General features: G+C 57.4%; 99 protein-coding genes, 3 tRNA genes, 1 pseudogene and 1 riboswitch (2 of these 104 only partly in view). Of the genes and pseudogenes, 46 read left to right on the forward strand and 57 right to left on the reverse strand.

Annotation, left to right across the window (positions count from 1 at the left end; genetic code table 11):
• A protein-coding gene (locus EMQ_RS03435) for an ISL3 family transposase (protein WP_035347742.1) crosses the window boundary here: on the forward strand, window positions 1–865 show its 3' portion. 749 nt of this gene lie to the left of the window's left edge; only the last 865 of its 1,614 coding nucleotides appear in the window; the start codon falls outside the window, past its left edge; its stop codon occupies window positions 863–865.
• A 152-nt stretch (window positions 866–1,017) separates the two neighbouring features.
• Window positions 1,018–1,260 carry a hypothetical protein gene (locus EMQ_RS03440; RefSeq protein WP_018308459.1) on the forward strand — a complete coding sequence of 81 codons (243 nt, stop codon included), beginning with the start codon at window positions 1,018–1,020 and terminating at the stop codon, window positions 1,258–1,260.
• 119 nt (window positions 1,261–1,379) lie between these two features.
• Here the strand turns inward: EMQ_RS03440 and EMQ_RS03445 are convergent, their stop codons facing one another.
• From EMQ_RS03445 to EMQ_RS03465, 5 genes are all read right to left on the reverse strand, one after another.
• The gene (locus tag EMQ_RS03445) at window positions 1,380–3,164 is read right to left on the reverse strand and encodes an HAD-IIIC family phosphatase (RefSeq protein WP_231368008.1); all 1,785 of its coding nucleotides are present in this window, start codon (window positions 3,162–3,164) and stop codon (window positions 1,380–1,382) included.
• Between the two features lie 36 nt (window positions 3,165–3,200).
• Window positions 3,201–3,449 carry an acyl carrier protein gene (locus tag EMQ_RS03450; RefSeq protein WP_010668610.1) on the reverse strand — a complete coding sequence of 83 codons (249 nt, stop codon included), beginning with the start codon at window positions 3,447–3,449 and terminating at the stop codon, window positions 3,201–3,203.
• A gap of 335 nt (window positions 3,450–3,784) precedes the next feature.
• Window positions 3,785–6,085 (reverse strand): type II secretion system secretin GspD, encoded by a 2,301-nt coding sequence (gene gspD, locus EMQ_RS03455; RefSeq protein ID WP_018308458.1) that lies wholly within the window; start codon window positions 6,083–6,085, stop codon window positions 3,785–3,787.
• A gap of 91 nt (window positions 6,086–6,176) precedes the next feature.
• On the reverse strand, window positions 6,177–6,383 hold the full coding sequence (locus tag EMQ_RS03460) for a hypothetical protein (RefSeq protein WP_018308457.1): 207 nt from the start codon (window positions 6,381–6,383) through the stop codon (window positions 6,177–6,179).
• Between the two features lie 624 nt (window positions 6,384–7,007).
• Entirely contained in the window at window positions 7,008–7,922 is a 915-nt protein-coding gene (locus EMQ_RS03465) for an ELM1/GtrOC1 family putative glycosyltransferase (RefSeq protein ID WP_010667975.1), read from the reverse strand.
• 123 nt (window positions 7,923–8,045) lie between these two features.
• Between EMQ_RS03465 and EMQ_RS03470 the strand changes: the two genes are divergently transcribed.
• Window positions 8,046–8,801: an orotate phosphoribosyltransferase gene (locus tag EMQ_RS03470; protein ID WP_010667976.1), complete on the forward strand. Its 756-nt coding sequence runs from the start codon at window positions 8,046–8,048 to the stop codon at window positions 8,799–8,801.
• Window positions 8,802–8,837: 36 nt separating this feature from the next.
• Window positions 8,838–9,731: a glutamate racemase gene (gene murI / locus EMQ_RS03475; RefSeq protein WP_231368007.1), complete on the forward strand. Its 894-nt coding sequence runs from the start codon at window positions 8,838–8,840 to the stop codon at window positions 9,729–9,731.
• 88 nt (window positions 9,732–9,819) lie between these two features.
• Here the strand turns inward: murI and EMQ_RS03480 are convergent, their stop codons facing one another.
• Window positions 9,820–10,959 carry a polyprenyl synthetase family protein gene (locus EMQ_RS03480; protein WP_010667978.1) on the reverse strand — a complete coding sequence of 380 codons (1,140 nt, stop codon included), beginning with the start codon at window positions 10,957–10,959 and terminating at the stop codon, window positions 9,820–9,822.
• Window positions 10,960–11,152: 193 nt separating this feature from the next.
• Between EMQ_RS03480 and EMQ_RS03485 the strand changes: the two genes are divergently transcribed.
• Both EMQ_RS03485 and EMQ_RS03490 read left to right on the forward strand, forming a co-directional pair.
• Window positions 11,153–11,860, forward strand: coding sequence for a tRNA1(Val) (adenine(37)-N6)-methyltransferase (locus tag EMQ_RS03485; RefSeq protein ID WP_010667979.1), 708 nt, complete (start codon window positions 11,153–11,155; stop codon window positions 11,858–11,860).
• A gap of 220 nt (window positions 11,861–12,080) precedes the next feature.
• The gene (locus EMQ_RS03490; protein WP_018308455.1) at window positions 12,081–12,635 is read left to right on the forward strand and encodes a Dps family protein; all 555 of its coding nucleotides are present in this window, start codon (window positions 12,081–12,083) and stop codon (window positions 12,633–12,635) included.
• A gap of 69 nt (window positions 12,636–12,704) precedes the next feature.
• Here EMQ_RS03490 and EMQ_RS03495 read toward each other — a convergent pair whose 3' ends face one another.
• The 4 genes from EMQ_RS03495 to EMQ_RS03505 form a co-directional block, all read right to left on the reverse strand.
• Window positions 12,705–13,310: a tetratricopeptide repeat protein gene (locus EMQ_RS03495; protein WP_018308454.1), complete on the reverse strand. Its 606-nt coding sequence runs from the start codon at window positions 13,308–13,310 to the stop codon at window positions 12,705–12,707.
• Window positions 13,311–13,397: 87 nt separating this feature from the next.
• A complete protein-coding gene (gene ykgO, locus EMQ_RS03500) occupies window positions 13,398–13,523 on the reverse strand; it encodes a type B 50S ribosomal protein L36 (protein WP_003625637.1) in 126 nt (41 codons plus the stop codon).
• A gap of 214 nt (window positions 13,524–13,737) precedes the next feature.
• The gene (locus EMQ_RS17300) at window positions 13,738–13,860 is read right to left on the reverse strand and encodes a hypothetical protein (protein WP_010667394.1); all 123 of its coding nucleotides are present in this window, start codon (window positions 13,858–13,860) and stop codon (window positions 13,738–13,740) included.
• Window positions 13,861–14,124: 264 nt separating this feature from the next.
• Window positions 14,125–15,075, reverse strand: a complete 951-nt coding sequence (locus EMQ_RS03505; RefSeq protein WP_010667395.1) for a hydrogen peroxide-inducible genes activator — start codon at window positions 15,073–15,075, stop codon at window positions 14,125–14,127.
• 147 nt (window positions 15,076–15,222) lie between these two features.
• Between EMQ_RS03505 and EMQ_RS03510 the strand changes: the two genes are divergently transcribed.
• Both EMQ_RS03510 and EMQ_RS03515 read left to right on the forward strand, forming a co-directional pair.
• Window positions 15,223–15,765 carry a peroxiredoxin gene (locus EMQ_RS03510; RefSeq protein WP_010667396.1) on the forward strand — a complete coding sequence of 181 codons (543 nt, stop codon included), beginning with the start codon at window positions 15,223–15,225 and terminating at the stop codon, window positions 15,763–15,765.
• Window positions 15,766–15,888: 123 nt separating this feature from the next.
• Window positions 15,889–16,413, forward strand: a complete 525-nt coding sequence (locus EMQ_RS03515) for a carboxymuconolactone decarboxylase family protein (protein WP_010667397.1) — start codon at window positions 15,889–15,891, stop codon at window positions 16,411–16,413.
• A gap of 86 nt (window positions 16,414–16,499) precedes the next feature.
• Here EMQ_RS03515 and EMQ_RS03520 read toward each other — a convergent pair whose 3' ends face one another.
• Window positions 16,500–17,393 carry a retropepsin-like aspartic protease gene (locus tag EMQ_RS03520; protein WP_010667398.1) on the reverse strand — a complete coding sequence of 298 codons (894 nt, stop codon included), beginning with the start codon at window positions 17,391–17,393 and terminating at the stop codon, window positions 16,500–16,502.
• Between the two features lie 270 nt (window positions 17,394–17,663).
• On the opposite strand from EMQ_RS03520, the gene EMQ_RS03525 reads away from it, so the two are divergent.
• Window positions 17,664–17,740, forward strand: a tRNA-Asp gene (locus EMQ_RS03525).
• A 221-nt stretch (window positions 17,741–17,961) separates the two neighbouring features.
• Here EMQ_RS03525 and hflX read toward each other — a convergent pair.
• The 9 genes from hflX to EMQ_RS03570 form a co-directional block, all read right to left on the reverse strand.
• Window positions 17,962–19,302, reverse strand: coding sequence for a GTPase HflX (gene hflX, locus EMQ_RS03530; RefSeq protein WP_048874205.1), 1,341 nt, complete (start codon window positions 19,300–19,302; stop codon window positions 17,962–17,964).
• Window positions 19,262–19,588: an RNA chaperone Hfq gene (hfq, locus tag EMQ_RS03535; RefSeq protein WP_010665929.1), complete on the reverse strand. Its 327-nt coding sequence runs from the start codon at window positions 19,586–19,588 to the stop codon at window positions 19,262–19,264. The genes hflX and hfq overlap by 41 nt, the downstream gene beginning before the upstream one ends.
• 247 nt (window positions 19,589–19,835) lie before the next feature.
• Window positions 19,836–21,224 carry a nitrogen assimilation response regulator NtrX gene (ntrX, locus tag EMQ_RS03540; RefSeq protein WP_010665930.1) on the reverse strand — a complete coding sequence of 463 codons (1,389 nt, stop codon included), beginning with the start codon at window positions 21,222–21,224 and terminating at the stop codon, window positions 19,836–19,838.
• Window positions 21,214–23,469 (reverse strand): sensor histidine kinase NtrY-like, encoded by a 2,256-nt coding sequence (locus tag EMQ_RS03545; protein ID WP_010665931.1) that lies wholly within the window; start codon window positions 23,467–23,469, stop codon window positions 21,214–21,216. The genes ntrX and EMQ_RS03545 overlap by 11 nt, the downstream gene beginning before the upstream one ends.
• Before the next feature lie 47 nt (window positions 23,470–23,516).
• Window positions 23,517–24,995: a nitrogen regulation protein NR(I) gene (gene ntrC, locus EMQ_RS03550; protein WP_010665932.1), complete on the reverse strand. Its 1,479-nt coding sequence runs from the start codon at window positions 24,993–24,995 to the stop codon at window positions 23,517–23,519.
• Between the two features lie 84 nt (window positions 24,996–25,079).
• The gene (locus EMQ_RS03555; protein ID WP_026200235.1) at window positions 25,080–26,192 is read right to left on the reverse strand and encodes a two-component system sensor histidine kinase NtrB; all 1,113 of its coding nucleotides are present in this window, start codon (window positions 26,190–26,192) and stop codon (window positions 25,080–25,082) included.
• A 47-nt stretch (window positions 26,193–26,239) separates the two neighbouring features.
• Window positions 26,240–27,349, reverse strand: coding sequence for a tRNA dihydrouridine synthase DusB (dusB, locus tag EMQ_RS03560; RefSeq protein WP_010665934.1), 1,110 nt, complete (start codon window positions 27,347–27,349; stop codon window positions 26,240–26,242).
• A 34-nt stretch (window positions 27,350–27,383) separates the two neighbouring features.
• Window positions 27,384–29,948 (reverse strand): cation:proton antiporter, encoded by a 2,565-nt coding sequence (locus tag EMQ_RS03565; protein WP_010665935.1) that lies wholly within the window; start codon window positions 29,946–29,948, stop codon window positions 27,384–27,386.
• Between the two features lie 256 nt (window positions 29,949–30,204).
• Complete coding sequence (locus tag EMQ_RS03570) at window positions 30,205–30,978, reverse strand: hypothetical protein (RefSeq protein ID WP_010665936.1); 774 nt, start codon at window positions 30,976–30,978, stop codon at window positions 30,205–30,207.
• A gap of 489 nt (window positions 30,979–31,467) precedes the next feature.
• Here EMQ_RS03570 and EMQ_RS03575 point away from each other — a divergent pair, with 489 nt between their 5' ends.
• The 5 genes from EMQ_RS03575 to EMQ_RS03595 all read left to right on the forward strand — a co-directional run bounded on the left by EMQ_RS03575 (window position 31,468) and on the right by EMQ_RS03595 (window position 35,303).
• Window positions 31,468–31,920, forward strand: coding sequence for a hypothetical protein (locus EMQ_RS03575; protein ID WP_231368006.1), 453 nt, complete (start codon window positions 31,468–31,470; stop codon window positions 31,918–31,920).
• The gene (dcd, locus tag EMQ_RS03580) at window positions 31,920–32,474 is read left to right on the forward strand and encodes a dCTP deaminase (RefSeq protein ID WP_010665938.1); all 555 of its coding nucleotides are present in this window, start codon (window positions 31,920–31,922) and stop codon (window positions 32,472–32,474) included. The genes EMQ_RS03575 and dcd overlap by 1 nt, the downstream gene beginning before the upstream one ends.
• A 3-nt stretch (window positions 32,475–32,477) precedes the next feature.
• Window positions 32,478–33,740, forward strand: a complete 1,263-nt coding sequence (murA, locus tag EMQ_RS03585) for a UDP-N-acetylglucosamine 1-carboxyvinyltransferase (RefSeq protein WP_010665939.1) — start codon at window positions 32,478–32,480, stop codon at window positions 33,738–33,740.
• A gap of 34 nt (window positions 33,741–33,774) precedes the next feature.
• Entirely contained in the window at window positions 33,775–34,743 is a 969-nt protein-coding gene (locus tag EMQ_RS03590; RefSeq protein WP_010665940.1) for an alpha/beta hydrolase, read from the forward strand.
• A 170-nt stretch (window positions 34,744–34,913) separates the two neighbouring features.
• Window positions 34,914–35,303, forward strand: coding sequence for a hypothetical protein (locus tag EMQ_RS03595; protein ID WP_018308448.1), 390 nt, complete (start codon window positions 34,914–34,916; stop codon window positions 35,301–35,303).
• 109 nt (window positions 35,304–35,412) lie between these two features.
• Here EMQ_RS03595 and EMQ_RS03600 read toward each other — a convergent pair whose 3' ends face one another.
• Window positions 35,413–36,123, reverse strand: a complete 711-nt coding sequence (locus EMQ_RS03600; RefSeq protein ID WP_010668591.1) for a hypothetical protein — start codon at window positions 36,121–36,123, stop codon at window positions 35,413–35,415.
• A gap of 53 nt (window positions 36,124–36,176) precedes the next feature.
• On the opposite strand from EMQ_RS03600, the gene EMQ_RS03605 reads away from it, so the two are divergent.
• A complete protein-coding gene (locus EMQ_RS03605; RefSeq protein WP_010668590.1) occupies window positions 36,177–36,416 on the forward strand; it encodes a DUF1653 domain-containing protein in 240 nt (79 codons plus the stop codon).
• Window positions 36,417–36,516: 100 nt separating this feature from the next.
• On the opposite strand, the gene EMQ_RS03610 is transcribed toward EMQ_RS03605, so the two are convergent.
• The 5 genes from EMQ_RS03610 to EMQ_RS03630 form a co-directional block, all read right to left on the reverse strand.
• Entirely contained in the window at window positions 36,517–36,930 is a 414-nt protein-coding gene (locus EMQ_RS03610) for an alcohol dehydrogenase (RefSeq protein ID WP_010668589.1), read from the reverse strand.
• A 147-nt stretch (window positions 36,931–37,077) separates the two neighbouring features.
• Window positions 37,078–37,151, reverse strand: a tRNA-Gly gene (locus EMQ_RS03615).
• 66 nt (window positions 37,152–37,217) lie between these two features.
• Complete coding sequence (locus tag EMQ_RS03620; RefSeq protein ID WP_018308447.1) at window positions 37,218–38,720, reverse strand: efflux transporter outer membrane subunit; 1,503 nt, start codon at window positions 38,718–38,720, stop codon at window positions 37,218–37,220.
• The gene (locus tag EMQ_RS03625; RefSeq protein WP_010666555.1) at window positions 38,720–41,872 is read right to left on the reverse strand and encodes an efflux RND transporter permease subunit; all 3,153 of its coding nucleotides are present in this window, start codon (window positions 41,870–41,872) and stop codon (window positions 38,720–38,722) included. Before EMQ_RS03625 ends, EMQ_RS03620 begins: the two co-directional genes overlap by 1 nt.
• Before the next feature lie 5 nt (window positions 41,873–41,877).
• Complete coding sequence (locus EMQ_RS03630) at window positions 41,878–43,113, reverse strand: efflux RND transporter periplasmic adaptor subunit (protein WP_010666556.1); 1,236 nt, start codon at window positions 43,111–43,113, stop codon at window positions 41,878–41,880.
• 191 nt (window positions 43,114–43,304) lie between these two features.
• Here EMQ_RS03630 and EMQ_RS03635 point away from each other — a divergent pair, with 191 nt between their 5' ends.
• Entirely contained in the window at window positions 43,305–44,000 is a 696-nt protein-coding gene (locus EMQ_RS03635; protein WP_231368005.1) for a TetR/AcrR family transcriptional regulator, read from the forward strand.
• A 124-nt stretch (window positions 44,001–44,124) separates the two neighbouring features.
• Here the strand turns inward: EMQ_RS03635 and EMQ_RS03640 are convergent, their stop codons facing one another.
• The gene (locus EMQ_RS03640; protein ID WP_018308446.1) at window positions 44,125–45,264 is read right to left on the reverse strand and encodes a glycosyltransferase family 2 protein; all 1,140 of its coding nucleotides are present in this window, start codon (window positions 45,262–45,264) and stop codon (window positions 44,125–44,127) included.
• 535 nt (window positions 45,265–45,799) lie between these two features.
• Here EMQ_RS03640 and EMQ_RS03645 point away from each other — a divergent pair.
• The 5 genes from EMQ_RS03645 (at window position 45,800) to EMQ_RS03665 (ending at window position 51,857) form a co-directional block, all read left to right on the forward strand.
• Window positions 45,800–47,674, forward strand: a complete 1,875-nt coding sequence (locus tag EMQ_RS03645) for an AsmA family protein (RefSeq protein WP_010667706.1) — start codon at window positions 45,800–45,802, stop codon at window positions 47,672–47,674.
• 67 nt (window positions 47,675–47,741) lie between these two features.
• Window positions 47,742–47,821, forward strand: a riboswitch (SAM riboswitch).
• Window positions 47,822–47,916: 95 nt separating this feature from the next.
• Window positions 47,917–49,152, forward strand: coding sequence for an O-succinylhomoserine sulfhydrylase (gene metZ / locus EMQ_RS03650; protein WP_010667705.1), 1,236 nt, complete (start codon window positions 47,917–47,919; stop codon window positions 49,150–49,152).
• An 18-nt stretch (window positions 49,153–49,170) separates the two neighbouring features.
• The gene (apaG, locus tag EMQ_RS03655; protein WP_010667704.1) at window positions 49,171–49,647 is read left to right on the forward strand and encodes a Co2+/Mg2+ efflux protein ApaG; all 477 of its coding nucleotides are present in this window, start codon (window positions 49,171–49,173) and stop codon (window positions 49,645–49,647) included.
• Window positions 49,648–49,728: 81 nt separating this feature from the next.
• Entirely contained in the window at window positions 49,729–50,340 is a 612-nt protein-coding gene (gene folE, locus EMQ_RS03660; protein ID WP_026200232.1) for a GTP cyclohydrolase I FolE, read from the forward strand.
• A gap of 71 nt (window positions 50,341–50,411) precedes the next feature.
• The gene (locus EMQ_RS03665; protein WP_010667702.1) at window positions 50,412–51,857 is read left to right on the forward strand and encodes a tetratricopeptide repeat protein; all 1,446 of its coding nucleotides are present in this window, start codon (window positions 50,412–50,414) and stop codon (window positions 51,855–51,857) included.
• Window positions 51,858–51,903: 46 nt separating this feature from the next.
• Here the strand turns inward: EMQ_RS03665 and parE are convergent, their stop codons facing one another.
• Together parE and EMQ_RS03675 are read right to left on the reverse strand one after the other, a co-directional pair.
• A complete protein-coding gene (parE, locus tag EMQ_RS03670) occupies window positions 51,904–53,937 on the reverse strand; it encodes a DNA topoisomerase IV subunit B (RefSeq protein ID WP_010667701.1) in 2,034 nt (677 codons plus the stop codon).
• 54 nt (window positions 53,938–53,991) lie between these two features.
• On the reverse strand, window positions 53,992–54,525 hold the full coding sequence (locus tag EMQ_RS03675; RefSeq protein ID WP_010667700.1) for a hypothetical protein: 534 nt from the start codon (window positions 54,523–54,525) through the stop codon (window positions 53,992–53,994).
• Window positions 54,526–54,870: 345 nt separating this feature from the next.
• Between EMQ_RS03675 and EMQ_RS03680 the strand changes: the two genes are divergently transcribed.
• Window positions 54,871–55,419 (forward strand): hypothetical protein, encoded by a 549-nt coding sequence (locus EMQ_RS03680; RefSeq protein ID WP_010667699.1) that lies wholly within the window; start codon window positions 54,871–54,873, stop codon window positions 55,417–55,419.
• 67 nt (window positions 55,420–55,486) lie between these two features.
• Here the strand turns inward: EMQ_RS03680 and EMQ_RS03685 are convergent, their stop codons facing one another.
• A complete protein-coding gene (locus tag EMQ_RS03685) occupies window positions 55,487–55,936 on the reverse strand; it encodes an RrF2 family transcriptional regulator (protein ID WP_010667698.1) in 450 nt (149 codons plus the stop codon).
• A 255-nt stretch (window positions 55,937–56,191) separates the two neighbouring features.
• Here EMQ_RS03685 and cysK point away from each other — a divergent pair, with 255 nt between their 5' ends.
• The gene (cysK, locus tag EMQ_RS03690) at window positions 56,192–57,181 is read left to right on the forward strand and encodes a cysteine synthase A (RefSeq protein ID WP_010667697.1); all 990 of its coding nucleotides are present in this window, start codon (window positions 56,192–56,194) and stop codon (window positions 57,179–57,181) included.
• Window positions 57,182–57,266: 85 nt separating this feature from the next.
• On the opposite strand, the gene EMQ_RS03695 is transcribed toward cysK, so the two are convergent.
• The 12 genes from EMQ_RS03695 to EMQ_RS03750 form a co-directional block, all read right to left on the reverse strand.
• Window positions 57,267–58,406, reverse strand: a complete 1,140-nt coding sequence (locus EMQ_RS03695) for an OmpA family protein (protein ID WP_018308442.1) — start codon at window positions 58,404–58,406, stop codon at window positions 57,267–57,269.
• A 270-nt stretch (window positions 58,407–58,676) separates the two neighbouring features.
• Window positions 58,677–59,018, reverse strand: a complete 342-nt coding sequence (locus tag EMQ_RS03700; protein ID WP_010667695.1) for a DUF1491 family protein — start codon at window positions 59,016–59,018, stop codon at window positions 58,677–58,679.
• Window positions 59,015–60,769 carry a S41 family peptidase gene (locus tag EMQ_RS03705; RefSeq protein WP_035350053.1) on the reverse strand — a complete coding sequence of 585 codons (1,755 nt, stop codon included), beginning with the start codon at window positions 60,767–60,769 and terminating at the stop codon, window positions 59,015–59,017. Before EMQ_RS03705 ends, EMQ_RS03700 begins: the two co-directional genes overlap by 4 nt.
• 20 nt (window positions 60,770–60,789) lie before the next feature.
• Window positions 60,790–62,835: an RNB domain-containing ribonuclease gene (locus EMQ_RS03710; protein WP_010666275.1), complete on the reverse strand. Its 2,046-nt coding sequence runs from the start codon at window positions 62,833–62,835 to the stop codon at window positions 60,790–60,792.
• A complete protein-coding gene (gene topA / locus EMQ_RS03715; protein WP_010666274.1) occupies window positions 62,832–65,540 on the reverse strand; it encodes a type I DNA topoisomerase in 2,709 nt (902 codons plus the stop codon). Before topA ends, EMQ_RS03710 begins: the two co-directional genes overlap by 4 nt.
• 34 nt (window positions 65,541–65,574) lie before the next feature.
• Window positions 65,575–66,741: a DNA-processing protein DprA gene (gene dprA, locus EMQ_RS03720; RefSeq protein WP_010666273.1), complete on the reverse strand. Its 1,167-nt coding sequence runs from the start codon at window positions 66,739–66,741 to the stop codon at window positions 65,575–65,577.
• Window positions 66,738–67,334, reverse strand: a complete 597-nt coding sequence (gene plsY / locus EMQ_RS03725) for a glycerol-3-phosphate 1-O-acyltransferase PlsY (RefSeq protein ID WP_048874224.1) — start codon at window positions 67,332–67,334, stop codon at window positions 66,738–66,740. The genes dprA and plsY overlap by 4 nt, the downstream gene beginning before the upstream one ends.
• Before the next feature lie 38 nt (window positions 67,335–67,372).
• A complete protein-coding gene (locus EMQ_RS03730; RefSeq protein ID WP_010666271.1) occupies window positions 67,373–68,692 on the reverse strand; it encodes a dihydroorotase in 1,320 nt (439 codons plus the stop codon).
• Entirely contained in the window at window positions 68,689–69,648 is a 960-nt protein-coding gene (locus tag EMQ_RS03735; protein ID WP_010666270.1) for an aspartate carbamoyltransferase catalytic subunit, read from the reverse strand. Before EMQ_RS03735 ends, EMQ_RS03730 begins: the two co-directional genes overlap by 4 nt.
• Window positions 69,641–71,044: a glutamate--tRNA ligase gene (gltX, locus tag EMQ_RS03740; protein ID WP_026200229.1), complete on the reverse strand. Its 1,404-nt coding sequence runs from the start codon at window positions 71,042–71,044 to the stop codon at window positions 69,641–69,643. Before gltX ends, EMQ_RS03735 begins: the two co-directional genes overlap by 8 nt.
• Before the next feature lie 101 nt (window positions 71,045–71,145).
• A complete protein-coding gene (locus EMQ_RS03745; protein ID WP_010666268.1) occupies window positions 71,146–72,921 on the reverse strand; it encodes an FUSC family protein in 1,776 nt (591 codons plus the stop codon).
• Between the two features lie 114 nt (window positions 72,922–73,035).
• Window positions 73,036–73,941, reverse strand: a complete 906-nt coding sequence (locus EMQ_RS03750) for a LysR family transcriptional regulator (RefSeq protein WP_010666267.1) — start codon at window positions 73,939–73,941, stop codon at window positions 73,036–73,038.
• Window positions 73,942–74,046: 105 nt separating this feature from the next.
• Here EMQ_RS03750 and EMQ_RS03755 point away from each other — a divergent pair, with 105 nt between their 5' ends.
• On the forward strand, window positions 74,047–74,271 hold the full coding sequence (locus tag EMQ_RS03755; protein ID WP_010666266.1) for a hypothetical protein: 225 nt from the start codon (window positions 74,047–74,049) through the stop codon (window positions 74,269–74,271).
• 232 nt (window positions 74,272–74,503) lie between these two features.
• Here EMQ_RS03755 and EMQ_RS03760 read toward each other — a convergent pair whose 3' ends face one another.
• The 5 genes and pseudogenes from EMQ_RS03760 to EMQ_RS03780 form a co-directional block, all read right to left on the reverse strand.
• Window positions 74,504–74,935: a hypothetical protein gene (locus EMQ_RS03760; RefSeq protein ID WP_010666264.1), complete on the reverse strand. Its 432-nt coding sequence runs from the start codon at window positions 74,933–74,935 to the stop codon at window positions 74,504–74,506.
• Between the two features lie 151 nt (window positions 74,936–75,086).
• Window positions 75,087–75,479 (reverse strand): hypothetical protein, encoded by a 393-nt coding sequence (locus EMQ_RS03765; RefSeq protein ID WP_010666263.1) that lies wholly within the window; start codon window positions 75,477–75,479, stop codon window positions 75,087–75,089.
• A 21-nt stretch (window positions 75,480–75,500) separates the two neighbouring features.
• Window positions 75,501–76,067 (reverse strand): annotated as a pseudogene (locus tag EMQ_RS03770) (transposase).
• Between the two features lie 184 nt (window positions 76,068–76,251).
• The gene (locus EMQ_RS03775; protein ID WP_010666261.1) at window positions 76,252–77,760 is read right to left on the reverse strand and encodes a sodium:solute symporter family protein; all 1,509 of its coding nucleotides are present in this window, start codon (window positions 77,758–77,760) and stop codon (window positions 76,252–76,254) included.
• Window positions 77,757–77,936 (reverse strand): DUF3311 domain-containing protein, encoded by a 180-nt coding sequence (locus EMQ_RS03780; protein WP_010666260.1) that lies wholly within the window; start codon window positions 77,934–77,936, stop codon window positions 77,757–77,759. The genes EMQ_RS03775 and EMQ_RS03780 overlap by 4 nt, the downstream gene beginning before the upstream one ends.
• Before the next feature lie 100 nt (window positions 77,937–78,036).
• On the opposite strand from EMQ_RS03780, the gene EMQ_RS03785 reads away from it, so the two are divergent.
• From EMQ_RS03785 to EMQ_RS03795, 3 genes are all read left to right on the forward strand, one after another.
• On the forward strand, window positions 78,037–79,464 hold the full coding sequence (locus EMQ_RS03785; RefSeq protein WP_010666259.1) for a protein adenylyltransferase SelO family protein: 1,428 nt from the start codon (window positions 78,037–78,039) through the stop codon (window positions 79,462–79,464).
• Window positions 79,465–79,596: 132 nt separating this feature from the next.
• A complete protein-coding gene (locus tag EMQ_RS03790) occupies window positions 79,597–82,497 on the forward strand; it encodes an FtsK/SpoIIIE family DNA translocase (protein ID WP_048874223.1) in 2,901 nt (966 codons plus the stop codon).
• Between the two features lie 177 nt (window positions 82,498–82,674).
• On the forward strand, window positions 82,675–83,358 hold the full coding sequence (locus EMQ_RS03795; RefSeq protein ID WP_018308437.1) for an RluA family pseudouridine synthase: 684 nt from the start codon (window positions 82,675–82,677) through the stop codon (window positions 83,356–83,358).
• A gap of 21 nt (window positions 83,359–83,379) precedes the next feature.
• Here EMQ_RS03795 and EMQ_RS03800 read toward each other — a convergent pair whose 3' ends face one another.
• A complete protein-coding gene (locus EMQ_RS03800; RefSeq protein ID WP_010668216.1) occupies window positions 83,380–84,519 on the reverse strand; it encodes a glycosyltransferase family 32 protein in 1,140 nt (379 codons plus the stop codon).
• Between the two features lie 254 nt (window positions 84,520–84,773).
• Between EMQ_RS03800 and thiO the strand changes: the two genes are divergently transcribed.
• The 5 genes from thiO to EMQ_RS03825 all read left to right on the forward strand — a co-directional run bounded on the left by thiO (window position 84,774) and on the right by EMQ_RS03825 (window position 88,059).
• Window positions 84,774–85,745, forward strand: coding sequence for a glycine oxidase ThiO (gene thiO / locus EMQ_RS03805; RefSeq protein ID WP_010668217.1), 972 nt, complete (start codon window positions 84,774–84,776; stop codon window positions 85,743–85,745).
• Window positions 85,746–85,831: 86 nt separating this feature from the next.
• Window positions 85,832–86,029: a sulfur carrier protein ThiS gene (gene thiS, locus EMQ_RS03810; protein ID WP_010668218.1), complete on the forward strand. Its 198-nt coding sequence runs from the start codon at window positions 85,832–85,834 to the stop codon at window positions 86,027–86,029.
• Window positions 86,030–86,033: 4 nt separating this feature from the next.
• Complete coding sequence (locus EMQ_RS03815; RefSeq protein WP_010668219.1) at window positions 86,034–86,804, forward strand: thiazole synthase; 771 nt, start codon at window positions 86,034–86,036, stop codon at window positions 86,802–86,804.
• Window positions 86,801–87,424 (forward strand): thiamine phosphate synthase, encoded by a 624-nt coding sequence (locus EMQ_RS03820; RefSeq protein WP_010668220.1) that lies wholly within the window; start codon window positions 86,801–86,803, stop codon window positions 87,422–87,424. The genes EMQ_RS03815 and EMQ_RS03820 overlap by 4 nt, the downstream gene beginning before the upstream one ends.
• A 164-nt stretch (window positions 87,425–87,588) precedes the next feature.
• The gene (locus EMQ_RS03825) at window positions 87,589–88,059 is read left to right on the forward strand and encodes a hypothetical protein (protein WP_018308436.1); all 471 of its coding nucleotides are present in this window, start codon (window positions 87,589–87,591) and stop codon (window positions 88,057–88,059) included.
• On the opposite strand, the gene EMQ_RS03830 is transcribed toward EMQ_RS03825, so the two are convergent.
• Window positions 88,060–88,971, reverse strand: a complete 912-nt coding sequence (locus tag EMQ_RS03830) for an N-formylglutamate amidohydrolase (RefSeq protein ID WP_018308435.1) — start codon at window positions 88,969–88,971, stop codon at window positions 88,060–88,062.
• Between the two features lie 112 nt (window positions 88,972–89,083).
• Here EMQ_RS03830 and EMQ_RS03835 point away from each other — a divergent pair.
• The 3 genes from EMQ_RS03835 (at window position 89,084) to EMQ_RS17375 (ending at window position 91,238) form a co-directional block, all read left to right on the forward strand.
• Window positions 89,084–89,158 (forward strand) — tRNA-Val (locus tag EMQ_RS03835).
• 1,000 nt (window positions 89,159–90,158) lie between these two features.
• On the forward strand, window positions 90,159–90,827 hold the full coding sequence (locus EMQ_RS03840) for a methyltransferase domain-containing protein (protein WP_026200227.1): 669 nt from the start codon (window positions 90,159–90,161) through the stop codon (window positions 90,825–90,827).
• Between the two features lie 9 nt (window positions 90,828–90,836).
• On the forward strand, window positions 90,837–91,238 hold the full coding sequence (locus EMQ_RS17375) for a GtrA family protein (RefSeq protein ID WP_081617512.1): 402 nt from the start codon (window positions 90,837–90,839) through the stop codon (window positions 91,236–91,238).
• A gap of 525 nt (window positions 91,239–91,763) precedes the next feature.
• Here the strand turns inward: EMQ_RS17375 and EMQ_RS03850 are convergent.
• Entirely contained in the window at window positions 91,764–92,027 is a 264-nt protein-coding gene (locus tag EMQ_RS03850) for a hypothetical protein (RefSeq protein ID WP_010665957.1), read from the reverse strand.
• 239 nt (window positions 92,028–92,266) lie between these two features.
• Here EMQ_RS03850 and EMQ_RS03855 point away from each other — a divergent pair, with 239 nt between their 5' ends.
• Window positions 92,267–92,956 carry a Smr/MutS family protein gene (locus EMQ_RS03855; protein WP_026200226.1) on the forward strand — a complete coding sequence of 230 codons (690 nt, stop codon included), beginning with the start codon at window positions 92,267–92,269 and terminating at the stop codon, window positions 92,954–92,956.
• A gap of 24 nt (window positions 92,957–92,980) precedes the next feature.
• Here EMQ_RS03855 and EMQ_RS03860 read toward each other — a convergent pair whose 3' ends face one another.
• The gene (locus EMQ_RS03860) at window positions 92,981–94,483 is read right to left on the reverse strand and encodes a helix-turn-helix domain-containing protein (RefSeq protein ID WP_018308433.1); all 1,503 of its coding nucleotides are present in this window, start codon (window positions 94,481–94,483) and stop codon (window positions 92,981–92,983) included.
• A gap of 114 nt (window positions 94,484–94,597) precedes the next feature.
• Here EMQ_RS03860 and EMQ_RS03865 point away from each other — a divergent pair, with 114 nt between their 5' ends.
• From EMQ_RS03865 to acs, 4 genes are all read left to right on the forward strand, one after another.
• A complete protein-coding gene (locus EMQ_RS03865) occupies window positions 94,598–96,112 on the forward strand; it encodes an MmgE/PrpD family protein (RefSeq protein ID WP_010668731.1) in 1,515 nt (504 codons plus the stop codon).
• An 83-nt stretch (window positions 96,113–96,195) separates the two neighbouring features.
• Window positions 96,196–97,365, forward strand: coding sequence for a bifunctional 2-methylcitrate synthase/citrate synthase (prpC, locus tag EMQ_RS03870; RefSeq protein WP_010668732.1), 1,170 nt, complete (start codon window positions 96,196–96,198; stop codon window positions 97,363–97,365).
• Complete coding sequence (gene prpB, locus EMQ_RS03875; RefSeq protein WP_010668733.1) at window positions 97,362–98,276, forward strand: methylisocitrate lyase; 915 nt, start codon at window positions 97,362–97,364, stop codon at window positions 98,274–98,276. The genes prpC and prpB overlap by 4 nt, the downstream gene beginning before the upstream one ends.
• Window positions 98,277–98,361: 85 nt before the next feature.
• Window positions 98,362–100,317: an acetate--CoA ligase gene (gene acs / locus EMQ_RS03880; RefSeq protein ID WP_010668734.1), complete on the forward strand. Its 1,956-nt coding sequence runs from the start codon at window positions 98,362–98,364 to the stop codon at window positions 100,315–100,317.
• A 358-nt stretch (window positions 100,318–100,675) separates the two neighbouring features.
• Here acs and EMQ_RS03885 read toward each other — a convergent pair whose 3' ends face one another.
• The 3 genes from EMQ_RS03885 to EMQ_RS03895 all read right to left on the reverse strand — a co-directional run bounded on the left by EMQ_RS03885 (window position 100,676) and on the right by EMQ_RS03895 (window position 101,917).
• A complete protein-coding gene (locus EMQ_RS03885; protein ID WP_018308431.1) occupies window positions 100,676–100,894 on the reverse strand; it encodes a hypothetical protein in 219 nt (72 codons plus the stop codon).
• A 244-nt stretch (window positions 100,895–101,138) separates the two neighbouring features.
• On the reverse strand, window positions 101,139–101,402 hold the full coding sequence (locus EMQ_RS03890) for a hypothetical protein (protein WP_018308430.1): 264 nt from the start codon (window positions 101,400–101,402) through the stop codon (window positions 101,139–101,141).
• Window positions 101,403–101,713: 311 nt separating this feature from the next.
• On the reverse strand, window positions 101,714–101,917 hold the full coding sequence (locus EMQ_RS03895; RefSeq protein ID WP_018308429.1) for a hypothetical protein: 204 nt from the start codon (window positions 101,915–101,917) through the stop codon (window positions 101,714–101,716).
• 374 nt (window positions 101,918–102,291) lie between these two features.
• On the opposite strand from EMQ_RS03895, the gene EMQ_RS03900 reads away from it, so the two are divergent.
• The 4 genes from EMQ_RS03900 (at window position 102,292) to EMQ_RS03915 (ending at window position 107,001) form a co-directional block, all read left to right on the forward strand.
• Window positions 102,292–104,409, forward strand: coding sequence for a glycosyltransferase N-terminal domain-containing protein (locus tag EMQ_RS03900; protein ID WP_010667489.1), 2,118 nt, complete (start codon window positions 102,292–102,294; stop codon window positions 104,407–104,409).
• 14 nt (window positions 104,410–104,423) lie between these two features.
• Window positions 104,424–105,422 (forward strand): tetraacyldisaccharide 4'-kinase, encoded by a 999-nt coding sequence (lpxK, locus tag EMQ_RS03905; protein WP_026200223.1) that lies wholly within the window; start codon window positions 104,424–104,426, stop codon window positions 105,420–105,422.
• Window positions 105,419–106,375: a lysophospholipid acyltransferase family protein gene (locus EMQ_RS03910; protein ID WP_010667491.1), complete on the forward strand. Its 957-nt coding sequence runs from the start codon at window positions 105,419–105,421 to the stop codon at window positions 106,373–106,375. Before lpxK ends, EMQ_RS03910 begins: the two co-directional genes overlap by 4 nt.
• A 260-nt stretch (window positions 106,376–106,635) precedes the next feature.
• Window positions 106,636–107,001 carry a hypothetical protein gene (locus EMQ_RS03915; protein ID WP_010667492.1) on the forward strand — a complete coding sequence of 122 codons (366 nt, stop codon included), beginning with the start codon at window positions 106,636–106,638 and terminating at the stop codon, window positions 106,999–107,001.
• 305 nt (window positions 107,002–107,306) lie between these two features.
• Here the strand turns inward: EMQ_RS03915 and EMQ_RS03920 are convergent, their stop codons facing one another.
• A complete protein-coding gene (locus EMQ_RS03920; protein ID WP_010668940.1) occupies window positions 107,307–109,745 on the reverse strand; it encodes a TonB-dependent receptor in 2,439 nt (812 codons plus the stop codon).
• Window positions 109,746–110,018: 273 nt separating this feature from the next.
• Window positions 110,019–111,479, reverse strand: coding sequence for a penicillin-binding protein activator (locus EMQ_RS03925; protein ID WP_018308427.1), 1,461 nt, complete (start codon window positions 111,477–111,479; stop codon window positions 110,019–110,021).
• Between EMQ_RS03925 and rsmI the strand changes: the two genes are divergently transcribed.
• Window positions 111,467–112,486, forward strand: coding sequence for a 16S rRNA (cytidine(1402)-2'-O)-methyltransferase (gene rsmI, locus EMQ_RS03930; protein WP_018308426.1), 1,020 nt, complete (start codon window positions 111,467–111,469; stop codon window positions 112,484–112,486). The genes EMQ_RS03925 and rsmI overlap by 13 nt on opposite strands.
• On the opposite strand, the gene EMQ_RS03935 is transcribed toward rsmI, so the two are convergent.
• Window positions 112,483–113,994 (reverse strand): methyl-accepting chemotaxis protein, encoded by a 1,512-nt coding sequence (locus EMQ_RS03935; RefSeq protein ID WP_018308425.1) that lies wholly within the window; start codon window positions 113,992–113,994, stop codon window positions 112,483–112,485. The genes rsmI and EMQ_RS03935 overlap by 4 nt on opposite strands.
• Before the next feature lie 238 nt (window positions 113,995–114,232).
• Between EMQ_RS03935 and fumC the strand changes: the two genes are divergently transcribed.
• On the forward strand, window positions 114,233–115,343 hold the 5' portion of the coding sequence (gene fumC / locus EMQ_RS03940) for a class II fumarate hydratase (protein ID WP_018308424.1). 335 nt of this gene lie beyond the right edge of the window; only the first 1,111 of its 1,446 coding nucleotides appear in the window; it begins with the start codon at window positions 114,233–114,235; the stop codon falls past the right edge of the window.

The following is a 115,343-nucleotide window of genomic DNA, read 5'->3' on the forward strand; positions in this document are numbered from 1 at the left end:
TTTTACGACGACTGTCAGGACCCTGACACGACAGATGAACGTATCAACGGTCGTAAGCAAAATATCTGAAACAATCAGAGCGCATCCAGAAGAGGCGCAGGCGGTCGTCAGGTCAGCCTCTGGGGAACGGCGTGACATTCTTTTCAAGGAAGCTCTTGCCCTGAAAACAGCGGGACACAGCATTCAGGCTATCGCCACAACGATCGGGGTAGAGAGAAAAACCGTGCGGCGCTGGTTTCAGCGGGGCCATGCACCACCATGGAAAAGAACGGTTCCGTCACGCAGCATACTCGTGCCTTACACAGCCCACCTGGAAAAGAGATGGTCCGAAGGATGTCGCAATAGTCGTCAGCTATGGCGGGAACTCCTGGAGCAGGGCTTTGCAGGACAATATGGCACCGTCTGGAAATGGGTGGCGACGCGACAGGGATGTTCCGCGAAACTCGTTCCTTCCGCGCATGTCGTTGCACCTCGGGGACGCAGACTTGCGCGGCTTCTCCTCGCAGAGGATCCGTTATCTGCCGGACAGGAGGGACTGCTGGTTCCTGCCCTTCTGGAAGCTGAACCGCACCTTGCCGTCACACTCTGCTGGCTCAGGAAAATGCAGACCCTGCTCTGTAAAAGGGGTGACACCTGCACGGGAGGCGATCTGAAGGCTCTGCTGGAAGAAGGAAAGACGACGCTGCTGTCACGTCTGATTCCCGCGCTTGAACGGGATGCGGCTGCCATTGAAGCGTCTCTTGTCACACCTTGGACAACCAGCCCGGTTGAAGGACAGATCAGCCGACTGAAAATGATCAAGCGAACCATGTTCGGAAGAGCAGGCTTCGAACTCCTCAGGGCGCGTGTCCTTCAGCCCGCATAATCAAAAAACATCATCACGAAAAGTGCGGAAGAACCTTCTTTTCTCTGATCAACAAGAAAATCGATGCTTTTCAAAGCATGTGGAGCAAAGGCCACTGCCTACTTGTCTATGCCATAACAGGCGAGTGTGATCTTGCTGAATTTGTCCCCAGCATGGAACAGATCCTTGCAAAGAACGCCTCACGGCTCCTTATTCTGAACTGCAATCGTCCCGCTCAGGAATGCCCTGAATCCGACCACGTCACCTATTTTCATATCCCGTTTCCATTCGATTACAGCTGGAACGAGATCAACAATTTTACAAAAGATATCGGACTTGCCTTCGACACCCGCATAACAGCGGCCATCAAAAATGAAATCGACAGAATGGACAGGGAACAAGGCATTCTGGTCTGACACCATCGTCGGATTATCAGGTCTGATGCTTTGAAAGCACAGAAACTAATCTCTGACCAACCACATAAAAAAGGCTTCAGAGCAGTTCACTCTGAAGCCTTTGTTCGTTTCAAAAACTTTTATGCGGAAACCGCTGTCACATAGGTTTCAAGCGGCGCTGTGACGTCTGCGAGATTCAGCACCCACACATCATCACCCTCCCGCACGAAGCCGAGACGTTCATAGAGATCAGCCACAACGCTGTTTTTAGCCGTTGCCTTGAAGCGCCCCACGATGCGCCGGATGTTTCGCTCCTGAGCGATCCGGATCAGTTCATTCATGATGAACTGCTCGAAGGTACGAGAGAACACGCGGCAGCTCATCGTCCATTCGACGATATCGAGATCGTCATTCTGCTTCTGGGCAATCAGAACGGACACCAGACCATGATCGCCGAACTTGTCCTTCAGGGAGCAGGCCAGAACAACATTGCCGTCATCCGCCATGAAACCACGGACTGTCTGTTCGTCGAAGCGCTGAGTCAGCAGATTGAACTGGTTGGTTTTCTGCCCCAGTTGAACGACACGCTCGATCTGTCCTTCCGAAGGACGAACGGCCTGTCCGAGCATCTCCAGGCTACGGAGATAGGACGGCAGATCTGACGCATCATCCTGCTCGGCAAGCGCTGCTGCTCGCATGGCATAGGCCTGCGTGCGAGCAAAATCATCGCGGCTGTATTTCTGGAACTGGAACCAGTAGCCCTGCTCGACCTGCGCGATGAAATCGGCCGGATCACCATCGAGATGCACGGTTCCGATCTGCGGCAGTTCCTGCTGGACAAGCGTGCATTCCGCCGGATTGTCATCGACGAACACAAGCGCATCAAGACCGATATTCAGTTGCTTGGCGATCTTGCGCAGACCGCTGGCCTTATCGCCCCATGAGGCTTCGAAAGCGGCGAAATCACCGACCTTGAGAATACTTCCCGACTTGTCAAAACCGGTCTTGGCAATGTCAGGATTGTTCTTGCTGCACACGGCCAGAATGATGCCTCGATCGGCCAGCAGCTTCACATAGCTCTGGAAAGCCGCGTAAGCCTCGGATACAGCATCACCACTGCCGATCTTGATGCCGTCCACGCCGTCATCACCGATCACACCACCCCAGAGGGTGTTGTCGAGATCGAGGACAAGAGCCTTTTTCGCCGTATTCAGGGCTCCACGCAGCGCCGAACGGAACAACGGCACATAGGCAGGCAGAGCGCTGTTTTCGATCGGCAACTTGGCACTGTACCAGCTTCTGGGCGCAAACGCGGCAGCATTTCCATATTCCAGCGCAAACTGACCGAAATCGATGATCTGCACACCGAAAGTCTCGGCAGACCATAGTCTTCTGAGAAGGAGCTGAAGCTGGTTGGTATAGGATGCTGGCAGATACTGTTCGGCAACACCGGTCAGACGGAACTGCGGCGGCGGCGGAAAGTGGTGGATGATCTTCGCACCACAATTCTGGCTGATACGCCGCCACATCGACAGGATTTCATTCGCCTTCTTGTCGATGATTGCAGAGACGTCTTCCTCGCTGGTGCTGGCCGGAATATCCGCCACCAGACTGCGCCAGTCCGAGACAATGACCGCAATATCCGGCTTGATGCTGTAAAATTCGGAGGCCGGATTCAACACATCCTGCATGAATGAGCCATACAGTGACTGGGTAATGTGCGGGCGGATGTTCTCCTGAACACAGCCGATGGCGATGGCCCGTGCCAGCATGTCCGTGGTTGTCGTGCCCATGATATGGACCTTGAGCTCACGGAAGCTGTCTGCCTCCCCAAACGGCCATGCCCCTGCGACAATGCGCGTTCCGGTGGACAGAATGTCACCGAGACCGGGGATGATTTTTGCAGAAAGAGGCAAATCAGACACAAACAACTCCTAATGCTGGACAGGCTCAGATGCTGATCAGCCGACTTTTTCGGTCACCAGCTTTTCAAGTGCTGCAAAACTTTTGGTCTGACCGATCAGGTCCAGTCCAAGCTTGATGCCGAACTCTTCTTCCGCGAGCGTGAAGAGTGACAGTGTCGCCAGAGAGTCCCAGGCTTCCGTGTTGTCCATTGTTGCTTCGGGGATTTCCTCAGCGCTTTTTCCCGGCAGAATGGTATTGAACACGCGAACGAGGCGCTTGCGAATACGCTCAGGGGTCATGGCCATCTAAAACTCTCCATACTTTACTTTATTCTGTTACTGGCAGCGTAAAGCCAGTGCACGACTATCGTCCTCGTAGTATCTTACACCTAAACGCGCGGTTTCAAAGGTACCCGCATGTGCTCTGATCCCTCAAACCAGTACGCAATAACCTGAATTTAAGGCAGAAATATTTTCTGTTTGATAAGCACCACGGGCAGCAGCCTCAATCCCGCCGACAGGGAATACTCCGCCGCCTTCATATGACGTGTTTATTGAGTTGAGCCGCCACGTCTGAGCCCACCGGCACGCACCCCACAGGTGTAAGTGCCGGATGAAGCTGTCCTCTTTATTCTGCGGCGTCAGTCATTCAATCCAAGAGCTTTGAGAACACGATGATTGGGATTCGACGATCCCGACATGGGCAGCTTGGCCAGCTCAGGTTGCAGCATCGCCGCGTGAGGCAGCAGTTCGCGCATATCTTCTGTCAGCTTTGCTGCGTCCGTCTGACTGTGAATGACATGCGGTGTAATCAGCACCAGCAGTTCCGTCCGGGAACGTGAATTGGTCTGGTCTCCCGCCAGAGCACCCAGAAGCGGGATGTCCTTAACCCACGGCATGCCCTGATTTCCAGTCTGACGATTGTCCGTGATCATGCCGGCAAGACCAACCGTCTGTCCGTCAGCAATCTCGACGCGAGATTTCACCTGACGTTCGGAAAAGGTCGGACTGTTGATGGAGCCGCTGCCGGTGGTCGTCGTCGAAGACGAGACCTGACTGACCTGCTGCGACACATCCAATGTCACCAGATCGCCATTACTGACGTGCGGTGTGATCTGGAGAATAACGCCGGTCGGCTGATAATTGATGGAGTTCGTGATTGTGGAATTGGAGGTCAGCACGCCTGTGGTGGAGCCGGTCAGATATGGCACCAGATCACCCACCATCAATGAGGCGGACTGGTTATCCATGACCATCAGTTCCGGTGAGGACAGAACCTGAACCTTGGTGATTCCCTGAAGAAGATTGATGACGAAAGGTGCACCTCCCTGACTGCTTCCACCCAACACAAAGCCGGGGAATGAACTGCTCAACTGGGAGGAGGTCAGTGTTGACGTGCCAAGACTCTGGGTGGCGCTACTCAGGATACCGTTCACGCCGCCGGATTTGAAAAAGAACTGCGTTCCGTATTTCAGATTATCATTCAGCGTGACTTCCGCCACTGTGGCGTCGATCCGCACCTGCAGGGGAATGATGTCGATCTTGTGCAGCATGGCGATCACATCGCCGGTTTCTTCTGGTGTGCCGTAAACAAGTATCGAATTATTCTGCAAATCAGGAATGATTTTCACAGTCTCACGGGAGCTTTCACCACTCCCCTGATTACCAAGACCGCCAAGCAGAGGATTGTTGGAGATGCCGTCATCCTGCTGCTGGGAGGACTGGCTACCGCCGCTTCCTGACATGCCGTCACTCTGCCCGCTGGAGCCATTACTGCTCCCGGATGACAGTCCCCCCAGCCCCTGTTGCTGACTGCTATCCCCCATGGAAGAGCCGACGCCCGAGCTACTGCCGCCAGACATGCCATTCTGGCTCATCGCGTTGCCCATCTGACCAACCGACGCATTCTGCGTTGTCGGGCGAGCCGTTACATGGCTTGGAGTAAATGCCTGCTGCAGGACGTAGGCCACGTCATTCGCACGCTCATTCTGGAGATAATAGACATTCCAGACGCGTGCTGTTTTGTACCGTCGCGCCTCAACCAGACGATACAGCCTCTGTATGTCAGCAATCTGCCGCTCCGTGTGTGCGACGACGAGGACACTATCGATACGCGACATTGGCACGATCTGAAGCTGTCCTGACAGTGCGCCGTTCTTTCCGGCGTCGAGCGCTGTCTGCAAAGCGTGCGACAGTTCCTGTGCGTTTCCCGATATTGACGGGAGAAGCGCATAGGACATGCCAGACAGAATGTCTGTATCAAAACTTCTGACGAGATCAGCAAGGGCCTGACGACTGGCTGGATCACCACTGACGATGATCACGTTCGAACCGGTGGAGGCAGCAATATGCCCTCCATTCTGTTCGAATGGTTTCAGTACCTTGGCCAGATTTTCCGCAGATGTGTATTTCAGCGCAATCGCGATCTGTCCCTGTTCAGCGCCTCCGCCCGGACCGCCGCCAGACCTGCCTCCGGCAAGAGGAACGACACGATACAGACCGTTGTCCTGCACGACTGTCGCACCAGAACCGGCAAGGATATCTTTCAGCACAGGAAGCAGCTGATCGCGTCTGATCGGATGCGTCACCCGCAATGTGACGGTGCCCTGCACACCGGGATCAATCGTATAATTGACACCCATCAGGTCACCAAGGATCTGATCAACCGCAGCCCTGACATCCGTTCCCGCGAAGTTAAGGGTGATGTCACCCCCCTCACCCTGTCCGGCTGGCACCAGTCCGCTTGAAGAATGACGGCCATAAGATGCCAGTGCTTTTGAGCCTGTCGCGACGCTGATCTGACCGTTTGTCCGTTCCGGCGCATTCATCGACACGACAGCGCCCGGCAACGGTGTAACGACTGGCTCATTTTCCTGACATCCCGCCAGCGACAGCAACGAAAGCATTCCAACTGCCAGTGACAGGCCCTGCTGATTTTTCATGAATATTCCCGGGTCGTCTGAACCAGACAGCGATTGAAAAAATACAGATATCCCATGTGCCTTGACCCGCACTCCCTGTTTCTCAAGACATTCAATGAAGGACACCGTTCTTTCCGGAGATGCGTAGCCAATTCAGGGAAATTTCCGCTGCTTTCATCCGGTCTTTTGTCGCGAGTTTAGGCAAAAAAGGCGTCGCTCTCGCCATTTCAAAAATCACCCGATCATGACGCACAAAATCAGCACCCATAAAAAAGGCAAACTCCATTTCACGAAGGAACAGGAATAAAGATCGGGACACTTTTCTTTCTGCTTCCTGAGAAAATCCTTGATAATATCGGGACAGACCTACGTTCGGAACAGCATATGCAGCCCAACATTCCAAAACAGAAAATCCCTTTCATATCAAAGAAATATGAAAACCTACGGTATGCAGCATGGAATGCACACAAGGCGGATTACCTCTGAATACCGCTTCAATCAGAGGGTCACTCGATATCAAACAGATTGCAGCCGCCGCCTTATCCCTTAATGGTTTCGCCATATTTGCCGTTGATATCCATTTTGCAATTTTAGACCAGAGCCAAACCCGCCAATCGGCAATTGTCAGGCGCAAATACATCAAAATTTAACAAAACTCTCGACACAAAAAACGGGACAAGCCAGCGGCCTGTCCCGCTCCCATAACGTCCAGCCGTCGCATTATCCGTATAATGAGGTGTGTGCTCTCCTGCACCACTAATCACTGCGCTGACTGCATCGGCCGTTCCCCCAGATCGGCAAGTTTATAGACCGACATCTGGGTGAGTAGCGCCAAATACAGTTCCGAACAAACCACACAAACCCCACACTCGACGCTACATCAGAGCGATGATAATCACATCAATACTTTCCGACACAATCAAAGAAGAAATATCTTCAATAATTATATTTCAAATTTGTCTCTGATATAGTTTGCAGCGCGCCCAGACTCATCAAGAGGCTCCCGGGGCCATGGAGAAAAGTCGCTGTCAAATATCCGGACATTCTCTCGCTCCAGAAGCGCACGAGCCAGACTGTTATATGCGCCAAAGCGACCGGGAATGTGCCCCAGAAACACCGGAAGAACGCTCGCCGTTGCCTCAATCAGCGCGGACACACGGGCTCCGTAGATGAGCACGGCATCCGCACAGGCGGTAAATCCCAATCCGGGATTGTCGTCAGGTTCACCATGCCGCCAGATAAGCTTGATGCATGAGCCTAGCCCCTCCGCAAAAGCATTCGCAAAGGCTGGGGAAACTCCCTCGCCGATTGTGACCATTACGGAACCTCCGAACAGCCTCATACTCATCTCGATCTGCAGTGCCGCCAGCATGGCGTCAGAAACAGAATCACTCCATCCGGCTTCAAGCCGCACGGCAACTCTTGGTCGCGGCAAGTGCTCCAGCCTCTCCCGCCAGAGCCGTTCGGCGCGCTCATAAAGAGCCGGAGACACAACGCTCAACGGCCCCAGAACAGGAAAGACACGGCCATTCTTCCCTTCCGGCACATGCCAGGACGAGAGAATCACCTCATCAAAAACGCGACTTCCTGCCAGAGCCACCGATCGGCTGCTACAACAGTGGACAACAGGCACCTTCAGTTTCTTACGCAGGGAAAGACCTGCCATCCCGGCAGAAAACCCTGCTGTCAGGATAAGGCCCGGCGGAGCGGAATCATTCTCGACAAAAGACGCATCCCTCAGACGTCTGAAAGAACATCCAAGGCGACCGGCAAGAGCATGCGCCGGTCCACATCCTCCCGGCTGAGCCGATTCAATCACCCATACAGGCACAGGTGACGGCTCCAGAACGTCCGTCATGGAACCAGCCGAGACCAGTCCACCGTGCCAGTCAGTGGGTTTTCAACCGTGAGTGATGGATTTTCCGCCTGTGTGCAGCTATGCCACGTCGACGCAGGCGAATGCGCGCGATGGGAAAGGGACATGAAGCACATGATCGGACAGGAATCGGTTCTCGGCAATGATGCCTCTGCGTGGGACCGGGATGCAGCCCTTACAACCGCCCGGCTTCTTCTGGAAATCAAGGCGGTCAACTTTCGCCCTGAAGATCCCTATACACTGACATCCGGCTGGAAGTCGCCCGTCTATATCGACTGCCGCCGCATCATCTTCTTCCCCCGTGCCCGGGCGAAAATCATGGAGCTCGGTGTCGAGAAAATCGGCCGTCACGTGGGATATGAAAGCATCGACGCCGTAGTCGGTGGTGAAACGGCAGGCATTCCTTTCGCGGCATGGTTTGCCGACCGCATGATGACGCCGATGGCCTATATCCGCAAAAAGCCCAAAGGGTTTGGCCGCAACGCCCAGATCGAAGGCGATGTGCCGGAAGGCATGCGTACTCTTCTTGTTGAAGACCTGACGACCGACGGGGCATCAAAAATCGGTTTTGCCAAGGCTCTGCGCAATGCAGGCGCGATTGTCGATCATACGTTCGTGGTGTTCTTCTACGGCGTGTTCCCCGGCGCGCATAAGACGCTCTCGGAAATGGGCATCACCCTGCACTCCCTCTGCACCTGGTGGGATGTGCTGGAAGCCTGCGCCGAGCGTCCATATTTCTCGGAAGGCGCTGCTGCTGAGGTGCGTCGCTTCCTTGAAGACCCCTGCGCATGGTCCGCCAAACATGGCGGCGTCGGCAGCCTTGAGGAAGCCTTGGCCCTGAAAACAGCCCGTGATTCCTGACAGTAACGCGCAAATGTAATGAACGTGCCGGTTTCCATGCCAGATCAGTCACCAGCCGGAGAGAGTTTTATCCCCTCTCCGGCCAGAGGCCGTATTCTGGCGTTTGATTCCGGTATTGGCGGACTTGGCATTGTCGCGGCACTGCGTCGTCGTCTGCCTGACGCCCATATAAGCTACATCGCAGACACGGCCCTGTTTCCTTACGGAGAGCAGGAAGATGCAGCGCTCTGCGCTCATATCGTAGCCCTCCTGAAAGACGCGATCGACATCTGCAAACCCGACGTCGTTGTCGTCGCCTGCAATACAGCCAGCACGCTGGCGCTTGGTGCGTTACGAGAAGCCTGCCCGGAGACGCCCTTTGTCGGGTGTGTTCCAGCCATTCGCTGGGCTGCCCGCATCAGCCGAAGCCGCGTCATCGGGTTGCTCGCCACCCGGGCAACCGTGCGCCGTCCCTATGTGAACTCACTACGCCAAGAATTTGCGCCTGATTGCACACTCATCGCCCACGGTGCGCGTCATCTGGCCGACTACGCCGAGGAAGCTTTCAGAGGAAAGCCTCCCGCCCCCCATCTGATCGAGCGGGAAGTCGCTGGCTTGTTCGGGCAACCGGACGGAGACCGCATTGATGCCGTCGCATTGGGCTGCACACATTACACATTCCTGTATGAAGCCCTGCGTGCCGCCTCACCCAAGCATGTTGCCTGGCTTGATCCGGCAGATGCAGTTGCCCGACACACCGCTACTGTGTTGGAAGCTCTGGGAGTGTCAGTAACTCAATACGATACAGCGGAGCATCTCTGGTTCACTGCTCCACCGGTTGATGTAGCCGAACCGGAGGCTCATCTGCGTCCGTTTGGTTACACCCACGCAGAACAATGGGCTATTCCGGATCAGGAGCTCAGCCTCCCATCCTGTCTACGAAGTCTCTGACAAGCCACAGAGACGCTTACGGAAGGGCATTTTCCTGAAAAACGCCCTTCAGACTTCAGCCTGAAACAGCCTGTATCACGCCCGCCTCTTAGCGGGCGCGATCGACCGTGTAGATGGCGACATCTTTCAACAACTGACGCAACGGCTCCATATCGGCATTCGCAGCCAGACAGGCTTCCGAGACCTGATCCAGAGCAGCACTCGCTGCCTCGGCGTATTCGCGGGCCTTTTCCATTGTCACGTCGATGGCGTTTGTCTTCGCAATCAGGTCAAGCGCACGCTCAAGGTCACCGTCCTGCTGCTCTTCGTTGTTCTCGATCGTGCGCGTCCAGAAAGCCTGCTCATCGCTGTCGCCAGCGTGATAGGCAGCCAGCACTGGCAGGGTGACTTTTCCTTCGTAGAAATCATCACCAACCGTCTTGCCCAGCACGGCCTGATCAGCGGCGTAATCAAGCGCGTCGTCCACAAGCTGGAACGCCATGCCGAGATTCGCGCCATACTGACGCAGCGCCTCCCTCGTCTGGTCGTCGGCCTTGGCGACCACCGCTCCGGTTTCGCAGGCAGCGGCGAACAGAGCCGCCGTCTTGCCATAGATGACCTGCAGATAGCGATCGACTGTCGTGGTCAGGTCGTTCTGCGTGGTCATCTGCATGACCTCACCTTCCGCCAGCGTTGCGGATGCGGCGGAGAGGATGGCCATGACTGGCAGAGAGCCGTCAGCCGTCAGAATCTGGAAGGCACGGGCAAACAGGAAATCGCCGACGAGCACCGAGGCCTTGTTGCCGAACACGGCGTTTGCGCTCGCCAGACCGCGGCGAAGCTGGCTGTTATCGACCACATCGTCATGGAGCAGAGTCGCCGTATGGATGAACTCCACACAGGCCGCCACGCCCACATGGCGCATATCGTCGCCATGTTCCCGATATCCGGCCACACGGGCTGCTGCGAGCACCAGCAGGGGCCGAAGCCGCTTACCGCCTGCCGCCACCAGATGGGCTGCCAGTTGCGGGATCAGCGGCACGTCGCTCTGCATCCGCGCCACGATTTCCCTGTTGCAGGCCATCATGTCATCGGCGAGATAGTCAGCCAGAGCTTTCAGGACGTTTTCACTGTTCTGAGGTTTCACGGCATCATCCACACGTGTGCTGTCGCCAGCCTTCTTTTCGACCTGACCTGCATTCGGGCTTGCGGCGCCCTCCGTATTCGGCAGATTGACTGCAACGTGCAAATGACTTTCTCCCGAAAAAGGGACCCTAGTAGTGCAACCATATGAGCGGCGCTCCGGAGACGGTCAAGTTGTCCGCCCCGCAACCCCCTCCCTTTCTGACCTGCCAGAGACCACGAACGGCACTCTTTTAGGGGGGCGTATCGCCTATCACCAGTTCCGTCAGGGTTACCGGACTGGCCTTGAACCCGTCCTGATGGCGGCCCTCATTCCCGCACGCCCGGGAAACCGCGTGCTGGAGGCCGGATGCGGTGCTGGCGCTGGCCTGCTGTGCCTTTCAGCCCGCGTGGAAAACCTGATGCTCACAGGATTCGAAATCGATCCGGCGACAGCGGCCTTGGCCCGCATCAATCTCGTTCTCAACGCCAGCAAGGATACGCAGATTGTTACCGGAGACATCTGCAATGCAGGTCAGATTTTAAACGACACGCCGGAAATCTCATCTTTCCGATTCGATCATATTTTCGCCAACCCCCCCTGGCATCGCGAGGACGCGACAGCCTCTCCCGAGCCGCGACGGGACAAGGCGCGCCGCGCCAGAAAAGACACCCTGCATCGCTGGATTTCCACTTTCGCCAGTCTCCTGCGGGAAAAAGGCTCCCTGACGATGGCGATTCCCAGCACACGACTGGCTGAGACTCTCGCCGCCTGTGAAAAAGTGCGGATCGGGAGTGCTGAAATCATCCCTCTCTGGCCTCACGAGGGAGAAGAAGCACGGATCGTGCTGATTCGCGCCCGTCGCGGCGGACAGGCGGGTTCCAGGATTCTGCCAGGATTAGTTCTGCACAAGGATGATGGCAGTTTCACTCCTGCCGCAGAGGCGATCCTGAGAAACGGACAGCCTCTGTATTCCGAGTCCTTCAGGAGCCCAAGACGAGTCTCAGGTCCTCACAAGGACATCTGATCGTGTAGGTCCCCGCCACTGATAACGATATTGTCGCGCTTTTTACGCAACACTCTGTTCACTTGACATCGCCCCCCATTGAGCGGCTGCATGCTGGCCGTGGAGCCACTCAAGGCTTCGTCCCGCTCGCTTCCGGTCCCAAACGACTTTCCGTCATGGAGACGGCCGTCCTGTGAGACCGACCCAGCCAGAAGGGACAAAATCAAAGGGGAAAACATCGATGAGCAAGTCATCTGCTTCCAGCAAAGCCGAGCAGGCACGTTCCGCTGAAGTCCAGCATTATCTGGGCACACCTTCGGATCTACCCAAGGAAGGCGTGGAAAATATCTCCGCCGCTCTCCGTGCCCTGCTTGCTGACGTCTTCGCCCTCTATCTGAAAACGAAAAATTTCCACTGGCACATGAGCGGTCGCCATTTCCGCGATCTGCACCTGATGCTGGATGATCAGGGAGCAGAACTGCTGGCCATGACCGATCCTCTGGCGGAACGCGCCCGCCGTATCGGTGGCCTGACGCTTCATTCGATCGGCGAGATCAGTCGCTTGCAGCGCATCAAGGACAATGACGCCGTCTATGTCGATGCGCCTGACATGATTGCCGAGCTGTGTGAGGACAACAAGCAGCTGGTCGCCGCCATGCGTCAGGTCCATGGCCTGACGGACGAGGTCGGAGACTGCGCCACGACCAGCCTGCTGGAAAACTGGATCGACGAAAGCGAAAAGCGGACGTGGTTCCTGTTTGAAGTCACGCGCACCACGTTTGGCTCCAACAGCTGATTTAAAAAGGCCTGAAGCACCCAACCGGGTGTCTTCAGGCCCGTCCGTTTTTCATCAGAAACAATGAAATCAGGTTGGCCGTCCAAAAGCCTTCAGTTGCAGCTTTTCAAACTTCCTGGCGGCTCCCGGCAACTGTGGATCAAGCTCCATTACGCGCTGCCACGCCTTTAGAGCAGCCTGCCCATCTCCAGCAGCGTCCTCCGCGGCAGTCAGAAGCTGCCAGCTTACCGCATCATTTCCATCATGCTGAAGCGCAACACCAAGATCACTGATCGCACCGCTGGTATCGCCCCCCATCAGCCGCGCCTGCGCCCGCAATCGCCACAGGACGGCAACGTCATTCTGCAGCGACAGGGCCGCACCGAAATCCTCAACAGCATCGCCGGGCTTCTCGCTCGACAGTTCACGCGCCGCACGCCGCATGAGCAATCTTGTCGCGGGTCTGATGGATTGTGCCCGGATTTCTTCAAGCTGTCCCCGGATCAGCGCAGCTTCCGTGGGATTTTTTGACGCGGCAAGCTGGGCCACAAGTCCGGCTTTTTTGGTCTCAGCCGAGAGCTTTTGCGGTGAGGCAGGTTTCGCGGCGGGGGTCGCTCCTGTTGCAGCAGGTTCGGCTTGCGCAGCCGTCGTGGCCAACAGGAGAGCCAGAGAGGCAATGGGCGAAATTCTGTTCATACAACGAAAAAACCCGCCTTTTGGGTCCGTTTCCAGAGCCAGAGGGCGGGTTTTCCTGTGCATGGGATTATCAGGTTGATCGAAGGATCAGCCCTGACGTGCCTTCATGCGCGGGTTCTTCTTATTGATGACGTAGACGCGACCGCGACGACGCACAACGCGGCAGTCCTTGTCGCGGACTTTTGCCGACTTGAGGCTGTTTCTGATCTTCATAACTCGTCTCTTCTATCCGTCTGCGGTCGGGGTCCGCATGAAAAAGTTGCTGCGACATACGCAGCCAAAGCGGAAAAGTCAATGCAGAGAGCCGTTCCGTCTCATCATTTCGACCTCGTTCCCGGCTTTCAGACCATAATAATAGAGAGGATTCCGTCTCTCCCCAATGGCTGTCAGCATGATGCAGGAGCACGGGTCGATCTCACTGGCAAGATCAATCCCAGTCAGGACCATTAATATCTTCACCATCACGCAGAAGACGATCCAGATCCACCGCCTTCATGGATTTGACCTTGCGTTCCAGATCGCGGTCATAGCGCCGGTCATTCGGCTCCACACCACGCTGAGCCTTGCGCGTGTAAAGCGAGACATGAAAGTGCTGATCGAAGCGACTCTCAGCCCTTGGCGCTCATCCTTGTTTGGACGGCGTTTCGAAGGGTTGCTAGCAGCCAAATTGTTTCCGCTTTTGCTCATACTATCTGTGTTCGCCATACGGATACCGAGGCCACAAAGGTATATTTAACTATCTATATTTTGAGACAATCCCAATCAACCCCTCACAGTCTGCTGGAGTAACCAGCGCTCAGGTCTGAGCCGGACATCATCGTTCCTCTTCCAGAAAAACGGCATCCGTTCCGCTGGGAGCCAGCTTTTTCAATGTCCGCGCCAGAACCCGGAAATCCTCCGTGCGCGGCGACTTCTGCCGCCAGCCAAGCCCGATCGTGCGCCACGCCGGTCCACCCGTCACCGGACGTGCCACCACACCCGTTCCCTCGAGAATGCCTGAAGCCACCGCCAGTTCAGGCAGAAGCCCTACCCCGAGATCCTCGCCGATCATGCGGACCAGCGTATGCAGGGCTGAAGCCGTGTGGGCCGACTCAGGCTCGTTCCCGGCCCAGTTCCGCTCCTGACGACAGACATCCACCGTCTGGTCCCGCAGGCAGTGACCGTCTTCCAGCAGCACCATCCGCTCATTCCCAAGCATTTCAAGCGGTACGGAGGAAAGTTTCGCCAGTTCATGATGTTGCGGCAACGCCAGAACAAACGGGTCTCTCCAGAGCGGGATCGTTTCCAGTCCCTCGCACAGACACGGCATGGCAAGAAGCATCGCATCCAGCCGTCCAACCGCTATTTTTTCAAGCAGGCGTTCCGTCATGTCTTCGGTAATGATGAGCCTGATCTGGGGAAACCACTCTCGCACAAGGGGAATCAGGCGCGGCAGGATGAAGGGGCCAATCGTCGGGATCACACCCAGCCGGACTGGTCCCGTCATCGGCTCACGCGATGCTTGGGCGATCTGTGCAATCCCTTCGAGAAGCTCCAGCGCCACACGGGCGCGCCGCACGACTTCTTCCCCGAGCAGCGTAAACACCACCCGTTTGCCGACTTCCCGGTCCAGCAGACTCGCGTCAAGTTGCCGTTCCAGCGCCAGAATTCCGGCGGACAGGGTGGACTGCGTTACAGCGCAGGCGGAAGCGGCTCTTCCGAAATGGCGTAACTCCGCCAGGGCCAGCAGATAACGGAGTTGCTGGGGAGAAGGCAGGATCATCATGGCCGACGCTCCTCTCAATCGATTTCATCAATCGTATTATGATAAATTATTCATTGGCATGATTGCCACACCATGGCCATAGATACGGTCAGCGGCGCGCCATATCGACGCACTGCACTGTTACCGAGATATGCAAGGAGCATTCCGATGCTGACCGTTGGCGACAAGTTTCCTTCCTTTGACCTGACTTCCGTTCCGGGTGGCCCAGCCGGTCTGGATGGCAAGTTCGTTCAGATTTCCGACACAACCGATGCCGGCAAGTGGAAGATCGTGTTCTTCTGGCCGAAGGACTTCACCTTCGTCTGCCCGACCGAGATCGTGGCGTTCGGCAAGCTGGCCAAGGACTTCGCAGATCGTGATGCCGTCGTTTACGGCGTGTCCATCGACAGCGAGTTCGTTCACCTGAACTGGCGTCTGCACCACGAGGACCTCAAGAAGCTTGAGATCCCGATGCTGTCCGACATCAAGCGCGAGCTGTCCGAATCCCTCGGCGTGATCGCTGCCGGTCCGGGCGTCGCCCTGCGCGCCACGTTCGTCGTCGACCCGCACGGCATCATCCGTCATGTGTCCGTCAACGACCTGTCGGTCGGTCGTAACCCGCAGGAAGTCCTGCGCGTTCTCGATGGTCTCCAGAGCGACGAGCTGTGCCCGTGCAACTGGAAAAAGGGCGATGACTTCCTGAAGGTCTGATCCTTCCGAAAGTCAGAACGCTGCGGGGTGTGCCTCGCCTGCCCCGCAGCGTTCTTTCCAACTGTTTTCCAGTCAATCTATCGGGACTCTGTCCTGCCTCCCCTGAAATTAGAGTGAAGCACCATGTCGATTGAAGCCCTGAAAGAGCGCCTGCCCGATTACGCAAAAGACCTGCGTCTCAATCTCAGCAGCCTTGCTTCCGACATCACGCTGAACGAGCAGCAGCTTGCCGGCACCTTCGTCGCCACCGCCATCGCTTCCCGCAATGAGGAACTGACCCAGGCCATCATCGCAGAATTTGGCGCGAAGCTGAGCCCGGAAGCCCTGAACGCTGCCAAGGCCGCCGCCGCCATCATGGGCATGAACAACATCTACTACCGCTTCACCCACATGATGGGTGGTGACTACACCCAGATGCCCGCCAAGCTTCGTATGAGCGTGATCGCCCGACCGGGTGTGGACAAGGTGGACTTTGAGCTCTGGTCCCTCGCCGTTTCCGCCATCAATGGCTGCGAGATGTGCGTAAAGAGCCACGAGCAGGCTGTGCGTGAAGGTGGCCTGACCAGCGAGCAGGTCCAGACGTCCGTACGCATTGCCGCGACCGTGCACGGCGTTGCCGTCGCGTTGCAGGCCGAACCGGCCGCCTGATCACGTCTGAAGACATATTCTGTCCTCACAGGACACATAAAGAAGGGCATCGTTGCAAAGCGCGATGCCTTTTTTGTATCATCGACTCAAGGTGTGATCGGATTTTCCGCAAGGAGATAGGCCATGCCGCGACGGTAGGAGATCAGTACGATCCGATGCCTCAGGAAATCCGCTCCCAGCAGCGCATAGGGCGTCCGTATCGGCGCTATCGCCAACTCGATATCCCGATCAATGCCGGTGCCGATCTGAATTGTCCCGAAGCGATGAAGCCAGGCATCAAGATGCAGGCCATCCGGCCCCCGTGTGCCGACATTTTCATCCTTTTCCAGAAGCGCATTCTGCACGCCAGCCAGCGAAACCGGGATTGTCGTGCGATTTGAGCCGCTATCCAGAACAGCCATCAGCGGTCGATCATCCAGTCTGATTGGCAGCAAGACACGGGCAGCCGGGTCAGCCGGAAAAGCCATCCGGTCAGCAGGTGGCACGTTATCCGGAATGCAAGCGTTTCCTGATATCAGCGCCATGCGGTGATGGGGCAGGTCAAACAGCACGTCATAACCACTCAGGAAATCGGTCCCGAAGAGACCTGCCACCGGCAGGCCGCCCACGGACCTGACCGGTATCGCCGCCAGCAGGAATGTTGGCTCTACTGCTTTCAGACGTCCAAGCTGGAGAGTAACGACGCGCACGATGGGAGCGGCCACATCGCTGCCTACAGCATGCATCGTCAGGCTCTGGCCTGTCTCAGACAACCCGAATTCTTCTGCTGTCTGAGGCGTGATCACGGAACGCCCTGCCCCCGTGTCCACAAGCATGGCGGCAGCATGTCCGTTCAGCCGCACCTGTACGACCGGAAACTCGGTGTCAGGCAGGACCGGAAGCATCTCGAAAGAACTGTTCGGACAGGAATAGGTGGGGATGGAGCGCGCACAGCCAGCCAGCGGCATCAGAAGGACAATCAGGCAGAAGATGCGTTTCATCCCGCGTCTTTTGCCCTCTCTGACAGCGTGACGCTACTCCTGCCTCCCCTAATGATCGCTCCGACGAGCCGGAATCGCGTCAGGAATCAGTCCTCTTTTCTTTTCCGGGACAATGCCGCCCCAAAGCTCAAGGATGACCGCCATATCCCGACCGGCAACCTTTTGATTTTCCAATAAATGACAGTTTTTTTGAAAGGGGGGTTGCAAGTCCTGAAAACGTCATTATAAAGCCGCTCAACGACGACGCAGAACGCGGCATCGTTGAAAAAAGCGGGTGTAGCTCAGTTGGTTAGAGCGCCGGCCTGTCACGCCGGAGGTCGCGGGTTCGAGCCCCGTCACTCGCGCCACTTTACTGATCCTATCAGAAAGTGGCGCGGTTGCCCTTCTCAGAAGTGCAACAATTACTCTCCAAAATAAAAATCTGGTGCTTTTACGCAAATAGCAACTGTAAGCCAGCTCCCCCTTGCTTCGCATCCGTATAGAAACATGCGACCGGGAAAAGAGCTGCCTCCTTTCATCATACTCCTCTTTTGAGAAGCATGACGATGAAGAAACAGCGTCTTCTCCCTTAAACGTCTGTTTTTTTGACCAAATCGCCAAACTGCCCTTCGAATCGTGCTCGATCAGCCTCACGCAGACGCACCAGAACGTCCATGTGCGTTTCATGGTCTTCCCGCGTGACAACCTCACCGTGCTGATACAGCCACGCCAGAGCCTCGCCAGCTTCCACTGGGATGCTGTAACGCAGCAATTCCATCGCATGCACCATGTGGGCATCAATGGCTGCCATCAGCTCCGGCAGACCGTCTCCCGTAATGGCTGAGATGGGCACGGCTGTGCCGTGATGCTCCACCTGCTCCGGGCCGCCCAGAAGATCTGCCTTGTTGAGCACTTCGATGACGCGGGAACGCCACTCATGGTCCAGCATCCCGTCCCGCTCCATGCCAGACAGCACGGAAAGCACGTCAGACCGCTGCGCTGCTGTATCAGGATGGGCAATATCACGCACATGCAGGATGATGTCGGCCTCGGCGACTTCTTCCAGCGTGGCGCGGAACGCGGCGATCAGTTCGGTCGGCAGGTCGCTGATAAAGCCCACCGTATCGGACAGGATCACCTGTCGTCCTGACGGCAGCCGGATCGCCCGCATTGTCGGGTCGAGCGTCGCGAAAAGCTGATCCTGCGCATAGACCGATGCGCCAGTCAGCGCATTGAACAGCGTCGATTTGCCAGCATTGGTGTAGCCTACGAGCGCCACAACCGGGAAAGGCACACGTTTGCGCGCACTGCGATGCAGCCCGCGGGTACGGCGCACTTGCTCCAGCTCGCGCTTGAGGCGAACGATGCGATCTCCAATGATCCGTCGGTCAGCTTCGATCTGGGTCTCACCCGGACCACCAAGGAAGCCGAAACCACCGCGCTGACGTTCCAGATGGGTCCACAGCCGCACAAGACGCGATCTCTGATATTCCAGATGCGCCAGTTCGACCTGAAGACTGCCTTCCCGCGTGGCGGCTCTTGCGCCGAAGATATCCAGAATAAGACCGGTCCGGTCGATCACCTTGCAGCCGAGCGCTTTTTCAAGATTGCGCTGCTGACCGGGAGACAGTTTGGCGTCGATGACGACAACCTTGATCTCTTTTTCAGCTACGGCTTCGCGCAGGGATTCCACCTGCCCCGTTCCAAGCAGAGTCGCAGGTCGGCGCGCCCTGAGAAGCAGAACGGCTTTCAGCACAACCACCAGCCCGATGGAGGATGTCAGGCCGACGGCCTCATCCAGTCGCGCTTCGGCCGCCCTGACATCCTGATCGCGATCAGGCTTTTCCCAAGGCAGAATAACGGCGGCCCGTGTGGCGGGCGTGGCTGTTTCAGTAGGTATCGTCGACAAGAGTTTCGTCGCTCTCCGCATGAAGAATATGGTGCTGATCCGCTTTCGTCTCAACAGTGACACCGGCCTTGCCGGACGTTGTCTCGACAATATTGACCGGAGCAAGCGGCATGACGGTGCTGATGGCGTGCTTGTAGACAAGCTGGGTGTGGCCGTCCCTGCGAAGCAGGATCACACTGTCGTCAAACCAGGAGATAACGCCCTGAAGTTTGACGCCGTTGACGAGAAAGATCGTAACCGGAGCCTTCCCCCGTCTGACATGACCGAGAAATACGTCCTGGACGTTCTGAGGCGGTGTCTTTGCCACGATCGGAGTCCTGTTCTTATTTGTTCTTGTTGCCCGGTATGATTCGAGGCTTACCTCTGTCATTACGCTCACAAACGTGAAGCTCAAAGACCGGACCTGTCATCCAGATTGATTTTGCCGACAAATATGCCGTGATCAATGCAGGCGACATGCCCGCTTCCCCACGATCTGTCCAGCCCTCTGGACACATCCCAGCAAGTCAACATACGGAACAGCGAGAAAAAAACTCCGCTCTCAGCAAGCAGGATTACACCCCGGCGCGGTCTTCCGCCGTGACGCCAAGCTGCTTGAGCTTCCGATGCAGGGCGCTGCGTTCCATCCCCACAAATCCTGCTGTTCTGCTGATATTTCCACCAAAACGCAGAAGCTGGGCCTGAAGATACTGCGTTTCGAAAAGATCACGCGCTTCACGCAGCGGCAGGCTCATGACATCTGCATTCGAATCGAACTTCAGCAGAGCAGGCGCGCCCTCGCTGATGGATGCAGGCAGCATGTCGGCGCGGATCGGATCACTGCCGTTCCCCGGCATCATGATCAGCAGACGTTCCATCAGATTGCGCAGCTCACGGGCATTGCCGGGCCAGTCATAGGCCTGCAACGCCGCCATTGCGTCCACGCTGAGTTCCGGCACCGGAAGGCCTGCCGTCTCGGCTGCCCGACGCAGGAACAGCCGCGCCAGTTCGGGAATATCTTCCCGCCGCTCACGCAGGCTCGGAATCCGCAAAGGCACCACAGCAAGACGGTAATAAAGATCCTCGCGGAACCGTCCGTTAGCGATCTCCGCCTGAAGATCACGATTAGTGGATGAAATGACCCGGATATCCACCTTTATTCGCGTCGAACCACCGATCCGCTCAAAGCTCTGATCCTGCAGCGCACGCACGATCTTGCCCTGCGTCTCGATCGGCATGTCGGAGACTTCATCAAGCAGCAGCGTGCCGCCGTGGGCGCGCTCGAGCACGCCAATTCTTCTGGGAATCCCCTCGACGCCTTCCAGCCCGAACAGCTCTTCCTCAAAGCGGCTTGGAGCGAGTGTTGCGCAGTTCAGCGCAATGAAAGGCCCCTCCGCACGCCGGGACCGGGCGTGAATCATCCGGGCTGCAACTTCCTTGCCCGCGCCCGGCGCACCGGTAATGAGCACGCGAGAGCCTGTCGGGGCGACCCGTTCGATCTGCGACCGCACGGCGGAGATGGCCACACTGTCACCGAACAGCGTACTCTCCGGGCCAGCACGCAGCCGTAGTTCCGCGTTCTCCCGTTCCAGACGGGAAGCCTCGATGGCGCGCCTGACGATGACGAGAAGACGATCGGACTGAAACGGTTTTTCGATAAAGTCGTAAGCACCGTGCTGAAGGGCGGCGACGGCTGTTTCGATGGTGCCGTGTCCGGAAATCATCACAACCGGCACGCTGGGATCTTCAGCCTGCATGGTCTTGAGGATCTCAAGACCGTCCAGCTTCGAGCCCTGAAGCCAGATATCCTGAATCACAAGAGAGGGTCTGCGCGCTCTGAAGGCCGCCAGCGCAGAGTCGGAGTCTCCGGCGACGCGGGTCTCATATCCTTCATCGTGAAGAATGCCCTCGATCAGCATGCGGATATCCGGTTCGTCGTCGACGATCAGGACTTCATACGCCATGGTTCTCTTTCTGTGTTCCAGCCTTGAGCGGCAAAATCAGAGTAGCTTCAGTGCCTTCCGCATTCGGACGGTCCCTCAGCTCAATCGTTCCTTCATGGTCTTCCATGATTTTCTTGACAATGGCCAGCCCCAGACCAGTCCCTTTGGGCTTGTGCGTGACATAGGGCTCTGTCAGGCGATCCCGATCCTGCCGTGGCAGACCGATTCCGTCATCCGTAACTACGATATGCACCCTGTCGTCCTGCTCTGTCACGTCAACGCGGATCATACCGATGGAACCTGTCACTTCTGAGGCAGCCTCGTCTCCTTTTTCAGATTCCGCCGTAGGGGTGCGTCCCGTCATGGCGATGGCGTCCGCTGCGTTCTGAAGCAGGTTGGTCAGTGTCTGGCCAATCTGCCGTCGATCACAGAAGATCAGCGGCCCTCCACCCGGCAGCAGATGCACATCATAGCGGATTTCCGGATGCGCCCCCTGCTGCAGGATCAGGGCGTCCCGAATGATGCTGGACAGGTTTTCCTGCGCCATGCGTGGCTGCGGCATTCTGGCAAACGCCGAGAACTCGTCAACCATCCGTCCGATATCGCCCACCTGACGAACAATTGTATCCGCACATTGCTGAAATGTGTCGGGATCAGAGGTGATCTCGCGGAGGAAGCGCCGTTTCAGCCGTTCAGCGGCGAGCTGAATCGGTGTGAGCGGATTCTTGATTTCATGCGCAATCCGTCGGGCGACATCCGCCCAGGCCGCCTTACGCTGGGCCGACTGAAGCGCCGTGATGTCATCGAAGGTGACGACATAGCCCGCCACCAGATTGTTCCGCATTTCCGCCGCTGCACGGACAAAGAGCACCCGTCGGCTGCCCGGCACGCCGATCTGCACTTCCTGCGTCTGAACGCGTCCGTCGCTCGACTGAAGTGCGTTCAAAATGGGTTCAAACTCCGGCACGACAATCGCCAGAGGCTCACCCACACACTCGTTCAGATCCTTGTCCAGCAGGTCACATGCTACACGGTTGGGCAGCTCGATACGCGCCAGTCCGTCAAGCCCGATGACACCGGCTGACACGCCGGAAAGCACGGCCTCGGTGAACCGCCGTCGCTCATTGATTTGCTCATAGGCGTCCATAAGCTGCGAACGCTGGCTCGCAAGCTCATCCGTCATGAGATTGAAGGCGTGCGACAGACTGCGGATTTCGTCGTCGCGCCCCTCCTCCGGCACACGCACGGAAAGATCCCCCTCACTGACGCGGTGTGAAGCATCCATGAGCAGTCCAAGCGGGCGCGCAATCTGCCGGGCGAGCGTCAGCCCCATCAGCGCCGCCGCGAGCATCACAAGCAGCGCCACCAATGCGAAGATGATCACAAACGTGATCTGAATCTTCGTCCGGTTGTGATCCAGACGCTTGTAATCCGACACCACTTTCTCGGTCTTGCGCATGTGACCGAGAATTTCCGGATCGACCGGCCGCGTGATGACCAGCATCATCTCCGGGGTTTCACCGAGCGCCACGACAGCTCGCACGACTTTTTCATCGGGGCTGTCATAGATCGCCACATCATTGGTGCGGGCCATCATTGTGGCCGCAGGCGGCGGCAACGGCTGGTCATAACCCGAGCGGCTGAGCAGGCCGCCCGCTGCGATCACCTTGTTAGTGATCGGGTCATAAACCACAGCTTCCGTCAGGCCACGGATGGTCGCCTGACTGTCCAGCATCTGCCCGAGCGTTTCAGGGTCATGCAGCAGATCGGTGCCATTGCTCTGAAGCTCGTTCTCCGCGCTCACCAGAAAGTTGGAGAGCGAGAAGGCTTCCGTGCGGATGTTGGCGTTATGCTCGGTCAGATAGCCGCGCGACGCCTGCAGGGCTTCATTCAGGGCCGTATTGACCCGGTCCGAGAACCAGATCTGGATGCCGTAATCGAAGAAGATCGTCGCGAAAATGCCCACCACGATCGTGGGTGCCACCGCAACCAGCCCGAACAGGGCGACCAGACGGACATGCAGCCGGGCGCCAGCGGTTCCGGCAAGCTGACGCTCATGGATGAGACGCCGCACCCACAGGCCGCTCGTCACCGCCAGCAGCAACAGCGTAGCGCCTCCCAGAATGAAGATACTGTTCTGCAGGATCGGATGATGCGCCAGTGCGCCTCCGCCGGACAGCACTACGAACATGGCGAAGACCAGCAGAAGCGCCAGCGCGACGAGCGTGATGGTCACACTCCGCATTTCCAGCGCACGTCTCAGCATGCCGGATTTTCCACCAGTATATCGGCGCTCTGCTGTTGCATGACTGCTCAGAGAGCCTCCCGACCGGCAGACCCTTTGGTCACGGGGATTTCCAGATCCCTGATACGCTTGCGGAGGGTATTTCTGTTGACGCCCAGCATGGCGGCGGCGCGGATCTGGTTTCCTCGCGTTGCATCCAGTGTCAGCCTGATCAGCGGACGTTCGATCTCGGCGATCACCCGTTCATGCAGTGCTGTGGGGGGCACGCCGTTCTCCTCCGCCGCCGTGAAGTATTTCCGCAAGTGACGCTCGACGACGACGGAGAAAGGCTCTTCCTCCTCATCATGAGAGGTCACAGACAATGGACGTTGCCTGCTGGCTTCCGAAAGTTCCGTCTCTATCACCGCACCGCTGATCACATCATGCGGGTAAAGCACGGAGATCCGGCGCATCAGGTTCTCAAGCTCACGCACATTCCCCGGCCAGCGCCAGGCCTGCAAACGCATGATCGCCTCATCTGTGAGGGTTCTGGGCGCCTGCCCTTCCTCATTGCACTGGCCGAGAAAATGTCTGGCTAGCAGGGGAATGTCCTCTGTCCGTTCCCGTAACGGCGGAATACGGATCGGCACCACATTGAGGCGATAGAAAAGATCCTCCCGGAACGTCCCTTCCCTGATGGCCTGATGCAGGTCGCGGTGCGTGGAAGCGACAATCCGCACATTGGACCGGATGGGCTGCCGCCCGCCCGCCGTCGTGAACTCGCCTTCCTGAAGAACACGCAGAACCCGCGTCTGCGCTTCAGGCGACATATCCCCAACCTCGTCCAGAAACAGCGTTCCTCCTGCCGCCTGTTCAAAGCGTCCCGAAGAGCGTGTTCCGGTGAGACCGTTGACATTCCGCTCCTGCCCAAAGAGTTCGGCTTCGATCTGCTCACGCGGGATGGCCGCGACATTCACGGCCACGAAAGGACCTGTCCGCCGCTGCCCGTAATCATGTAGCGCCCGTGCAACCAGCTCCTTGCCTGTGCCGCTCTCGCCTGTGATCATCACCGTGAGATCTGACGTCGTGAGACGCGCGATCATCCGGTAGATGTCCTGCATGGCCGCCGAACGGCCCGTCAGCGGCATCTGCTCCTCGGCAGCAGAAGTTGGCTGTGTAAGGGCGATTCCCTGCGCCTGTTGGGGCATGCTCAGGGCGCGCTCAACGACCGAAAGCAATTCTGTCAGGTCAAAGGGCTTTGGCAGATATTCGAAAGCCCCACGCTGCGTCGCCTTGACGGCTGTGACCAGCGTGGACTGCGCGCTCATCACAAGAATACGCAGATCCGGACGCGCCTTTCGGATGCGCGGCACAAGATCCAGACCGTTTTCATCCGGCATCATCACATCAGTGATGACCAGATCGCCTTCGCCTTCCTCAATCCACTGCCACAGGGTCGCGGCACTCGCCGTTGTGCGGACCTGATACCCGGCGCGGCCCAGAGCCTGACTGAGAACCGTCCGGATCGAGCGATCATCGTCAGCAACAAGGATAGTGGGCAACGGCATGCGGGTCTTTTACCATCTTTGATAAGCCACGCTCGATAATGCGTGGATTTTACAGGAAAACAAGCGACAACCTTTTCAGGGTCGTCACGACATACCACTAGCCTCGTCCCTGACCACGGGGAGATGCAGACTCACTTCCGTGCATCCGGGCCGGCTTTCAACTTCGATGACTCCCCCGTGGTCGTTGATGATCTTGCCCGCCAGCGCCAGCCCCAGGCCGGAACCGGAGGTTTTAGTTGTGAGAAACGGCTCGAACAGATGCGGACGGATGGCCTCGGCAATTCCCGGCCCCGTGTCCCGGACCGTCACCAGAAGCGGCAGATGACGCCGCCGATCCGATCCCGGCACGGCAAGACGCAGCCCCTGTCGATAGGCGGTGATCAGCGTGATCTGGCCCGGCTGACCCGTATCCAGAATGGCTTCCGCTGCATTCTTGATGAGATTGAGCAGAACCTGAATGAGTTCGTCCCTATTGCCCCAGACCGGCGGGAGCGAAGGGTCATACTGCTCGACAATCGGGATGCCTTTCGCCACGCCATTTTCAGCCAGCGCCCGCACATGCTCCAGCACCCGATGAATGTTGACCGGACGACGGCCTTCGGGATTTTCGCTGAACATTTCCATGCGATCGACCAGCGCCCGGATACGATCGGCCTCGTCCCGGATCAGAACGGCCAGTTCCTTGTCGTTCTCGGCGACAGAACTTTCCAGCAACTGAGCCGCACCACGGATGCCTGAGAGCGGATTCTTCACCTCATGCGCCAGAATGGCCGCCATGCCTGACACACTGCGGGCGGCTGAACGGAAGGCGAGTTGACGGTCGAGAACCTTGGTCGAAGACGCATTCTGAATCAGTAGGAGCACCTGACCGGGGCACTCGGCGACAGCCGCTCCCTGCACGGTCACACCGTCATAATGAAAGCGTGGCGAACTGATTACCACCCCATGTTCGGTGACCGTATTACCGGTCTGACGAACCTGATGAAGCAGAAGAAACAGGGGGTGATCGGCGGGCAGCAGATCAGACAGTTTTTCCTGCCTGAGCAGAGAACGGGAGCGCGCGAAGAAGCTCTCAGCCTCCGAATTCACGAAGAGAATATGATCCTGCTGACCGACAAGAACGATCGGGGTGGGCAAGGTCTCCAGCAGAAGCGTGGCGTCCGGCACCCGGTCCTCGGCTCCGTTACGCCCCCCCATGCGCGATGATTTGTGCTGCGGCTGAATGTCTCGCCCCGAGACGTTCTTCATGCCGCCTGGAGTGTGTCGGCCTCACTCCTCGCTTCACCCGTGTGATTGCCATCGCCACGCGAGCGATGTGGCGCACGAACAGCACCCGCCGCGATCTGCCGGTCATAGAACGCATTGATCGCGTCAATCACTTCGGCTGCCGTGTCCATGCGGTTTACGGAAGCCCTGAATCCTGCCGATTCAGGCAGGCCTGCCGAATACCAGGAGACATGCTTGCGGGCGAGCCTCAGGCCGGGATGCTCACCGAAATGGCGCAGCATCGAATCATAATGCTCCAGAACAACGGCGCGTTCCGTTTCAAGATCGGGGTCCGCTGGCGTTTCGCCTGTACGGAGCGCTTCCGCGACCTGACCGAGGAACCACGGACGACCATACGCGCCGCGTCCGATCATCACGCCGTCAGCGCCAGAAAGAGCAAGCGCCTGTCGTGCGTCGTCAACTGTGACGATATCACCGTTAACGATCACCGGCAGACGGACAGCTTCCTTCACCTGACGGACGAAAGCCCAGTCAGCGGAGCCGTTGTAGAACTGCTGCCGGGTGCGTCCGTGAACCGTGATCATGCGGATGCCGCATTCCTGCGCGATACGGGCAAGGTTAGGCGCGTTCAGATGATCATAATCCCAGCCCATACGCATCTTCAGCGTGACCGGCACATCGACCGCTTTCACCGTGGCCTCAAGCAGACGCCCCGCTGCGACTTCGTCACGCATCAGGGCTGAGCCCGCCATCTGGCCAACCGCGACCTTCTTCACCGGGCAGCCGAAATTGATGTCGATGATGTCGGCGCCCTTACCGACAGCGATGCGGGCCGCTTCCCCCATGGCGTCAGGATCGCACCCGGCCAGCTGGATGGAATTGGGGCCAGCGGCATCGGCGACCTCGGCCATGCGAAGCGTCGCTTCGTTTTCGCGGACCATCGCCCAGGACGCGATCATCTCGGAGACCACCAGCCCCGCGCCAAAGCGGCGGGCGAGCCTGCGGAACGGCACGTCTGTCACACCTGCCATCGGCGCGAGAATGACGGGTGCATCCAGCACAACGCCACCAAGGTCGATCGGCGCGAGGTCAAGCCCCGCCGCCCTGTTCATTTCTGCCATGTCCATGATGCCGCCAACCTACCTGCGTGCGGGCTGGAGTTCAACAAAATCTCCACGCATCGGGCTCCCTTGTTCCCACCATCTCAAGAGCACTCGTCTCGCTTCGCTCCCGCACCTTCGCAAGGTCATCCAGATTTCTGACGACGATAGGATATTCCTCAACCAGTCGTCTGAACCTCTGAGCCGGAATGGCGAGCATGTGACCGAAACGCACTGCACGGACTGTTCCCGGCATGGGGCTGTTATCAATCGCTTCACGTGCGCCGATGATATCGCCCGCTCCGTAATCAATATCGTGTTCACTGACATGCATTTCGGCACGCCCGGCGCTGACAAAAAACACCGTATGCGCCTTGTGCCCTCGCTTCAGCAAAGCTTCACCCACGGAAGGGAAACGGAGGGATGCCGTCTGGGCAAGATCGTGAAGCGCCGTGGCGGGAAGACCCTTGAAGATCAGGGCCCCACGCAGACGGGTCTCGATGTTGTTGCGCAGGTTGAAGGTCATGCGACGGTCAAGACGAACGCGACGACGATCCACATCCTTGTGCAGCTCACGCGACAGTTCGTCGCTGATCAGCGATTCCGCATGCAGCGTATCGATTTCCTGCGCTTCCAGACGAATGACAATCTGCCTGAAAATGCGGGTTTCCAGCGCTTCCGAATAACCGGGATAATGCAGGCGCAGGGCCAGCAGAGCCTCATCCAGCATCTTGCGCTGACGTGACAATGTTTCCGCCACGATTTCGCTGACACGCGTGCCAAGCGTCGGCTCCATCATGTCCCGCAGGAAACGGGCCAGAGCCAGCGAGACCAGATGACTGACCATCAGCATCTCGAACCGTTCCGCCATAGCCGCCATCAGCGGCTTGTCATAATGGAACCTGTTGTGGATGGTCTGCGAAATCCGGAATTTCATTGACGGCTTGAGGCGTTTGCGAAGCGCCTTGACGTAACCGAACCGCCCTTCCAGTCGCGCCCCATCCGCCATGGCGTCCGAAGTCCGCAGCAGCGTTTCCATCACACGACGCGACAGCCCCTGAATACGGAACAGATCAAGGAGAATGGACCGCTCCTGATTGGCGACCGTAATCAGCGCCAGAGTGACACGCTGACGGTCGCCAAGCGCCGTATCGAACGTGTTGGCCGACCGCTCCTCATGACTGCGGACTTCCAGCGCTTCAATCACCGAGCGGGTGGCGTCGGTCGAGAAACCAAGCTCCTCACCGGTTTCCTTCGCCCGCTCGGCCACCTTTTCAAGGGAGATGCTCAGCACCTGATGCCGGAGCGCCTGATCCATTGGAGACAACTGATCGAGCTTGAGGAACAGCACCACGGACTTCAGTGTCGTGCCATTCACCAGCAGGGTGATCAGCACGAAGCCCGTGGCGATGATACCGATGAAGTGAGCGACTGGCGTCGAGACGTGCGGGTTCTCTGTGACCGCCAGCGCCAGAGCCAGCGTGATGGCGCCGCGTAGGCCGCCCCACACCATTGTCACCTTGAACGGTGTCGGAACCGGTGGCGCCAGACGGGTCCAGGCGAGAACTGGCAGCAATCCAAATACCACAGCGCCTCGCGCCACCAGTCCCGCCACACTGGCGATCAGAAACAGCACCACATCCCAGCGGGTCATGCCAACCAGCAAGCGCGGAATGAGCATCGAGGCCAGCACGAAGACGAGTGACCCGGCCCAGAACACAAGCTGCTGCCACAACTCGTTCAGGAACTGCCATGTCTGGGGGCGGAAGGTGGACGGTCCATACACGGACAGCGTCAGTCCGGCTGCCGCGGTGGCCACCACGCCGGACACCCCGATCACTTCGTCACAGAGGATGTACACGATGTAAGGCAGCGCAACGGTCATGGTCGTTTCGGCTGCCGGCGCGTTGCCAAGTGCGGTGATGATATAGAGCATCATCCGCGCACCGATGACGCCGATTGCGATGGCCCCGGAGAATGAAATGACAAAAGAGAGGGCAGCACTGCCGATATGAATCGACTGATGCGACGTCACCGCCGCCAGCAGAACCGCGAAGATGGCAATGGCGGCGGCGTCATTGAGAAGCGCCTCGCCTTCCACCAGACGGGTCAGGCGAGAAGATGCGCCAATGTCACGGAAAATTCCGGCCACGGCAGACGGGTCAGTGGTCGCCACGATCGAGCCGAGTAGCAAACAGACAATAAGTGGCATCTGGGCGAACGGCATCAGGGCGAACCCGATGGTTGCGGTGGAGACCAGAACTGCCACAACGGCCAGAAGCAGGACGGTTGCGGCTTCGTCAGCCAGTCGCCTTACGTCAATGACAAGCGCGCCCTGAAAAACCAGCACGGGCAGGAAGACCAGCAGGAAGACCTCGCTGCTGACGGGAAAGTCGAGGAAGGTTTCGGCCACGCCATTGAGGGCCGTGCCCGCAACGCTCGGTATTTTTCCGGTATAGGTGCTGCGGATAATCAGGTCAGCACCACCACCGATAACGATGCCCACCAGAGCCAGAAGCACGGTTTCCGACACTTCAAAGCGTCGGGCGACAGGCTGCACTGCACTTACGACAACCAACAGCAGCGCAATTGCCAGCAGAACTGCCGCCAGGCCCGTCACTTCCATCAAATTCCCCCTCAGCGCAGCAGCCCTGCGCCGGTTCTCAATCCTGTCCCGCAGGACTTATTCTCAGAACGGTTTCCCGTTCCGGAAGCTTGTCCTTATTGCGGAACGTTTTGGGCAACCATATGGCGCGCCGAAATCAAACCACATATTATTCTGCCACGTCCGGAGCAGTCCCTGTCCCGACCATAGCCTCACACATAACCGGCACACATAGATAAAACCGGCAATTCTCGCATACTCTACTCCACATATCCCGTCAGTGAACGGAAGCCACGGGGACCGTCGCCGCAGCCGTGCCTCCTGACGCAGCGGACGATACAACCGGCACACAGGCCGGGAGCGGATGCGGGGTCTGGGCAGCGACAGGAGCCGCCATCGGTGCAACGACGAGCACAGACCGGGTTGGAGCAACCGGCGCAGCGGGAACGGCTCCACGTTCGACAGAAGACACAACCGCAGCGACATTGACCGGCTTCGCTGACGGCACAGGCTGACCGGGATAGTAAACTGGCCCCTTGTACACTCCGTCAATCTGGGACGCATTCAGCAGATCAACCTTGTCGTCTCCATTGGCATCACCGGCCAGAGGGGTTTTTTCGGGAGTGATGACCGGTACGTTGTTCCCGATCATGACCGGCTGGGCGTGCGGAACAGGATGGCCTGCATAATAGACAGGCCCCTTGTAAGCCGACCCGACCTGAGCATCATTGAGAAGATCGACTTCAGCGTTTCCTGCCGCGTCATCATCAACGGTTTCGTTCTGCCCCAACCTTACCGGCTGGGCCTTCGGAACAGGCTGCCCTGGGTAATAGACAGGCCCCCGATAGGCTGACGCAAGCTGGGCGTCATTGAGGCGGTCAACAGCAAGGTCGTCTGTCGCCGCCTCTGCGGCGGGTGCCTTTTCCTGCACATGAGCAACTTTTGACGGCTGATGCCGGAGTGGCTTCTGAGCCTTCACAGGCCCGGACAGCATAGCCCCCACTGAGGCACATCCCATGAACAGCAGAACCGGTCCCGTATTTTTCGGCATACTTTCCGCTCTTCCTTCCTGCATCTTTCCGAACACGGATCATTCCACATACGGTCGTTTTCGACGCGTTTCATGGACCGAGCCTGTCTTTCCATTATAGGAAACACCCGCCCTGAAAACCCGAAAACAGGCCAGACCGGAAACTCCGGCTGACCTGCATCCTCATCAGCAAATCCCACAGCTCCGGTTAATGGGTGGATGCACCTGTTGCGTTGATGATGCCCTACTGGGCAGCACTGGCACCACAGGATACATCATGACCAACGGCACTCACATCCCTGACAACACCATGCATGGCGTTGTCAGGCAGGGAGGCCCAACATGAAGACCGCTGCGCCAGCAAGACGGACAATCCGGTCTCCGGTGGTTTTGATTCTGGTCGTTTTGACATTCTGCATTCTGTTTCAGCTCCCAGGCAGCGTGGTCCCCTAGAGAACGCCTATCATTATGGAAGGTTTCGTTAATTTAACCCCCATAAATGAACAAACAATGAGACATTTCTCACGTCACATTGTCAGGGTGATGCCGCAACAGAATGACACCCCCGGTCACACGCGCCAGTTCGGATGGATTGCAGAAAAAGTCATGATCTGGCTTCCTTACCGCGTCGCCCCACAGAGAACAGGCAGAAAACTCACAATGTCAGCGTCAGGTGATGACAGCACCAATACTGTTGGCCATTCAGCACATATGCCAGAGCAGCCCTTAGTCGGGAAAGACGAAAAGAAACACAAACCCGAGACGCCACACCTCACTCCGGCTGCAGAAGCAGCGCGCCAGAAACGCCTCGCGGACGAGGCCGAGGCCTTGCGCGCCAACCTCAGGCGGCGTAAGGCGCAGGCTCGTGCGCGGAATGCGATGGAAACATCATCAGACCGCCAGGATTTACCTGAGAGCGGCGATGTCTCGTGCGCTTCTCCCACCATTCCGGAGACCCCCTGATGCCGATCATGCCTGACACCTGGATCCGAGACAGGGCGCTCAATGCCGGCATGATCGAACCTTTTGTGGAAAACCAGAAACGTGACGGCGTCATTTCCTACGGCCTGTCGTCTTATGGTTACGACGCGCGCGTCGCTGATGATTTCAGGATCTTCACCGATGTGAACAACGCCATCGTCGATCCGAAATCCTTCAGCGCGGACAGCTTCGTCTCCCGCAAGGCCGATGTCTGCATCATCCCGCCGAACAGCTTCGTTCTGGCGCATACGATCGAGTATTTCCGCATCCCGCGCGACACACTGGTGGTCTGCCTCGGCAAATCCACCTATGCCCGCTGCGGTATCATTGTGAACGTCACCCCGCTGGAGCCCGAATGGGAAGGTCAGGTGACGATCGAAATCAGCAACACAACGCCCCTGCCCGCCCGGATCTATGCGAACGAAGGCATCTGCCAGTTCCTGTTCTTCCAGGGCGCGTCCCCCTGTGAGGTCAGCTACGCCGACCGTGCGGGGAAATACATGCACCAGCGCGGCGTCGCGACACCGAGGCTCTGAGATATGGATCGTTTCATCATCCGGGGCGGCAAGCCCCTTCGTGGCGAGATCACCATCGGTGGCGCAAAGAACGCCGGTCTGAAACTCATGGTCGCCGGTCTGCTGACGGCTGAGCGCCTTGTCCTGACCAACGTGCCGCGCATCGCCGACATCGCCACCATGCGCGATCTGCTGGTCCAGCACGGTATTGCCGTCGAGGATCTGAACGGCGACGGCTCGTCCTATTCCATCGGTGGCGAGATCACGAACACGGAAGCGCCTTACGACATCGTGTCGAAGATGCGCGCCTCCATCCTCGTGCTCGGTCCGCTGCTGGCCCGCTGCCGCAAGGCGCGTGTCTCTCTTCCCGGCGGCTGCGCCATCGGCACACGCCCGGTGGACATGCACCTCAAGGGTCTTGAGACACTCGGTGCGGAAATCCGTCTTGAGGGTGGCTACATCAACGCCACCGCTCCGAACGGCCTGATCGGCGACCGGGTTATCCTGCCGTTTGCTTCAGTTGGCGCGACGGAAAACCTCCTGATGGCCGCGACACTGGCCAAGGGCCGCACCGAAATCGTCAACGCCGCCCGTGAACCGGAAATTGGCGATCTGGTCGCCTGCCTGAATGCAATGGGCGCAAAGATCACCGGTTCGGGCAGCGGCACGCTGGTCATTGACGGCGTGGACTCCCTGCATGGCGCGGAACACCGGATCATGCCGGACCGTATCGAATGCGGCACCTATGCCTGTGCAGCGGGCATTACTGGCGGCGACCTGAAGCTCCTTGGCGGTCGCGTGGACGATCTTGGTGCGGTTGTCCGGGCGCTGGAAGAAACCGGTGTTGAGGTGACGCAGGAAAGCTACGGCATGCGGGTACGTCGCACCGGCGCGCTCCGTGGCATCGACATCATGACCGAGCCCTATCCCGGTTTCCCGACCGACATGCAGGCCCAGTTCATGGCAATGCTGGCGGTCGCCGAGGGTGCCTCGATGATCACCGAGACGATCTTCGAAAACCGCTTCATGCATGTGCCTGAGCTCAACCGGATGGGTGCGCGGATCAACGTGCATGGCTCGTCCGCGATCATCCGCGGCGTCCATGCGCTCTCCGGTGCCCCTGTCATGGCGACGGATCTGCGGGCCTCGTTCTCCCTGATCCTCGCTGGTCTTGCAGCGCATGGCGAGACGACGCTCAGCCGGGTCTATCATCTGGATCGTGGCTATGAAGCGGTCGAGAAGAAGCTTGCGGCCTGTGGCGCGAATATCGAGCGCGTGAAAGGCTGACAATTTGAACTGAGAAGGCAAGGAGGAGGACATCATGACTGAAACAGATCTCCGGCAATTTGTTGACCCGGAACTGCGTCCCCTTCTTGATCGTCTTGGCCCGGCTTCGCTGGATATTTCTTCGCTGCCCGAAGCCCGGGCCAAGCGTCAGCCCCCACCGGGCATGAAGGATAACCTTCCAGCATTGACGACCGCACGGCTGATCCCCGGTATGCCGGATGAGCCGGACGTGCGGATACTGATTATTGAGCCTGCCGCTGTTTCAGAAAAGCTCCGACCCGCCATGCTGCATATCCATGGCGGCGGTTTTGTCATGGGCACTCCTGATTCCATGACGCCGACGCTGCGTCGCTGGGCGGTGGAACTGGACTGCGTGATTGTCTCGGTGGACTATCGTCTCGCCCCCGAACACCCTTTTCCGGCTCCTCTGGAAGACTGCTATGCTGCTCTGCTCTGGCTGGCTGAAAATGCATCGGACCTGAATATTGATGCGAAACGCATTGGTGTAGCGGGAGAAAGCGCCGGTGGAGGACTGGCGGCGGGTCTGGCTCTGCTGACCCGTCAGCGTGGTGGCCCGGCGCTTGTGTTCCAGAATCTCCAGTATCCGATGCTGGATGACCGCACTGTTCTTGCAAAACCTGACATTCCCGGGTGCGGTGCTTTTCTGTGGACGCCGGAGATGAATGTCTTCGGCTGGAAGTCCTATCTGGGCACTGAGCCAGGAGGCGAAGGCATCTCACCTTTTGCTGCTCCTGCCCGCGCCTCCTCGCTGCACGATCTGCCCCCAACCTATATCGGCGTCGGCTCGATCGATCTCTTCCTGCCCGAGGATCTGAGCTATGCCATGCGGCTGATGCAGGCTGGCGTTCCTGTGGAACTGGAAGTTTTCCCCGGAGCCTTTCACGCGTTTGAGCTTGATCCGCGTGCCGGTGTCACAATCCGATCATCCGTACGACGCCTTGATGCGATGAAACGAGCGATGCTGCCGCTTTGTTCGGACTGAATATTTAGATTTTAGAGAGGCTTGACGCCTCCGCCGTTTCATAACAGCCTGTTACAATTACAGTTTGTTATGGAAACCTTCTGCTTCTGTCCCATGTCCGTCGTGGAATACACTTTGTCCTTGCGGGCTTTCTATTCGGCACTGCGAAAGCGCTCAACTGCAGTCGTCCCATGGTGGTAGGCGCGCTGAGAAGCGGCCAGCAGGCCTGGCTGTTGGGGATTGTCACCCTGAACGGCAGTCAGGATTTCGCCATTATGAACACGGGCAACAATGCTACGGAAATCATGACCGTCAATATGCCCAGCCTGAAGCCGTCACTACGGCGGAATGCTTATCGTGAAAACTCCAGCACGATCGCTGGACAGGAACAGCAGCTTGTTTCAGTGGAAAATACTTCTGTCGCATTCGGTTCGCAGCAGACCATGGCACCAGTTGCTTACAGACAGAGCCGATCGACACGACGTTCCGAACTGACAACAGCGATCCTGAATTGCGGTAACATCGAGTTCGACAGAAACCGCCGGACTTTCTGCATCAATCTTCAGACGCCAGCCCCTTGAAACAAGCCTCTCTGGCAGCTTCAGAGTTTTCCGCCAGATCCCAAGAAGTCAGGGGAAAGGAAACACTGACAGGCAGTTGCAAGCCTGTCAGTATCAGAGGCGGCAATACTCAGTTCTTGGTTTTTTTGTGCTTATTCTGGAACTGCTCGATTTCGCCGCGCAGATTTCCAATCGGCGCGGCATTGATCGTGTCCTGATAGGTGTTGCCGTCCCATAGCCAGCGATCCGAACCGTCCACCATAAGATCATACATGCCACGGTGGCTGGTCGGCAGTACGGCAATCTGACCGCTCACCGAATCCAGGATTTTCACCCAGTCCTGATCCTTGTGCAGGTAGACATCGGTGGAGCATCCGGCCGACCCGCACAATGCGGCCGACTGGAGCTCGATGAGGAGCGCAACGTCGCCTTTTTTGGTCGAAAGCGGAGCTGACCCGATCAGCACAAGAGGCTCTTCCTTGTGACGGCGCGAGGTGGCGATATCGTCAGCGGCGAGCTTGCGGGCCGCCTTGTCGAGTTCTGTTCCTAGCTGCTGGGTCAGAATGACGGGATTGCCTTTCGACGAAGAACTCGCCGTTTTCGAGGTGGCGCGATGTTTGACATGATGGGTCTGCGTGGTGGTTGCCTGCGCATATCCCGACGACAAGGCCAGAGACAGACAGGCTCCCAGCATGACCACCGGGCGTTGCCCGAGAAGACGCTGCTGAACAGATGAAGCCGTCATTGCGAAGCGTTTTACCGAGGGTGACAGGGAAAATGAATGCAAGACTGAAAAACTCCACCTGACGATCATGCCCCAAAGGCCATGACGAAGACACATCAACCATTTATTCCTGCTACCATACCGTAATTCCCTGACGGAGCGACACGATCTTGCAGGACATTCCTTTTACCATTCAGCCGGGCCTGTACCGGCATTACAAGGGAGGACTCTATACGGTCCTCCACACAGCACGACACAGTGAAACGGAGGAGTGGCTTGTTGTCTATCGGAGCGAGGCTCATGGCACCCTGTGGGTGCGCCCGCTTTCAATGTGGACCGAGCTGGTGAATGGTCGCCCTCGGTTCGCCTTCATGGAATCAGATGTCACTGAATCCAAAAGCCGTTTTTAGGCCGCGCCTTCTGCCTGTTTAAGAAATAAATGAAGCGCATAAAAAAAAGTCCTCCCCAACCTGTGTTGGAGAGGACTTTTCTGTCTGAATGATCCGAAGATCAGATCAGCGACTTGGCGCGAGCCAGTACAGCCGAGCAGACATTGCCCTGAGCTGGCGCTTCCAGAGATGTAATGGTCGAACGGTTACCGTTGATAAGGAACTCGCCTGATGAACCGATCGCGTAGTCCATGTTGCCATTGTGGTCCATGGGAACAGCGTTCGTCTTGGCGTTGATCGCGGCCTGCAGGGAGTCACCGTCATCGTGGGACACCTGATTGGTCTCCACGCAATAGTTCAGCAGACCAGCCACATTGGCAGGGGAAACGGAAGCGACATCTGCCGGAGATGCAACGGCCGTGGGAGCCTTGCCATAAACGGCAGGGAGTTCAGCGGCATGGGCAGACAGTGCGAAGGACGCGGCGCCTGCGACAAAAGACGTCGCGGCAAGGGCGCGAAGGTAGAAACGGGTCATCGAAAGCTCCTGTTGCTTTGCCGGTATGTTGCTTCAATGCAATCTTCGGCGCAACACATGCAAGCGACATAGGCCCATGTCTCACGGGGGAAACAGGTGTTCACAATATCGGGAGGTTCGTGAAACCCCGTTCAGAAAAACTCTTTCTGGAGCGGCTGAAGGGAATCGAACCCTCGTATGCAGCTTGGGAAGCTGCCGTTCTACCATTGAACTACACCCGCGTTCTGTGACCTATAATCCGCTCCACCGGGCGTGGCAATCACCGCCACGACCCGGCGATGGAACCATCAGAGTTTTGACGGAACTCTCGGTGAGCGCAGCGTCTCTTCACTCCAGCCGCCTCCAAGCGCACGATAGAACGTTACGACATTTTCATATCGCGCAACCTGCACCGCCACCCGCGATTGTTCCGCCTGAAGCAGATTCCGCTGCATGACCAGCTGATTGAGATAGGAATCCGTTCCCACAGAATACCGCATCTTCGACAGGCGGTAGGCATCAGACATCTCGCGGACATAGTCATCCATCCGGCGGCTTTCTTCCAGATAGGTGGAACGTGCAACCAGTGTGTCCGAGACCTCCTTGAAAGCTGTCTGGATCGTCTTTTCGTAGGTCGCCAGCTTGATGTCCCTGCCCGCCTTGGCGGATTCAAGATTGCCCCTGTTCTGGCCCCAGGTGAAAATCGGAATACTGACATTGGGTTGCAGCCCCCATGTCGTCGCCGGAGCGGTGAAAAGACGGTGGAACAGCAGACTGCTGACGCCATCGGTCGCCGTCAGTGTGAACTTCGGGAAGAAGGCCGCGCGGGCAGCGCCGATGGTAGCGTTTGCCGACAGCAGATCATGCTCGGCAGCGATAATATCCGGTCGACGGAACAGAAGATCGGACGGCAGTCCCGCTGGAATATCCGCCATCAGCGTCTGTTCACCCAAAGGGCGCGCCGGAGGCAGATCACTCGGGATCGGCGCACCGATCAGCAGGGTGATGTTGTTTTCATCCTGCGCCACAAGCCGGGTCTGCTGCGCCTGAAGCTGACGGGCCTGATCCACCTGCGTTTCCGCCTGCCGCACGGTCAGCAGGTTTTCCTCGCCATGATCGTAGCGAAGGCGAATGAGTTTGAGATTCTCATCCAGATTCGCAACCGCCTTGTTGGCGATGTCGAGAACTTCCTTATCTCCCAGCCACGCAAGATAGGCGTTGGCGACCTGCGAAACGATACTGATCCGCACGGCACGCTCGGTCGCCACCTGCTTCAGGGCAGCTTCGGCAGTTGATTTCGAGAGGCTGCGGATACGACCGAAAATATCGATTTCATAAGAAGAGAAACCGATACCCGCACTGTAATAGCGGAAGGTCGAGATTGTTTCACCGACACCCGGCGCGAAGCTGAAACCGGCTGTCTGTGAAGGAGCCATATACATCGCCTGCCCTGTCGCCCCGATGGGTGGGAACAGGGAGGCGTGCTGCACGTCATATTGCGCGGCTGACTGGGCGATGTTCGCCACGGCCACGCGCAGATCACGGTTTTCACGCATGGCGATGGCAATCAGCGCCTTGAGACGCGGATCGACAAAGAAATCCTCCCAGCCAATATCGGAAGCCGGTGTCTGCAGAACGTCTCCTGCCTTTTTCGGCTTCGCCATCGGCTCGGCAGTATAGGCACCCGCCACAGGCGCTTTTGGCCGATGATAGGTCGGCTCCATAGTGCAACCCGCCAGCAATATGCCCGCAAAAGCTATGCTGCCGGAACGGGAGACCACACCACTACGGACGCGAGAAAGAACGCTCATTATGTCGCCTCCGGCGTGGCGGTGGGAGGAAGTCTGTCGTCATCACGGCGTTCCGACAGGCGACGCACCCTGAACAGGCGCAGTACCAGAACGAAGAACAGCGGCACAAAGAAGATGGCGAGGAAGGTCGCGGTCAGCATGCCTCCAACCACGCTGATACCGATGGCCTGACGGGCGGCGGAACCGGCGCCCGAGGCGATGGCCAGCGGAAGCACGCCCAGCACAAAGGCGATCGACGTCATCAGGATCGGGCGCAGTCGCTCGCGTCCGGCATTGATCACGGCCTCTTCCAGCGTCTGCCCCGCCTCGAAGTTCGCCTTGGCGAATTCAACGATCAGAATGGCGTTCTTGACCGCCAGACCGACCGTGGTGAGCAGGCCGACCTGGAAATAGACGTCATTGTCGCGGTTACACCACAATGTTGCAGCAATGGCGCCAAGCACGCCGAGCGGAATGACCAGGATCACCGCAAACGGGATAGCCCAGCTTTCATACAGAGCCGCAAGGCAGAGCAGGATGACGGTTGCGGCCAGCGCATAGAGCGGACCTGTCGAAGAGCCTGCCGCCATCTGCTCGAAGGACAGGCCGGTCCATTCATAACCGATGCCGGGCGGCAGGTCGTTCAGGATTTCCGTAATCGCGGCGATGGCGTCGCCCGAGCTGTAACCAACCGCAGGCTGACCGAGAATTTCAAAGGCGTTCAGGCCATTATAGTTCTCCACCTTCTGCGGCCCGACAATCCAGTTCCCACTGACAACAGCATTGAATGGGACCATCGTGCCGCCCGTGTTGCGCAGATACCAGGCGTCAAGATCGACCGGCACCATACGTGAGGACGGCATGCCCTGAATATAGACCTGCTTCACACGGTCATCGCGCATGAACTGGTTCACATAGATCGAACCCAGTGCGCCGTTGACCAGCGTGTTGATGTCGGCAACCGAGACACCGAGCGCATTGGCTTTTTCACGATCAATATCAAGATGATATTGCGGCGCGTCTTCCATGCCGTTCGGACGGACAGCCATCAGGCGCTTGTCCTGTGCGGCGCGTCCGAGAACCATGTTACGGGCGGCCAACAGCCTGTCATGTCCGAGGTGGCCACGATCCTCAAGCTCAAGATCGAAACCCGAAGCATTGCCGAGTTCAAGCACGGCAGGCGGATTGATGGCGAAGATCTGGGCCTCCGGGTCGCCCCAGAAATGCATCATGATTCGTCCGGCGATGGCGTCCACGCCCTGCCCGGCCCCGGTCCGTTCATCCCACGGCTTCAGCTTGATGAAGAACGCGCCCGCGCTCTGCCCCTGCCCCGCGAAGTTGAAGCCGTTCATCACATAGACGGACTCAACATTATCGGCCTCGGACTTGAGGATATAATCCGAAACCTTCTTGGTGACCTTCCCGGTCTGTTCCTGCGTCGCACCGGCAGGCATGGTCACCTGTCCGAAAATCAGACCCTGATCTTCATTGGGCAGGAAGCCGCCGGGCAGCCGCATGAACAGGAAGACAGCGCTCGCAGTGATGGCGGCGAAACCGATCAACGAGAGGACGCGATGTCCGATGATGAGATTGACCCCACGCAGATAACCATGAGTCAGGCGGGTAAAGGCCCGGTTGAACCAGCCCGCCAGCCCCTTGGTCTTTTCATGCTCACCGGGTTTGAGCATCGTCGCGCACAGGGCCGGCGTCATGATCATCGCCACCAGTACGGACAGCCACATGGCGGCGCAGATGGTGATGGAGAACTGGCGATAGATCACGCCCGTCGAACCAGTGAACGCCGCCATCGGCAGGAACACAGCCGTCAGCACCAGCACGATACCGATCAGCGCGCCGGAGATTTCATCCATCGACACACGGGCCGCTTCTCTCGGTGAGAGATTTTTCTCGTGCATTACGCGCTCGACGTTTTCGACAACAACGATGGCGTCATCCACCAGCAGGCCGACAGCCAGAACCATCGCCAGCATGGTCAGCGTGTTGATCGAGAATCCCAGCGCCGACAGGAAGCCGAATGTGCCGAGCAACACGACAGGAACGGCGATGGTCGGGATCAGTGTGGCGCGGAAGTTCTGCAGGAACACCAGCATCACAAGGAAGACCAGCCCGATCGCTTCAGCGAGCGTAATGACCACTTCATGGATGGACAGAACGATGAACGGCTCGGTGTCGAGTGGGTAGAAGGTCTTCAGACCGGGCGGATAGAACTTCTCAAGACGCTTCACCTCCTCACGAACGGCGGCTTCGGTCGTCAACTGGTTCGCACCAGGCGTCAGTTTCAGCGCCATACCGGCGGCTGGATGGCCATTATAGAGTGAGTTGAAGTTGTAGCTCTGCGCGCCGAATTCGACCTTGGCGACGTCACCGATGCGGACCTGTGAGCCATTGGGCATCACCTTGAGCAGGATCTTGCGGAATTCGTCCGGAGCCGTCAGTCGTGTCGGACCAATGATGGTCGCATCCAGACTGGCGCCGGGAACCGCCGGAAGACCACCCAGTTCACCTGACGACACCTGAATGTTCTGACTCTGGATCGCCGCCTGCACGTCGCCCACGGTCAGGCCGTAGCTGTAGAGCTTGCGCGGATCGAGCCAGATACGCATGGCGTATTCCGAACCGAACAGCGTGTGGTCACCCACGCCGGTGACGCGAGACAGCGGATCGGACACGTTGGAGGCAACGTAATCGGCAATATCCTGCGCGTTCATGGAGCCGTCGGCGGAAATGAAGCCGATGACCATCATAAAGTTCTTCACGGCCTTGGCGACCGTAAGACCCTGCGCCGTCACTTCCGTCGGCAGTCGCGGCTGCGCAAGCTGCAGCTTGTTCTGCACCTGCACCTGAGCAATGTCAGGATTGGTCCCCTGCTCGAAGGTCAGGTCGATTTCCATCTGACCCGACGCGTAGGACTGCGACGAGATGTATTCGAGATGATCGAGACCGAACATCTGCTGCAGGATCGGGCGTACCACCGTGTTGTTCACGGTTTCCGCAGAAGCGCCGGGATAGGTCACACTGATGGAGACCTGTGGCGGCGCGATGGACGGATACTGCGCGATCGGCATGCGGAAGATGGCAACACTGCCAATCAGCATGATGATAAGGCCGATGACCCACGCGAAGACCGGCCGGTCAATAAAGAAGCGTGACATGCTGCTCAGTTTTTCCCGGCGTCGGAGGAGGATGCACCAGCGGGCTGGGCGTCTGTAGGCTGGACATTGGCAGGTTGCGCGTCAGGAGCCGCAGCTTCCCTGAAAGGCGTGACCGTGACCTTGTCGCCCGGATGCACCTTCTGAAGACCGATCACCACAACCCGGTCTCCCGCCTTCAGGCCGGAGTTCACGATCCAGTCACTGTCATGTGTGGAACCGGTTGTGATCGCACGCTGGGCGATCTTGTCATCCTCTCCGACGACCATGACCTGCGGGTCACCATGACTGTTCCGCGTCACAGCCTGCTGGGGCACGAGGAGCGCCTGCGGATTGGTGCCTTCATCAAGCGTCGCATGCACATACATGCCCGGCAGGAGATATTTCTGCGGATTGGGGAAGACGGCCCGGACCACGATTGTCGCTGTGGCTTCATCCACATTGACTTCGCTGAACTGCATCTTTCCGGCCTGATCGTAGGTGGAACCATCTTCCAGCTCCAGCGAGACCGGCACCGAATTGTCCGGATTGGTGTGGATCTGACCGCTGGCCGCTTCCCGGCGCAAACGCAGCAGGGAAATAGCCGGCAGATTGACGTCCACATAAATCGGATCAAGCCGTGTAATGATGGCGAGATTGCTCGACTGACCCGCCTGCACCAGAGCACCGACCGTCAGGATCGTACGACCGATGCGCCCTGAGATCGGCGCGTTCACATGGGTGTAGCGCAGATTGGTGGCGGCGTTTTCCACCTGTCCTTTTGCGATCAGGATCTGGGCGTCAGCAGAACGGGATGCAGCCAGCGCATCGTCATATTCCTGCTTGCTGACAGCATGCGCCGCTTTCAGCGGACCGTAACGCTCCAGTTTGGCTCTGGCTGTGACGGCGTTGGCCTGAGCCTGCGCAAGCTGGCCGTTGGCGCTATCATAAGCCGCCTGATAGATGCTCGGATCGATCTGATAGAGCTGTTGCCCTGCCTGCACATCCGTTCCCTGCACGAACAGACGTTTCTGGATAACACCGCTCACCTGCGGACGGACCATCGCAATTTCATAGGCTTCCGTGCGACCGGGAAGCACGGTACGGATCTGGACCGGACGAGGCTTCACGGTCAGCACTTCCACCTGTTGAGGTGGAGGCGCGCCCTGCTGCGGGGCCTTCTTGTTACAGGCAGTCAGAACCAGCAGGCTGGCAACCGATGCACACAGGGCCGGGGTTGAAAAACTACGGACGGGGCTTTTCACGGATACATCCTGCTGATTGTGTGTAGAATAGAATCTGGAACGGCATGATCGGCTCCAGTTCCTTAAAAAAGGAACTATCAGCGAATCTCGTTGCCTCATTGAATAGAAACTACTCAGTTTCCTAACCTGAGGTCAAGCCAGACCTGCCGTTTCTTCCAATGGACAGATCCTTCATGAAGGCGCACATGGGGATGGCTATGAATGTCAAGGAACCTCAGCATTCTTCCTGCCGCGGTCCGGGTCGACCACCCGAGATGGCGGAGTGCGAACGGCGCAAGCGGATACTCTCTGCTGCGGACGAAGCCCTGCGGAGATATGGTTATCAGGCCGTCTCCATGGACAAGGTTGCCCAGTGTTCCGGCATGTCCAAACGCACGCTGTATCAGCTGTTTCCGTCCAAGCAGGATTTATTTCAGTCGCTGATCGAAAAACGGCTGTTCTGTTTTTCGCTGTCCATCCGCGAACATGCCCTTACGTCCGAAGACGAACTGATCGGACTGCTGGACGACCTTGCGGCTCACCTCACCCGTCCGGAAACCATCGAGCTGATCCGCGCCATCATCGCCAGCGCATCGGAAGCTGAAGATCTGCGCGACATCATGAACAGCCTCAAGCAGTGCGGAAAATCGAACGTCCTTCAGGCATGGCTGCACGCCTACTGCACCGAGCATGGTCATCCCGAGACACGGATAGATCTGAAGGCGCAGCAACTCTTCAGCCTGACCGCAGGAGAGCGGATGCTGCATGCCCTGTTCAACAAGGAAACCGACGTGGAAGACTCCCGCGCCTGTATTGCGGATGGCGCGCGCCTCTTTCTCGCCGGCCTTCATGCGGAATGGAGTAAGGCCTCATGCAGCACACTGAATGACGTGAACTCAGAACGGTGAATTACGTCCGTTCTCTACAGCAGAGCGACAATCTCCAAGAATTTATCTCGAAATGCACCGGCAAGAGTATCTGCATCGCATGATGACGTTGAATCACTTTTGTAAAGTTTTTTAGATTGATTCATCAAGATATACGGCGTTTCCGTTTCATCATGCTTTTCAAAGTTTCTGGAACAGCGATACGAAAAACAACCCTCGCAACCAGAAGTGGCCATTTATGTGGCGCACAAAGAGTAAATGCTTCCTTGAATTTTCCTTCGACTGTCAGCCGTATCGACGCAGATATAAGCGCTTCCTGAAAATCGGAATAACAAGGTCGGTTTTTAATATCCGTATCATTGCGTATGGATTTTTTTATAAAATAAATATCGGAAAAATCAGGTTCATATGGACGATAATAGCAGAACTCAAGTAATTTCGCAGATACGGCACTAGCAAACCATATCGCCTCATCTCTCAATAAAATTTCAGAGAGAATATCATGTGCTTCTTGCAATGTTGATGATGCGTTTATCTCATTTTGTAGTTTTTTTGAAAAATCAATGTCTTCTTTTTTACTCATACGGCGTTGCTCGGAAATAGCAGCAAGTTGTGCCCAGATCGCAAGCTTTCTTCCATTTACAATCGATTGACTTGAAATGCTTGCCGGGTGGACACGATAATTTCCAAGAATTTCTGGAATGGTATGGAGATTTCCTTCATCACGCAGACGCCAGCAAAGATCCACATCCTCACTAACTGATAAATTTCGATAGCCACCGATAGAAAAGAAAGAAGAGCTTCGAATCATCAACATTGGCTGTAACAAATACGGTTCTTTCGATGGCAAAGAATATGGATCGCTTTCGTCTATTTTTTTCATTGTTGTAATTTTCCCGATTGGACATCCTGCTTCATCTATCTGGCAAGCTCGGGAACTGACCGCTGCAAAAGATGGATTATCCAGTAAAAAATTCAACTGTTTTTCGAAACGCTCTGGGTAAGAGATATCATCTCCATCATGCCTTGCGATAAAATCGGCAGTGACCTCCTTCATTCCGGCCTTTAATGCATCAATGATGCCCATATTCTCTTGTCGCATAACGATTATTCTGGAGTCATCATCAGAAAATTTCTGAATTATTTCCGATGTCCCGTCAGTGGATCCATCATCAACGATGATAATCCGAATATCTTCTATTGTCTGATTTTGTATACTTTTTAGTGTTTCTGAAATATATTTAGAACAATTATACACAGTCATTAAAACGTCAATTTTTGCCACAACATAACTCCCAGAACCATATAAAAATGTATCGTTCCGGTTTGTCTTTAACAACCATAATTCAAATCATACTTGCTCGTTCTCTTTTTATAGAAGAGAGGAAACATAGTTGTAGAATCATTATGAAACTTTTCAGAACCACCCAAGCGAGTATTAAAAATGGCACATCGCCCTTTTATGTCTCAGGCTGTCAAATGCTTTGACTGGTGACGAAAGCGTAAAGATTATCCAATATATCGAAGCTCTAAACCGGCGCAAAATCGAAGATAATGTCCCGTTACATCTTTGCAGGGAGAGTCCATGCTGCGTCTGGAAATGACCTGACTGAAAACGCCAATATGTTGTGCTTTTCTGGCTGATACTGAAGAGCGACACAAGAAAGGGGTAAAGGCAGCACCCTCTCCTGACTGCTCATAATTAGACCCGGATGTTTTTCCTACACACGTTGAAATAGACTTTCTTTCCTGCCCGGCCTTTATTTCCCCATGATTTGAGGAGCATGAGAGAACCCGGCTCAATAACCGGAGATTCGTCTGTGCGTCGTCTTGCTTTCGTTGCCCTCGGTGTGGCCGGTCTGAGCGCCGCAGTCTGCGGCGGTGGTTTCCTCGCTCTCTCCCACCTTGATCTCGCTGCATTCGCAACCAGAAAGCTGACCAAGGCGACCGGACGCACAGTGCATATCGGCAGCGTGCACCTGTCTCCGGGGCGCTGGATGACCATTGATGTTGACGATCTGAGCATAGCCAATATCCCGAATGGCAGCAGGCCAGAAATGATCAAGCTCGGTCATCTGCATACACAGGTGCGCCTGATGTCTCTGCTGCATGGCCCGGCAGAAACCCGTGATCTCGTACTGACCGGTTTTTCTGGTCTCTTCGAACGCACTGCGGACCGCACACCGAACTGGCGGTTCGGTGCCCCATCCAAGCCCGACAACAAACCGGAAGAAAAGAAAAACTCAGCGCCAGACTGGAGCTGGTTTCCGGGCATCCGACAGGCGGTCATCAAAGACAGCGAGATCATCTACCGTTCCGCCAACGGCCATTCCTATCGCACCAATCTCGACGTCGTGACACTCTCTTCAACGAGCGATAGCAGTCCTTTCGAAATGACCGTTTCCGGTGGCTACAACGACACACCCATCGCGCTTACGGCCCATCTTGGCCCATTGACCGTCCTGCGTGAGGCCGGGAAACCCTACCCGACCAACCTGCACGCCACATCGGGGGATCTGACACTCGATCTGGACGGCACCATGACCGATCTGTTCGATTTTGATGGCATCGACGGAAAACTGACTCTCCGCACGCCCACATCCGCGCCACTGATAGCGATTGCGGGCGTATCGCCTGACAGCTTCCATATGACTCTCAATCTGCAAGGACATTTCACGCACAAGGGCGATGTGTGGACGATAAGCCGGGCCACGGGTCTTTTGCGCGACAATCCCATTGAAAACGCTGACATCACTTTCACCGAAGGTAAATCCGGGTCACCTGATGAGATTGTCGGAGATATGGCGTTCGCCAGGCTTGATCTGAACGGCCTTCAGTCAGCCACACAGAGTAACGGCAAATCCGGACAGCACGCCACAGACATCCCGCTGGTCGCCCCTGCCCGTCCCGATCCGCTGTTCAACGTCAAACTCTCGTCACGCTCCGTCCGCTACAATGATCTTGTCTTTTCCGACGCAAGTCTTGCTACAAGCCTGCAGCCCGGGCGGATTGACGTTTCCGCGCTGCAACTCAGCTGGATGAAGGCGTCCCTGCACGCTTCCGGAGAAATTGTCACCCATCCTCGCGGTTCCTCCCTGCACGCAATGGTGGATGTGAGCAAAGCCGATATCGATACATTCCGTAGGGAGGCAGGTCTTGCGCCCGTGCCGGTCAGCGGCACGCTGTCCTTCCGCGTGAAAGCAAGCGCCGAAGGGGTGCGCACGTTGAACGAGGCGTCACGAAACGCGGATATTCAGGCTGTCGTCGGCATGAATAGCGGGCAGATCAGCAAGGAAGTCATCGGCATCGCCTCAAGCAATATCGGCACATTGTTTGGCACCATGAAGGGCACGACACCTGTGACATGCCTGCTGGGGGCTCTGAAAATGAGTCGGGGCGAAGGCGCGGTCGTGCCTCTGCGGATCTACACACCAGCCGGGTCCATTGTCGGAGAGGCGCTCTTCGACCTCAACCGACGCTGGTTCGAACTGGCCTTCCAGAGCAGGGCAGCTGCCTCTCTGGCGCTGGATATCCCCATTCGTGTGAGCGGGCCGTTCAACAGTCCGTCCATCGGCCTCGCCGGGTGGTCCGCACGAGGACGCGCCCTTCTGAAAGACGCGCAGACCATCAACACGCTCCCCACCGAAATGGCGTCCTTCACGCCGGGCCGTGCCTGTCTGAGTGTGCTGAAGTGAAACAGAGCCATTCCAGAGGCCCTGTTGACGGGACACAGCTTTTTCCGCGATAACCTTTGCCTCCCCCATCAGGGGGCCTCGTGATTTGTATGGCCGGCTTGCGGCGAGGTAAAAAAAACGCGCTAAAGAGGCTCTGGCGGGATCCACGCCGCCAGGTTTCCACGGTCGAAGCCCCGTGCAGAGAGGCAGGGTCCGCGTGATCCGGCGTTTCTGCTGCGGACAGAACGGAACCGAGACCGAGCATGACTGACACGTCCATCAAAACAACGTCTCCCGAAGTTGCCGCCACATGGCGCACCGCCACCCGTCTGATTCACGGTGAGGTCGAGCGCACCCCTTACGGTGAGACGAGTGAAGCGCTTTTCCTGACCTCGGGCTTTGCCTACGACAGCGCCGAGCAGGCCGCCGCCACCTTCACGGGTGAAGTGGTGCATTATCAGTACAGCCGCTTCGGCAACCCGACAGTCGATGCGCTACAGCGTCGCCTCGCCGATCTGGAAGGCGCGGAAGCCTGCGTCTGCACGGCGACCGGCATGGGCGCTGTCTCATCGGCTCTTCTGGCGCAGGTGAAGGCTGGCGATCGCGTTGTCGCCTCACGCGCCCTGTTCGGCTCCTGCCACTGGATTGTCGCAAATCTGCTGCCGCAATATGGCGTAGAGACCGTCTTTGTTGACGGTGGCGATCTCAAGGCGTGGGATGAAGCTTTCAGCAAGCCGACCGCTGCTGTGCTGCTGGAAAGCCCCTCCAACCCGATGCTGGACGTGCTGGATATCGCCGCCATCGCCGAGCGGGCGCACAAGGCTGGGGCTATTGTTATCGTTGATAACGTGTTCGCCTCGCCTGTCTATCAGAAGCCGCTGGAACTGGGCGCTGATGTGGTGGTGTATTCCTGCACCAAGCATATCGACGGTCAGGGCCGCGTGCTCGGTGGGGCTATTCTGGGCCGCAAGGACTGGATCAACGACACGGTGCTGCCCTTCACGCGCAACACAGGTAACGCCCTTTCTCCGTTCAACGCATGGGTCATGCTGAAAGGTCTTGAGACGCTCAACCTTCGCGTGGACGCGATGACCCGTAATGCCGCCGCTGTGGCCGACTGGCTCGCCAGTGCTCCAGGCATTGTCAGCGTGCGCTATCCGGGCCGCAAGGATCATCCGCAGCACGAACTGGCCGCCCGCCAGATGAGCGGTTTCGGTTCGCTGATCGCCTTTGAGGTTGCCGGTGGTCAGGAAGGCGCGTTCGCATTCCTCAACGCCCTGCGCATCGTTCTGATCTCGAACAATCTTGGTGACGCCCGTTCGCTGGCAACCCACCCGGCGACGACGACCCACATGAAGATCGGTCCCGAGGAGCGTGCGCGCCTCGGCATTGCTGACGGCGCCATCCGCCTCTCGGTTGGTCTGGAAGATTCCGCCGATCTTATCGACGATCTTGCCCGCGGCGTTGCGGCCCTGAAAAGCCGCGGCTTCGCTCACTGAACAAGGGAGTTCCCGATCATGTCCTCGAGGCCGCCCATGCCGCCCAAGCTGTTCGAAGACCCTGAAGCGGCCTTGAACGAAGCCATTGCGGCATTGCCGTCCTACGAGGCCACGACGGACAATATCCGGATTGTCGTTCGGGCTTTCTGGCTCGACGACCAGTCCCAGCCGGACGAACATTCCTACTGCTGGGGCTACCGTATCCGCATTGAGAATCATGGGCCGAACACGGTCCAGCTTCTCGAGCGGTCATGGGAAATCATTGACGCCAACGGGCATATCGACCGTGTTCGCGGCGAAGGTGTGGTCGGCGAACAACCCATCCTCGAACCCGGTGGCGGTTTTGAATACACCTCCGGCGCGTCTCTCGACACGCCAAGCGGTATTATGCGCGGCTTCTTTCATATGGTGGAAGAGCCGGGCAGACGCCTTTTCGACGTACGCATTCCGGCGTTCAGCCTCGACAGCCCCTATCAGCCCGGCATTGTCCACTGATCCCTCACCCAATTTTCAGCTGTGACCCGGTCGCGTAAGACCCTGCGCCACACGCTCACTCATCCAGCAGAGACTCACCTGATGACGACTCCTCCTATTTCAGTCCGCCCTTCCCGCGAGGAAGCCGAGGAGGCCGTCCGAGTAATGCTGCGCTGGGCCGGTGAAGATCCGGCGCGTGAGGGACTGCTCGATACGCCGTCCCGCGTGGTTCGTTCCTACGAAGAGTTTTTCGAGGGCTATGCGGTCAATCCGGAAGAACTGCTCCAGCGCACCTTCTCGGAAGTCGATGATTATGACGAGATCGTTCTGCTGCGTGATATCCGCCTTGAAAGCCATTGCGAGCACCACATGGTGCCGATCATCGGTCGTGCGCACGTTGCTTACCTTCCCCGCAAGCGGGTTGTCGGTATTTCCAAACTCGCCCGCGTGGTGGAAGCCTATTCCCGGCGTTTCCAGATTCAGGAGCGTCTGACGTCCCAGATCGCCAACACCATCGACAGTGTGCTTGAACCATACGGCACGGCGGTTATCATCGAAGCCGGACACCAGTGCATGACCACGCGCGGCGTGCATCGCCCCGGCGTGTCCATGGTGACCAGCCGCATGCTGGGCGTTTTCCGTGACAACTCGGATACCCGCCGGGAACTGCTGTCCATGCTGAACCGTCCAGGCATGAATGACTTTTCTGCCTGATTGACTGACCTGAAAGCACATCATGCCTTCAGGTCATATTTTTTTAAGTCTGTCGGGCGAACGTAGGGTTCATGACCTCCTCGCCCGCTCCCCAATCCAACAATACGGCCTTTTTCTCCGACGCCGGCACGCAGCTACAGCGTGAAGGACGGATTCTGGAAGCAGAAGCCGTCTACCGAAAACGGATCTGCGAAGAACCGAGAGACGCGCTCACCCTGAGTAATTACGGCGGTCTGCTGATCGGCATCTGCCGCTTCGAACCTGCACTCGAGGTTCTGAGTCGCGCCGTTGTTCTGGCTCCGCAGCTTGCCGACGCCTGGTGTAATCTGGGCAACGCCCTGCAATCACTGCAACGCTATGACGAAGCGATTGCCGCTTATTCAAAATGTCTGAGCATCAGTCTGGAACACCCTCTGGCGGCCACTAACCTCGGGGTCGCTCTGGATAGCCACCGGGGCCAGCATGAGATGGCTCAGAAGTTTCACAGGGTTGCCGTGGAACTGACGCCTGACAGCCCCGAAGCCCATACAAACTACGCTCTCTCACTGCTGGCTCAGGGTAATTACCCTGAGGGATTCGCCGAATATGAATGGCGCTGGAAGATCAGGACGGCACGTCACCATGGTTTTGACGCCCCTCTCTGGCGAGGCGAACGGTTCGACGGCAAAAGACTCCTGATTCACACCGAGGGTGGCTTCGGCGACGTCCTGCAGTTTTCCCGTTTCATTCCGCTGGCTGCAAAACTTGGCGGAACGGTCGTCGTACGTGTGCGACCCGAACTGCTGGGTCTGCTGGCCCGCTCTTTTCCGCAGGCCCGCTTTGTCAGCGAAAAAGATCCGGCCCCTGCGCATGACCTCCAGTGCCCGGTTCTCAGTCTGCCGCTCGCACTGAATATGACGCTTGATACGCTGCCTTCACCGGAAGGTTTTCTGAAACCCGCCTCCGAAAAAGTCCGGAAGTGGGCGCAGCGCATCCAGAAGGACATTCCTGCCGGTCATCCTATCAGAATCGGCCTTGTCTGGGCTGGTGCGCCACATAGTGAAATTCGGGAAGCTGAAGTCGCTGACAGACGCCGCTCCACTACACTGGCAGCTCTCGCTCCTTTGGCCAACAGTGCTCCAGAGGCCGTTTTCTTCAGCTTGCAGGTTGGTGAACAGTCATCGCAGGCCCGCACGCCGCCCACAGGCATGAAGCTTATCGACTACACTGACGAACTGCATGATTTCGGGGATACAGCCGCGCTGATAGCCAATCTTGATCTGGTCATCGCAGTCGATACGTCCACCGCCCATGTCGCGGCAGGGATCGGCAAGCCAGTCTGGCTGTTGTCACGTTATGATCAGTGCTGGCGCTGGCTTTCCAACCGCACGGACTCACCGTGGTACACGAGTGTGCGGATCTACCAGCAGGACAAACCACTCGACTGGTCCGGCCCTGTGGCACAGATGGCGAAAGATCTGAGAATATTGGAACAACAGCATCAGTCAGAGAAGATGCCCGAAAGAACCGACGCCTGACTGAGACCGGTTCCGGTGCAAGACAACCGGAACCGTCCTTGCCAGTTCAGATATCGAGCATTTCCACTGATTGGGACTGGGCGTGTTCCTGAATGAACGCGAAACGCAGTTCCGGCTTGCGCCCCATCAGACTTTCCACACGTTCCCGCGTCTCCAGTCTGTCGTCCGAATGAATCACCACGCGCAGCAGGGTGCGTCGTTTTGGATCCATGGTCGTCTCCTTGAGATCTTTCGGTGGCATTTCGCCAAGACCTTTAAAGCGTGAGACTTCCACTTTCGCGTTCGCCTTGAAATCGGTCCTGATCTTCCGATCCTTATCGGCGTCATCCATCGCGTAAACCGTCTTGGCACCATGCGTCAGGCGGTAAAGTGGCGGCTGAGCGAGATACAGATGACCGGAGCGCACAAGCTCAGGCAGTTCACGGTAGAAAAATGTCATGAGCAGCGAGGCGATGTGTGCACCGTCCACATCGGCATCCGTCATGATGATGACACGTCCGTAGCGCAGCCGCATCAGGTCGAAGCGATCCCCGGTTCCGCAGCCCAGCGCTTCCACCAGATCACTCAGTTCCTGATTGCCGCGCAGCTTCTCACTCGTGGCACTGGCGACGTTGAGGATTTTACCACGCAGCGGCAACACTGCCTGCGTCTCACGATTACGCGCCTGCTTGGCCGATCCGCCAGCCGAGTCACCCTCTACGAGAAAGATCTCGGTTTCCTCGGCTTTCTCGCGCGTGCAGTCCGTCAGCTTGCCGGGCAGACGCAAACGCCGCGTGGCGCTCTTGCGCGGCGTATCTTTCTGTTCCCGACGACGAAGACGATCTTCCGCACGCTCAACGACAAACGCCAGCAGCGAGTCAGCCTGTGTCGGATTGCCTGACAGCCAGTGATCGAACCGATCACGCAGCGCAGTCTCGACCAGTTTCGACGCTTCGGCGCTGGTCAGCTTTTCTTTGGTCTGCCCCTGAAACTGCGGATCACGGACAAAAGCGGAAAGCTGGATAGCCGTGCAACCGAGAATATCTTCAGCGGTGACAATGCTCGCACGCTTGTTGGATCGCTGATCGCCCCATGCGCGGAAACCCTTGACCAGCGCCGCCCGACAACCTGCCTCATGCGTACCGCCGAGGGGCGTCGGAATGGTGTTGCAGAATGACGCGAAGCTGGCCGTGCCGGATTCGAGAAAGGCGATCGCCCACTCAACCCTGCCGCCGGACACACCATTGGTTTCAGGAAGCTCTGCGTCACCGGACCAGATCGGAGCCAGCAGAGGCGCGTTTTTGCCAAGTTCGTCAGCCAGACTGTCGGCCAGACCACCAGGGAAATGCAGAACCGCTTCAGCGGGCGTTTCATCACCCGCCTTGATCAGGGACGGATCACAATTCCAGCGGATCGTTACTCCACGGAACAGGAAGGCTTTCGAGCGGCACAGCTTGTAGAGGCGTGCAGGCTGGAATGCGTGTGTTCCAAAAATTTCCGGATCGGGCTGAAAGCGTATCTGCGTGCCACGTCGGTTGGGAGCAGCGCCGACCTTTTCTATGGGTGTCTGGGGAATGCCTCGCGCATAGATTTGCCGCCACAGCGTTTTATCGCGGGCGACTTCCACTTCCATGCGGGTCGACAGCGCGTTGACCACGGATGAACCCACACCGTGCAGGCCACCGGATGTCGCATAGGACTTGCCCGAAAATTTACCGCCCGCGTGCAGCGTCGTGAGAATAACTTCGAGCGCCGAGCGGTCAGGAAATCGGGGATGAGGATCAACAGGAATGCCGCGTCCATTATCCCGCACCGTCAGCCAGTTTCCGGGCTCAAGCGTGACATCAATGGTCGTGGCGTGGCCAGCGACTGCCTCGTCCATCGAGTTATCGAGAATTTCAGCGGCGAGATGATGCAGCGCGCCTTCATCCGTTCCGCCAATATACATTCCGGGACGACGACGGACAGGCTCAAGTCCTTCCAGCACCTCGATGGAACTGGCGTCATAGTTCTGACCCGACGCAGCCGCTGTCTGCTGCGTTTTTTGCGGCGTCGGCTGGGAGGAAGAAGGAGATCCGGTGCCTGAGAAAAGATCGCTCATGCCCGGTTCTGTCTCCCTCTACAGATGATTCGTCAAGAACTCAGTTTCTGGACGTTACGCCTTGCGTGCTGTGCGACGACGGGCCCGGCTGCGTGTCTCCGTGGTTTTTTCTACGGCAGGGGCCGCACAGGTCTCGAATGTCGCAGGCTGTGTGATGTCTTTTGCCAGAGCATATTTCGAAAGATCATGTTCATCATCCAGAGCAATGACCTCATCGAACATACCAATTCGCTGATCGCAGAATATGGTGCCCGACTGGAGGCTTTTTTCAGACTGCACGTTCGCCAGCTGCGTAATGTAGTCGTCATGTTCAATCTGCGCCCTCTTTCCGTATGTCGTACGGAAATAGGTATTCAGGCGCTGTTCCTCAGCCAGAAGCTTTGTGCGGAACTTTTCCATAACTGCGTTGTAACGGTCCTGAGCCTTGCAGGAGAGGGCTGTCACCATCAGTTCGCTTTTGAGGCCCTGCACATCGAAAGCTTCAGCAGCCGGAGAGCCGCTACAGCTTGCGGCAAAGGTCCCGGAACCAGCGGTGAGACCAAGGGAAACCACACCGGCGATCGCGAGACGGAACAGACCTGTGGACATGAAAAGCCTCTTTGAAAGAGATGGAATATAACGTGCTCAGACGTATGCACCGCCCGCATCCTGATGGCGAGAGGATTCTGAAACCTGTTTCTCAACCTGTCGCCTCAAAACACGGTTTTATCGACATATTATCGTGAAAAAATATCAGGCATATCTGTCATGCGACCATAATACCGCCGTGATTATGGCGTTTCGACGGCATCCGCCTCCTGCATCCGTACAATCGTCCCGTGCCATGCCTTTCAACCGGCAGTCGGATGCTCTAGAGCGTGATGGATTTCATTGCGGTCGGTGGATTCGCCGCCAGTCCGCCCAGTTGTCAACAGCGATAAGCGGAGCCTATACGTGCGTCTTAAAGTCCTAGCCGTGCCTGTGCTGGCCACCAGCTTTCTGGCCGGATGTAATCATGGTCCGCTTCAGAGCGGTCGTTACGGATCGCCTGATCCATTCGGCTACATGAAAACATCCGCCGTCTGCCAGACCACCAAACCGACGACCGACGCCCAGGGCGATCGTGTAGCCACCATGACTGTCCGCAGCGATGATGGTCGTTGCGTTCTGGCCGTCGCCCCGCCCGATGGCGGCGCTTATGCCTCCTTTGGCGTTTCACCCACGCCTGAGCACGGCAAGGCGTTCCTTTACACGCTCGATGGGCAGACACAGATCGCCTACACGCCGGTCATGGCCTATTCCGGTCCGGACAAATTCTCGGTTGTGCTGATCCGTGGCCCCGGCCAGAAGCGCGACAACCTGACAGTCAATGTCACGGTTGATGCAACAGGCGTGGTCATACCAAAGCCAGCCGTCAGCGCCCCGACACCGGAGCGCAAGGAAACGCGCAAGGCGACGACGACAACCAAACGTCGCACGGTAACAAAAGCACGCAAACGCTAAGTCTGCGCACTTTATTCAAGACCCTGGATGATTTTCCTGATGCACTGATTGACAGTGCATCAGGGCGTTATATCGAAAAGGTGATCGGTTCTGTCAGCGGCCGACGCAGACCGGCCGTTTCGGCCTTCCTGACAAGATCATCCAGCGTGACTTCACGCAATCTGGCTGTAATCGCCTCATCTTCTTCGCGCCAGAAAGGATCAAGAACCTTCTGGTAGAGATCGCCTGAAGAGCCATCATCGGCCTCGGGATCTGTGTTCACGACCGTAGAGACGATTTCCGCGATGGAAATATCCCTTCTCGGACGCCCCAGCCGATACCCTCCCCGTGGTCCCCTGACGCTTTCCAGCAGCGATGAGCGGGACAGCATCTGCAGCAGGGGTTCAATACCCCGTCGGACCAGCCCGGCTCTCTGGGCAATGTCCGCTGCGTTCACGGTACCGGTCCGCCCCGCATAAAATGCAACATCCAGCATGATCATAACGCCGGTCATTGCACGGTCGCGTCGCAAAAACATTGAGCCTTCCCCAAAGCCATTCATTCCGCCGACAATTAGCCGACAATCCTCACGATGGCGACATATCCATGCCATGAAAGTGAAAAGCAATGAAAGCAACACTTATCCACATTGCTCTGTCGTGCTATTTCACCAGCATATCCCGATTTGCGGGAAGCGATGTCTGTTCAGGACTTCAGCCAGATCGATTCTCCGTGGCGGCACGGTTCAAACCCCTGTCCTGCCGGCAGAGAGCGCCAGAAAAGAGGTTATGCAATGGTCTCCAAGACGCCAGCCGACCATATTGATTTCAAGTTTGCCCCTCCTCGTGGACGGATTTTCGATTCCATTGTGGATGTGGTCGGCGGCACTCCTCTGGTTGGCCTGCCTCGCATGATGGAAGAAGACAGGCTTCAGGCCCGTATTCTTCTCAAGCTTGAATTTTTTAACCCTCTCGCGTCAGTGAAGGACCGCATCGGCGCCGCCATGGTGCTGGCGGCAGAAGAACAGGGGCTTATCACGCCCGGAAAGAGCGTTCTGGTTGAACCCACATCCGGCAACACGGGCATCTCTCTTGCGTTTGTCGCTGCTTCGCGTGGATATCGCCTGATTGTGACCATGCCGGAGGGCGCATCCATCGAGCGTCGTAAAATGCTTCGGCTGATGGATGCTCAGGTCGAGCTAACTCCTTCCCGTCTTGGTATGGCGGGCGCCATTGCCCGGGCGCAGGAAATTCTCAAGACCACACCTGACGCCTGGATGCCGGGGCAGTTCGACAATCCGGCTAACCCGCTCGTGCATGAGCAGACAACGGCTGAGGAGATCTGGGTCGATACGGCTGGAGCAGTCGATGTCGTCGTCGCTGGCGTTGGGACGGGCGGCACGGCCTCAGGCATTGCGCACGCCCTGAAAAAGAAAAAACCAGGGCTTGAGGTTTTTGGTGTCGAACCCGCTGAAAGCGCCATTCTCAATGGCGATGAACCGGGGCCACACGGCATTCAGGGTATCGGCCCCGGCTTCTGCCCCCGCACGCTCGATGTTGGCGCGCTTGATGGTGTCATGACAGTCTCGGAACGGGAAGCTATTGCTGCGGCTCGACGCTGCGCCCGTCTGGATGGCATTCCCATTGGCATTTCATCAGGTGCGGCTCTGCATGCTGCGGTCACGCTGGCGCATCAGCCTGAGAACAAGGGCAAGACCATTGTGGCCATCGCCCCTTCTTTTGCTGAACGTTATCTCTCCACGTCCCTTTTCAACGGACTGTGAATACGACAACGGGGCCTTCCGGCCCCGTTTTTAATGAAGAGTTAAATGTTGCCCAGTTTGATAACCGGGACGACAGATCAACCATTCAGCGCAAAACGATTTCTACACGCCGGTTCTGAGGTTCTCTCACGCCCAGACCGGTAGGAACCATCAGGTGAGTCTGGCCATATCCCTGCACATCAATGATGGAACCAGCCACACCATCACGAATCAGCTCCGCTTTGACCGTTTCGGCGCGCTTGATGGAGAGTTCCATATTGTAATGCTCACCACGCGGTCCCTGATGGGCCGCGGACGTATCTGTGTACCCTGAGACCTGAATGCGGGTCAGAGCCGTATGCCCGGATGCCTGAGCGGCCACAGCGACAATCGACCGGGCCCGGTCGCTAAGCCCTGCCTCATCCCAGTCGAAGAACACAAGGTAGGTTCTGGCCGCTGTCGGCATTGGTGCGGGACTGACTTCCGCTGGCGGCGGAGGCGGCGGTGCAGGATTGAACTCGTAACGCAGGCCCAGCATCAGGGAATGATTGAAGTCCGTTGCCGTGCTGCGGTTATTTTCAGCCAGCCCATATTCCTTGACCGTATTGCGACCACCAACCGTGCCAAGCGCCGTTGCATGGAAACCCTGCGGTGCCAGCATGGTCCAGAAACGATATTCGGCTGTTGCGGAAAGTCCCACGACCCACGGCACCGGGAAAGCGAGGCCGAAAATTCCCTGATAGGTGAAACCGCCATGTGTGCCCCGCACCTCTTCGGTGAGCGAGCGATCAAGGCCTGTGATGCTCGTATGCATGTGGGTCCAGCCGTAACCGACACCCGCGCCGAAATACGGGAACAGCCAGTTTTGGCCTATATCCAGGTCAAACAGGGCATTGGCCATCAGGCCTGACGTCTGGCGACGCCCATCGCCCTTTGTGGAGACGGTGGCAGAGGAAAGCCGACGGTAATCCATGTTCCGGTAATTGCCTTCAAGTTCCACCCTGAAGCCGTTACCCAATCCGTAACCAATCGAGCCTATGCCGACAGCACCTGTTTTCCAGGTGTCGCGTCCGCTCGGCATGTTGTGAGTCAGACGAACCTGCTGGTCCTGATTGAAAGTCGCACCACCCTCACCCGCAATATACAGACCCTGCACAGGCTGGGCGCTAGCAGCAGCGGACAAAGCGAGGACGACAAGCGGCGCCGACAGGATTGATCCCGTAAGAAACCCGTTACGCAGCTTCATCATGTTCTCCTCACATCTGCACCGATATCGACCGGACGCTTCGACCCGGTGCAATGTCACTGCACTATCACATGGCCTTGTTTTGCCGAAACCAGACCTTCGCGCAACTCGCAACACCGTCCACAAGACTTTCAACTCTGAAAATTCTGCTCAGTCGCCCGGCATTTAGCGCCGTTTTCTCAACATGTCTGCAAACCCGGAGAGCGCCGGAGGTTGCATGGGCCGAGCGGCTTACCATGCATCTGTGGCTCTCATGCAACGCCTGAAGGGTTAAAGCAAGACGGCCTCGAAGGGAGGCGCCAGATCCTCGGTTTCAAATTCAAGGACCCACAGGTCCGGATCACGCCCGACCTGTCTTTCCACATAGGCCTCCGCAGTCGCCTCATCGACAGGATCGGCGCCGCTTCCCCTTATCCATGCCGGAGAACCATCCGGCGCACGAGTCTGTGCAAGCACGACAGTTTTTCTGTCACGCGAGGTGAGGATGGCGAGAACGCCTCCCGCATCCTCGTCTCCACGACGACGACGAAATGCCGGGCATCCCGCGGAATTGGCCTGCCGCAACACGGCGCTGACCCATAAACCGGTCCTGAGACGGGGTTCTGCGCTCATTCAGCTTCCATTCCGGCCGTATCCGCCTCATCAGGAATCATGAAAAGAGCTGCCCTGTAGGCAGCCGGTGTTTCAAGAAGATCACGTCCCACATCCAGATCAAGGTCGCCTCCAAGCGCCGCCGGACAGGTTTTCCTGATTTCAAGGATCCGGGAGACAGGCACCGGGTAACGAACACTGCGTGACTGCCCCACGGATGCGCCGTCCGGCGTATGGCCAGCCCGCAGAGCAGCCATCTGCTTCTCCGTGTCCGCAGCTCCCCGGCTCGTGCAGACCTGTGGCATGACGCCCAGTCCCTGAAGTGGCCAGCCCAATGGCGCGATCACGCGGCTCCATGTCACGAACAGTTCACCACGATCGGGCAACTGGGCAACGGTCTGCACCAGTCCCTTCCCCATTGTCGAACTTCCCACCACCACGGCGCGGTGATGATCGGCCAGGGCCGCCGCGAGAATTTCAGCAGCGCTCGCCGTACGACCGTCCACCAGCACGACAACAGGGAGATGATTGGTCATGTCTCCGCCCTGCACGGCCCAGACATGATTCGCCTGCGGATCACGTCCCTTGGTGACAACCGCCACGCCATTGTCCAGCAGGAGGGCCGCAGCGGTGACAGCCTGTTGCAGCACCCCGCCCCTGTTGCCCCGCAGGTCGATGAGGATTCCGCGCAGATGACGGTCCTGTGTCGCCTGATCGAGATACTGACTCATTTCCTCCGCAGTCTCGGAAGAAAAGGATGTGATGCGAATGATCACCAACGGCCCGGCGCTGAAAGCGAAGACCGTCTCGGGCGGAATTCTTTCCCGTCGCAATTGCAGTGTGCGCGTCCGTTTCAGCGTCGGAGAATAAAACCGCACCGACACACTGCTTCCGGGAGCCCCAGAAACAAGAGCATTGACCTGCTCGACCGACTGGCCCACCACGCTGTGCCCGTCAACGGCAACTATCCTTTCGCCAACATCGACACCGGCTGGCCATGCGGGGCCATTGGTGTTGACAGCACTTACAATCAGGTGACGTGATGCTGTTCTGTTCCGGCCTGAAGGAGGAACGGTCTGTTCATCAATCGTAATGCCGATTCCTGCATTGCCGCCACTCCGCACGGTCCGATCAGTGTCAGCGGGTGTCGGGCTGACATAGCGGGAATACGGGTCGAGATGATTGAAAAGCTCGTCAAAGAAACTCTGGGTCAGCCCGTCTCCCTGCACGTTCTGCAGAACCGATGAATGCTCGGTGGCGGACAGGAGGAAATCGGTCGTGAGCGCGGCCCAGTCCCGCGAACTGTTCGCGACAGGAGCAGGACGCTTCAGAACAACTGACTGCCCCTGCATGAGCTGAATGCCATCCGGAACTTCGACAACGCGCAGGGCCGGATCCAGCGCGCTGATGCCTCCAAGTCCCCAGAGACACAACTGACGTACATCATACGGATGGAGAGTCCGGGGCTGTAAAAACTCCAGCGCTGTCTGGATGACCGCTCGCATGAGACTGGTGTTCAGTCGCAGTGGAGCGTCCTTCTGCTCTGCCGCCTGTTCTCCGACAGCGATCTCATTCGTTGGTACGGTTGTCTCCCTGCCCGCATCCTTCGGACCAACCACGGGAACAGCGGGCGCATGAGCCCCGTCCTTTTCTTCTTCCGGCGTTGCTGCCGCGTAGGCGCAGACGGCTGAGGTCAGCAGCCACACCGCGACAGCCAGCGGCAATATTACCGGCCGAAGTTTAAGGAAACCCCGATGGTCTGAAGAAAGCATCACGGACAGACCTCGGTTTCTCATGCGGAAAACCCGGCGCACTGAAAGATGCACTGAAAGACGTCGCGTGACAGACCGGCGATTCTGACACGCACGACGGCCCCCTTTCGCAGGGAAAAGAGTGCCCATGCCTCCGGAGAGGACGCTGCTGCGCCAGAACACGCTTCACTTCCCCCACACGAATCCGAAAGCATTTTTCGGTCTGCATTTTCCCTGAAGGGAAGGAGACCGGTTGTCTGCGTTTCCGTCAATGTGACCAGAGCGCCATCCGGGGTCGCACCAGTCACATGGCCGGACCAGATCCTCTCCTGATCCTGACATAACCACAGCGCCAGCAGACGTTGCCGCGTGGCCGTGGAAGCCTCGGCTGCCCGGGCCTCGGTCACGGTCAGATGGGTAGCCAGGGCAAGAAGATCTCCGTCATCAGCAGAGGCCGCCTGGGCAGGCTGCCCTTCCGGAGCAATCGCTTCCAGAAGCATCCGGTGATTTGTCAGATCTGCATACCGACGGATGGGGCTGGTGAGATGCGCATAAACATCCAGTTGCAGGCCCGCATGACGTGCTGGTTCAGCGGCGTAAACAGCCGGCAGACGTGGCGCATCCGCCACAGCGCTGGCATCGGCGTGAGACCGGAAAAGCGCGGTTTTCTCCTTGTCACGCAAAACCTGTGCACCGGCATGGCAAGCTGCAATCATGAAGGACTCGACAAGATGCCTGCTTTCAAGTGGACGGGTATCCGAAACACCTAAACGCCCGGTCTGCCTGTCCAGTTCCACACGAAGCAGATCCCTGTCTGCAACCTGTAGACAGCCGCGCCGGATACGCGCTGCCCGCAACGCTTCATGCGCCACATACAGCGTATCGACCCACGCAGGCCCCAGATCGTCGTGGAGGAAAGGCAGTCTACCTTCTCGCATTGCCTCAAGCTGCTCGTAGGTCAGACGAGCGCGGCTCCGCATGACACCACGATCGATATGGGTATCTGTCGGGAGCCCTTCGGCGTTGAAACGCATGTCGAAAACAACACAGAACCGCTCTTCGTCTGGTCGAAGCGAACAAAGATCTTCCGACAAACGCGGGGGCAGCATCGGCACAACGCCGTCGGGAAAGTAGACAGAATGTCCGCGTCGCCGCGCTTCCTCGTCGAGCGCTGAATGAGGCGTGACATAGTGGGAGACATCTGCAATGGCGACGAGCAGCCGAAAGCCCTCGCCCTCACGCTGTGCCCAGATGGCGTCATCGAAGTCACGGGCATCCGGACCATCGACTGTCACGAATGGAATCGAGCGGAAATCCTTACGACCGGCCGGGAACGGCCCCGCATCCGGCGCGGTCAGGTGCAGCGCCTCGGCCAACACGTCCGATGGAAACGCCTTCGGAAGGCCGTATTCCGCGCGCCCCATATCCGCGACAGCCAAGGGGTCATCCAGCTTGCCGAAACATTGCCGGATATGGCCATCATCATCCGCCTGAACGAGATCGCCCTCTTTCAGACCGGGGCGGTCCTCTGCCGGAACCGTGCGGCGACAGGTGCTCTGCGGGTCACACGCCCGCACCTCTTCCCCGCCGAAAATACCGACGAAACAGACAGGTTCTTGCCGTTTCATTATCCGGGCTTCGTAGCGGCTCGCACCAACTGACCGCAGACGCGCCAGCACACGCGCTCCAGCCACAAGAGGCGGCTCATCTGATGGAGGTGGATGCACGAACACAATTGGCTGACTGCCTTTCGCCATAGCCCGCCTGCCAAGTGCTTCATCAGCCGCAATCCTGCCGAACGGCGCACCGTGCCGGTCGTGCCCCGTGATGACAACTTCAGCCAGCAGAGGCAGATCCGGTTCGCCACGCAGCTTTCCGAGCAGGGCCTCTTCCCGAAACACGCCGTCAAGCGCCATCGCATGCAGCACGGCCCGCACCTGTTTCTTGCGATCAGGCGGTAGCCCGAGCCGACGAAGCAACTGCCCGGCGGTCAACGGCACAGAGGTCTCCCGGAGGATCTGCGCCAGAACATCCCTGTCCGGCAGACCTACGCCCGAGGACAGGGATGTCGCTGTATCAGCCCTCATTCAGCGGACGTCTGATCTTTCGCAGTCGCTGCTTTCTTCCGGGTAGCAGGCTTCTTTTTTGCCGCAGTGGTCGCTTTCGCCTTCGTCGCCTTTTTTGCAGGCTTTTCGGCGTCGCCCTCCGCCTTGGCCTTGCTCTTCGCTGTGGTCTTGGCAGCCGTTTTGGTCGTCTTTTTTGCGCCAGCCTTGCCTCTCGGCTTCAGAGGCTTGCCCTTCTCGGCCAGCAGTTCCAGAGCGCCATCCAGCGTGACATCGTCCATGCTTTCGCCACGCGCCAGATTGGCGACAACCTGACCATGCTGGACATACGGCCCGAACCGGCCCTTGCGCACCATGACCGGCTCGCCATCCTTCGGATGCGGCCCAAGGTTACGGATCGAGGCGATCTTCTTGGCCAGCGCGTCCACGGCCCGATTCAACCCGACCGTCAGAACATCATCGTCCTTGTCGAGCGAGCCGTAGATCGCGCCCATCTTCACATACGGACCAAAACGCCCCAATCCGGCTTCGATCGGCTCATTGAATTCCGGATGAATGCCCACAATCCGGGGCAGGCTGAGAAGTCCGACAGCCTGATCCAGCGTCAGATTCTCCAGACTCAACCCCTTCGGCAGCGAAGCCCGTTTCGGCTTGGCCTTCTTGTCCTCGGGGTTGGGTTCGCCCTGCTGGACATAAAGTCCCCAGGGCCCACGCTTGACCACAATGTCCTCACCGGTGACCGGATGCTGACCAAGCAGCTTCATCCCGTCTTTAAGCTCTTCGCTGCCGTCACCCTCACCGCCTTCGACGGCCAGTTTCCGGGTGTACTGACATTCCGGGTAGTTGGAGCAGCCAATGAACGCACCATAGCGTCCGAGTTTCAGCCCGAGCCGGCCTGTACCGCAAGAGGTGCAGACTCGCGGATCGGTTCCGTCCGTCGTCGGCGGGAAGAAGTGCGAACCCAGATCCTGATCGAGTGCGTCGATGACCTCGGTAATGGTCAGGTCTTTTGTCTGCGCGACCGCAGCGGAAAAGGCCTGCCAGAAGGCGCTCATCACCTTGCGCCAGTCAGCGTGACCAGCGGAAATATCGTCAAGCTGCTCTTCAAGACCCGCCGTGAACTGCGGATCGACATAACGCTCGAAGAAGGAGACGAGAAACGCCGTGACCAGTCGTCCGCGATCTTCCGGCATGAAGCGCCGGGCTTCCAGACGCACATAGTTACGGTCTCTCAGAACCGTCAGAATGGAAGCATAGGTGGAAGGACGACCAATGCCGATCTCTTCCATCTTCTTGACCAGCGACGCTTCCGAATAACGCGGTGGCGGCTGGGTGAAGTGCTGTTCAGCCTCCACATCGCCACGCTTGAGCGGATCACGCTCGTTCATCGGCGGCAACATACGGCTTTCGTCGTCAGCCGCCTTGTCGCTTTCGTCCCGGCCTTCCGTATAGAGTTTCAGGAAGCCATCGAATGCGATGATGGAACCTGTGGCGCGCAGCACGGTCTTGCCGGGCTGATCGGCCACATCGACAGCCACCTGATCCAGTTCCGCAGACTGCATCTGGCTTGCGACAGCGCGCTTCCACACCAGTTCATACAGACGCCGCTGCTCGTCACTGAGATATTTCGCAACCGAAGCCGGTGTACGACTGACATCGGTCGGGCGCACGGCTTCATGCGCTTCCTGCGCATTCTTCGCTTTGGTCGAATAGACACGCGGCTGGGCAGGCACGTAGTTCGCGCCGAAATCCTTGCCGATATGACGACGAATGTCAGCGATTGCCTCGCCGGCCATCGTGACACCATCGGTACGCATATAGGTGATCAGGCCGACCGTCTCACCACCCAGATCGATGCCTTCATAGAGCTGCTGCGCCGTCCGCATGGTGTTCTGCGCGCCCATGCCCAGCTTGCGCGAGGCCTCCTGCTGGAGTGTGGACGTCGTGAACGGCGGTGGCGGGTTGCGCTTGACCTTCTTGCGTTCGACGGACTTGACCGCAAACGTGCCAGCCAGCACCGCATCCCGTGCGGCGAAGGCCTGTTCTTCATTCGCGAGGTCGAACTGGTCGAGCTTCTTGCCGCCCAGATGCGTCAGGCGGGTTGTAAAGGGCGCACCGGCAGGCGTCAGGAATGTCGCGCCGACCGTCCAGTATTCCCTTGGCTTGAAGACCTCGATCTCGGCTTCACGCTCGCAGATCAGACGCAGGGCGACCGACTGCACACGCCCGGCACTCTTCGAACCGGGCAGTTTGCGCCACAGAACGGGTGAGAGTGTGAAGCCGACAAGATAATCGAGCGCACGGCGGGCGAGATAGGCCTCGATCAGCGGCATATCGAGGTCACGCGGATGCGCCATCGCTTCCTTGATGGCGCCCTTGGTGATCTCGTTGAACGTCACACGCTGGACGTTCACACCCTTGAGCGCATTCTTCTCGGCCAGCATGGCCTTGACGTGCCAGGAAATCGCCTCACCTTCCCGATCCGGGTCAGTGGCGAGATACAGTGTATGCGCGCCCTTCAGGGCCTTCACGATGGCCGCAACCTGCTTCTGGCCACGCTCATCGGACTGCCACTTCATGGCGAAATCTTCATCCGGCAGAACGGACCCGTCTTTTGGCGGCAGGTCACGGACGTGTCCGAACGAGGCGAGAACGGTATAACCGTCACCTAGATATTTATTGATCGTCTTCGCCTTGGCAGGCGACTCAACCACGACGACGTCAGTCATGCTCTCTCCGCGCCAGACCGGTGGGGAGAAAGAATCACCCCGTTCCGTCAGGCATCAACTGGACAACAGCTCCTCCGGGCAGCATCTCCACCCGGCCGGCAAGCTCAAGTTCGGTAAGCACCGTCAGAACCGCCGAGACCGAGACCTGACAGCGCCGCACCAGATCGTCAACCGGGACCGGTGTGAATGAGATAAGTGAAGGAATCATTCTTCTCACACGATCGAGGCCTGCACCGCCCGCCATGGAGGGGGTGCCCCATTCCTCCTGAGCCTCAGCAAACCCGGGTAACATCTGTTCCGCTGCCGCATGAGAATGGCGAAGATAAGGCAGGATATCCTCAATCGTTTCGACCAGATGCGCATTGCGGGTGCGCAAAAGATCGTTACTGCCCCGACAGCGCGGGTCGAGCGGCGATCCCGGCACTGCAAAAAGAGCACGGCTGTACCGATCGGCAAGCTGCGCTGTAATCAGGCTGCCCGAGTTCATCGCGGCTTCGACAACGACCGTGCCAAGAGACAAACCGGCAATGAGACGATTACGTCGGGGGAAGTGCCGCGCCTGAGGCTGAGTGCCAAGCGGCGCTTCCGTCACCACCGCACCTTTTTCCGCAAGCAATGCCTGCAGGGCAGCATTTTCCGCCGGATAGACAACATCCAGCCCACCTGCGATCGCGGCGACCGAACTGCCCCATTCAGGAAATTCACCATGCAGCGCACCCCGGTGCGCCGCCGCGTCGATCCCGCGGGCCAGACCAGAAATCACCGTGATTCCGGCATGGGACAATTCGGTCGCAAGACTTTCCGCAAATCGCATTCCTGCCGCCGAGGCATTGCGTGCCCCCACGATTCCCACGCTGCGCTGAGCCGACAGGCAGGCCGGATTACCGAGCATGGAAAGAATGGGAGGCGAATCAGGCAGTTCTGCCAGTAGCGGCGGATAATCAGGATCGAACAGGGTGATGATCCTGCCGCCAAGCGACAGGACGCCCTCGATCTCACGCTCAATTTCTGTCTGTTCAGGAATCCGGAGCGGCCCTTTGCGACCACCGCGCCGCGCCCGTTCCGGCAATGCCGCCAGCGCCTCTTCCGCGGACGGATGATCGTGCATGAGCCGACGCCATGTCACCGGCCCGACATTCTCGGTGCGGGCCAGCCGCAGAAGCGCGGGAAGATCGGGATTCAGACGCCCGTCGTCGTTCACCGTGACGACTGGCCGATTCTGGGTTCGGTCCCGTTCAGTAGCCGGGCGATATTGGTGCGGTGCCTCATGAAGATGATGAAGGCGACCAGCACCCCGGCTAACGGCTTTTCCGATCCGGCAAAGGAATGCCCATTCAGGAAAAACAGGATCGCAGGCATGCAGGCGAAGGCCAGCAGCGCTCCGGCTGAGGAAATACGCGTCACTTTCGCGCCAATCAGCCAGATGAGGCAGCAGGCCAGCCCCGTAAGCGGCGACATCGCCAGCACGACACCGAGTCCCGTGGCCACGCCCTTTCCCCCCTTGAAACCAAGCCAGAGAGGAAAGCAGTGGCCCAGCACGGCAAAGATCGCTGCCAGAGACGCGGCACGATCACCAAGCTCCGGCGGCGTCATCACCCATGCGATCAGCACGGCGAGCGCACCTTTCAGACCATCCAGAAAGAGCGTCGCTGCGGCCAGCTTCTTGTTGCCCGTGCGCAGGACGTTGGTCGCGCCGATATTACCCGAACCGATCTGACGGATATCGCCCTGCCCGGACGCTGCCGTCAGCAACAGACCGAAGGGGATGCTTCCCAGCATGTAGGACAGCAGCATGACACCCGCCAGCAACGTGCCGGACGACTCGAAAAAATTCACGCAGCACCTCCGAAGACCCGGCGACCGTTCTTCCAGGTGCCCATGACCTTCCCTTCCAGCGCCCTGCCGTCGAACGGCGTATTCTGGGCGTGACCGGGCAGTTCGCCCGCAATCACCTGCCATGCCCGGTCGGGATCAAACAGACAGAGGTCCGCAGGCGCTCCGGCTGCGAGTATTCCAATCGGACGCGCACCACTACGCGCAGCCGCACCGCTCACGCCGAGCAGCGCCGCGGGCCTGCATGTCAGCAGCGCCAGCGCGTCGCTCAGGGACAGGGTGCCGTCGTGATAGCGGGTCAACGTCACACCGAGCAGCGTGGCCAGTCCGGTGCCACCTGCCGAAGCCTGTGCGAACGGCAGGCGTTTGTCGTCCGGGTCACGCGGCGCATGGTCGGAGGCGATGGCGTCGATCGTCCCGTCAGCCAGAGCCGCGCAGATGGCCAAGCGATCATTCTCCCGGCGCAACGGCGGCGAGAATTTGGCGTAGGTCCGGAAATCACCGATCGCCGTCTCGTTGAGATCGAAATACTGAGGCGCCGTGTCACAGGTCACACGTATGCCGCGTGCCTTGGCCTGACGGATCAGTTCGACGCCCTCGCCCGTCGAGACATGCCCGAAATGCAGACGACCACCGGTCATCTCCACCAGCCGAATGTCACGCGCGATCATGATCGCTTCCGCCGCTGTCGGAATACCGGGCAAGCCGAGACGCAGGGCCAGTTCGCCCTCCGTCGCGCAGCCTCCAGCCAGTGTCGGCTCTTCCGGATGCTGAACCACCAGAGCGTCAAAAGCCTGTGCGTAGGTTAGCGCCAGTTTCATCTGGCGCGCCGAGGCGATGGCGCGGTTCCCGTCCGTGAAGGCTACGGCCCCAGCTTCGGACAGCAAACCGATCTCGGCCAGTTCAGCGCCCTGACAGCCCTTGGTGAGTGCGCCATAGGGCAGGATCGAGACATAATCCGGCTCCTCGCCACGGAACCGCAGCATCCTGACCATGGCAGGATCGTCGATAGGGGGCGACCCCGTTGGCAGCACGGCGACGGTCGTCACACCACCGGCAAAGGCAGCGCGTGAAGCCGATTTGACTGTCTCACGATATTCGTGACCCGGTTCGCCGATCTCAACGCGCATATCGACAAGGCCAGGACAGAGAACAGCGCCCTGCCCGTCTACAACTTCCGCTCCCTTCGGCTTGCCTTCCGCGTCTGGCAGATCATGTCCCACGATCACACCGTCACGCACCAGAAGTCGTCCCGGCTTATCCAGTCCGGACGCAGGGTCAATCAGACGCACATTCTCAAAAACAGTGCAGGTGCTCATGACCGGCCTCCACGGGACAGACGATCCAGCACAGCCATGCGCACGGCGACTCCCATCTCCACCTGCTCACGAATCACGCTCTGGTCGGAGTCTGCGATCTGACTGGCGATCTCCACGCCACGGTTCATCGGGCCGGGATGCATGACCAGCGCGCCCGGCTTCGCCAGATCGAGACGCCGCTGATCAAGACCGTAATAACGAAAATACTCACGCGCGCTGGGGATCAGGCCGCCTGACATGCGCTCTTTCTGAAGACGCAGCATCATCACTACATCAACATCACGCAGACCGGTTTCCATGGAATGATGCACTTCAACACCGAGGCTCGCCATCGAACGCGGCACCAGCGTCGGAGGGCCGACCAGACGGACCTTGTTCGCCATGGAGGTCAGCAGATGAATGTTGGACCGCGCCACGCGGGAATGGACGATATCTCCACAAATGGCGACGGTCAGCCCTTCCAGACGCCCAAGATGGCGTCGGATGGTCAGTGCATCGAGCAGCGCCTGCGTCGGATGCTCATGAGTGCCATCCCCTGCATTGATGACGGCGGCATCGACTTTCTGCGCCAACAGTGCCGGAGCGCCGGACTGGGAATGGCGCACCACCAGCAGGTCAGTCCGCATGGCGTTCAATGTCGCCGCCGTGTCCAGCAGGGTCTCACCCTTGTTCACCGATGACTGCGCGACCGACATGTTGACCACATCAGCGCCGAGGCGCTTGCCCGCCAGTTCGAAGGACGTGCGCGTGCGCGTGCTGTCCTCGAAGAACAGGTTGATAAGCGTACGCCCCCGAAGCAGGTCCCGCGGTGTCTTGCGGGACCTGCTCAGGAGCGCATAGCTCTCGGCCAGATCAAGAATGGGTTCTATTCGGGAGGGGTGCATCCCCTGAATCCCGAGAAGGTGTCGGTCCGAGGGACCGAAAAAACGGGAGCCCCCGGATGACGCCTCAGCCATTCTGAACGGCCCCTATCCGTGCCAGCACTTCATCACGCCCCAGCGCCGCCGCCGTAGCATCGATACCCGGCGAGACTGTCGTGCCACACAGAGCGGCACGCAGCGGCTGGGCGACTTTACCCAGTTTCAGTTCGTGCTTTTCAGCAAACAGCTTGAGCGCTTCATGCACCGGCTCCGCCGTAAAAGGCTCGACCACGGCCAGATCACGGGCCAGTTCGCCAAGCATCTGACGGTTTTCCGGGGTCAACTGCTTCTCGGCCTTGGCGTCAAAGGACAGAGGCACCTGACGACCAAGGAACGCGGCGCTGTCGGTCAGTTCGACCAGCGTGCGGGCGCGCTCCTTGAGGCCGGGCATCAGTTCCAGTACGCGCTTGCGCACTTCCGGCCCCGTCTCCACACCTTCACGGCCAGCCAGACGCTCCATGACGTCATTGGTCAGACGCTCGTCATCGGCTTCACGCAGATAGACGGCGTTGACATGTTCCAGCTTGGTGTAGTCCATCCGCGAGGCCGAACGGCCCACGCCGGACAGATCGAACAGACGGATCTGCTCGTCACGGGACAGGATCTCGGCGTCGCCGTGACCCCAGCCGAGGCGCAACAGATAGTTGCAGAGCGCTTCCGGCAGGTAGCCCATCTCGCGAAACTCGACGACCGACTGCGCGCCGTGACGCTTGGACAGTTTCGCCCCATCGGGGCCGTGGATCAGCGGCAGATGCGCGAAACGCGGCGCTTCCCAGCCCATCGCGCGATAGATCATCAACTGACGGAATGTGTTGGTCAGGTGATCGTCGCCACGGATGACATGGGTGATCTCCATGTCGTGGTCGTCCACCACCACAGCGTGCTGATAGGTCGGCGTGCCATCGGAGCGGAGGATGATCATGTCGTCCAGCTCGGCATTGGCCACGCGGACCTCACCCTGCACGAGATCCTCGATCACGTTCTCGCCTTCACGAGGGGCCTTGATGCGGATGGCGTAAGGCGCACCGGCAGGCGCTTCGGAAGGGTCGCGGTCGCGCCACATACCGTTGTAGCGGGGCGGCTTGCCCTCGGCCACGGCAGTCTCGCGCATTTCCTTCAGCTCTTCCGGCGTGCAGAAGCACTTGTAGGCCTTGCCTTCCGCCAGAAGCTGGAGAGCGACTTCCCTGTGGCGCTCCTCCCGCGCGGACTGGAACACGGGTTCACCGTCCCATGTCAGGCCCATCCATTTCAGACCATCGAAAATCACGTCCACGGCTTTTTGCGTGGAGCGTTCCTTGTCGGTGTCCTCAATGCGGAGCACGAACTGGCCACCGCAATGACGGGCATAGAGGAAATTGAAGAGGGCGGCGCGGGCGTTGCCGATATGCAGCAACCCGGTCGGGGATGGGGCAAAGCGCGTACGAACGGTCATGATCGGGTGCATATCACGGAGCCGGAGGGACGGCTATGGAGATTTCGGAAACACCTCCCTTGAAGGAAACGCGGCTGCCATGTCTGATGGAGAATGCGGTTCTACCGAATGGCAGGCTGTAACCGCACCATTTCCATAAGAGCGAAACGCAGTTCCGTCTGGTCGCCCGGCATCCGGTCGATATAGCGCAGCAGAACGGGCAGTATGGCCGCCGCGCGCGCCTGATCCTGTCGCCACAGACGCAGGAACACCTGCAACCGGCGTGAAAGCCACGGGGAATTGGCCTTGCTCTGTGCCTGTTCGCGCACTTCGATGACATACATGCCGACCGTCATGATCGCCATATGCTGCGAGAAACGGGCGAAAACCACATCGTCAGGCACATTGCGGGCCGTTCGCACCGTCCGGACCATGCTGTCCGCGTTCATGATCAGCCAGCCACGCTCTGACATGCGGCTGGTCGGATAGGTTAGATCACGCAGACACCGCTGCGCCCACACAATGGTCCGGCGTAGATGGTCATCAGGACGGAACGTCAGCACAAAGCGGAACATGACTGCGGAGAAAAACACCGCGCCGAGAAAGGCTGAGGTTCCGTTCAGGAACGAAATCTCGTCATAACGCCCAGTGTTCGCAGGGCCGATCAGGACCGGCAGAAACATATTGAACGAAAATGCGTGGTTGATCAGCCGAGGCGTTCGGGCAGCCAGACCACCCACCACCATCGGCACCATCAACGCACCGGCCAGAAGCTCGGGCGAGGTCACGCCCGGGACCACCAGCACAACAAAAATTCCCGCGACAAATGCGCACCACATCGCGCCGCGCACGAAGCCACCCGTCGCCAGTGTCGGCGTTTCCCGCGTGGCGAGCAGACCGTAGACCAGCGCCACATAGGACACGAAAGTGATGCCGGACGGCCAGCCCGTGACCTCCCACAGCAGCCACGCGCCCATGATCCCGGCGGCTGCCCGGATACCGTTGCGCATGCCTTCCACACCCTGTCGCACGGAACGGGATGTAAAGCGGAATCGATCACCCCGCTGGGGAGAGACAATCATCCCGACATGCCCATCGGCATTGGTGAGACTACGCTGAATGGTGGGCCAACTGGCATCCGCCCTCCTCCGGGCAAACGCCGCCAGCAGCGACGCCAGAGCAGCGCGGGCATGGTCCGCCGCCCGCCCCGCCGTCGGACCCATTTCCAGCACGTCGTATTCAATGCGGGTCGCCGCCGCCATGATGTCAGCGAGAAGAGCCTGCTGCACAGGCCGTGAGAAATCCGCCGCCTGAAGCATTGCGCTGGTATGAGCGGCGACACTTCTCAGGCGCTTCACAAGGTTTCGACGCGCATTTCCTTCCATATCCGGAAGGAACATCATCGTCGCCACACCTTCGCAGACAATGCCGAGAATGATGTATGTTCCGCGCGCCATCGCCACGGAGAAGGCGGCGTCCGGATCCGGAATGGCGTCCACCGCGACGATGGCCGTCGTGAAACCGGCCACCAGAAAGCCGTAGCTCCGAAATCCGTCGAAGAAGGTGGCGCAGCCGCAGCACAGGCCGATCCACGCCGCCAGACCCACGAAGAAAATGGCGGCCTGTTGCGGAAAGGAGGCGATCAATGCCACGCCGACGGAACAGCCCACCACCGTTCCGACCATCCGCCATCGGGCCTTGGAAATTGACTCTCCACGGGATGCGGTAGCGACGACCCAAACCGTCAGTGGAGCCCATTGCGGGCTGCCCAGCTCCATCCACATGGCGACGAGAAGAGAAAATATCGCAGCGCAGGAGGTGCGCACGGCGAAGCCGAGATTCGCAGCAGACGGCGCGAAAAGCCAGCTCCAGTTCCGCGCTGCCATCGCCGTTGTCACGTTTACCTAGATTCCTGCCATCAGTTGATCGTGACGTTGCAAGCAGACGATAGCGAGAAAAAAGTCCAAGTCTTTCTGATGATGGAATTATAAACAGCGCTTATAATGCAGCACTCAAAGCACGAGAGCGCTCCCCAGATCCAGTCCGGTCACAGTATCCCAGGCACATCGCATCAGCGCACTCACCAGTGGTTTCCGAAGTCTGATCACTCCCACCGGCACCTCCGGCGAAGGCTCCAGGCGACGGATGTTCAATCCCTGTCTTTCACTATTGGGTGGCAGCGCCGCAATCGGCAGAATGGAAGCCAGCCGTCCCGCCTTCAGTTCGGCATGCAGCAGTTCAAGGGCATTGGTCTCAAACTGGACATCGGGCTTTTGCACGCCTGCTTTCTCAAAAGCCTCATCCACAATCTGACGGCTTTTCATCGACCGGTCGAAGAGACAGAGCGGTAGTTTCGCTGCCTGCGACCAGTTACAGCGTGTCCGCCCCGGCAGGCTCACGCCCGGAGCGGCAGCTAGAACATGCTGCTCCTTGTAAAGCGTATGCTCTTCAGTGTTGGGAACGGCTGCCTGCTGATCGAGATAGATCAGCCCGAGATTGAAACGCTCTTCCGACAGACCGTGCATTACCTCCGCAGAAGACGCGACCGTCACCTCCAGATGCAACGCCGGGATCGCGGCACGCAGGCTTTCCGCCAGCAAAGGCGCAATCTGCATGGCGGGCAGCATGATCCCGATGGACAGCGAACCGCCCGCTACATTATGCGCGAAGCCAGCTTCCTGTTTCAGCCCATCCAGCGCCGCCAGACTCTGTCGCGCCCATGCGACAACCCGCTCCCCCTCCGGCGTAAGACCCAGCACGCGATGACGTCGAAGAACGATGGACACACCGAGTTCATGCTCAAGCTGGCGAATGGCGGTCGAAAGAGCAGGCTGGGACACGCCGCAATGAGCGGCCGCACGCGAGAAATGCCGAAAGTGATCAAGCGCGACCAGATAATTCAACTGCCGGAGAAACATCCGATCTTCCCTTCGCCCTGTCTGTTGCGGCCATTCCAGAATGGGATGTCATAACCGCAAAACGCCTCAGCGAGGAAAGCCGGATATTTCAGGCAAAGAGCTGGAATGGGCACTGAAGCAGGCGGCATCCTGCCATCAGGTGCAGAAACCGGTTTTGTCCATGAGGTCTCGCTGCGCATGACGGAAAAGAGCTTCGATGTCATTGCTGGCGTAGAAATCGCTTCACAGGTCTTCACTCTTTCGGAAACACCCCGGAAACTGGGGAGATTCCTGGCGCAGAAAGAAACTGCGGTGGCCTGCGCTGAACATCGACAGAAAGAGCCTGAATGAACCATGGATATACTGCTGAACAATGCAGGCATTTCTGAAGGCAGTTCCGTCCTCATCATTCCGGCGGATAATCTTCGCTGGCAATATGAGGTCAATCAGAGGCAGATAAACTCTCTAACAGAAACACACAAGTAATAGCAGGAACTTTCAAAAACTGTGACATTGCTGCGCCGCGCTGCATATCGGGGATTCGTTCAGGCGGCGCTCGTTCGATGCGTTGAATAGAGAGCGGTCATGATGGCTTTCCCGAACGACCGGCTTGCTGAAGCGCGTCAAATGTTTGTTGGCGCAAACGCTCACAAAAAGCGTTTAGAGGAGATCTCAGGTCGCTTGCGGTCTGTTCTGAGACGGTCAGAAGCACGATCCTCTGCATGGTCGAAAGCTCCAGGTCCAATCTCCCGTTTATGTATTCTTCTTGAAGCATTCCTTCTGGTTGTTCTGCTGCTTGCCTGGCGATTTCGAGCGAGTGCAAACGCTCAAGAAGGCCAAGGATAATACGTGACGCATCATATTCTGCGAGATGCATCTGCAGAGCGGAAAACACAGGAAGCATCAGCTCCGCTGTTTTTATTGGCCCCAAAACCGGACTGATTTCTTCCGCCAGTTTCTCAATGGCGTCCAGAACGGTCCCTCGGGTTGTCTTGGTTGATTCATCTTTTTTCATGGGCTCTCTCATTGCTGGTGTGGGTGCCGCAAGGATGGGAGCAGCGAGGGGAGACCGGCAAGGGTTCATCCCAGTTCGGGAAGCGTCGTATAAGGTGCGGTAATCCTCACTGCAGTTAGAGGCCGTTTGATAATAGCTATGCTCGGCGACGCTAGGCGGAAGGAGTTTCTTCCTCCTGTTCTTCACTGAACCGTCCTCGCTGACGCATCAGATTGAGCGCTTGCATCGCCATGGGTTCGATACGCTTGGGCCAACCAGTCGCAATCAGTTCGTCAGCAGTCATGTTTTTCGGTGTGGCGTCACAGGCATCATCGAGCAGCCTGCTCACTTTCGTCAGCAGGCTACGCTCATCGGCTGAAACCGTGCTGATTGTCGGCATCTTTCCGTCGTCGCGATGGGGTATCCAGTCGTAGAAGCTTTCGAAATAGCCGTTGGGCCATTCGCGACGTGCGCCATCGTCGCCGTCCGCCAATGTTTCGATAGCTTCCATGATCCGATTGCGGATGCGTTGATCGACAAGGCGATCTGACGGCTGATCTTCCATAGGCGCTCGGTCCAGATTGAATCAGTAGGTGAGCCGCCGCAACAGGTTGCTCGCCGTGGCAAGATGGATCATTGCCTCCGACACGTCGAGACGCTTCTCATAATCACGAACCAGCCTGCGCCAGCGGACCATCCACCCGAAGGCGCGTTCGACACCCCAGCGCCGGGGCAGCACCTTGAAGCCGGAGATATCGTCCGACCGGCAGATGATCTCGACCGTGAAGTCCCGCAATGCGGCAGCATCGAGCAACTTGGGGCGGGTCGTAAGCGCCATCGCCCAACAGGTACTTGAGCCACGGCCAGCGCCTTCGGATCGCTGATACAATCTCCTGTGCGCCCAGGCTGTCGGAGATGTCGACCGTGGCGAAAAATCCTTGGGCAGCATGCGACATCCGCCACCCGAACGGGCCAGATATCGAAGAACGTTCAGCACCTCGAGCAGGTCCGTCTTAGGCTTGCGTCCGCGCTTCGGCGGTGCGGGAAGGAAGGGGGGGACGATCTTCCACTCCGCATCCGCCAGATCAGTGGGGTAGCGTTTTGCTCGCTTCCCACGTTCAGCCATACGGCTACGGCTCGCTCGGCTCCACATTCCGAGCTTGAATCACGCATACCGCTGAAGCTCAACCCAATCTCAAACGGGTTCATAGGCCCTGATAATTGTGTCAGAACTTATCGTTGAAAGTGCAAGCATCCGGAAGTCATGAGACAAAAAAGCCTGCCTCTGCTTTCGTGGAGGCAGGCTTTTTAAATACCCTCAGACAAGGCGACAGTGCTTATTCAGCAGCGACCGCCACGCTTCGGTTCGGAACAATGACCGAAATCACGCCAGCCACGATGATATTAACCACCAGAGCAATCAGCCCCGTGGAAACCAGTTCGGACCAGCCACCGATGGCGAGTGTGTGAACTGGCTTCAGACCATCAGACCAGCACATCCCCAAACCAACGACCGTGCCCACAACCCAGCCTGCCAGCATGCCGGTTGATGAAAACCGGAATTTGGTCAGACCGAGGATCAACGCCGGGAACGTCTGAAGAATGATCACGCCACCCAGCAGCTGAAGATCGATGGCAAACTTCGCGTTCAGGAACATCACGCAGAGCAGAGCGCCGAGCTTCACACCGAAGGCCGCAATCCGCGAGGTCGTCACGCCTGCATAGCTCTTCGGCAGAATGTTGTTCGTCAGCAGGTTCGCTGCACCGATCGCCATGACAGCGGCAGGAACGAGCGCGCCGACAGCGATCGCCGCGAAGGCAAAGCCTGCGAACCAGTCCGGGAACAGCTTCAGGAACAGGTAAGGCACGACCATAGAGGACACGGTCGTGTCGATCCCTGCGACGTGCGCCATCATGCCGAGCAGAGCGATCAGCCCGAGGACAATGGTGTAGATCGGCAGATAGACAGCGTTCTGTTTGACCGTGTCGGCAGATTTCGCCGCCAGAATACCCGTCAGCGTGTGTGGATACAGAAACGCAGCCAGAGCGGAAGACAGTGCCAGCGTCGCATAGGGCATCAACTGCCCGGCCTTCATGACATGGTCGGCGTCAGGCATCGCCACGACACTGTTCATGACATCAAACATATGACCATAGCCGCCCAGCTTGATCGGGATCAGCGTCACCGCAGCAATCACCGCGATGTAGATCATGATGTCCTTGATGAACGCCGTCAGCGCAGGCGCATGAAGACCGCCCAGCCACGTATAGGCAGCCAGCGAGACAAAGGCGATGACCAGCGGGATTTGGCCCGAAAAGCCAAGAGCCTCCACAACCGTGCGGATACCGATCAGCTGGAGCGCAATGTAGGGCATGACCGCGATCAGGCCGGAAAAGGCTACGGCCAGTTCAAGGGTGCGGCTTCCGAAACGCGCCCGGATCATGTCCGCGGCAGTCGCGTGGCCGCCATCATTGGCGATCTTCCACAGTTTCGGCATGACGATGAAGATGAACGGATAGACGATGATGGTGTAGGGTAACGCAAAGAAACCATAAGCGCCGACCGCATAGACCAGCGCCGGCACCGCGATGACGGTATAGGCCGTATAGAAGTCGCCGCCGACCAGAAACCAGGTGACCCAGGCTCCGAACTCACGCCCTCCAAGACCCCACTCTTCCGTGTCGTGACCACTATGCCCTTCGACATGGGGAGCCGGAGGCGCTTTCTTTCTGCCTGAAAACCAGCCTTTCCAGTGAGAAACCGTGCTTCCTGCGACAATCGTCAGCCCGAAGAACAGGACAAAGACGACAAGCGCGATCGTATCAGCTGCGGGAATGCCGTTCATGACTGCTCTCCCTTTTTCCAGGCAAGCCAGATCAGAACCGAGGTTACCGGCACCCAGGCGAACTGGTACCAGTAGAAAAACGGGAATCCGAGCAGCATCGGAGTCTGAAAGTTATAGAAGGGCACCCACAGCAACCCGATGAAGGGCGCTATGAGCAGGATATTGAAAATTTTCATTAAGCGACCACTTCTTATTATTCGTGTGTGTGTCGGATTTGTTGACACTGTAAAATGACCATCGGGAAGTCAATAGATCTTCCCGTGAAAGCCCAGTTTCATGCCATTTTCACAAGCTTTTCATCCGGCCCATGATCACACCCGTCTCGGCGGTCTGTTTTACGATGTCGTGGAGCCTGCCAGCTTCCCCATGCACAGGCTGCGCTACCGGAACAACCGCGCGGCGGCCACGGTCGGTCTCGATACGCTGACCGAGGACGAATGGGTCGAGCATTTCGGCCGGTTCAAGCCACTTCCCGGCTCCCTGCCGCACCCGCTGGCGCTCCGGTATCACGGCCACCAGTTCCGGCAGTACAACCCTGATCTCGGCGATGGCCGCGGCTTTCTGTTCGCACAGTTGCGCGATGACACCGGGCGTCTGCTCGACCTCGGCACCAAGGGCAGCGGTCGCACACCCTGGTCACGCGGCGGCGACGGTCGTCTGACGCTCAAGGGCGGCGTGCGGGAAATTCTGGCCGCCTCCATGCTGGAAGCGCTGGGCGTTGAAACCTCCCGCGCTTTCAGCCTGATTGAAACCGGTGAAAATCTGGAGCGTCACGACGAACCATCCCCGACGCGCTCGGCTGTTCTTGTGCGGCTCGGCCACTCCCACATCCGTATCGGCACCTTCCAGCGCCTTGCAGCCAATGCCGAGACAGAAGCGCTGAAGCAGCTCGTCACCTACGTAAGGGAAACCTACTACCCCGATCTGTCTGTTCCGGAAGACGGCAATGAAGCGCTGGTGCTGTTTGAAGCCGTGTGTGGCCGCGTCGCCCGTGTGGGTGCCCAGTGGATGGCTGCGGGCTTTGTGCATGGCGTTCTGAACACGGACAATATCGCCATTACGGGCGAGAGTTTCGATTACGGTCCGTGGCGGTTCCTGCCCCGGTTCGACGCAAACTTCACTGCCGCCTATTTCGACCATAACGCCCTGTACGCCTATGGACGCCAGCCTCAGGCGCTGCTGTGGAATCTGGCCCGTCTGGCCGAATGTCTGCTGGAATTTGCTCCACACGCGGGACTGACAGACGTTCTTTCCCGCTTCCCGGCGCTTTATGAACGGGAACTGGATCTCGCATGGTGCCGTCGTCTGGGCGTGCGCCCGGACACTGTCGAAACAGACCGCGCCCTTCGCCATGCGGCGACACTGTTCATGGAGACCTCTGGCATTCCGTTCCATTGCCTGCCCTTCGACTGGTATGGCGGCAGCGGCGGTGCTGAGCGTGCGCTGAACGGCGAGCGAGGCGATCTCTATCGTGACAGCGCGTTTTCTGAGGCGCGCAGCCTGCTCGAAAAACGGGATCCGGTCGCCTCCTATTCCGCAGATCATCCTTATTTTTCAGGCGGTCAGCCGTGTGACATGCTCATCACAACGGTCGAGGCGCTCTGGACAAAACTGAGCGAGCAGGACGACTGGGCTGCGCTTGGAGACAAGCTGACCGAGATTGATCTGATGGCGGACGCTCTGGGGCAGTATCGCGCCCCGTGAGCATGAAGTCAGGACAACCTTCTTCACGAACTCAAAAAATCTTCGCTTTTTGGCCATATCCGGGCTTTAAGAACGGTTCCTCACCTTTTGGATGCACCCTGCACGCGATATGTTCGCATTCCACGCGACCGTATGAGGCGGGCGCATCCAGCTTTTGAACACTGCAACCTTGGGACCGGTTTCTTGGCGCGTATCAGCCGCATCCTTCCAGCCAGCCTTTCATCCGCCACGACGAAAACGTCGCTGAAACGCCGAGGTGATGAACTTGGCGGCGTTCTGCTATGGGTGCTGGCGCTCGTCCTGACGGCCTGTTTCTGGAGCTATGACCCGCTCGCCCCCTCCCCGGATGTGTCGACTGACAGAGCGCCCACGAACCTGCTTGGACGACCGGGAGCGTTTCTGGCCGACATTCTCATTCAGGCTGTCGGTCTGTCCACAGCGCTGCTGATTGTGGCCCTCGCCGCATGGGGATGGAGAATCTTCCGGCATCGCGGGCTGAGCGTCTTCGTAATACGGGCTGTCGCCCTCTGTTTTCTCCTTCCGGTGGGAGCCGCTCTTCTTGCGGCGCTGCCCATTCTGATCACGGCCTTTCACGCGCCAGCATGGCCATCTGACGCAGGCATCGGTGGCGGAATCGGAGCCAGCATAGCGCGGGAAGCCGTTGCTGCCGGAATGTCCGCGATTGGCCCTGCGGGCGGCGTTATCATCTGGTTCCTTGGCCTGATCCTTGCTGTTCTTCTGGGCGCGCTGGCGTTCGGGCTCGACAAGAATGAATGGAACAGCATCGCCCGCATGACGGGCGCAACCATGCTGCTGATCGGTCGTCAGCCCGGTCGCCTCGCCAAGGTGATTATTGCGCGTCAGCGTCGCACCCTTCCGGGGCAGGAGGACGCATACGCACGCAACGACTACGGCAATGGCTATGAAACAGCCGGTTCCGAAACAGGTTTTGTCGAACAGGACAATGGTAGCAAACGGTCATGGATTCCACGACGGGCCAAGGCTTCCACCGCATCAGCCGGGCAGTATCTTGCTGCAAAGGCCGCGCAGGAAACCCGCTTTGCGCCACCTCCGCCACGTTCCGAAACAGCAAGACAGCCTGCCGCCACGAGAAGCACAGCTCCGACCGGAACCGATCTTGCTCTTCTGGCGCCCTCGCCGGAATCACCTCCAGCTAACCGTCCGACTGGACGCAGGCCTGCCAACACGGTCAATGAGGACGAGCCGGTCTACGCCCTGCCCGGCCCGGTGAATGACGCCCCGCCGCCGACCGAGCGCCTCTCGGCGTATCGGGATGAGCAGACCGAGGCTTCTGATCTTCAGGCACCAGTCCCCCCACAACCAGCACCTCCCCCGCAGGCTGTCCGTCCTGAACCGGTCACACAGTCTGCCGGTTACGGTGCGCCTGCTGAAGGTGAAGGCAAGAAGTCCCTGCTTTCCAAACTGTTCGGTGGACGCTCAGAGAATGATGCCGGTTCAGCTTCAGGTCGCCGCGAAGCAGCCAAAGCATCTCAGGGGTGGATTCTGCCGCCTGTCTCCCTGCTGAAGCTTCCGCCCGCCTCGCGTGCCGCCATGGCCCCGTCGCGGGAAATGCTGGAAGGGAATGCCCGCCTTCTCGAGACGGTTCTTGCCGACTTCGGCGTGCAGGGACGGATCGTCGATCTGCATCCTGGCCCGGTGGTCACGCTGTACGAGCTTGAACCCGCTCCCGGTATCCGTGCCGCGCGCGTCATCGGTCTGGCGGACGACGTGGCCCGCTCCCTGTCCGTGCTCAGTGTCCGTATCGCCACCGTTCCCGGCCGTAATGTCATCGGTATTGAAGTCCCGAATGCGACCCGTGAGACGGTGTATCTTTCCGAGTTGTTCAAATGCCCGGAATGGGTGAACACGACGGCGCGGCTTGAGCTGGCTCTCGGCAAGGACATCGCTGGCGAACCGGTCTTCGGTGATCTCGCCAAGATGCCGCATCTGCTCGTCGCAGGCACCACCGGCTCCGGTAAGTCGGTCGGGATTAACGCGATGATCCTGTCGCTGCTTTTCCGTCATTCGCCGGACGAGTGCCGCCTGATCATGATCGACCCGAAGGTGCTGGAACTGTCGATCTATGACGGTATCCCTCACCTGCTGACGCCTGTCGTCACCGAGCCGAACAAGGCCGTCACCGCCCTGAAATGGGTCGTGCGTGAGATGGACCGTCGCTACCGCGCCATGGCGCATCTGCAGGTGCGTAATATCGCCGGTTATAACGAACGGGCCGCGCAGGTCCGCGAGCGCGGCGAGGAAGTCACGCGCCGTGTCCAGACGGGCTACGATCCGGAAACCGGCAATCCGATTTTTGAAGAACAGTCCCTGACGCTCGATCCCCTGCCCTTTATCGTTGTGGTCATTGACGAAATGGCCGACCTGATGATGACGGCAGGCAAGGAAATCGACGCCGCCGTCCAGCGTCTCGCACAGAAAGCCCGTGCGGCCGGTATCCACGTCATCATGGCGACGCAGCGTCCGTCCGTGGATGTGATCACCGGCACCATCAAGGCCAACTTCCCGACGCGTATTTCCTTCCAGGTCATCAGCAAGTTCGACAGCCGCACGATCCTTGGCGAACAGGGCGCAGAGCAGCTTCTGGGTCAGGGCGACATGCTGTTCATGCAGGGCGGTGGTCGCATTACGCGTGTGCATGGGCCGTTCGTGGCGGATAGCGAAGTCGAAGCGGTGGTCGAATTCCTGCGCGAACAGGGCGAGCCAATTTACGACGAGGACGTCATCTCCGAACGCGAGGACGACAGCGCTGCGGGAGCCTTCGATGCTGGAAGTGGCGGTGGCGATGGCGAAGCAGGCGGCCTATATGACAAGGCGGTGGCCATCGTGATCCGCGAAGGCAAGGCATCCACCTCTTTCGTTCAGCGTCATCTATCGATTGGCTATAACCGCGCCGCCAAGCTGATCGAACAGATGGAGAAGAACGGCATCGTGACGGCTGCCGACCATGTGGGACGCCGGAAGGTGCTGATCGGGCGTGGCGCGGAAGACTGACGTCCAAGTTTGGATAGAGCCATTCCACTGCGTTCTGGCTTAGCGGAATGGTTCAAACTGCTTCTTTATTCATTTCGCTGAATGGAGAGGCTCTCGATTGTAGCCTTCCCCTCTCAAGGTCTTATTCCCAGAGAAGCGGTGAAGGCTTCCTCTGATGCTGGAAATGAGTGAACGGTCATGACGGGTCTCTCTTCAACGCTCCCGTTTGAAACGCTCTATGAAAGCAATCAGGCGCTTGTCATCAACAAGCCTGCTGGTCTGCCGGTTCACCCCGGACCTCGTGGTGGACCCAGCGTTGAAGACTGGTTTCCTCTGATGAGCCGACGGAAAGACGGTCCGTGGCTGGCGCACAGACTGGATGCCGATACGGCAGGCTGCCTTGCCATTGCCCTGCGCAAACAGACATTGCTGGCAATGCAGTCCTGCTTCGCTCAAGGCCTCACCCGCAAGATCTACTGGGCCATCGTGCAGGGTGTTCCCCCGGAAACGGTAGAGATGAATCAGCCTCTAAAGAAAATCAGCTCGAAGTCTGGTGGATGGAGAATGTGCACTGCCCCGGACGGGCAGAACGCACGCACGACATTGAGACGTCTGGGAACGGATGGCGTCTGCTCATGGGTAGAACTGACGCTGCATACAGGTCGAACCCATCAGGCGCGGATTCATTGCGCGTTGCTGGGCACCCCTATCAAAGGCGACCCGATCTATTCCGAAGAAAAAAATGAGACTTCAGGTCCGTTACAGCTTCTGAGTCGGGAGCTAACTCTGCAACTTCCCACGCCGATCACGGCTGTCGCGCCGCCGCCGCCCCACATGGAGGCGGCGTTAAGACGCTGCGGGTATCACCCGTCAAACGGGTAATACCCTTCTTGAATGAACCGATCAGTTGCTGACCGCGTGCCAGGACTTGCCCTGGAACTTGTAGTCAACATGCAGCTCTTCGATAATTTCGGAGAAGACGTGATTGTCATACACGATCATGGACGGGATCGGACGCACCCGCATGAAATCTGCATGGAACGTGCGGTTCAGAGCGCGCTCGAATACACCGGGGCCGGTTTTGTAGGGGATGTACAGACCCGGATGCAGATAGCAGTTCCGATAGAGCGACAGCAGAACGTCTTCCAGAATCGGGCTGTTCGAGACAGAACCGAAGAAGTCGTTATGCACCACGCTGTCATGGGTCAGCAGGAACACATGCGAGTGGTGATGGGACAGTCGCTCAAAGAAAACTTCCTCGGAACGGATACGAATGTCGGCATCAAGCCACCAGCCACCGAGCTTCTGGATGACATGGGCGCGCAGGAAGTCAGCGGCCTCGGCTGGGTGACGGGTGCTCAGGAACAGGTTCCGGGCCTCGACGCCGTAGACGTCATACAGCCACTGGGCGGCTTCTTCCTGATTAAAGGTCTTGACTTCAATGCCCTTGAGATTGCGGTGATATTCGAAGTTACGCTCAACCTCGTCAGGCGTTTCCTTATCCCAGTACATGAAGATCTTGCGCGGGATGAGAGCGCCCGGCACGCGGCTATCAGCCACACCGTTACGCATCTGCTCTGTGTAGAGGCGGTTCATGACCTCCAGATACAGCCGGTCACACTCTTCGCCCGTGTGGAACTCGTCGTAACAGTTCCCCATGATACGGGCGGCCTTGATCAGGTCACCTGTTGTCCATGCCGTCTGGATACCGAGGATGTAATTGTAGAGGGGAAGCGAGAGCGAACGGAGCGCATCCATATCCGCCGGATCAAGCGGCAGACCGGCTTTCAGCTGACACAACAGGCTCACATGCAGCAGGATGTGCGCACCGGGATGCTGGTCCGGAGACTTGGAATGAAGCTCGTATCCGATATGATAAACACGGGCCGCTTCCGCAACGCACCGATCCGTATGGAGAATATTGGCGAGGTAAAACGCCTTCTCAACAGTGTCGCAGCCATGCTCATTAAAATAAGCAACGGCTCTTTCATTATTTGCCAGATCGGAGGGAGTAAGATGCGGTGGCGTTACCGGTTCAGTCATTCCATGTTCTCCGACGGACTTATCTGGGCAACTTATTAGCAAATCCTCAGATCGTTACAACCTGAACGCATGGTCAATAGGACCATAACTACTCCTGATTACCATTTTTTTCGCTAAAAACTGACAAAGATCGTTTGATGCTGAACGGTCCGCAGAAAGCTCTCTGCTGACAAGCGTTCGCCCCCCTTAACAAACCGTCGGAAGATCGCCATCGTGGCGCACGATTTTCGGCTCTGGCAGCAAGGGAGGCTCTCATGACACGCCCTCAAAACATTCTGGTCCGCGGCGCTGGCGTCGCGGGTCTTGTTGCCGCCGTTAGACTGGCCAGCCGGGGAGCGCGCGTCACCCTAGCCGAGGCTGGACCGAAGGTTGGTTCAGGCGCGTCCTGGATGGCGGGCGGTATGTTGGCCCCCTGGTGTGAAGCAGAGGCAGCGCCGCCTGAAGTGACCGAACGTTCAATTGATTCCCTCGCCTGGTGGCGCGCCAACGTGCCAGATGTGCAGTCCAACGGCAGTCTTGTGGTCGCTCCTCCCCGCGACGCAGCAGAAATCGCCCGCTTTGGACGCCGCACCAGTCATTTCCGGGAAATCGGTCCACAGGAGATCGGCGAACTGGAACCGGATCTCGCCGACCGTTTTCAGAAAGCCCTCTTTTTCCCGGAAGAAGGGCATCTCGACCCGAGGAAGGCGCTCCCTGCCCTCGCTGATCGTCTGGTCAACGAACTGGGCGGCCGCCTGCTATTGAATACTGCGGACGCACCAGCCGACGAGTCTTTTGACTGGATCGTCGATGCCACAGGCTTGCGGGCGCGGAAGGAACTTTCTGCGCTGCGAGGCGTGAGAGGAGAGATGCTTCTTCTTCGCTGTGCCGACGTTGAACTGCACAGGCCAGTGCGGATGCTGCATCCCCGTATTCCTATTTATATAGTACCGCGAGCCGATCACCTATTCATGGTCGGCGCAACGATGATCGAAAGCGAGAATGACGGGCCGATGACGCTCCGGTCGATGAGCGAACTGCTCAACGCGGCCTGGACGCTTCACCCCGGTTTTGCGGAAGCTGAAATCGTGGATATCGGAACAGGACTAAGGCCATCCTATCCGGATAATGTCCCGCTCGTGACGCAGGAAGGCCGCACCATTTTCGTCAACGGCATGTACCGTCACGGCTATCTTCTTTCACCGTGGCTGGGCGAACAGGTCGAGAAGCTCGTATTCGATTCTTGAAACACCTGCGACTTGCGTGGCCTTCCTGAAAGCCCCAAGTGATGCATGAACCATGCAAGTGACGACGTCTGGTCAGGGAGGCTGACATGAACATTCTGGTCAACGACGAAGCCCGCGAGGTGAGTGCCTCCACTCTTGCCGCGCTTGTCGATGAACTCGGCCTGAAGGGCGCACGCATCGCCACCGCTGTGGATGGCGACTTCGTACCGGCCTCCCGTCGCTCTCATCTGGCCATTGCAGAGGGAATGAAGATTGAAATCGTCGCTCCCATGCAGGGTGGATAAAACAATGAAGTTTTACGGAACCACACTTTCCTCTCCCCTGATGCTCGGCACGGCTCAGTATCCCTCTCCTGAAATCCTTGCCTCTGCTGTAAAGGTGGCACAGGCAGGCGTGATCACGGTGTCATTGCGCCGTGAATCGGCCGGTCAGAAAGCCGGTCAGGCATTCTGGTCCCTCATTCGCGAGCTTGAAGTCCCGGTGCTGCCCAATACCGCCGGGTGTCACACGGTGAAAGAAGCGGTCACGACAGCCCACATGGCCCGCGAGGTGTTCGAGACAGACTGGGTGAAGCTAGAAGTCATCGGCGAAGCCGACACGCTTCAGCCGGATGTGTTCGGCCTTGTGGAAGCGGCGCGTATTCTCACGTCTGAAGGTTTCAAGGTTTTCCCTTACACAACGGAAGATCTCGTGGTGGCGGAAAAACTGCTGGCGGCTGGGTGCGAGGTGCTGATGCCGTGGGGCGCGCCCATTGGTTCGGGCAAGGGCCTGAACAACGTGTTCGGCCTGCGCGCTCTCCGTGCGCATTTCCCGGATGTTCCGCTGGTTGTCGATGCCGGAATCGGTGTGCCGTCTCACGCCGCTCAGGCCATGGAACTCGGCTACGACGCGGTGCTCATCAACACAGCCGTCGCCAAGGCTGGTGATCCGGTGGCAATGGCGCGGGCTTTCAGTCTTGCGGTCGAAGCAGGCGCTCTGGCCTATCAGGCTGATCCCATGGCGGAACGCGATATGGCGGCCCCCTCCACTCCTCTCCTTGGAAAGCCTGTGCTCGCATGACCCATTCTCCGCTACCCCAGCGTATCTATCCGGTTGTGGACCGCGCGTTCTGGGTCGATCGTCTTGGCGCAGCAGGCGCACGTTTCATCCAGCTTCGCATCAAGGACAAAACCGGGGCGGCTCTGGTTGAAGAGCTGAAGGAAGGACTGCGCTTTGCCGAGCAGCATGGCGTGTCGCTGGTCGTCAACGACTTCTGGCAGGAAGCCATTCTGTGTGGCGCACCTTGGCTACATCTGGGGCAGGAAGATCTCGATACAGCGGACCTCGACGCCATCAGGAATGCAGGCATTAGTTTCGGCATCAGCACGCATTGCGTGGAAGAACTGGATCGGGCGCTGGCAGTAAAGCCTGATTATGTCGCGCTGGGTCCGATCTGGCCGACGCGTCTCAAGAAAATGGCTTTTGGTCCGCAGGGCACGGAAAAGCTGGCCGAGTGGCGGCAGAGGATTGGAGATCTGCCTCTTGTCGCGATCGGCGGTGTGACCCTTGCCCGCGCTCCTGAGTGCATTGCCGCCGGTGCAGACTGCGTTTCGGCTGTTTCCGACTTCATCCTCGCGCCTGATCCTGAGGCCCAGATTGCGGCATGGCTGGCGGCGACAGAAAAAAGCGTTGCGAAATAACAATACTCCCTCCAACACCGTGACCTGCTTAAATGTTCTTCAATAGCTGTGACTGATTATCCAGCCAGTTGGTCGGATCGAAGGTTGTGCAGCTGATACCCGTCTTGAGAAAAACTGCCAGATTTGTGGCTGCATGTGGCGTGAGTTGTGGCTTGCTCGCCGCTATGCCAGCATATGCAGAAGCTTTTGATTCCAAGGATGTCACCATCCTTGGCGAAGCCCTGCATTTTGTTGTGCCACCGCCGAAGGGCGAAATCTCAGTGGCGGTCGTCTATAATCCCGCAGTGACAGGCTCAGAGCAGGAAGCGCAGCAGATCAGCAAGGCTTTTTCAGATACTTCACAGAACATCGGCGTTACCATGCATGCTTTTGCCGTGCGTCTCGATGATCTAAATCACAATGCGTTTGTGGCTGTGGTGTCCGCCAATGGGGCGGGCACACCTATCCTGCGAAACGCCCTCACCTCGCACCATGCTGTCTGCGTGACAGGCCATCTGGATCAGGTCGAGAACGGAAGCTGCCAGATTTATATGACTTCCCAGCCAACGGTCGATATTCGTCTTAATCAGGATGCCACTGACGCGGCAGATGTGCATTTCGCCACGGCTTTCAGAATCATGGTGCGCACACTCTGATCAGCGCGCCTTCACACACTGCGCGACATAAGTCGCCATGTCTGCGATGACCTGTTCGATTTTCTGGGCAAAGCGGGGATTTAGCCCGGAACCGCCATTGGCCCTCCGGCTCACATAAAGAGCACGATTCATTTCAAGCTGTATGGCGCTGACGCCTTCAGCCGGACGACCGTAATGGCTGGTGATGAATCCACCGGCGAACGGATGATTACGGGCGACTTTCATATTCTGGGTCAACAGATTACGGGCCAGCGCCTGCACATAATGCAGCTCGCTTGAGGCGCCGAAACAGTCGCCAATCACACAGTCGGCTTTCGAGCCATCCACTCCCGCCGGCATGGAGTGCATGTCGAGCAGAACACAGAACCCGTGCTTCTCTTTCACTTCCGCGATTAGTTTACGAAGTTCAGCGTGGTATGGATGCCAGTAACGTCGTAAGCGAGCCGTTGTTTCCGCCATGGAGAGTTTCCCGGCATAGAGCTGCCTTCCTCCGGAAACCACCACCGGGATACTTCCAAGGCCCGCACGTCCGCGGGCGGAGGGGCTGAGCGCTTCTCCCTCTGCTCCGGCGATCATGGCCGGATCGAGATCGAGTGAGGCTCTGTTCACATCGCAGAAGACCCTGGGAAACGTAGCAGAAAGCAGGGTTGCCCCATGATCTGGCGCAGAAGCGACCAGAGTATCGACGTGAAAGTCTTCCCCACTGCGCAGCACTTCAAGCGGCAATCTGACCTGGGCAAGAAAGCTGGAAGAATAATCGCGGCCTGAATGGGGTGACGAGATGATGAGCGGTATAGATTCGCCGGATGGGCGCACAACAGTTACGGGCGGATTCGCACGGAAACCGACAGACGTATCTTCTTCTCTGGCGTTGAAAGAATCGCTGAAAACAGCGCCTGATTGGTCCAGCATAAGCACTCAGAACAAGGGATTATTGAGGTCGTTCTGACAGGTTACACTATTTTTTCCACATGGGCTTGCCTTCTTCGCAGAGCTCTTTTAAAAGCCCGCTTACCGGACAGATGGGCGCATAGCTCAGCGGTAGAGCACTACCTTGACATGGTAGGGGTCACAGGTTCAATCCCTGTTGCGCCCACCATCTGCTCCGGCAGAAAACCAATGGTTTTCTGAGACTTATGCTTTGGATTATCGTTCTTTGCAGTTAAGTCTGGCACGCTGTTAGCACGCATATTGAAATTTATCATAAATCGGACTGATATCCGATTGGTGATGCTCGTCAGGCAGCCCCACACGCATGCAACTGGCGTGAACAGGGCATTCTCTATGCCTAATGTGCAGCAACGTAAGCATTTCAAGCTATTGTGGCGCGGCAAAGCGCATAAGGCACGATTTCAGGCTATAATCTTGCTACGCTCGCAATACGATTGAAAAATCAGCTTGTTCTGCATAAATCAGAAAAGGCTTAAGGCTTACCTTTAATCCATATTTCCAAAAACTCATGTAATCCATCTATTTGATTCGTGCCTTTTCGCTGTAACACTTAAAATATCGAAATAAAAAGAAACCAAATGCATAGTTGGTAATATTCCCTAAAAGCAAAGCGTTCGATCGCTGTATTATCGCTCTTGTGACGAGCGTAGCAGCCCACCAGATATCAGGTCGATATCAGCTCAGAAAACAGGTATCTATTCCCTACTGAATCAACATTATGCCTGTAACCGGTAGCTCATTGCACGACAGACCCTGTTCGGACAGCCTGCCCTGAGGACTGCTTGACGAACCCATATAAAATGCTCTTAAACCAGTCATCAGTTCAGAGAAGGTGGGAGGATGGCACCTTGTCCTACCCTGCCAAAGGATTTTGGCCAGGAGGCTTCATTGTGTTAAGCCTGTTTTGTAATGCCATATCCCAGCTTTGAGCCGTCCAATGAATGCTTTAATAAAAACTGGCAAGAAGTTGAGCTTTTTCATGTGGAACGGAATATTACACCGACAATCTAGGAATCACGATCAGAGCCAGAATAACAAAAACCTGTTTCCCAGAGGCTGAAACACTACAATTACATCGAGATCAAGCCTGACACTCTGGTCCGGCTGGTGACCGTAATTATACCTCACAGCACAGAACTGGAATTAAAATGCAAGTCGACAAAAAATATTACCAAGTAATACCAAAGAAATCAATTGGTGAAAAGCTTACGGTATATGCCCGAGACAAGATCTATAGTGATTTTGTTTCCAAATGCTCTCCATCAGCGTCAAGTAAAATACTTGATTTTGGAGTGTCCGACGTACTCGGAGATGCCGCTAACGTACTGGAAAGGAAGTATCCTTACCCAGAAAACATTACAGCTGTAGGCTTGGGCGATGGAAAAGAGTTCCGTGAGGAATTTTCTTCCATGACCTATGTTCAGATCATTCCCAATGCCCGCCTGCCATTTGAAGATAAATCCTTCGACGTTGTGCTATCAAACGCCGTGCTTGAGCATGTCGGATCTCCAGCAAATCAGAGATACTTCATTCAGGAAGCTGCACGCGTAGGGAAGCAGGTTTTCCTGACAGTTCCCAACAAGTTTTTTCCAATAGAACATCACACCTCCATTCCTTTTCTTCATTGGTTCCCACATACATTTAAATTTGTATGTAATGCGGTGAACAAATCTCAATGGGCAGATGATGATCATTTGATTCTGATTTCCCGCTCTTATCTGGAATCCTTGATCCCAGCAGGTTTAAATTATCGTATATTTTATACCGGGATAAATCTTGGACCGTTCAGTTCCAATATCTGCCTGCACATATATTAAATCGATATTATGCAAAAATTCATTTCTTATAGATTTTTCAAATTTTTTGTCTGTGGAGTACTGTCGACTTTACTCTATGTTATTTCATCATTCTATTTATATAAACTGCATGTAGACCAGGAAATTTCCAGCTGCCTGTCTGTTCTTTCTTCGGGCTTGTTTTCATACATTGTAAACACAACTTGGACATTTAACGACAGAATGTCCAAGAAAAGCTTTTTTAAATTCTATGTTGTGACTTTTTTTACATCCATATTATCGTCTGTTGAAGTGTATTTCGCCAAAACTCTCAATGCAAACTACTGGGAATGCATCGGCCTAGTTGTTATCACGATGCCACTTTTATCATTCTCAATCCATAGACTTTGGACATACTCACACCAGACTACCCAGTGTGATCTGTTATCATAACTCGTCTCTTCTACGACTTGTCTTTTCGACCCTACGTCCGACGGTTTTGATCGATTTCATTGTTCTGAACAAATCGCTCGATTCAATCCAAGGATTGTGAAAACAAGCTAAACCAATGCAAGAAAGATTGATTCCAGTTCGTCATCATACATTGCATTACGCCTGATAGAGTCGACAAACAAAAGATTGTCTGCGGGAGTGCGTCCGGCAAGAGAATCGTCTTTGATGCTTTAGAAATGGATGTTTGCAAGATATCGCAGATCATTCACTGCTCCCATGCTCCGTCGCGAGACCTCCATTTAAAGGGAGCGAGACAAACCTATACCGTGCAAGTCCGATGCCCTGTTTAGACGCCAGCATGCTGTCTAGGCATCCGCAAATTTCGGCAAAAGATCAGCCTGAAACATGTCTGAGCAGATTTTTTATCGACAGGAAACCTGACCGTTTAGAGGTATTATCGTGGTCCAGCCAACGTCGAAAAGCAGGACCAGCAAAACCAGTCCTGCCCGGTAAAAGATCGAAGCCTCAGGCCTCGTCTTCATCCTCATCGTCTTCCTCGTCATCTTCGATGACAACGGCGACGGTGATTTCGACGCTCTCGTCTTCAGCCTGAAGCTTGTCGGCCGTGTCTTCCGCCACGTCCTCATCTTCGTACAGCATGGCTTCGTTGGGATCGTCGGTCCACTTTGTCTCAGGGTTCCAGAAGGAGAGATCTCCGTTCTCGGCCTCGCGCTGGATCAGAAAGCCGACAACGACTTCGTCATCAAGATTGATTTCGTCTTCACTCATGGGGCAGCCCTTTCGTTGCTCCGTTTGATACCCGAGGCATCGCACATTGTGTGGGTCAGCATAAGGGGCTGTCTGCCTGACTGCGATGATATTTTTACTGCATGCGCGGAAATTATCGAAAGATCGGCTATAATATAACCAGTCAAGCGCGGGTTTACACTGCTTACAGCTTGCAGTTGTCGCGCTGGCAGGTGATGCTTGCGCCAAGTGGTATGCCTGCGTCATCAAAGGAGAAACCGGTGCGCCGGAAACGGAGTGTAAGCGAGGAAGAGCAGGCGCTATGGACGTCCTTCGTCCGTGGCGTGAAGCCGCTTACCTTCGGTGGACGCTCCTCCGGGCTTCCCTCGGAACCACGTCCGCCTGCGCCAGACAGGGCGTTACCCGCCCGGCGTAATGCGGAAGGTGGGCTGCAACCTGATCAACCCATGCGTGGCGCATCTGTACAACCAGATCTTGTCGCAATCCGACAGACGCACATCCGTTCCGCTGCCTTCATGACGGCAGGGGAAATCGCTGTTGCAAATCATCTGCGCGGAAAGGCTGCGAAGAGAAAATCAGCCAATACACCGGCACAGATCGGTGCCCGACAGGCTGGGCTGGATACCGGAAGCTGGAAACGGCTCTCAAAAGGACACACACCGGTTGAACGTAAACTCGATCTGCACGGCATGACGGCTCAGGCCGCTTTCATGCGCCTGCATGAGTTTCTCTTTGCAGCCTACAGCCAGGGCATCCGGTGTGTTGAGATCGTGACCGGACTTGGCTCCGGGCCTGAAGGAGGGGTCCTGCGACGTGAACTGCCTTTCTGGCTTGGCCGGGATGATCTGGGCCGCATGATTCTGGCCGTCACGCACACGCATGAAGCCAACCGGGGAGCCGTGCGTATCTTGATCAGAAAGCGTCGTCAGCCTCAGTCAAAAGGACGCTAACCTCTGCGGGGACTAGCCCGTCTGTCACTCGCCACTCTGCGCCAGCATGTGATAGGGCACGACCCCCCTCTCCTCTCCACCCGCATCTATCTGAAAACCTGCCGCAGGGATGGCGCGATGGCGACAATCCGTGCGGATGCAGGCCCGACATCCCGGACCGATCGGAATGATCGTGCGTTCATCCGTGAGATCGAGACCGGCAGCATAAACCAGCTCGGCAGCATGAGCGACTGAACATCCCAGCACGATCGCCACCCGTCTTGGACGATCGAAGTAGGATACGCCGGCATGACCGACTGTACGCGCGACATTCAGAAATACGGCATCGTCTGTCGTCTGTGAGACCTGCACCTGCAGTTCTCCGGGTGTCGCAAAGGCGCGGAAGACGTTCCACAGTGAACAGAGGCCGCCAAAACGAGGAAGGCTGAATCGTGTGGCGCTGTAACTTTTAAGAATATTTCCAGCGATATCCGTCTTGATAAAGTAAAAAGGCAGCCCTTCCTGTCCCGGCCGTTGCAGGGTCGAGAGACGATGACAGACCTGCTCGAAACTGACCCCGAACTGACGTTGCAACTGGTCAAGATCATGCGATTTCGTGCGGGCAGACTGCCGAAAACGTGTGTAGGGCAGCAGTAGCGCGCCAGCGAAGTAATTGCTCATACCGACATGGGCCAGGTCACGGGCATCGGAAGAGGTCAGGCCGGACCGTTTCACAGCCCGATCCAGCAGACGTCCGTAACCAAGACGTCCCACCACCTGCGCCATACAGAACACGCTGCTTTCCGACGGCACGCCATCCGCCATGAGCAGACGCCGTCCCCGCTTGTCGAAACGCCAGATGACCGACCGGCTGTCCAGAGTGCTGTCGGTCAGGGTTTTGACGCCATGATGGTCGCGCAGATAGCGTTCGAGATTGGCGGCCAGAAGACCTTCCGAAAAATCAAGTGTTTCGTAAAGCTCTTCGGCTGCACGATCGATTTCATCAAAGTAGTTCCGCTCACGCTGCACCCAGTCCCCCACGGCCTCGTAGGGCGAGACTGTTGTCATCGGCTCCGCCATCACCGGCGAACCGGATGTGTCAATGTGAGGGGCGGAAAGGCCGTTTCCCGAAAGAGACAAAGCCTGATGCGGAATTTCCGTATCACTCCGTTCCCGAACAATGGTCCGGTAGGCCCGATAAAGCGTCACAAACCGGTCAGCCAGTGCGGGCGCTGATCTGACGGCTGCCTGAAGTTCCGCCGGGCGAAGGGAAGCAGACTTGAACAGTGGATCGCCAAGAATTTCTCGCAGGGCCTGAATCTGCCGGATTTCGTCACTGTCGCCAAAATAGGCGGGTGACACATCGAACAGGTTGCAAAGTTTTAACATCAGTGGGGATGGAATGGGCCGCTGATCATTTTCAATCTGATTCAGATAGCTTGGAGACAGGCCAAGATCCTTCGCCAGATCCTGCTGTGTTTTTCTTATCCTGCCACGCAACTCCCGAATACGTGATCCCGCGAAGACCTTGCTGACACGTTTCGTCACCTTCGCATCCTTTGCAAAAACAGCTTCTTTTTATCGCTTCAATTCGCTTCGTTCACCATAGCTGAAATTCGCGCTTAAGCCATACTCACCTCAGTTTTCGTGAATGAGGCTGACATGCAAACCTACGACATCAAGGTTCACCCCGAGAAAGATCGCCTGCCCCGCGAACAGCAACTCGCATGGCATATTGCCGAAGTGGCGGCCGACCCGGTGGAAATCGAAGCCCCTGTCACTGAGATGATCATCAATCGCGTGATTGATAACGCGTCGGTTGCCATCGCGTCGGTTAATCGCCACTCCGTTATGAGCGCACGGGCTGAGGCGCTGGCGCATCAGCGTCCGGGTGGCGCGACCGTTTTCGGCTGTGGACCGGACGTTCGAGTCCACGCCGAGTGGGCTGCGTGGGCCAATGGGACAGCCGTCCGCGAGCTCGACTTCCACGACACGTTCCTTGCCGCCGAGTATTCGCATCCCGGCGACAACATCCCCGGTATCCTCGCTGTGGCTCAGCAGTGCCAGCGTTCCGGCAAGGATCTGATCCGCGGCATCGCCACGGGCTACGAAATCCAGATCGACCTTGTGCGCGGCATCTGCCTGCACAAGCACAAGATCGACCATGTGGCGCATCTTGGTCCGTCCGTGGCAGCTGGTATCGGCACACTGCTCGGTCTGCCGACAGAGACGATTTATCAGTCGATCCAGCATGCGCTGCACGTGACCACCGCCACGCGCCAGAGCCGCAAGGGCGAGATTTCCTCTTGGAAAGCATACGCGCCGTCCCATGCGGGCAAGATGGCGGTTGAATCCGTTGATCGCGCCATGCTGGGCGAAACGTCGCCAAGCCCGATCTATGAGGGCGAGGACGGTGTGATCGCGTGGATGCTGGACGGCAAGGACGCGCACTACATCGTGCGTCTCCCCGAGCATGGTGAAGCCAAACGGGCGATCCTCGACAGCTACACGAAAGAACACTCCGCCGAATATCAGAGTCAGGCCCTCATCGACCTTGCCTTCAAGCTGGGCAAGCAGGTGAAAAACTGGGACGATGTGAAGGATGTTCTGATCGAGACCAGCCATCACACGCACTATGTGATCGGCACCGGCTCGAACGACCCGCAGAAGTTCGATCCGAAAGCATCGCGTGAAACGCTCGATCATTCGATCATGTATATCGTTGCGGTCGCGCTTCAGGATGGCTCGTGGCACCACGTCCATTCCTACTCACCGGAGCGCGCCAACCGTGCCGATACTGTGCGTCTGTGGCAGAAGATTCACACGATCGAGCGTCCGGAATGGACGGAGCGTTATCACTCCATCGATCCGAACGTGAAGGCTTTCGGTGGTCGTATCACCATCACGATGAATGATGGGTCCGTTATCTCCGACGAACTGGCGGTCGCCAATGCCCATCCGCTCGGGGCCACACCGTGGACGCGTCCGGACTACATCAAAAAGTTCCGTACGCTGACTGACGGCATCATCACCCCGCAGGAAGCTGACCGGTTCCTTCAAGTCGCCCAGCGCCTTCCCGAACTCTCGGCGAAAGAGCTTTGCGAGCTGGAAATCACGCTTCCAGCCGGTGAACTCAGGAAGAATCCGAAAGTCGGCATTTTCGGTTTCGGCCAGTAACACGCAGCGACACAGGAAGACGGCTTCAGACTCATGAAGCCGTCCGCAGCAGACGACAGAACAAGAAAGAGGAGACGCAGACCATGACGCAAACCTCTCACGAAAAACGTCCGAAAAAGTCGGTTGCCCTGTCAGGCGTCACGGCTGGGACAACCGCCCTGTGCACGGTCGGCCACAGCGGCAACGATCTGCATTACCGTGGCTATGACATCAAGGATCTGGCCGAGAACTGTGAATATGAGGAGGTCGCTCACCTGCTCATTCACGGGCATCTCCCCGATCCTTCCGAATTGGCCGAATACAAGGAAAACCTGCGCTCGATGCGTGGCCTGCCCGAGCAGGTGAAACGGGTTCTGGAGCAGGTTCCGGCCGCCACACATCCGATGGATGTCATGCGTACCGGCCTGTCCGCGCTGGGATGCGTGCTGCCGGAGCGACGGGACCAGAACCCTGTCGGGGCGCGAGAAATTGCGGACCGTTGCGTCGCGTCTCTTGGGTCGATCCTGCTCTACTGGTATCACTACGCTACCAACGGGCGTCGGATTGAGGTCGAGACGGACGACGACACGGTGGGTGGTCATTTCCTCCATCTCCTGCACGGCAAGGAGCCGTCAGCGGAATGGGTGAAGGCCATGCACGTATCGCTCATTCTTTACGCAGAACATGAGTTCAATGCGTCAACTTTCACCTGTCGCGTGATCGCAGGCACGGGTTCCGACATGTATTCCGCGCTGTGCGGCGGTATCGGCGCTCTGCGTGGTCCGAAACATGGCGGCGCGAACGAAGTGGCGCTCGAAATCCAGCAGCGTTACCAGACGCCGGACGAAGCCGAAGCCGATATCCGCAGGCGTGTGGACAACCGTGAGGTGGTCATCGGCTTCGGACATCCGGTTTATACAATCGCTGATCCACGCAACGAGATTATCAAGCGAACGGCCTACGCGCTGTCGCGCAAGAACGGCTCGATGCGCCTCTACAATGTGGCGGAGCGCATTGAATCGGTCATGGCGGACACCAAGAAGATGTTCCCCAACCTCGATTGGTTCAGTGCCGTTTCCTACAACATGATGCGCATCCCGACCGCGATGTTCACGCCCATCTTCGTCATCGCCCGTTCCGCCGGATGGAGCGCGCATGTGATCGAGCAGCGCGAGAACGGCAAGATCATCCGCCCCTCCGCCGAATATGTCGGACCGGAAGACCGGGCTTTCGTTCATATCCATAACCGTAGCGTGCAGGAGAAAGCAGCATGACCTATCTGGTCGGCGCGGAAGCCCCTTCGGAATCAGCAGGCAGCCGGTTTCGCAAACTCCTCGATGCTCCCGGCATCCTTCAACTGCCGGGCGCTCATAACGGTCAGGCCGCGCTTCAGGCGAAGGATGCCGGCTTTCAGGCGCTCTATCTTTCGGGTGCTGCCATGACAGCCAGCATGGGGCTGCCGGATCTGGGGATCATCACCATCGATCAGGTGGAGTTCTTCATCCGTCAGATCGTCCGTTCCTCGGCCCTGCCGCTTCTTGTCGATGGTGACACGGGATATGGCGAAACCCTCAACGTGATGAACATGGTTCGGGCGTTCGAGGAGTCCGGTGCGGGTGCACTGCATCTGGAGGACCAGCTTCTCCCGAAGAAGTGCGGGCATCTGAACGACAAGAAGCTCGCCAGCGCGGATGAGATGGCCATGAAGGTCAGCGCCGCCCGTCGGGCGCGCCGTGATCTGGTCATTGTGGCCCGGACGGATGCGGCTGCCAGCGAAGGTATTGATGGCGCTGTTGCTCGTGCGAAGAAATACATCGAAGCCGGTGCGGACGCGATCTTTCCGGAAGCGCTGACCAACGCCGAGATGTTCCGCGAGTTCGCACGACGGATGCCGGGTGTGAAGCTGCTGGCCAACATGACCGAGTTCGGACGCACGCCGTTCTACACGGCGAAGGAGTTCGAGGAGATGGGCTACAGCATGATCATCTGGCCGGTCAGTTCGCTACGTGCCGCCAACAAGGCGCAGGCCGATCTGTACGCCACCATCGCTCGTGACGGCAGCACGGAGGCCATGCTTCCCCGGATGCAGACGCGGGAGGAATTGTACAGGACGCTGCGTTATCATGAATATGAAGCGCTGGACCGCAGTATTGTGGAAACCGTGCTGCCGACCATAGCGGCCTGAGTTTTTACCTGAGCAGATCACACTCAAATCCAAGGTCACACCCGGGCGATTTAACATCGCCCGTTTCCATTCAGGAGAAGAACAGGTGTCCACACCCCAGACCGATCTCGCCATTTGGGATATTGAAAGCGTTGATCCGGCCAAGGCGTTGCAGATCAGGGCGATGCGTGAGCAGGTGCAGGCTGATCCTGAAACATTCTGGCTGGAACAGGCAAAACGTCTTGAGTGGGAGCGTTTCCCCTCTGTCGGAAACCGTTCGACATTTGAAGATGAAGTATCCATCCGCTGGTATGAGGACGGCAAGCTCAATGTCTCGGTCAACTGCCTGGACCGTCATCTGAAGGAGCGTGGAGACCAGACCGCCCTGATCTGGCAGGGCAACGATCCGGGCGTGTCGCGTCAGCTTACCTTCCGCGAACTGCACGCCGAAGTCTGCCGCGTCGCCAATGCCCTGAAAAGTCTGGGCGTGAAGCGCGGTGATCGCGTGGCGATTCATCTGCCCATGACCGTCGAGGTAGTGGCCTGCATGCTGGCCTGCGCCCGCATCGGCGCTGTGCATGTCGTGCTGTTCGGCGGGTTCTCGCCGGAAGGGATTGGCGAGCGTCTGATCGACAGTGGAGCGGTGGCTGTCATTACCTGCGATGCGGCCAAACGGGGTGCAAAAACCATTCCGCACAAGGCGGTCATTGACGCCGCATTGAGGCATACTGGCTCCATCGGCAGTGTGAAGAACGTTATCGTCGTGAATGTCAGTGACACCAGCGCTCCCATGACGGCGGGACGGGACCACGATTACGCAGAACTGGTGGCCGGACAGTCCGATGTCTGCGAACCCGAGATCATGAATGCGGAAGATGTGTTCTTCCTGCTTTACACGTCCGGCAGCACGGGAAAACCGAAAGCAATTGTGCATACAACGGGCGGTTACCTCGTCTGGGCGGCCTATACTGTGGACGTCACTTTCCCGGCGGAACGGGGCACGACGCACTGGTGCACGGCCGATGTGGCGTGGATCACGGGGCATACGTTCGTGGTGTATGGACCGCTGGCCAACGGCTCAACGACCCTGCTGTTTGAAGGACTGATGGGATGGCCACAGGCTGGGCGTTGGTGGGACATTATCGACCGTTTCAATGTGTCGAGTTTCTTCACTGCCCCTACCGCCATCCGTGCGCTGATGCGGGATGGCGACGACCTGCCGCGCCAGTATTCCCTTGCGTCTCTTCGCCGGCTGGCTTCGGCGGGTGAACCGATCAGCCCGGATGCGTGGCTATGGTATTATGAAGTAATCGGGCAGAAGAAATGTCCGGTCATCGATATGTGGTGGCAGACGGAAACCGCTGGGCCGATGCTGAGCGCCATCGCTGGAGCGCAGAAGCTGAAACCCGGCTGGGCGACGACTGGCATTCCGGGGATTTTTCCTTCTCTCACCAATGAGAAAGGCGAAATCATCGAGAACAGGGAAGCGGAAGGTTGTCTGTGCTTCGATGAGTCCTGGCCCGGTCAGACGCGGTCCATCTGGGGCGACCACAAGCGGTTTCGGGAAACCTATTTTACCTTCAGCAAAGGTCGGTATTTTTCAGGTGACGGCGCGCGCCGGGATGCTGATGGCAACCTCATGATTACGGGTCGAATGGACGATGTGATCAACGTGTCAGGTCACCGTATCGGCACGGCTGAGATTGAGGATGCTGTCGCGACTGATCATTCTGTTGCCGAGGCGGCGGCTGTCGGCATCAATCATGATCTGAAAGGTCAGGGTATTGTGGTGTTTGTTGTGGCGCGTAACACCAAGACGCTGCCCTCCGAAGCGCATCTGAGCAAGGTAATCTGTGAGCGAGTGGGCCGCTATGCCGCACCGGAAAAGGTTTACCTTGTTTCCGAACTTCCCAAGACGCGCTCAGGAAAGATTGTCCGCCGCCTGCTGCGCAAGATTGCTTCCAACGAGACGGATAGTCTGGGCGATCTGTCGTCGCTGGCGGATACATCTGTTGTGCCAGCGTTGATCGCGCTTGTGCAGAAACAGCTTTTGATTGCGTAAGGAAAAGTTGTTTCCACGATCTGCTGCGCAAGACAGGAAATCTCCCGGATTCAGTCCGGGAGATTTTATCTTGCACGATATGCAGGCTGGATCTTCATCATTTCTTCATATTTTGGGATATTTTAGAGGTAATTTACTGTCCCCAAAACCGCTCCGAGTGGATGCATATCCAATACTATAACGATTCAATTGAATAGATTTTTTTAATCCATACAGGCCACGCACCACATTAAAAAATCTTCTCTTTAACTATGCACAGATAATAAAACCAAACAATCTCAAGTATATTTTCAACATGGAAAGAAGTTACTCTAATTCTCTCAGGGTTTCCCTTCGTTACAGAGGATTTTACTTTGCGTTAATTGGTTTTGGCTGAAGATGAGAGAGTTTCCACACAGGGAGTCCAATCCATGTCCTCTTCAATCTCTTCCATCGGCGGCTCTTCAATCGCAAGCCTTTTCAATACGTCATCTTCGTCTGACGCAAGCTCAAGCTCTTCGACTTCTTCGACGTCGTCTACATCTTCTGCTGACACCACAACCGAGACCACCAACAGCGATGGAACAATCACTGTCACGGTTACCGATTCAAGTGGAAATATTGTCTCCCAGACGACCGAAGGAACGCCACGCAGTTCAACTGCTTCCAGTGATGATGGCCTTGATACTTACGCCTGATCTGGTATTGAAATAATCACTTTAATTCGAAAACGAAGCCGACAGAAAAGTTGCCCGGACAGGCCGGGCAACTCTTTAGCTTCTGATCATCACTCATTCTCTGAAAACAGACCCATCTTCAGAACCCTGACCAGAAGGCCGATATCAGGAGTTGTGAATGATGCTGTTCAGAACATCATTGAACGAGCCACCGAACCAGCCACCATTGGCGATTGGGAATGAAGGCGTGCCACAGCCACAGTTGTTTGATGGCGGCGGAGGCGGAGGAGGGGCATAACCGCAGCTGTTACCGCCCCAATTGTTACCCCAGCTCTCATGACCTGTCAGAACACCCAGAGCGAAGCTACCCAGCAGCAGATAGCATCCACCTGAAACTTCAGTCATTTCACTGACGTTCAGTTCACGCATTTTTCTCTCCAATTCAAATTTCTCGAGCGCTCGGAAAAACAAAAGCATCAAAAAGTAACAAACGTCAATAAAGCATTAATGTGCATTTAATATACATATTTTTACAAGAAAAATCATTTCTTATTAGTAATAATATGACATATATCCTGCAGTTTGCTCGTCATTTAGGAGCAGGATCTGTTAATTTATTGAAGTGAGCGTGTTATTGTGATTCACAGGTTTACCGATGGAGGGTGAACCTGTGAGTGACGTGTTTTTTCTGTCTGGGCACCAGATGGAACGGATCAGGCAATTACTCGCAGGGCGGAACATCACTGCCTGTATCCCGTCGAAGAAAAACCGGAAATCAAGGCCATCTTACGACTGGCATCTGTGTAAAAGGCGTCACCAGATACGACAGATGCGCTTATACGTTCAAGTCCGATATCCACATCAAAGCAACCGTCTTCTGGCTCAAGGAATGAGACCTGAGTCTGGAGGCTGTTTGGAAAGGAGCCGAGAAGATTTACGCCCATGATGACGAGGTCCAGATTAAGCCATCCTGTCCCGGATCATGTGCGCACCCTCGCTAGCAGAGATGTGGTCGAATGTCCGGAGATAGTCTGAAACAGGAAATACCTTGGGTGTGTCGTGAGTTCTCACTCTGTGGCATGAGGTTTGTACATCGGCTTGATCTGTGATGTTTTCTCTCTTCTTTTAGGGAGAGTGTGAATGCATCGGTATGGTCTGAGTGACAACCAGTGGGAGTGGATACAGGTTTTTCCGACATCTAGCGGCTGACCACGCAATGCGATCAATCAATTCAAATCCGCCTTATCTTGCTGCCGTCCTTCTACCCATAACAGCCTCAATCCTTTTCCCCTTCTCCGCCCCGTGCTAACCGCGCTGCATGCAGGACGGATCCGCATCCTCTTCTTTCTCCAGAGAAGGTTTCTCTGCTCTGGGGCAGCAGATTCTTGAGAAAGCCATTCGTGGCTGGCTCGGCTTCGCCTTGCGTACGACACGCTGGCATTTCGAGGCCACGCCGGAAGCCAGAGCCCTTCTGTTGCATGAACGCGGAGACGGGACACAGCCGGGGCTACTCGTCGCTTTCTGGCATGAGGCGCTCGCTCTTTCTCCGGCGCTCTGGTGGTGGACCGAGCCCCGCAATCCCTCCATGCGCCTGCACGTCCTGATCAGCCGCAACAGTGACGGCCGGCTGATTGCACGGATCGTCACGCCGTGGAGGATTCCCCCGATCCACGGTTCGTCCGACAAGAAGGGCAAGAACAAGGGAGGTGCCGCGGCCCTCCGTCAGATTCGTCAGGCTCTGGCGCAGGGCCATACCGTCGCCGTCATGCCCGATGGCCCCAAGGGACCACGTCGCGTCATACAGCCAGGCGTTCTCGCGCTGGCTGAAAAAACCGGCATCTCCATCCTGCCAGTCGGTGTGCAGTGCACGTGTTTGCATGCGCCCTCATGGGATCGGATGATCGTGCCGCTGCCGTTTGGGCGTGGACGTATCGTCTGTGGCGCACCTGTTTCCGTTGAACCGGGAAAGCGTGACGCAGCGGGCCAGACCTTGGCTCTTCGCCTGACGGCTGCGCAGGACGAAGCTGGAGCACAGACAGAAACCTACCCTGATACACTCGCCACCATGCCAGAGAGGGCAGTTGTGGAAGGGTCTGTTCGTGCGCCCACCATGCCGCAGCGTCCGAAACCCTCCAGTACACCTGCTCTCTGGTCGCTGCTGACCTCCCTGCTCGCTCCCGGTCTGATCGCGACGCTTCGCATACGGGTGCGTCGAGGCAAGGAAATTCGCGAGCGCACCAGAGAGCGCCTTGGCTTTACCGCGATGCGCCGTCCCGATGGACCACTCGTCTGGATGCATGCCGCCAGTGTTGGCGAAACCCTCTCCATCATTCTGGTTATTCAGGCCATTCTGGAAAAGCCTTCTGCTCCGACTGTTCTTGTCACAACCGGCACCGTCACCGCCTCCGCGACACTGGCACGAGAACTGCCGGAAGCCATGCACGCAGGACGGGTTCTACACAGCTTCGTCCCTCTCGATGTGCCACGATGGATCAAGCGCTTTCTGCGTCACTGGCGACCGGACGGACTTGTTCTGACGGAAAGCGAGTTGTGGCCGAACATGATAGCAGCCTGCAACGTGGCGAAATTGCCCGTCATGCTGGTGAACGGCCGCCTGTCCCGCTCGGCCCTGAAGGGATGGCGCAAACTGCCCCGCATGGCCGAGAGCATGATGACCGCACAGTCATGGATCGCAGCGCGCTCGCCGGAAGATGCCGCTCGTTTCAGGATGCTCGGTGCTTCAAACGTGTTCTGTGACGGCGATCTGAAAACTGCCGCCCCTCCCCTCGCTGCGGACACAGCCATACTGGACGCTGCTCGCAAGGCTATCGGTAAACGACCGGTATGGGTTGCGGCCTCCACGCATCCCGGTGAAGAAAAACAGATTCTCGAAGCTGCGAAAATTCTGCGGGCTTCCTACCCTGATCTTCTGACCATCATCGCGCCACGTCATCCGGACCGCGGCGCTGCCATTGCCACTGAGGTGAAGGAGGCTTTTTCTGGCTCAGGTCAACCGCCTCGCCGTTCGCAGGGCGAACTCCCAAACGAGGCAGATTCCGTCTGGATTGTCGATACGCTGGGTGAACTCGGCATCCTGTTCCGTCTGTCACGCATCGTTTTCATGGGAAACAGCCTGATCGCTCCTGACAGTCCGATAGAAGGCGGCGGACACAACCCGCTTGAACCGGCCCGACTGGGATGCGCGATCATGACGGGACCAGCGATCGACAATTTTGAAGAAACCTTTGCTGCTCTTGGTGAATCCGTTAGCGTGGTCCGCTCAGTGCAGGACCTTGCGAACACGGTCAAAGCCCTGCTCGACGAGCCTGCACGGGTAGCAGCGCTCGGTGAGGCAGGAGAGCGGATCGCAACACGTGACCAGAATCTGCCGTCCCGGCTGGCGGACCTCATCTGCCGGACCTGCAGCTACTCATGACCGGCTTCCTTCGCCTGAGCGCACCATCTTTCTGGTTTCGCCCTCCCGGACTCATCAGCACGCTTCTGAAACCCATTGCCACTATCGTTGGTTTAGTGGCCCAAAAGCGCAGGCAACGTACCGGCTGGCGCGCTCCGGTTCCGGTGCTTTGCGTCGGAAATCTTACGGTGGGAGGAACCGGAAAAACCACGACCGTGCTTGATCTTATCCATCGATTGCACCAGCGGGGCATCGTAGTGCACTGTCTGACACGCGGCTACCGGGGACAGGCCGTGAAGGGACCGACCCCGCTGCGTGTCGATCCGGCCCGTCATACCGCAACGGATGTCGGCGACGAACCCCTGCTTCTCGCCGCCGCAGCGCCCTGCTGGGTCAGTCCTGACCGTGCCGCATCAGCCCGCGCCGCTATTACGGCCGGAGCCACCTTTCTGATCATGGATGACGGTTTCCAGAATCCCTGTCTGCACAAGGACTTTTCCCTTATTCTGGTAGATGGCGCTGTCGGTTTTGGCAATCAGTGCGTATTGCCGGCCGGCCCCCTGCGCGAGCCTCTCATGACAGGATTGGCTGCTGCGAACGCTGTTGTCATCACGGGACAAGACACTTGTGGTGTTCGGAAAAGCCTTACAACCAAAGTCGATTATCCGATCCTGAAAGCGGCATTGCAGATGGAACGCTCCATCGTCTCTCTCCGTCAGCAGAAGGTCATTGCCTTCGCAGGGCTTGCCCGTCCTGACAAGTTCTTTGGCTGCCTCAGGGAAAATGACGTTATCCCAATAAAGTGCATTTCTTTTCCCGATCACCACGCCTTCACAGCCGCCGATCTTGCCCATCTATCCCGTCTCGCCGCACAGCATTCCGCTCTTCTGGTCACCACACCCAAGGACGCCGTACGACTTCCGGAATCTTTTCGCCAGAAAGTCAGAGTAGTGAATGTAGAGCTGGAATGGGCGGACATAGCCTCACTGGATCATATTCTCGACAGCCTGACGGAACGGATGCCACGACCATGACTTCAGCTTCCTCTTCCTCCACGACAGATAAAGGTCCGTCCGTACCGTTTCTGATGAAGTTGGAAGCTCTGGCCGCCCGTGGCGCTCTGCGGTTGCTGCGACAGATCCGTCCGGAGACTGCTTCCAATATCGGAGGCAAGCTATGCTCCGGCATTGGGCCGCTTCTGCCCGTCTCGAAAGTGGCCGACACCAACCTCCGTCTCGCCATGCCGGAACTGAACAAGGCCGAACGGAAGCGCATCATCAAAGGGGTTTGGGACAATCTCGGTCGCACCGTCGGGGAATTTCCACATATTGCGTCCCTGAAGGAAGACACTTCGGCAGGACCGGGCTTTGAAGTCACCGGCAAAGAGCATCTGCTGGCGGTGGCCAAGAGTGGCGGACCGGTCCTGTTCGTCTCGGGTCATATCGGCAACTGGGAAATGCTTCCTCCCGGTGTCGCCAAATACGGTGCCGGTTTTGCCTCCTTCTACCGTGCGGCGGCCAATCCTCTGGTGGACCGGATGATTCGTGACCTACGCGACGCTGCGATGCAGGACCCGCTTCCCCTGTTTGCAAAGGGCGCGAAAGGGGCCAAAGACGCGCTGCGATGGGTGGCGACCGGCCATAGGCTGGGCATGCTGGTCGATCAGAAAATGAATGACGGCATTGAGGCACGTTTCTTCAGCCGCCCCGCCATGACCGCGCCAGCTCTGGCGGCCATGGCACTGAAATTCCGCTGTCCGGTTATTCCGGGGCATGTGCAACGCCTCGGACCAGCGCGCCTGCGGATCGTGGTGGAACCGCCAATGACCCTCCCTGACACCGGCAACCGACAGAATGATGTCGCCGCCTTCACCCAGGCCATCAATGACAGGCTGGAAACATGGATCCGGGCCAGACCCGAGAGCTGGCTTTGGTTGCACCGGCGCTGGCCCAAAGAGCTTTACAGGGCGTCGAATCAATACAAGTGACACGACGATTCTGACCGAAAACACATCTTTTCGCCTACAAAACGATCTCTTTTTGAATGTTATGCACATTTTATATGCATTTTTTGTCCAAAATTGATCAATTTTTATGCTTAATTTTTGTCACATCTTATGTTTCTGTATCTTTTTGATCACAGTTTTCTCGATCTGCCTCTTCTGGAAGCGCTTCCTTCTCTATTCGCACTGGCGAGGTGAGAGAGAAGCCCATACCGTTTGTTCAGAACGTAGAGGAGAGATCAGGGATGTCCCAGGCGATGCAGACCGACCAGTCAGTGTTCCCTTCGAATGTTATCCCATTCCGGATGGCCGTCATTCTGCCGCGCCATCGGGAATATCTCGCTCGCTGGCTTGAAGCCGGAAAGCGCATGGGCCTGTGTGATGCCGAGTTCTGTATCGACGATGAGGCCACTTTCGCAGATTCAGAGCAGGCGCTGATCTGGGTTCGTGAAAACGCCAGCCCGGCTTACGTTGTGCACCCGGAAGGCACGCACTGGGTTGTCGTTGACGCCCTGCGCGGCAATGTCCTCAGCCACGAAAGCTCTTTCGAAATGGCGCTCGACTTTATCCGCCCGGCCCTTCCCCTGCAGGGCTCTGTCGCAGCAGCCTGACTTCTGTTTCCTGCCGTATCTCGTAACTTTGACTCTCTGATGATGACAGGCAAAAGAAAATCTTCGCTGCCTCCTTCACCTGCAGAAGTTCGCTCTGTCCAAAACATATATCAGAATAATCTGTTCGAATCTCATATGACTGACGGATATCCATGATATCCGCCTGGGACAGAACGGGACTGCCAGTTCAACCTAAATCAACACACCGATTTCTTCCGGTTTTTCCATACGCAACGTATTCACATCTGCATTGACCGGATCACCACACCAAACCTGATAATCCGGCCTGACAAGGACACCAGGACTCAGTAATTGGCGGAAACCGAGAACAGGAAGCTTCTCCCAACGGCTGGAACGGCACGGTCACTGAACAGATTGGCATAGTTCAGGCGATTGGCGAGATTGTAGCCGTTCATGGCCACACGCCAGTGATTGTTCAGGAACGAGTGAGAAATCACAGCACTCCAGTCAAGGTTGGCGGGCACCCGGGCTGTATTGGCAGCATTCAGCCAGACGCCTTCACGCCATGTCGGACCACCGCCAAACATCAGGTTCCAGGGCTTTCCGGGTGCGACAGTGTAAGTCGTCCAGAGCGTCGCAGAGTTCTTCGGAACGTAGAGAACCTGCTTGCCCACATTGGCAGCTGTCGTGGACCATGTGGTTTCTGAATTATAATACGCATATGTGCCGATGAGCTGCCAGTTTTTCATGATTTCACCGGAGGCACTCAGCTCCACGCCCTGGTTCCGCTGACGATCACTGGACGCGATGACAGAACTGTTGCTGTCACTTCCCAGGATCGCGTTCGACTTCTCAAGCCGGAAAGCCGATACGGTAAATCCTACACGTCCGTGAAATGCATTATATTTAGCACCAACTTCATAAAGACGACTGCGCTCGGGATGCATCTTCGACCCATTGGCTGTCATCGGCTCGCTGCTGTTCGTCACATACAGTCCCAGAGGGGTCGTGGACTCTGACCAGTTGAAATACACCATGGCATTGTCAGTCGGCGTATACATCAGACTGACATTGGGATTGAACGTATCCTGCGACTGATGCAGCCGTGTATCGGCCAACGTCGCACCATCGGTCGCGGCATAATGGCTGTTCCAATGATCCCAACGGAAGCCGGCCTTGATCGAGAACCACGGCACAAGCCAGACCTGATCAGAGAAGAACGCACCCACGTCCGTTGCATCGCCTGTCTTGTACAGCTTCTGACCAACACCGTTCGGGATAGTCACAAGATTTCCTGCATACTGGCCCAGCCCACCAAGAAGTAGTCCGGGTTGATAAGCTGAAGGGTTCAACATGCTGGTCGTATCAGCAGCAGTACCATTCACCCCGTTGAAATTGTAGGCGTAGTTCTTGCGACGGTCATACACATGCATCACATCGACACCGGCGATAATCTGATGCCTGACAGAGCCTGTGTTGAATTTCGCCAGAGTGGACAGCACGTTCTGCACCGACCAGTCATCCTGCTGATAAGGCTCAGGACCGCCGAGATGACCACGCCTGTTGATCATCGCAGCCGATGGATCGGTAAAGAAATTTTTCGCACAGGTCGTATCACATCCGGGCTGCGATGCTGAATAATAACGACTGTACAGACCGCCTTTCAGATCATTGAAGACTGTGATGTGGTCGTTGAACTCGTGTTTGAACCGTGCCGTCAGCATATCAGTCGATGAATCATCCTGATCATACGTCGTGCCGTACCAGTTTTTGCGATTCAGACCATATTCCGTCGCGGGTTTTCCAATTGTAGCACCGGGCCGCGTAACAACCGGAACACCGTAATCCGGCATCCGGTTATCGCTCTGGTGAAAGTATTCAAGAGTAAAGGTCGTTTTGGTGCCAAGACCAAACCCTATGGATGGAGCCAGCCCCCAGCGATGTGAGTAAATATCGTTACGACCGACTTCATTATTTTCATTACCCATGCCGGTAATGCGGATAGCCGTATGCTCACCGATCTGCTGGTTCACATCGAGAGTGCCACGATAATAACTCGCAGAACCACCAGAAAAGCTGCCGCCGTAATTATTTCCCAGATGCGCAACCTTGGTGGTGACGTTAATGGCGCCGCCTGTCGTGCCGTTACCGAAGACTTCAGAAGAAGGACCCTTGATAACTGTGACATGGTCATAATCGAAGCTGTCACGGCTATAGACGCCAAAGTCGCGCAGACCGTTCTGATAAATGTCATTCTGGGCCTGAAATCCGCGAATCAGAAACTGATCCCCGCTCATACCCCCCTCACCTTCACCAACCGATGCCGTGATGCCCGGGACGTTCCGAAGCGCTTCTTCAAGGGATTTGACGTTCTGCTGTTCCATCAGAACTTTTGGCACAACATTAACCGTCTGCGGTGTGTGCAGAACATCCTGCGGCATGCGGCCAAACCCCATATCCTGGGTCAGTACGTTCATACTGCGACCATGCACCACAATACTTTCTGATTTCGAACCTGTTTCCAGGGTTTTCACACCCGTATTCACTGCATGGGCGTTCGTATTTGATGGAGTTGATACTCCGGCGGCAGGTGCGACAGAGGTCGTTTGAACCGCCACACCCTGTTTTGAAACAGGCTTCTGAACCGCCGTCCGGGCATGAGCATGACGCGCTTTCACTGTTCCGGCATCGGCAGTCTGCGGATGGAGAGCAGAACAGGCCAGAGTCAGTCCGGCAGTCAGCGGTGTCGGTCGTAGTGTATGGCGGATAAAACGATTCGTCATGATTTCTACATCTCGTGGCATAAGCTGGCACAGCTATGCCGTAAATGAGACTTACTCGCAATATCATCGACATAATCTTGATGTGCTGGTAATTACCGAGAGCCATTTCGACAGTTCAAAAGCTACGATCGGGTTTTGGGAGATCTTGATCTAATTGTTTGAAGAGAAACAAAAATTCAGACGCTGTCTCTAATGGCAATATAAAAAAAACCGCCTCGCAAAAAGATAGCGGGGCGGTTTGAATAGCTTTCAAAATATCCAAAGAAAACTGTGTCAGGATGCTCCAGGAACCGGTGCAACAGATTTCGGAGCAGGAAGAATACGGGAACCGCCGCCCGGCTGGATTTCAAAGATACCCAGTTTGCGCAAGGTCTGGCCGTTTCCGGTCAGCGTGAAAGCGCCATCGACCCCGGAAAAACCCTGAGGTTGCGTCAGCAGATCGACCGGATATCCTTTTCCACCCGTTGCTGAATAAACCGAATTCGCCAGACTGCCTGCATCATATGACAGATCTGCCAGCGGCTTGGGGACGCGGTGGTTCTGGATAGAAAACTGCTGCACGAAAAGCGTGCGGGCCGCTGGATCGGGTGCTGCATACCAGGCTCCTGCGACGGATCCCAGCTTTCCTGCGAAAGCACCCCACAGGCCAGGCCCCATAAGACGGACGTCACTGGTACGGACCTGATTGGCCTTGAGCGCATCAAGCACATTCTTCAGTGACAGTCCGGTGTCGGCCAGAAGCAGGGCGTCGAACGGAGGAGCGGACAGGGTCGGGGGGGAAGCGTCCGAAGATGTTGCGGCTGACGTCTGAGCCGAAGGAGAAGCCTTGGGGTCGCCCGGCGACTGGGCATCCGCCGTTCCGCTCGCTTTAGAGGCGGACGATAGCGCCGCCTCTAGATCATCAGGCAGATCCTGCGCAGGCCCGGTCGACTGACCGGAAGCTGTTGCGACACGGGTGTCATAGGCGCTCAGAGTAGCAAGTCCGCTTCTGATCGCCTCAGGCGTACCCACGTGATAGACAACCTGCGGATCAGCAAGGCTTGCTTCGCGGCAGGCGCGCACCAAGGCATCACCCATGGCGTGGCCCAAAGGTGTGTCGGGCAGGAAAGCCGCAAAGTGATGGCGACCTTCCATCTTTGCAGCGTCCACGAGACGCGAGACCTGTTGTTGCGGCGTAATACCAAACACCCAGACGCCGGGACGCGCCTGTGCCAGATCACTGGTGAAAGCGATAACCGGAATGCCTGCGCGCACAGCCATCGGGCCAATAGACGCCGTATCGACATTGGTCAGAGGCCCCAGAACGATACCGTCTCTGGACGTAATGGCCGCCTGCATGGCCTCTGTCGCACCACCGGCACCCGCCGTATCATGAACGTCGAGTTTAGGGAGCGGCAGAGTTCCAGTCTGCTTTGACAACGCCAGTTTTGCGGCGGCCAGCATTTCATTGCCAAGAACCCCGTTCGCACCGGTCAGAGGCAGCAACAGCCCGACATTCGGAGCCGAGGCTGTGGTATCGCTCCCGGCGAGCCCACCGGGTTCGCTGGTGCCACCGGAGCTACAGGCCGCAAGTGCCAGAAGCGCGACCCCGGAAAGGTGACGCGAAAGGGTTCGGCTGGTATGCCGCAGAATGCTGCGTGCTGTATCGCTCCTGCCGACCAGACGCCCCGTAGCACCACCGTTTGTTTTAGTGTCAGCCGCCTCTCGCGACAGGAACCTGCATGTCCGATTCATCGTCCGCCTCTTCATCTGAACGGTTGCCTGTCGGGCCACAGGCGGAGGGTTACCCTGATGATGCTCCTTCCCATAGCGAAGGAATGCCGCCACGTCATGTCCGGTCTGATGAAGAAGCTGATGCTGGGGAACCAGCGCCTCTGCACAAGGGCGGTCTTCTGACGCTGGTGGCCACGCCGATCGGCAATCTCGGCGATCTTTCTCCTCGCGCCGTTCAGGCCATGCGTTCAGCAGATCTGGTGCTTTGCGAGGACACCCGCGTAACGGCGCGTCTGTTCATAGAGCACAATATCAGCACGCACGCTGAACCGCTCCATGAACATAATGAACGCCAGAGAGTGCCGGGACTGATCGACCGCCTTCTGGCAGGGCAGCAGATCGCGCTTGTCTCCGATGCAGGGATGCCGCTCCTGTCCGATCCCGGATATCGTCTGGTACGTGCGGCGATAGATGCGGACATAACCATTACCGCTGTGCCGGGACCAAACGCCGCCCTGACGGGCCTCGTTCTCTCAGGTCTGCCCCCTCATCCCTTCCTGTTTGTCGGCTTTGCGCCACCACGGAGTACGGCCCGAAAGGAAAGTTTCGCCACCCTGCACGCAGCTGAAAGAGCAGGCCTGAAAGCCACCCTGATATGGCATGAAGCGCCTCATCGTCTGGCAGAAATGCTGAACGATCTGGGCGAAATTTTTGGCGAGGACCGCCCCGCTGTCGTTGCTCGGGAACTCACAAAGCGTTTTGAAGAAGCAAAGCGCGGCACACTGAGCACGCTGGCTTCATTTTACGCTGAAACGGCGGCCAGAGGCGAAATCACCGTTCTGATCGGACCGTTTGAGAAGACAGGGCAAGATGCCGATACGCTCGACAAGCAGCTTGAGACAGCACTGGCCAGCCAGTCAGTCAAGGATGCTGCTGCTCTTGTTGCAAAAGCAAACGGCCTGCCTAAAAAGACCGTTTACGCCCGTGCGCTTGAACTCATGGCCATGCGCCAGAAAAATACTGATTAGCTCCATTCTGCTGCGGAAAGGGCTGACATCCGCTCGTGGCCCGATTTACGCACCTTGAAGTTTGTGACCAGTTGCAACAGCTGGGACGAGCTCACTTCAAGCTGCTGACCGATCTTGATCGTGTTATGCAAAACAGAAGCGCTTCTTTTTGTATCCTGGGCAAGCCGCACCGTGTCCCGATTGATAGCATCAACGCGCGTTGCCTGCGTGGCTGACGCTTCTGCGATCTGACCAATCAGGCCACCGACACTCTCAACCGAGCTTCTGGTGTTGCCTATGGCGCTTCCCGCTGAGCCTGCCAGCTTCACGCCCTCTTCGACATCCCTGACACTCATGGAAACAAGAGTCTTGATCTGCTTGGCGGCATCGGCTGACCGCCCAGCCAGAGCACGCACTTCCTGTGCGACGACCCCAAACCCTTTCCCGGCATCACCCGCACGGGCTGCTTCCACCCCGGCATTCAGGGCCAGCAGATTGGTCTGCAGGGCAAGCTCATCAATCATGCCGATAATCTGGCTGATCTGCCCGGATGAATCAGAAATCTTTGTAATGGCGGCGGACGCATCAGAGACAATCTCCTGCCCTCTTTCAGCTTCCTTGCAGCAATCCTTGACCGCCGTATCCGCATGGACAGTCTGATCCGCCACGGCCTTTACCGAAACAGTCACTTCTTCAATTGTGTGCACAATGGTATCAAGACCACTGACCTGCACATTCATCTGTTGCGCAACATTGCGACTGGCTTCGCCCACGGCACGTCCGTCAGCCTCTACTTTTTCGGCCGTTTCCCGCACGGAAGAAATCAACCCACCGAGACCATTGAGCAGCTTCTCGAAAGCACTTCCCAGTCGCGGAGATTTTTCCTTCAGCTTCTCATCTACTGACAGAACGAGATTGCCTTCTGCGACCCGCTCAAGAGCTATCGCCAGCATTTCAAGAGCTTCTTCCTGCTCCTGCTTCGCCATTTTGCGCTGTTTTTCGAGTTCGTTAAGGGCCGACGTTACCGCCAGTTCCATATCCAGCATCGTCGCCTTGATCAGCAAACCGAGATCCTTGGCAAGCTTCTCTTCATTGCCTGTGATCCGGGGTTTACGACCAAAACCACCCCTCACCACCGTAGGCCAGTTCTCACGGACTACTGCTTCAACGATATGCTCAATAAGCAGGGAATTGCCCGCAATATACCATCGGGGGTCGAGCCCGATACGGGCGTGTGTAACCCCTATACGCTCCACATCCCGAAAGTAATCGGCGCCGAACCGGCCACTGACTATCTTCTTCCAGTGTTCATACTGCTTTGAGCTTGCGTCAGCCTTCTGCTCATCACTTGTGAAAAAATGGGCGACTTCAGGCGTTTCGCTGATCTTGAGGTAAAAATCATTCAGGGCTTGAGGAAGCACCCGGGAAATGGGCCCGACAAGTCCTTCCATCTGGTCAAGTTCAGCTTTTCCGAGACCAAGAAAGCGAAGTCTGCTGTCAATATCAAGAACTGTATGATCAATAGTCATGTAGCCTGCTCTCTCGGTTGCATAGTCGGCCAAACGCCAGCAGTAGCTATGGAATTCAGCATAGGATTTGCATTGAAATTCGTGGATAAATCTTTAATTTTCTTAGAGAATTCTTCCTGCGGCTTCATTTTAAAATAAAGACATTGAAAAAATTATATAAAATTCACGCTTTCGCGATCTGCTGACCTCAAGGCTTCATACATCGTTAGTCTGACCAAAACTGTTAGCGGAGTCAGATATGAACGACACATTTATGATGCACGATACGCCCATAGGCATTAACGCCACGGGGACCCGCGTCGAAACTGATTCAATGGGCAAGATAAAGGTGCCCGCCCAGCATTACTGGGGCGCGCAGACCCAGCGGAGCCTCGTACATTTCTCAATCGGCAGGGATATCATGCCGATTGAGCTTTGTCGGGCCTATGGAATCGTGAAAAAGGCAGCGGCGCTCGTTAATCTTGCTGATGGCAGGCTGCCAAAATGGAAAGCGGACGCCATCATTCGCGCGTCTGACGAAGTCACTGAAGGCAAGCTCGACAGCGAATTCCCTCTTTTCGTCTGGCAGACCGGTTCCGGCACCCAGACCAATATGAACGCCAATGAGGTCATCGCGAACCGGGCGATCCAGCTTCTCGGTGGAGAAATCGGCTCAAAAAAACCCGTTCATCCCAATGACGACGTGAATATGGGGCAGTCGAGCAATGACTCCTTTCCCACAACCATGCATGTCGTGACGCTGCTGGAAATCGAGAACACCCTTGTTCCGCAAATTGAAGAGCTGATTGCCGCCATCCGCAGCAAATCCGATCAGTGGATGGATGTCGTCAAGATTGGACGCACCCATCTTCAGGATGCCGTACCACTCACCGTTGGACAGGAATGGTCCGGCTGGGCACAGCAGCTCGAAGATGCTCTCGACGCCCTGAAAGCCTCCATTCCGGGACTGGCCCAGCTTGCGGCCGGAGGGACCGCCGTCGGCACGGGTCTGAATGCGCCACCGGGCTTCAGCAAGGCGATTGCCGCGAAAATTGCCGAACTGACCGGCAAACCCTTTATCACCGCCCCCAATAAATTCGCGGCGCTGGGTGGTCTGGACGCCATGGTGAGAGCATCCGCCGGTCTTCGCGGCCTTGCCGTAGCGTTAATGAAGATTGCCAATGATATGCGCTGGCTGGGATCAGGTCCGCGCTGCGGTCTGGGAGAACTTCATCTTCCGGAAAACGAGCCCGGCTCGTCCATCATGCCCGGCAAGGTCAATCCGACCCAATGCGAAGCGATGGTGATGATTGCCACGCAGGTCATGGGCAACGACACCGCCGTGGCTTTCGCTGGAGCGCAGGGCAATC

The sequence above is a fragment of the Acetobacter aceti NBRC 14818 genome, from assembly GCF_000193495.2.
Taxonomy (GTDB): domain Bacteria; phylum Pseudomonadota; class Alphaproteobacteria; order Acetobacterales; family Acetobacteraceae; genus Acetobacter; species Acetobacter aceti.

Excerpts from the sequence above, each read along its gene's own strand:
- EMQ_RS03515 (WP_010667397.1), top strand. The coding sequence starts at position 15,889 with ATGTCGATTGAAGCCCTGAAAGAGCGCCTGCCCGATTACGCAAAAGAC.
- EMQ_RS03910 (WP_010667491.1), top strand. The coding sequence starts at position 105,419 with ATGACTTCAGCTTCCTCTTCCTCCACGACAGATAAAGGTCCGTCCGTA.
- EMQ_RS03490 (WP_018308455.1), top strand. The coding sequence starts at position 12,081 with ATGAGCAAGTCATCTGCTTCCAGCAAAGCCGAGCAGGCACGTTCCGCT.
- gspD (WP_018308458.1), bottom strand. The coding sequence starts at position 6,085 with ATGAAAAATCAGCAGGGCCTGTCACTGGCAGTTGGAATGCTTTCGTTG.
- plsY (WP_048874224.1), bottom strand. The coding sequence starts at position 67,334 with ATGCTGCTGTCCTACATGCTGGGAAGCATCCCCTTCGGTCTGTTGCTG.
- EMQ_RS03450 (WP_010668610.1), bottom strand. The coding sequence starts at position 3,449 with ATGGCCATGACCCCTGAGCGTATTCGCAAGCGCCTCGTTCGCGTGTTC.
- cysK (WP_010667697.1), top strand. The coding sequence starts at position 56,192 with ATGGTCTCCAAGACGCCAGCCGACCATATTGATTTCAAGTTTGCCCCT.
- EMQ_RS03575 (WP_231368006.1), top strand. The coding sequence starts at position 31,468 with ATGAGACATTTCTCACGTCACATTGTCAGGGTGATGCCGCAACAGAAT.
- EMQ_RS03510 (WP_010667396.1), top strand. The coding sequence starts at position 15,223 with ATGCTGACCGTTGGCGACAAGTTTCCTTCCTTTGACCTGACTTCCGTT.
- EMQ_RS03570 (WP_010665936.1), bottom strand. The coding sequence starts at position 30,978 with ATGCCGAAAAATACGGGACCGGTTCTGCTGTTCATGGGATGTGCCTCA.
- EMQ_RS03760 (WP_010666264.1), bottom strand. The coding sequence starts at position 74,935 with ATGAAAAAAGATGAATCAACCAAGACAACCCGAGGGACCGTTCTGGAC.
- EMQ_RS03665 (WP_010667702.1), top strand. The coding sequence starts at position 50,412 with ATGACCTCCTCGCCCGCTCCCCAATCCAACAATACGGCCTTTTTCTCC.
- EMQ_RS03915 (WP_010667492.1), top strand. The coding sequence starts at position 106,636 with ATGTCCCAGGCGATGCAGACCGACCAGTCAGTGTTCCCTTCGAATGTT.
- EMQ_RS03830 (WP_018308435.1), bottom strand. The coding sequence starts at position 88,971 with ATGCTGGACCAATCAGGCGCTGTTTTCAGCGATTCTTTCAACGCCAGA.
- EMQ_RS03625 (WP_010666555.1), bottom strand. The coding sequence starts at position 41,872 with ATGTCACGCTTCTTTATTGACCGGCCGGTCTTCGCGTGGGTCATCGGC.
- thiO (WP_010668217.1), top strand. The coding sequence starts at position 84,774 with ATGACACGCCCTCAAAACATTCTGGTCCGCGGCGCTGGCGTCGCGGGT.
- topA (WP_010666274.1), bottom strand. The coding sequence starts at position 65,540 with ATGACTGACGTCGTCGTGGTTGAGTCGCCTGCCAAGGCGAAGACGATC.
- ntrC (WP_010665932.1), bottom strand. The coding sequence starts at position 24,995 with ATGCCGTTGCCCACTATCCTTGTTGCTGACGATGATCGCTCGATCCGG.
- EMQ_RS03865 (WP_010668731.1), top strand. The coding sequence starts at position 94,598 with ATGCAAACCTACGACATCAAGGTTCACCCCGAGAAAGATCGCCTGCCC.
- prpB (WP_010668733.1), top strand. The coding sequence starts at position 97,362 with ATGACCTATCTGGTCGGCGCGGAAGCCCCTTCGGAATCAGCAGGCAGC.
- EMQ_RS03590 (WP_010665940.1), top strand. The coding sequence starts at position 33,775 with ATGACTGAAACAGATCTCCGGCAATTTGTTGACCCGGAACTGCGTCCC.
- EMQ_RS03840 (WP_026200227.1), top strand. The coding sequence starts at position 90,159 with ATGCAAGTCGACAAAAAATATTACCAAGTAATACCAAAGAAATCAATT.
- murI (WP_231368007.1), top strand. The coding sequence starts at position 8,838 with ATGCCAGATCAGTCACCAGCCGGAGAGAGTTTTATCCCCTCTCCGGCC.
- dcd (WP_010665938.1), top strand. The coding sequence starts at position 31,920 with ATGCCGATCATGCCTGACACCTGGATCCGAGACAGGGCGCTCAATGCC.
- EMQ_RS03775 (WP_010666261.1), bottom strand. The coding sequence starts at position 77,760 with ATGAACGGCATTCCCGCAGCTGATACGATCGCGCTTGTCGTCTTTGTC.
- hflX (WP_048874205.1), bottom strand. The coding sequence starts at position 19,302 with ATGCGGAGAGCGACGAAACTCTTGTCGACGATACCTACTGAAACAGCC.
- EMQ_RS03825 (WP_018308436.1), top strand. The coding sequence starts at position 87,589 with ATGCCAGCATATGCAGAAGCTTTTGATTCCAAGGATGTCACCATCCTT.
- ykgO (WP_003625637.1), bottom strand. The coding sequence starts at position 13,523 with ATGAAGATCAGAAACAGCCTCAAGTCGGCAAAAGTCCGCGACAAGGAC.
- EMQ_RS03700 (WP_010667695.1), bottom strand. The coding sequence starts at position 59,018 with ATGAGCGCAGAACCCCGTCTCAGGACCGGTTTATGGGTCAGCGCCGTG.
- EMQ_RS03520 (WP_010667398.1), bottom strand. The coding sequence starts at position 17,393 with ATGAAACGCATCTTCTGCCTGATTGTCCTTCTGATGCCGCTGGCTGGC.
- EMQ_RS03820 (WP_010668220.1), top strand. The coding sequence starts at position 86,801 with ATGACCCATTCTCCGCTACCCCAGCGTATCTATCCGGTTGTGGACCGC.
- prpC (WP_010668732.1), top strand. The coding sequence starts at position 96,196 with ATGACGCAAACCTCTCACGAAAAACGTCCGAAAAAGTCGGTTGCCCTG.
- EMQ_RS03785 (WP_010666259.1), top strand. The coding sequence starts at position 78,037 with ATGCCATTTTCACAAGCTTTTCATCCGGCCCATGATCACACCCGTCTC.
- EMQ_RS03735 (WP_010666270.1), bottom strand. The coding sequence starts at position 69,648 with ATGGCTGAGGCGTCATCCGGGGGCTCCCGTTTTTTCGGTCCCTCGGAC.
- EMQ_RS03790 (WP_048874223.1), top strand. The coding sequence starts at position 79,597 with ATGAGGCGGGCGCATCCAGCTTTTGAACACTGCAACCTTGGGACCGGT.
- EMQ_RS03920 (WP_010668940.1), bottom strand. The coding sequence starts at position 109,745 with ATGACGAATCGTTTTATCCGCCATACACTACGACCGACACCGCTGACT.
- EMQ_RS03620 (WP_018308447.1), bottom strand. The coding sequence starts at position 38,720 with ATGAGCGTTCTTTCTCGCGTCCGTAGTGGTGTGGTCTCCCGTTCCGGC.
- EMQ_RS03800 (WP_010668216.1), bottom strand. The coding sequence starts at position 84,519 with ATGACTGAACCGGTAACGCCACCGCATCTTACTCCCTCCGATCTGGCA.
- EMQ_RS03755 (WP_010666266.1), top strand. The coding sequence starts at position 74,047 with ATGGGCACTGAAGCAGGCGGCATCCTGCCATCAGGTGCAGAAACCGGT.
- EMQ_RS03925 (WP_018308427.1), bottom strand. The coding sequence starts at position 111,479 with ATGAATCGGACATGCAGGTTCCTGTCGCGAGAGGCGGCTGACACTAAA.
- EMQ_RS03710 (WP_010666275.1), bottom strand. The coding sequence starts at position 62,835 with ATGAGGGCTGATACAGCGACATCCCTGTCCTCGGGCGTAGGTCTGCCG.
- metZ (WP_010667705.1), top strand. The coding sequence starts at position 47,917 with ATGACTGACACGTCCATCAAAACAACGTCTCCCGAAGTTGCCGCCACA.
- EMQ_RS03795 (WP_018308437.1), top strand. The coding sequence starts at position 82,675 with ATGACGGGTCTCTCTTCAACGCTCCCGTTTGAAACGCTCTATGAAAGC.
- EMQ_RS03705 (WP_035350053.1), bottom strand. The coding sequence starts at position 60,769 with ATGCTTTCTTCAGACCATCGGGGTTTCCTTAAACTTCGGCCGGTAATA.
- EMQ_RS03565 (WP_010665935.1), bottom strand. The coding sequence starts at position 29,948 with ATGGAAGTGACGGGCCTGGCGGCAGTTCTGCTGGCAATTGCGCTGCTG.
- EMQ_RS03730 (WP_010666271.1), bottom strand. The coding sequence starts at position 68,692 with ATGAGCACCTGCACTGTTTTTGAGAATGTGCGTCTGATTGACCCTGCG.
- EMQ_RS17375 (WP_081617512.1), top strand. The coding sequence starts at position 90,837 with ATGCAAAAATTCATTTCTTATAGATTTTTCAAATTTTTTGTCTGTGGA.
- EMQ_RS03675 (WP_010667700.1), bottom strand. The coding sequence starts at position 54,525 with ATGTCCACAGGTCTGTTCCGTCTCGCGATCGCCGGTGTGGTTTCCCTT.
- EMQ_RS03440 (WP_018308459.1), top strand. The coding sequence starts at position 1,018 with ATGGAACAGATCCTTGCAAAGAACGCCTCACGGCTCCTTATTCTGAAC.
- EMQ_RS03505 (WP_010667395.1), bottom strand. The coding sequence starts at position 15,075 with ATGATGATCCTGCCTTCTCCCCAGCAACTCCGTTATCTGCTGGCCCTG.
- EMQ_RS03610 (WP_010668589.1), bottom strand. The coding sequence starts at position 36,930 with ATGACCCGTTTCTACCTTCGCGCCCTTGCCGCGACGTCTTTTGTCGCA.
- EMQ_RS03900 (WP_010667489.1), top strand. The coding sequence starts at position 102,292 with ATGCAGGACGGATCCGCATCCTCTTCTTTCTCCAGAGAAGGTTTCTCT.
- EMQ_RS03595 (WP_018308448.1), top strand. The coding sequence starts at position 34,914 with ATGGTGGTAGGCGCGCTGAGAAGCGGCCAGCAGGCCTGGCTGTTGGGG.
- gltX (WP_026200229.1), bottom strand. The coding sequence starts at position 71,044 with ATGACCGTTCGTACGCGCTTTGCCCCATCCCCGACCGGGTTGCTGCAT.
- ntrX (WP_010665930.1), bottom strand. The coding sequence starts at position 21,224 with ATGGCGTATGAAGTCCTGATCGTCGACGACGAACCGGATATCCGCATG.
- EMQ_RS03890 (WP_018308430.1), bottom strand. The coding sequence starts at position 101,402 with ATGCGTGAACTGAACGTCAGTGAAATGACTGAAGTTTCAGGTGGATGC.
- EMQ_RS03485 (WP_010667979.1), top strand. The coding sequence starts at position 11,153 with ATGGCGGCCCTCATTCCCGCACGCCCGGGAAACCGCGTGCTGGAGGCC.
- EMQ_RS03750 (WP_010666267.1), bottom strand. The coding sequence starts at position 73,941 with ATGTTTCTCCGGCAGTTGAATTATCTGGTCGCGCTTGATCACTTTCGG.
- EMQ_RS03465 (WP_010667975.1), bottom strand. The coding sequence starts at position 7,922 with ATGACGGACGTTCTGGAGCCGTCACCTGTGCCTGTATGGGTGATTGAA.
- dusB (WP_010665934.1), bottom strand. The coding sequence starts at position 27,349 with ATGGACATGGCAGAAATGAACAGGGCGGCGGGGCTTGACCTCGCGCCG.
- EMQ_RS03635 (WP_231368005.1), top strand. The coding sequence starts at position 43,305 with ATGGCTATGAATGTCAAGGAACCTCAGCATTCTTCCTGCCGCGGTCCG.
- folE (WP_026200232.1), top strand. The coding sequence starts at position 49,729 with ATGACGACTCCTCCTATTTCAGTCCGCCCTTCCCGCGAGGAAGCCGAG.
- EMQ_RS03495 (WP_018308454.1), bottom strand. The coding sequence starts at position 13,310 with ATGAACAGAATTTCGCCCATTGCCTCTCTGGCTCTCCTGTTGGCCACG.
- murA (WP_010665939.1), top strand. The coding sequence starts at position 32,478 with ATGGATCGTTTCATCATCCGGGGCGGCAAGCCCCTTCGTGGCGAGATC.
- EMQ_RS03765 (WP_010666263.1), bottom strand. The coding sequence starts at position 75,479 with ATGGAAGATCAGCCGTCAGATCGCCTTGTCGATCAACGCATCCGCAAT.
- EMQ_RS03780 (WP_010666260.1), bottom strand. The coding sequence starts at position 77,936 with ATGAAAATTTTCAATATCCTGCTCATAGCGCCCTTCATCGGGTTGCTG.
- EMQ_RS03895 (WP_018308429.1), bottom strand. The coding sequence starts at position 101,917 with ATGGGCGTAAATCTTCTCGGCTCCTTTCCAAACAGCCTCCAGACTCAG.
- thiS (WP_010668218.1), top strand. The coding sequence starts at position 85,832 with ATGAACATTCTGGTCAACGACGAAGCCCGCGAGGTGAGTGCCTCCACT.
- EMQ_RS03850 (WP_010665957.1), bottom strand. The coding sequence starts at position 92,027 with ATGAGTGAAGACGAAATCAATCTTGATGACGAAGTCGTTGTCGGCTTT.
- apaG (WP_010667704.1), top strand. The coding sequence starts at position 49,171 with ATGTCCTCGAGGCCGCCCATGCCGCCCAAGCTGTTCGAAGACCCTGAA.
- parE (WP_010667701.1), bottom strand. The coding sequence starts at position 53,937 with ATGAGCGATCTTTTCTCAGGCACCGGATCTCCTTCTTCCTCCCAGCCG.
- EMQ_RS03555 (WP_026200235.1), bottom strand. The coding sequence starts at position 26,192 with ATGGGGGGGCGTAACGGAGCCGAGGACCGGGTGCCGGACGCCACGCTT.
- EMQ_RS03545 (WP_010665931.1), bottom strand. The coding sequence starts at position 23,469 with ATGCTGAGACGTGCGCTGGAAATGCGGAGTGTGACCATCACGCTCGTC.
- rsmI (WP_018308426.1), top strand. The coding sequence starts at position 111,467 with ATGTCCGATTCATCGTCCGCCTCTTCATCTGAACGGTTGCCTGTCGGG.
- EMQ_RS03470 (WP_010667976.1), top strand. The coding sequence starts at position 8,046 with ATGAAGCACATGATCGGACAGGAATCGGTTCTCGGCAATGATGCCTCT.
- EMQ_RS03600 (WP_010668591.1), bottom strand. The coding sequence starts at position 36,123 with ATGTGTCTTCGTCATGGCCTTTGGGGCATGATCGTCAGGTGGAGTTTT.
- EMQ_RS03815 (WP_010668219.1), top strand. The coding sequence starts at position 86,034 with ATGAAGTTTTACGGAACCACACTTTCCTCTCCCCTGATGCTCGGCACG.
- EMQ_RS03685 (WP_010667698.1), bottom strand. The coding sequence starts at position 55,936 with ATGTTTTTGCGACGCGACCGTGCAATGACCGGCGTTATGATCATGCTG.
- EMQ_RS03695 (WP_018308442.1), bottom strand. The coding sequence starts at position 58,406 with ATGAAGCTGCGTAACGGGTTTCTTACGGGATCAATCCTGTCGGCGCCG.
- EMQ_RS03935 (WP_018308425.1), bottom strand. The coding sequence starts at position 113,994 with ATGACTATTGATCATACAGTTCTTGATATTGACAGCAGACTTCGCTTT.